The following is a 90,652-nucleotide window of genomic DNA, read 5'->3' as shown; positions in this document are numbered from 1 at the left end:
TAACGAATCGTACTTGTCTTGAATGCTTTCTACTACCTGCTTATCAGACATATAAGCCTTTAATTCGGTTACATTCCGATCATCTAACCATTCGGCAAATTGTTCAAGTTATTTTTACATGATGCCTAAGGGAATAAATTCAGCATCATTTAATTAGAAAGGCAATGTGGAAAATTGCTCAGTTCCCTAGAACTAACTAAAAAATTAGAATAGAATATGTAATATTTATTACATATTCTTAAAATAGCTTAGGCGTAGCCTGTCGTAGACATAGCTCTTTACCTTTGACTGGACAATAAGTGGATAGACCTACAGCAGCGAGTCAAGAGACATCGCGCTTCCATCTCAGCAATGTGATGCGATCGTGCTACTTTACAGTTAAAGAAAAAGCCCCTGGTGTTTACCAGGGGTATCCATCTTTATTCCCTCATTTAGAATCGCATCTGTGAAGCTATAGTAAATCCGTATTAATGCGACAATTGCATATTATTGATGCTTATTTTGCAATTAGCGAGTTAGATAGGAATTTACTTAGTTTCATCGATGAGAGCGATGTCTACGCCTACGCTTTTTTGTCAAATTAGGCAATAGTTCTAATTGTTTGTATCCTTTCTGAATGCAATCTTCATTCAAAACATGGGATTGTGTTCGTTATCCCAACACTTGCGATCGCTCCAATTTCTGCCAGTATGTTCGCATTCAGATGCATTATCTATCCAAGGAATCGATGTAGAGTGATACGAGTTTTCAATGGAAGCGAAGATACTGGCGCTGAATAAGGGTAACAATAAGGATAAAATTATTAATGTACAAATCGGTAGAGTGATTAAATACCCAGTAAGCAGTACAATGTTGTTATAAGTCAAAATAAATGTACCTATTTTATTGTTTTTTTGACAAGTTTTTAAGCTGGTTCTTGAATTCGAGAAATGCATAATGCAACCCTATTAATACCAGTTTATATAACAATCACATTTTATTTTTAAAAGCCAAGCTAACTCAGAGCAAGCCCGATCGGGTCTTGCTCTGAGTCTATTTAGCAAAAATAAACTATGAGTCTTATATAAGTATGGATTTTTACGTAAGAATATTATTCAGGGTATACACTCTGATGTCAAAGGTACAAGTGACGACTTTTTAGAACCTTTAATTTTTGGGCGCTAAAAAATGTTTTTAATGAAAAAATATTGAAGTTGGGGCGATCGCTCTTGCGTAAATTCTTGCAAATTTCACTCACATCCTGTTTAAACGATACCGCAAAAATACTGAAGTAATGCTGGATACTTGTATACAGCAGGTTTCAAGTTGGTGAAGTACACAAGCTAAGTCTATTACCAGTTACGGGTCGCAGTTGTAGTCAATAAAAAATTACTATTACTTTACTAGCTAAAAGATACTTTACCGAAACCGTTGCAAGGAAATTTGCCAACGATTGAGCAGTTAGAAGCTGAATTATAAACAGTGTCAATTATAAATAATATTAATGGAATCAGTGGTTCAGATGGAAAAATGGAAATAATGCATTATCCACTAGATGAAGCATATAAAAGGCTTAAACTATAGACAAGACAAAAAAACTGAGTTCTTACCAGAAGAAATAGGAAACAAAGTTGCAAAGATTTGGAGCGAAATAAATGCTAATGCAACTAAAGATTCTGATTTAATTTAGAGTGTATTCCAATGCAGAGGAAAATATCTTCAATCTGCTGTCAGCGCAAGACGCAAAGAAGCAGAGAGTATTTAATAACTTCTTTGCGTCTCTGCGTATTTAATAAACAACTACCACCAAACTCGATTTCCATTTTCGTCAACTCGTGCTTCCCGAATTACGTCGGAAATTTCTTCAGCATCTTTAACATGGTGGAGTGCCTTTTTTTCACCATCAGGTTCATCCACAACGAAGTAAGTTGGGACTGTGATTTTGTCGCCTGTAATGTCTGGTACATCATCAACAGCTGCCTGTTTAGCCTTCTCTTCAACTGATTGAGGCTTATCAGAAATTCTATCTCCTGGATTCGCGGTTAAGTTTCTTTCGTTCACATCTGGCTTTTCACGAGAATCCCGATCTTCGCTTACTGGTTGATTAATTTGATTTTCTTGATTTTTATCACTCATGGCGCTTTCAGTTATTAAAATATGGAACTCGACTAACAACAGCTTAAAAAATTAAAGGCACAAAGAGTTCTTTCTCTGGAGAGAGTTTGAGAGAATCTTTTGAAGATATTTTCTAAGGAACATATCTGAGGTTATAGTCTAGCTCTGAGGTTTATAAATAACTTCCTACTCCAGAAATAAATAATAATGAAAAATTTCAGTTTAGGCGCAACTCTTAAAAAACTAATTTTATGAAACTCAACCCACAGTAAACACAAATGTACATTAATCCTAATGCGATCGCACCGTGTATATTAGTACACTTTTCTTGGTAAATCCAATCATCATAGAAGATTATTCTAGTAATGGCAAAATTCCGGCGAGGATAAAAACGCGCCGGGATTTTTTAACCTATATGATAGAGTAATACAGTTGTATCAGTAGCTATCGGATATCTATTTCCCAAAGTCAGCCAAAGTCCTTAGATAGACCTAAAAACCCAATGCTTCACTTTATCCCAACAATTCACGCTGTCAAAATTATCTTCCAGGATCGGTGGCACTGGCTGAAGACGGCAAACAAATTGAAGCTAGTGCACTATTGCAACCGCAAAGTCAGGAATTCCGATTCTGGTAAAATTATCTGATTATTCACGACGAACCACAGATTGCTGAGTAAGCTATCAGTCCAATCTGCACCCATTTAGGATGTACAGTCGAGTGGGATATTGAAAATAATCACTTTATTTGTGCTTGTCATGGATCTCAATACGATTCTTAGGGTCGAGTTGTTCGCAGCCCAGCTAAACGTTTTGTACCACTAATCACCGTAGTAGTCAAGCAAAACCAAATTCGTTTAGTCGATCGCAAACCTGCTGTAGATCCTCGTTAACCTACCGTTAACAAATCAAATTTTACAATGCCACCACACTTTTTCAGCAAATTTATGAATTATAAAAGACTAACAAAAATTACTGCACGATCTAAATTTGTCGGATAAGCTGACAACAGCAGTTTTATTCTCAAACCAATGACCGCAAGTAGTCCCAAAATTTTAGCCCTGGACTTTGATGGAGTGATTTGCGACGGATTAATTGAATATTTTGAGGTAGCATGGCGTACCTACTGTGAAATTTGGTCTTCTGCTAACGATACACCGCCAGATGATTTAGCTTTGAGATTCTATCGCCTAAGACCTGTGATTGAAACAGGTTGGGAAATGCCCATTTTAATTAAAGCCTTGATAGATGGAATTTCTGACGAAAAGATTCTTCATGAATGGGTAAGCATTGCCCCACAAATTTTGTTAAATGATAAGCTACAAGCAAGAGAAATTGGTGCAAAACTAGATAACCAGCGAGATGAATGGATTACCACGGATTTAGATGGTTGGCTGAGTCTGCATAGATTTTATCCGGCTGTAGTAGAAAAAATCAAATTAACTATTGACAATGGAGTTAAACTATACATTGTGACAACTAAAGAAGGGCGTTTTGTACAGCAGTTGTTGCAACAAGAAGGAGTGAGTTTACCACCAGAAGCAATCTTTGGAAAAGAAGTCAAGCGTCCCAAATATGAAATTTTGCGAGACTTAATTCAGTCAGCAGAAGACAAATCTGTTAGTCTTTGGTTTGTAGAAGATAGACTCAAGACATTACAGTTAGTCCAACAGCAAGCAGACCTTGAGGATGTAAAACTTTTCCTTGCGGACTGGGGCTATAATACCCAAGCAGAAAGGGAATCTGCTCAAAACGATCCGCGAATTCAGTTGTTATCACTTTCTCAGTTTGCCAAAGATTTCTCAGCTTGGCTTTAATATATTAAATATCTAGTGAAAAAGAGATGTAGCAGTGCTACGTCTCTACAAGGATTTTGAATAATGCATATTTAATTTCTGACGTATTTAGATAAATCAAATATGTATTTTGTCAATTTAGGTGAAATAATAACTCACAAGTATTCACTCCTCACTTCGCACTTACTTTTATGCTTGATTTAACAAAACTAGCGCGACAAATGCAGGGTTTAAGTCAGCATCTTACCTTAGAAGCTGCTGCTAGTCGTCAACGTTTAGAACTGGCACAACAACATTTAAAAAATGCTTACGAGTGTCAACAAGATTTAATCGATCGCCAAGAAAAATGGCGCGATCGCATTCTCTTTGCTAATGCTACCCCAATTGAGCCGCTAGAAACCTGCATCGATATCCCAGTTCCCCCAAAAATTCATACTGTCATCGCTACCGATGGTTCCCAAATTGCTCCCAACCATCATGAAATTGCTTACTGTTATCTGCTAAATATTGGCAGAGTCGTCTTGCACTACGGACAAAATCGCCATCCGCTACTCGATAGTTTACCAGAAGTATTTTATCGCCCAGAAGATTTATATATGTCTCGGCAATGGGGAATTAGAACCGAGGAATGGATGAGTTTTCGCCGCACTGCTTCAGAAACAACGGTGTTAGCAGAACTTGCGTGTGATGCAGCACAAGCGGAAACGCCAGCGTTAGCGATGGTAGATGGTTCGCTAATTTACTGGTTTTTAGAACAATTGCCGATGGATGCACGCGATCGCATTTTACCCCCCATCCTAGAAGCTTGGCAGCAGATGCGTGATGCTCGAATTCCTTTAATGGGCTATCTTAGCGCCTCTCGCAGCATCGAAACAATGAACTTTTTACGGTTATTAGCTTGTCCTCATCCAGTGCCAGACTGTAAAACTTATTGCCCAAATCAGCTAGAAAAAGTAGCTTGTAAAATTTTTGAACAGTTGCGAGATACTTCTGTTTGGTTAACCCGACTCAAACCAGGACAACGTAGTACCCTATGGCGCAGCAATTCTCCTATTCTCGAACTTTATGGCGATCAAACCATTTACTTTTGCTACGTCCACGTTGGCACCGAAATCGCCCGAATTGAAGTTCCGGCATGGGTAGCCGAGAATGCAACCATGTTAGATCAAGCACTGGGACTGATGTTAGCACAAGTGCAAAAAGGATATGGCTATCCTGTAGCGATCGCCGAAGCGCATAATCAAGCAGTAGTAAAAGGTGGCGATAAAGCGCGTTTCTTTGCGCTTCTCGAACAACAAATGATTAAAGCTGGCCTAAAAAATGTGGGAACTTCTTACAAAGAAGCCAGAAAGCGCGGGAGTATTGCTTAAAATAATTTGTGATACTCGCCAAAGGCGAGAAGCAAGCTATGTAATTCATAATTCGTAATTGAATTTTTAGCTACGAATTACGCTTTGTGGCACTAATGCCTTAGCTATTTTAAGGACAATTACAGATAAAAGTTCTGATTAATTCAGTTTACGTAACACTTCTTATCTTAAATTTAAAATCTAAATGTTTACTTTACAGCTTTTTAGGGAAACCTTTATTTAGTAAAGAATTAAGTCAACAGCTAGCTAGCTTATACCAATTTTATGTGAAGTTGCACATTATTTTTACCCCTCCCAACCTCCCCGATGTTTTGGGAAGGTGCTGTAGCCGGTGAGATTCTTTCTATGCGTCTTAATAAAGAATTGGTATTATTCACTAAAAACTAGTAGATACTTATTGGCTTTACTATCAAGCTCATTACGTTTTTATTCGTAAGTAACCCGTCTTCGTCTTAACTGACATTAGGCGAGTCTCTAGATTGAAACATTCTATTGCAATGGTTATTCGATTTTAACGATAAATGTCTTAACTTTTATTTCCAAAAAATTATACCCAAAAAGCTGATGAAATTAGTTAAATCTGAGTACAAGCAATCTGAAGAAAAATACTCTCGATTTTTCTCACTTTCTATAGATTTATTGTGTATTGCTAATTTTGATGGTTATTTTAAGTATTTAAATCCAGTATGGACAAAAACACTAGGTTGGTCAATTCAGGAACTCGTTGCTAAACCCTTTATCGAATTTATTCACCCTGAAGATCGAGACTTAACTATTACAGTAGCCCAGAAAATTACACAATCTGTAGATGCAGTCAGCTTTGAAAACCGCTATCTTTGTCGGGATGGTTCTTATAAATGGCTATCATGGAATGCGACTAGTTTCAGTGAAGAAAAATTGATTTATGCAGTAGCTCGTGACATTACTGCTAATAAACAGAATGAGATAGCACTAAAAAATTCTATCCAAGAATTAAAAGCTTTTAAATTTGCCTTAAATGCCCATTCACTAGTAGCTATTACTGATATAACTGGAAGGATAACCTATGTCAATGACTTATTTTGTGAAGTTTCTAAATATTCTTCAGAAGAACTTTTAGGGCAAGATCATCGGATTATAAATTCTGGACACCATACAAAAGAATTTTTTGCAAACTTATGGAAAACTATTGCCCAAGGGAAAATCTGGAAAGGAGAAATTCAAAATAAAGCTAAGGATGGCACTTTTTATTGGGTGGATACTTTGATCGCCCCAATGTTGGGACAAGATGGAAAGCCCTATCAATATGTATCGATTCGCACAGATATTACACAGCGTAAGCTTTCAGAGTTAGCTTTATTGGAGCGATCGCGCTTGTCAGTTTTGAGTGCAGAAGTCAGTTTAGCCTTATCTCAAAGTGGCACACTTCCAGAAATTTTGCAAAATTGTACAAATACTATTTCCCAATACCTTGATATCGGCTTTGTTTGTATCTGGACATTTGAACGCCAAACAAACCAGCTACAATTACAAGCTGGTGTTCATTGCACAGATATTACTTGTAGTACTTTGAGCGATACTCAAGATTTCCCAGAACATATTGCTCTAGTCAATAATATTATTGGCTCAATGATTCAAAATCATCAAGTTATATTTAACCAAGAACTATCCGTTAATCATTCAGAAAAGCTTATAGAGTCTACATTTTCAATTTCTCGATTTTCTGCTTATCCCCTAATAGTAGAGCAGCAAATAATCGGTATAATGGCTTTATTTAGTAAGCAATTATTTACCGAACCAACTCATAACCTATTAAATTGGATTGCTAATAATATTGCTGTGGCTATTGACCGAATCTGGGCGCGAGAAGAACTCCTCAGCCGTCGAGAAGCCTTGTTACTGCGTCTAGCTAGTCAAATCCGCAGTTCTCTTGACCTAGATATGATCCTAGAAACTGCTGTGAATGAAATTCGCAGCTTATTACAAATCGATCGTTGCTACTTTCTTTCTTATTTACCGCACCCATCCCAAGCAAGCTTAACTATTACTTATGAAGCACGAAACCCTAACTTGACAAGTATGTTAGGCAGTATTCCACTGCAAAAAAGCAATTTTTTAACTCAAAATCTTCTCTCTCAAGAGCTAATTTGCATCGAAAATATTAATCGTAAATCACAACTTGATTATGATATGCAAGAACTTTTAACTGAATTTGGCATCACATCTCAACTAATGCTACCAGTTAAAAGTAATTCTGGCGAGATTGGAGCAATTGTGTGCAGTCATTGTAGTGGCGATCGCATTTGGACTAACAGTGAAATTAATCTTTTACAAGCTGTTTGCGATCAACTAGCGATCGCTATCGACCATGCACAAGTTTATATCCAAAGCCGCACTGCTACTTTAGAAGCTCAAACTCAAGCTGAAAAACTCACCGAAACCTTGCATAAATTGCAACAAACTCAATCTCAACTGATCCAAAATGAAAAGATGTCTAGCTTAGGACAATTAGTCGCTGGGGTTGCTCATGAAATCAACAATCCAGTTAATTTTATTCATGGTAACTTAACCTATGCTAACGAATATTTTCAAGAGATGTTAACTCTCTTGCAACTTTATCAGCAATATTATCCCCAACCGGAAGTAGAAATTGAAAATTTTGCTAAAAAAATTGATTTGGAATTTCTTACTAGTGACCTTTCTCAACTCCTCTCCTCGATGAATATGGGTACTAATCGTATCCGTGAAATTGTTTTAGGATTGCGAAATTTTTCTCGCCATGATGAAGCAGATAAAAAATTAGTTGACATTCATGAAGGGATTGAAAATACCTTATTAATTTTGCATCATCGCTGGAAAAATAATGGAATTGGCTTAGATATATCCATAGTTAAAGAATATGGTGATTTGCCTCTAGTTGATTGTTATGCTGGGCAACTTAATCAAGTATTTATGAATATTTTAACTAATGCGATCGATGCCTTAGAAGAGTCAATGACCAAGATAAAAACAAATCATAAACCGCAAATTGTAATTCGTACTGAAATTTTAGAGAGTAAATTTGTTGTCATCCGAATTGCTGACAACGGATTAGGAATGGTAGAAGATATTAAAAAGCGGTTATTCGATCCATTTTTCACCACAAAACAGGTAGGTAAGGGAACAGGTCTAGGACTGTCAATCAGCTACCAAATTGTAGTAGAAAAACATGGTGGAATTTTGAATTGTCTATCAGAACCAGGAAAAGGCACAGAATTCTGGATTCAAATTCCAATTTAAAAATACTCTCTGTTTAAAAACACTACAATTTTATACAAAGCTGTACATAAATATGTAAAGCAAATCATTGACTGGCTGCTACAGGATAAGCTAGATATGGCTTATTTAGGGCCTATGAGCTATCTGGAGGCAATAGACCGAGGTGCTAAAATTGAACCGTTGGTTGCTCAAAAATTATAAGCAGGAACAGCAGAAATTGCTGCCGGAAACCTAGATTACAGTTTAGATATTCAGACAGGGGATGAAATAGAAGACTTGGCTAAGTATTGATAGTACACTGCTGATTTTGCAGAATCGATTGAAAGGTAAGCCAGAGAATCCCAAAATTGAAATCCCCAAGGAATATGGTGAGTTACCTCTGGTAGAGTGTTATGCAGGGCAGTTAAATTTTGCGACCGCTCCAGAAATTAATTAAAAAATAGCTGATTTTAAATAATTAAAAATTATTTTTTATTCTCTCCACAATGCCACTTGCTGTTTCAGTTCATTCATATCTAAATAATCGTTAGCAAAAGCTTTCCATAAAAGTGGATGAGGAATAAAGCTATCGTACTTTTGAATTTCCGGTGCCTCAGAGGTACTGACTAAATCTTCTGAAGTAATTCTTTGTTCGCATAATGAAGTAATTTCAGGATAAAGATCTTTAAATTTATCCTTGCCTAATTTAATTGTAAAATAATAGGGATTTACTCCGCCAATACTTGTAATTTCCAACGATTCCCGACAGTATGAGTTGAGTAATCTTTCTAAGGTGCGATAAGCAACCGTACCCATCCAAGGGAAAATATAGCATTTACCTTTTTCTAATTGTAAAATATTCTGCTTATCTAATCCAACTTGCTGCGCCATTTGGCGAACTTGACATAACCGTTCCAAAGCATTTTTTTGTAAGTAACTATACTCGATCTTCTCAAATAAGACTTGCTGCATTCGTTGCAAAACTTTGGTATGAATAGTTCCACCACCACCACGCCAATAAATACTAGATTTACCCTCAGCTTGTTTAACAAAAATAACCTTCTTTTTAAAGTCAACTTCTACGACTTCCCAACTTCTGCCAGCTAAAGCAAATTGATTACCAACAGGAAGCGGCGTGACAATACTGCCAATTTCTGTTGTACCTTGCTTAACAATATATTCTTGCTGTTCGGCAAAGACAGCATAAAACTGAAATTTTCTCACTATCTTTTCTCCTGCCAAACCCAGGATTAATTTACCTTGTTCAGTATGCTGAATATGACCAATATCAATTAAATAACGTAGTAATAGTTGTAAATCCTCTTTGGAAATCGCAGCAAAGGGCGGCAGGCTAAAAATTTGTTTAGCTAGGGCATTAGCTGAGATTTCTCCTGCTGCTGTTAAAATACTCATTGTTTGGTGATAAAGCAAACTCAAAGGATATTTTATTGGTCTAATTGGTTCAATCCATTGTTCCTCTAAATAAAGTTGAACGATCGCAATACACTGTAAAAGCTGCCAGGGAATTTGTTCTGGGAGAGAAGCTTCTGGTAAAAGCTTATCTTCAGCGCAGACAAAACGCATATCAGCAACTTCTCCTCTTCTACCACTTCGTCCCAAGCGTTGTAAAAAGCTAGCTACAGACAAGGGTGATTCTAACTGAATCACTCGCTCTAAATGACCGATATCTATGCCTAATTCTAGAGTCAAAGTGGCGGCGGTAACAGCTGGATTGTTGGGTTCGCGCATCGCATTTTCAGCAGCTTGCCGTAAGCTAGCAGATATACTCCCATGATGCACATGATATATATCTGGTAATCCTTGTTTTGTGGCAATTTGTCGCAAAGATGCAATTACAGATTCGGTACGTGTGCGATTATTAGCAAATATCAGGCATTTGCGAGATTTGCTGAGGTTGAAAATATATTGTTCATCTGCTGTCGCTTCTGATTCATCTACTTCATCAGTAATATAAAAATGTTCTACCGCTAGTTTTATCTGGCGTTTTATACCGTCAACTTTTGGTGTAATTACTGGCTTATCTGTTCCCGATCGCAGCCAATTTTCCGCTATTGAATAATCCCCAAGAGTTGCCGATAAACCAATACGACGCGGTTGTTTTTGGGTCAACTTTGCTAAACGTTGTAATTGGCAAATAATTTGACAACCGCGTTCTGAACCCATAAAAGCGTGAATTTCATCAATAATGACAAATTTTAAATCACCAAATAAGCGAAGTAAGTCGTTATTTTTATTAATTAACAAACTTTCCAGAGACTCTGGGGTAATTTGGAGAATGCCTTGAGGATTCTTTAAAAGCTTATTTTTTCTAGTTTGCGAAACATCGCCATGCCAGTGCCAAACTGGAATATCTGCTTCTTTGAGTAAGTCGTTGAGACGCTCAAATTGATCGTTAATTAAAGCTTTGATTGGACTAATGTATAATGCGCCAATTGTGGCAGCAGGGTTTTCATATAATAAAGTCAAAACTGGTAAAAAAGCTGCTTCTGTTTTACCAGCAGCAGTTGCAGCAGTAACTAGCAAGTGAGCATCAGTGTCAAATATAACTTGACAAGCGGCAATTTGAACTGGGCGTAATTCAGTCCACTGGTGATGATAAATATATTCTTGGATGAAGGGTGCAAGTCGGTTAAAGGCATCGCTCATATTTTTTATGGATAAAAGTGTTAGTAAAACTACTCCTTGGTATTTCAGAGAGTTCCATGCTTGGAATTACCGATTTCTAAAAGCGATCGCTACTCTTAAATTTCTGCTATAGAGATTCTACGACAAGAGCATTGGTGGCAGAAGTTCCACCTACTATGTCATATATGGAGATTGTTGCTTAATTATTTTATGTCTATTCAAGTCTACGGAATTCCCAATTGCAGCACTTGCAAAAAAGCTTTGACGTGGCTCCAACACAACAACATTGACCATGAGTTTATCAACACCAAAGATACTCCGCCGACTCGTGAGATGATTCAAAACTGGGTAAAGTCTTTGGGTTTTGCTCCTATGCGAAACACCTCCGGTCAATCCTACCGCGCTTTAGGAGATGAAAAGAAGATTTGGGCTGATGAACAGTGGGTTGATGCATTCACTCACGACGCAATGCTGCTCAAACGTCCACTTTTCGTTAAGGATGGAACAGCTGTGTTGGTAGGTTTTAGAGATGAGGGAATAGTTCGAGAAAAATTAGATTTAGCTTAAAGAGTTCTAAGCGTTGAGTTTCCCGATAGTTAAGACTAGGGAAACTATATTATTTATTGGCGATTATTATAGCGTTTCCTAATAAAACAAATAGCCCCCTGCCACGAGACAGCGGGGAGGGGGTTGGGAGTTGGGTTCAGTACCTACTTAACCGAGAATCGGTCGCGATCGCCTTTTTAGATTTGGTGCGATCGGAAGCCGATAGGCCCTTCACCAGAATATGTTGTGGTTCCAGTTAAGGTCTTCCCACCATCACTAGATGTGACGTTGAGCGCTACTACATTCTGTCCTACACGACTACCGATTAGCCAAGTACCACCAGGATTCCACGGCGCTGTATTACCACCCCACTGGTTTTCTACTGTGTAGTTGTTGCTGCCAACAATGTTACCTTTAAAGCCGATGGGGCCTTCACCAGCATAAGTGATAGTTCCAGTCAGGGTTTTACCGTCGTCGTTCGATGTAATATCGATCGCAACAACATTTTGATTCGATCGAGAGCCAAGTACCCAAGTTCCACCAGGATTCCACGCAGCAGATGAGCCTCCCCATTGGTTTTCCACATTATAGACACGGCCATCAACAGCAGCACTCTTAAAACCGATGGGGCCTTCACCAGCATAAGTGATAGTTCCAGTCAGGGTTTTACCGCCGTCGCTGGATGTAACATCGATCGCAACAACATTTTGATTTCCGCGAGAGCCGAGTACCCAAGTCCCGCCGGGATTCCACGGAGCAGATGAGCCTCCCCACTGGTTTTCTACGTTGTAGTTGTCGCTCCCAGTTAAGGTAGCCTTAAAACCGATGGGGCCTTCACCAGAATATGTTGTGGTTCCAGTAAGTGTCTTGCCGTTGTCACTGGATGAAACTTTGAGTTCGACAATGCGCTGATCTGCTCTAGCTCCAATTATCCATACTCCACCAGGATTCCACGGAGCAGAGGCACCACCCCACTGATTTTGTACATTGTATAGATTATTAGCATTAGCTGTTGTTGTAGTTGTCATTTTTTTTCTCCAAATTTTGATCGTTGAGTCAAAATGAATCTGTAGAAATCCGATGCGATCGCGGAAAAAACTACGCACAATTAACACAACCTTTGCCAATTTGCAAGGCTTGACGTAGAACAAGCCTAGACACCAAACGCTTGGCAAAAGTATTGTTAAGCAGCAAGTATTAGTCTTTTATCCTGCCGTCGTTATACCAATACGAACGTAGTTAAAATTACAAGTAGATTTAATAAATTTTTAATAAAAATGTATTTTGCTTTACCAAGCGAGCCATGACAGAGTTAGAGATTTCCAAGAAATAAATTATCCAAATAAAATAAACGTAGGCGCATTCGTGCTGCGTGTCGCAGACAGACGCTGCGCGAACGTAGAGAAGCGTCTTGCCGCAGGCTACCACTCCAGGCGCAGAGAACACAGAGAGACAAGAAATAGAGAGAATTTTTGCGTCAGTTTTGGGATATTTTTTTATTTGGAAGTCTTTTAGTAAATCAATCTTTGAGTACAGTCCGGTGTATCAGTTATATTTATACTTGCGATCGCTTTTGTAAGTACTTTGGAAAATTTTGTCGATTTTTACTCCTATTGACTCAATGCAGATTAACATCCGTCAGTCAAACTGAAGTAATAGGGCAAGTATATAAAGAGGCAAAAACCATGAATAAGCATAAGGAAACATTACGTGTCATCCTTGCTATATGCATCATTGTCGTTGGAGTAACACACTTTGTTGTTCCACAAGAATATGTCAAAATTGTGCCGCCGCCACTACCTTACCCTTTAGGATTAGTTTATCTCAGTGGCTTTTATGAAATTTTGGGTGGTATCGGGTTGTTAGTTCCGCCTGTAAGTCAAGCTGCTGCTTGGGGGCTTCTTGCTCTTTTTATTGCTGTTTACCCAGCGAATATTTACATGGCGGCTAATCTGATTAAGATTGAACATATACCAAACTCACCTTGGGTACACGTAGTTAGGCTTCCCCTTCAAGCTGTTTTAATTGCTTGGGCTTGGTGGTATACAAAATCTTCGTTTGGGGAAAAACAAGCTTCGATCGTTCCTAAGTCATTGATTCCCAAGGAACTAGAATGAGAATAAGTGCGTTTTTTTATATCTGAATCATGCGCCTTACAACTTTGTTTGGAATAACACTCTCGTTAGCAATAGGCATTGGAGAAGTTACGCTTCCGGTAACTCAAGCCGTGCAGCTTAGAGATGGCCTAGTCTATTTCGTCCAACCGCCAACACTTGTTAACGCGACAACTACTTATAAAGAGGTGAATGTCTGGGGCGCAACTTACTATTTCACTATCAATGTGCCAGAAAATGCTGGAGAATCTCTCCAGAAGGTAACGATCGCACAAAAAGAGGGGTCAGAAAACATCCGCTACAATCTTGATGATACCCGTGCATTTGTCGGAAAACGCGATCGCAGAGAAACCCAACTGAAACTAGGCTCAGTCACAAACGACCGCAAGACACGCACGGTTTCTGTAAACTTTGACCCACCTGTAACTCCAGGACAGACAATTACCATCGCCCTCCGCCCTGTAAGTAATCCAAGCTTTTCTGGTGTTTACTTATTGGGTGTTACTGCATTCCCTGCGGGTGAAAAATCTCACGGTCAATTTCTTGGTTTTGGACGGTTTCAGTTTTACAGCAATAGAGGAAGTTGGTGGTTCCGATAGAGGGAATAGGGGATAGAAAATGGGGAATGGGTGTGGAAATATTTGTGAGATGTGTGGAGAAGTTTTTGCATTAATTGAGTAGGTGTAAATTAGCTGTTTTTTTACCCTGTTTAATTTACACCCAACTTTACCAAGAAATTTCTCTGACTTGTCCTGGTTGTTAATTGTACCTGACCAAGCGATCGCAAGTGATTTACAACGCTAGGCACACCTTCCATTAAGAAGGAACAGTGATTAGTATCCAAGAGATACATAATTAAAATTCTAGAGGCATCCGACTGTCATGAACTAGTTGCAGGCATTCTCTAATATCTGAACCTTCCCAACTGCCCACAAACTCTAATAAATCTTCAGCAGTAGAACCTGTTAAGGTATGCTCTGTTACAAGCTTTTGTTCAGGTTGGGTATCTGAAGATATGCTGTTTGTTTGATGTTTGACTTGCAAAAATTGTACAAAGTCTAAAATTTCTTGTAATAATGGTTCAGGTAATTTTTCTAATTCTTGGTTAATTTGTTCTTTAATATAGCAGTCCTAAATCATTCGTGAAAATTATATCTCTCTTTCTTCTTTCTTTCCTTTGCGTCCTTGGCGTCCTTGGCGGTTCGTTTTCTAATTTATATTTTTCACAACTCAAATAGGATTGCTATAGTCATTATTGCCCCTGTGTTCACAAAGTTGAAAAACTGGGTATTGATTTATATATTATCTAATGTCGATCGCAGTTGGTTGTGTTGAGAAGCCTACACTTACCTATACTCAGGAAGTGTAGGTACGTCACACCAGACGAGTTAAAACCAAGACCACCGGTGACTTGATCCCGATCGTCGTTCGCAGTGCCTCTTTCAAATAAGCGATGTCTACGACAAGCCGCTAAAAGCGTCTACGCACCCGGTACGTTATTCCAACACCGCCTCACTGTATGCTGAATCTCTGCATTCACTGCTGAATAAGCTCACGCAGAGGCACAGAGAGGAAGATTGAGGCATTCTGGCTACTACTGAACTAACTTTTGGAGTCGCAAAAGCAACTAATGCGACTTGAAAACCAACTTTTGGAGTCGCAAAAGCAACTAATGCCACTTGAAAACCAACTTTTGGAGTCGCAAAAGCAACTAATGCGACTTGAAAACCAACTTTTGGAGTCGCAAAAGCAACTAATGCAGGGCTATTTTATTCTCATCCAGCCCGCCTCAGAATAAATTCTGAGGCTAATAGCAAAAGTCGTTTAAAGACGACTCTGACTTCTAAATTCTTCTTCAACAAAAAATATAATATGACGCGATCGCAGAAGTTGTGTTATAAAAACGGGCAAAGTCTTACAAAATACGAAAATCTTTACCATGAAACTTTTTCGGTAAATGCGTAATTTCTACACCAATGGCATCAAATGCTACTGTCAGCAATCAACCTTTAGCGTTTAATCATCACTAATATGCAAAAAAATTGAAAAAATTATGTTAAGTATCCCTATTAACCTAAATTTACCTCTTACACCCCGTATAGTAACTTCTTTACCTGGGTCTCGCGCTCAAGCAATTGTACAACGCGATCGCGCCGTAACTTCCCCTTCTTACACCCGCGATTACCCATTAGTTGTATCTCGCGGTCAAGGTTGCATGATAGAAGATGTGGATGGCAATGTATTTCTGGATATGACCGCAGGTATTGCCGTTACCGCCACCGGACACGCCCACCCGGAAGTTGTCAAAGCAATTCAAGAACAATCTGAACGTCTGCTGCACATGTCAGGGACGGATTTTTATTATGAACCAATGGTGGAACTAGCGGAACAGTTGGCGATTCGTGCCCCCTTTCCCCAGCCACAGAGTAATACTGGGTTTCCCGCAAAAGTATTTTTTACCAATTCCGGGGCGGAATCCAATGAAGGAGCCATTAAACTAGCTAGATATTACACCAAGCGATCGCTAATCGTGGCATTCTTAGGTGCATTTCACGGACGCACTTATGGGGCAATGTCTCTGACTGGTTCCAAAGCAGTGCAACGAGCTAATTTTGGGCCTTTAGTTCCTGGGGTAACTCATATCCCTTACGGCACTCACGCAAGCTTAGATTACTTGGAACAACAGTTATTTAGCACAATTTTACCACCGCAAGAAGTAGCGGCGATCGTAGTCGAACCGATTCAAGGAGAAGGTGGATATATCGTACCCGAAGATGGTTTTTTGCAGCGGATTCGGGAGATATGCGATCGCCACGGTATTCTGATGGTAGTGGATGAAGTGCAAGCAGGGATGGGGCGGACTGGTCGCTTATTTGCGATCGAGCATTGGGGTGTGATGCCTGATATCATTACTACTGCTAAAGGTATTGCCAGTGGTCTGCCTTTAGGAGCGATACTTGCTAGACCAGAGTTAATGACTTGGCCTCCCGGTTCTCACGCTACTACATTTGGCGGTAATCCCGTAGCTTGTGCTGCTGGTATTGCCACATTACGACTGCTGGAAAGTGGTTTGATGACTAACGCTACCCAAATGGGAGAATTATTACAAGCTAGTCTTACCCAGTTGCATCAAAGATTTCCGAGAGTATCGTTGCCACGAGGTAAAGGTTTGATGGTAGCGGTAGATTTGTTGGATGAACAGGGTAATCTCGATTATAAATTGCGCGATCGCATTATTCAAGAAGCTTTTTTACGCGGTTTATTATTGCTAGGTTGCGGTAAAGCAGCAATTCGTTTCTGTCCCCCTCTAGTTATTGACAGCGACCAAATTCAGATAGCCCTTCAAATTATCAGTGAGATTTTAAGTTCTTAAAATATCAGGGAGATGAGGAGTAAGGGAGAAAGGGGGAAATGACAAATGACAAATAAAATTGCCCTTAATTTATGGAAATTACTTTGGCAAGAATACAGCGCCAGGGTAAATCATGCTCGTACCTACCAGCAAATGATTACTGCTGCTGGTGGAACTGTCGCCAACGACCACATTGCCTTTCGGTCATTGCGTTTATTAGTAGATAGTCCACAGGGTCAAGTTAACTTAGGAATTGACTACTTGGGGCAACTTGCAGAAGCCTTGGGTTATGTGGCGGCTGGAGAGTATACTTTTGCTCAAACTTATTTGTACGCCCGTCATTATCGTCATCCGCAGCAAGAGGAATTTAATTTACCCAAGCTGTTTATCAGCGAGTTAATTGTCGATGAATTGCCTGATAATATTGCCCAACTCATCTCTAAAACAGTATCTTCAATCCCAGACGGACTGACCTCACCCTTTACTCTTCTACAAAAAGACGGGAATATTGAAACCATCGCCAAACAACTCCAGCAAGTCTTCACCCGCCCCTGGCAACCTCCGCATCGTTTGATTGTTGAAGAAGTGAATCAGGTTACTCAGTATGGTGCTTGGGTATTGCTGCATGGATATGCTGTCAATCATTTCACAGGCTACATCAATGCACACAATACTCCAGAATATCCAGACATTGATACTACTGCCAGTGCTTTGATTAACCTGGGTGTACCAATGAAAGCAGAGATAGAGGGAAATGTTGCTTGTGGTTTGCGGCAAACTGCAACTCAAGCAATAACAGAAATGGTGACAGTGTTAGATGATAACAGTGGTGCAGAAATTCAGATTCCTTGGACTTACGCCTACTATGAAATAGCCCAGCGCTATCTAGTAGAAGTGGAATCTGGAAAGCAGGTACTTTTTGATGCTTTTTTAGGAAGTAATGCCCAGCAATTGTTTGAAATGACTCGTCTATCTAAGTAGCCTAGAACTCGATCTCGTCGGTGTTGATATCTCCCGCACTAGATATTGCACTCTTGTTACAATTGTCTTGAGAAATGAAATCCAACATTTGTGCGTTTGTTAGTTAAAGCTTGGGTTCAGCACGACTTAAATTACAGCCTTTGTAACGAAAATAATGATTTTACTAACCAAAAAGGTAATTTTGTAACGAAAATAACGACTTGAGTTACTCAAGTCGTTATTTTTATAACTAAAACTAGGACTCATGTTCAGAAAGTATCGCGCTTTGCCAAATATTGATACATCTGCCAACGGGCATCTACCTCAGTTTGGGCTTGTTCTAACAAGTGCTTGGCAACGTCAGGTTTACTCTTAGTGAGCATTTTGAAGCGATTTTCTTGATACATCGAATGTTCTACAGATTGCGTAGGCGATCGCATATCTAATTGCAATGGATTTTTACCCTGGTTAAGCAACTCTGGATTATGCCGATACAGCAACCAACGACCTGATTCTACCAAAGTTTTCTGATGATTCATCCCTGTAGTCATGTTGATGCCGTGGGCAATGCAATGGCTGTAAGCAATAATTATTGATGGGCCATCATAAGCTTCTGCTTCTAAAAATGCTTTGAGGGTATGTTCATCTCTAGCACCAAGGGCTACACTCGCTACGTAGACATTTCCGTAGGTCATGGCTATCATCCCTAAGTCTTTTTTTGGTGCTGGCTTACCACTGGCGGCATATTTGGCAACTGCGGCTCTTGGCGTGGCTTTGGAAGATTGACCGCCTGTATTAGAATACACTTCTGTATCCATCACCAAAATGTTGACATTTCGACCACTAGCAATTACATGATCGATACCGCCAAAATCGATATCATAAGCCCAACCATCACCGCCAACAATCCAGACGCTTTTTCTCACCAAGTAGTCTGCAAGAGATTTCAGATTTTGGATTTTGGATTTTAGATGGGGGTCGAAAGTTACAATTTCATCTAACTTCTGCTGCAACAGTTCTATTCTTTCGCGCTGTTCCCAAATGTCAGCCTCAGATTTTTGTTCAGCTTTCAGGATGGAGTAGACAAGGTTTTCATCTATTTCACTCCCCAACTGTTGCAACAATTCCGCCGCAAACTCAGCTTGTTTGTCAAGGGAGAGGCGGAAGCCAAAACCGAATTCGGCGTTATCTTCAAATAGATTATTAGACCACGCGGGGCCGCGTCCTTCGGCGTTGGTTGTCCAAGGAGTGGTAGGAAGATTACCACCATATATTGAAGAACAACCTGTAGCATTGGCGATGACAGCGCGATCGCCAAACAATTGTGTTAATAATTTTAGATAAGGTGTTTCACCACAACCTGCACAAGCACCAGAGAATTCAAATAAAGGTTCTTGCAGTTGTTGTTGGCGAATCTGGTTTAATTTTAGCGATCGCCTGTCAGGATTAGGTAAACTCAAAAAGAAATCCCAGTTTTTTCGCTCTTGCTCTTGCAATGGCAACTGCTGTGCCATGTTAATCGCTTTCAGCGATGGCTCAGATTTATTTTTAGCAGGGCAAATATTTACACAAATAGTACATCCCGTGCAATCTTCTGGGGCAACTTGAATGGTAAATTTTTGATTGGCAAAGTCTTTATCTTTTGCACCAGTTGACTTGAAGGTTGCTGGTGCATTAACTAACTCATCAGGTTGATAAGCTTTGGCACGGATGGCACTGTGGGGACAAACCATGACGCACTTACCACACTGGACGCAGACATCCGGTTCCCACACAGGTATCTCTTCGGCAACGTTACGTTTTTCCCACTTGGCAGTACCTACGGGAAAGGTGCCATCAACAGGTAGTGTGCTAACAGGTAAGTCATCACCTTCCCACACCATGATTTTGCCCAGAACTTCTCGCACAAATTCGGGAGCGGAGTTAAGTGAGGAGTTAGGAGTTAGGAGTGAAGAGTTAGGAATGTGGATTGTTTGGGGGACATCTACTTTATGTAAGTTGTCTAGGGTGTTGTCTACAGCTTGCAAGTTCATGCGGACAACTTCTACACCTTTTTTACCATAAGTCTTGTCAATCGCTTGTTTGATTTTAGCGATCGCTTCTTCTTGCGGCAAGACACCCGCTAAGGCAAAGAAGCATACTTGCATAATGGTGTTAATTCTGCCACCCATGCCACTTTCACGAGCAACCTGGCTAGCATTGATTACGTATAACTTCAAATGCTTGTCGATAATTTGCTGCTGTACCTTCAACGGCAGATATTCCCAAACGGTATCTGCATTGTATGGACTGTTAAGCAGCAAAGTTGCTCCAGGAATAGCAGCCTTTAAAATATCTATGCGTTCCAGAAATCCCCAGTGATGACAACCAATAAAGTTAGCTTGGTCAATTAAATAGGTAGAGCGAATTGGCTCTTTACCGAAGCGTAGGTGAGAGACGGTCATTGAGCCAGATTTCTTGGAGTCAAAGACAAAGTAGCCTTGGGCGTAATTGTCAGTTTCTTCACCAATAATTTTAATGGAGTTTTTGTTAGCACCAACAGTGCCATCAGCACCCAATCCATAGAACATTGCCCTGACAACGTTATCCGATTCTGTAGAGAAACTAGGGTCAAAGCTCAAGGAAGTATGACTAACGTCGTCATTAATCCCAATCGTAAAGTGATTTTTCGGTTTAGCTTGGGCAAGATTGTCAAAGATGCCCTTCACCATCGCCGGGGTAAATTCTTTGGACGAAAGACCGTAACGGCCACCAACAACTTTAGGCAGAGGGGAATCTAATCCTAACTTCTCCCCTGCTCCCCATACTTCATACAAAGCTGTAACTACATCAAGGTAGAGGGGTTCCCCAATGCTACCTGCTTCTTTGGTGCGATCGAGAACTGCGATCGCTTTTACACTAGTTGGTAATACTGCGACAAACCTTTGGACATCAAAGGGGCGGTAAAGCCGCACTTTCACTACACCAAGTTTTTCACCACGGGCGTTCAGGTAATCTACTGTTTCATGGACGGTTTCACAACCTGAACCCATAAGAACAATAACGCGATCGGCATCGTTAGCGCCGTAATATTCATAGATTTTATAATGCCTTCCCGTGCGTTCTCCAAATTCATCTATGATGCGCTGGACAATTGCTGGACAAGCGTTGTAATAAGGGTTAGCACCTTCACGTCCTTGGAAGTAGACATCGGGGTTTTGGGCAGTCCCGCGCAATACGGGACGATCTGGGGTGAGGGCACGGCTACGGTGGGCGAGTATTAGGTTATCGTGGATTAGCGATCGCAAATCATCATCTGAAAGCAATTTGACTTTCTGCACTTCATGTGATGTGCGGAAGCCGTCAAAGAAATGCATAAAGGAGACTCGCGTCTCTAGGGTAGCAGCATGAGCAATGAGAGCAAAATCTTGACTTTCCTGCACCGAAGCGGAACACAGCAGAGCAAAGCCAGTCGCACGAGCTGCCATCACGTCGCTATGGTCGCCAAAAATTGATAAAGCATGAGTAGCCAAGGAACGGGCAGCAACGTGAACCACGGCGCTAGTCAACTCACCAGCAATTTTGTAGAAGTTGGGTATCATCAACAATAATCCCTGAGATGCCGTGAAGGTGGTACTCAGAGAACCTGTTTGCAAAGCCCCATGCACAGCACCAGCCGCTCCCCCTTCGCTTTGCATCTGCACGACACTGGGAATAGTACCCCAAAGGTTGGGACGACCTTCTGCTGACCAAGCATCTGCCCATTCACCCATTGCTGAAGAGGGGGTGATGGGATAAATGGCAATCACTTCATTTAATTTGTAAGCAACACGGGCAACAGCCTCATTCCCGTCGATGGTTGCAAAGGTTTTGTTCATAATATGATTTTTGTCCCCGCCTCTAAGCTGCATTATCAGAACACGTGAATATAAGAATCAGAAATAGCCAGTACTAGAAAGCAAGTGTATTATCTGCATTAAAGATTTAACGGTAGGATTTACTCCACGTTTAAAGAATAGTTTGTTGATACCTTTAGGCTCTTAAATTAACTTTCAATCAATACTGCATCTATTAATATCTCATCCGCAATATTGCATCTATTAATATGTATTAATAATGTACTCAATGACCAAAGTCTTTGTTTTAAAAGACTTTTAGAGAATTTATTCTTTTTTGTGGGGTACAGGTACGGGAATATTACATTGCTAATCGCCGATTTCCATACCATTGACTCAAATCATCTCCAATCGCCTCAATAATCGCGATCGCCTCAGTTATTGATTTGCATCGGCAGCTAAAAGTGCAAACGCTTGCTCAACCCGTTGTTGATAGTCCTGCGGGCGAATAGCGGACTTATTAGCGATTGCGTTGGCGTAGCCCGCCGCAGGCATCTTTTTTCCCCAGAAGAGTGACTGGGGTGGGATTCAAAACATCTAAATAGCTTAAAGGAATAATAGGATACCACTGTTTAGTCCAAGAAAACTGAGTTGTCATAATAAGAGTTAGAAACCTAATTTATAAAACTATAACAGTAAGTTAATTTGGCAATATAACACCTCAAAAATTGGTACTGAATAGCTGGATAAAAGTAGGTCACTGGCGATCGTATTACCATCGGTAGCAACGGAAGTACGATCTAAAAACCTCACAATTTTGCTACTATCCGGTGCTGATTTAGACAGAATTAACTATTTATTATCGAATGAATCTTTATTATTAAGGATAGTATCTTTACCGCTAATATATAGAAGCACAGTTAATTGATGTCAATCAAACATACGTTATAGTTTAACATTTTTATATTGTGTAATGAATGTGTGAATTATCACTAAACTTCAAAAAGTATCAAAATTTATTTTGTAATATAATCTTATGTGTTTTTTATTAACTACAATTTATGCCTTATCGGAGAAATTTTTTAAGAAGAGCAGGATATACAACCCTTTCTGCCTTATTAACTATGGGGTTTTTACAAAAAGATAACCAAAAAGAAAATCAAGGCACGAATGCTATTGCAGGAAATTATACAAGTAAAAATTTAAATTCTCCTCTTCGGCAATTAGCTGCTGCCAAAGGAAAGCGCTATGGCGCAGCAATTTCTAGTGAATTTTTGCAAACAGAGAAAGATTACGCTAACCTGATGGCTCGTGAATGTTCCATTGTGACACCGAACGGTGAATTGAAATGGAACGCTACTGAACCACAGCCAGGACAATTTACCTTTGAATCAGCAGATGCGATCGCTAATTTCTGCCAAAAACATAATATAGACATGCATGGGCATACCCTTTTCTGGCACATGGGAAGACCAGACTGGCTTCCTTATCCCCCTACACTTAAGACGCTCGAACGCCATGTTAAAGGAGTCATGGGGCATTATCGCAATAGTCCCGTTTTAAAGTCTTGGGATATTGCCAATGAAATTATCGCTGATAGTGAAAATGAAACTGATAATGCAACAATCGGTTTGCGTAAAGGGGTAAAACCAGAATTGATTCGAGACTTATTTTTAATTGCCGCTTCAGTTGATAACAGCAAGAAATTTTACCTAAACGATTTCGGCATTGAAGGCGCTACATGGAAATCAGATCGTTTCTTAAAAATGGTCGAATATCTGAAGAATAGTGGCGTTAAAATTGACGGGGCAGGTCTCCAATCACATCTATGGTTTTCTACTGCATATCCTTTTGACGAAAAAGGACTTAATTCGGTCTTAAAACGGCTTAACGATCTTGAAGTGAAACCAATAATTACAGAATTAGATATTATCATTGATACCCCGCTACCCGATAGTATCAAAAGCCTAGACCAAATGGTAGCCGATAGTTACAAGCGATATCTTGACCTGTGCTTTGCAGCTAAAGTCGATACTGTGATTACATGGGGACTTACTGACCGTCATACCTGGATACGTCATCCTCAGTGGATGCCAAGAAAAACCTTTAGAAACAATCCAAGTCTCTGGAAATTTCTGCGTCCGCTTCCCTTCGATGAGAACCTGCAATCTAAACCAGCTCGCAGTGCTATAGCCCAGGCTTTTCAAGAATCAACTTAATACTCCACTCAGGCGTAAATATAGTATTTCCTCAGCGACTGAGGTACACCCAAATCTTGTTTACCAAGCTTAGTAGATTTGAAAATGTACCTCACTATACCGGGAAATTCTATAGTATTTTTAAGTATTATTCTAAGCAAAATAGATAAAAAAATTTTTTGCTATTCACGATTATGAAAGTTGAATAAGACTTACTGACTAGTTAATCATTAAACCTTAGTACAACATTTCATAAATTCGTGACGAATTGAGTAACCTACTGGTAAGGCTTTGAGAAACTCGATAACGCTACGAACTTGTGAAATTTCGTACTTAGAAATACCAGCGGGTTATTTTTTTTTTGTTGAGTTGAGGAGATACTCCAAATTTCTCGTAAAAATAATGTAGCAACAAACCAAGGCTCTAGTAAGTAACGTCTCCAAAGTCTTTTTGGTTCAGACAACAAGCGATACAACCATTCTAATCCCACCTTTCCCATCCAGCGAGGAGGAGTAGGTATTGCTCCTGCTATATAGTCCATACAGGCTCCACTAGTCAAAATAGTATTGGTATGAAGATGTCCAAGATTTTCGTAAATCCAATATTCTTGGCGTGGCATACCCATTCCCACCATTAATATATGAGGTTTGTAAGCATTAATTGCAGCTACAGTGGCGAGATTTTCTTGACTATCTTTATTTATATCAATATAGCCATGAGCGCAAGCAATCTGTAAACCCGGAAATTTATGGCATAAAATATTTGCTGCTTTTTCAGCAACTCCTGGCTTTGAACCTAAATAGAATACACGCCAGCCTTTAGTAGCAGCTTCTGCCATCAGAGGACATACCCAGTCAGCATAGGTTACTCTTTGTTCGCGTTTAATTGGAAAACCCAACAGCTTTCCAATAAATACTAAAGGCATACTATCAATATGGGTATATTCTGCCTTGGAATAAAAAGCTTGCATTTTTAGATCGTTATGGAAGAGATAAAGACTATGTAAGTTGTGATTAGCAATAATCCATTTTTCATCCTGCTCGATAGATTCTTCAATCAATGAATTTAAGTCAAGGATAGACAGTGCATCTACTTGAGCACCAATAATTTTATAAGAAAATCGCTTTTTCATATCTTGTTTTTCTTTTGATAAATATGAGATTTTATCTCAAAATCAAGGTTAGGATTCTAAAATCAATCATCAATATTTCAATATAGAAATACTGATATATTGAAATACCTAAGCTTTTTAGTTAAAAATTATTATCTAAAGATAACTAAAAAGCACTTATTTTCACGAGGATGTCTGCGATATTTTGTGCTTTTGCATTCCATGAATACTTTTCGGTAATTAAAGTATATGCCGTATCTACAAGTGATTGATATTTATCAATATTTGAAACAGCATCTAGTATTGTGTTAGCGACTTCTTCGCTAGAGTATCCTGTTACCAACAGATGTTCCAAGTTGCGAAATTCTTCTAAACCTCGCAAGCCTTCTGGTGTTGATATAACTAATTTTCTACTAGCGAAATAATCTAATGCTTTATTCCGAGCGCCACCTGCTACTGCTTGTTTGGAAAATGGCAACAAAGCAATATCTGCATATTTCAGATGGGCTACAAAATCTTCTCTTTTAGGTAAAAATCCTAAAAAAGAAATGTTAGAGGGTATTGGTTCTGAAATATCACTACTATCTCTACCAATAACAACAAAATGCACTTTTTCTTGATGAATTTCAAGGGATTTGGCGACCTCGATAGCCATTGATACAGACATATCATTAGTTGGAAATTGAAATGTTTTGGGAGCAATAATAACCACTATTTTAGCTGGTCTAAATGCTTGATAGGGGTCTTTATCTGGAAAAACTTCAGTATCGAGTAAGTCTTCAGTCACTCCATTCCCGATAGAATAAATTTGTTGTGGAGTTTTTCCATACCATTGCGAAATTAGTTTAGGAATTGATTCACCTGCTGCAATAATTGGACTACCAGAAAATATTAAAATTCCTTGAGCAATATATGTCTTAATACATTGTGCAAACTCTTTAAAAGGATTGGCAACTGAAAACAAACGCATCCAGTATTCATAAGGCGAAAATGTATGAAAATCTAAGACAAGAGAGGAACTACTCTGTTTTCTAAGCTTTAGTGCAGCTAAAGCAGCCAATCCAGGTAGTGTTTCTTGAGCATACACAATGTCTGGACAAAAATCGTCGACGCACTTTTCTATGGATTGAATATATGACTTCAAGCTTCTCGATCCAATAGAAAGAGAAGGTGCATAATTAACAGATGAACAATCTAAACCTAGCTGAAAGACATCAAAATGTTTAGTAAGATATTGTCCTAAATAAAAAGGTCTAGTAAATGCACCAAATGGCTGACTAGAATCGAGAGTTGAGACAATTAGTAAGCGTTTACCCATAAAATGATTGCTGATTATTATTTTATAATTTGAAATTACATTTGTCAAATTATTAAGATACGTTATAACTTGTCCAAATATCATTTACCAATGACTCTCGTGTAAGTATTAGACTTCTGAGCTAGTTTGATTAATATCCTCAGAAAATGTAGGAGAAGTTGCTAAATCTTTGTAACCAATAATTGCTCTAATATAGGGTAAGAACCAGTACAATATCCAGAATAGACCAGAATGTCTACTACAAAATATAGTCCATGATTTCAATGGAAATGCTTTGATTTGTAGTACTTTTTTCAAGCGTTCTAAGAGATTTAAATTGGTATCTGCCCAACTATTGCGGATAGAGTTTTTAGTGCAAGTACCAATATACCCAGGAGCTACCCATATTTTACAACCCAATTTACGCGCTCTCAGGGCATAATCTAAATCTCCTAAACTATGGACAAAAGCTGTATCAATATTGCCAACTTTGGCGGCAACACTTTTAGAAATTAGCACGCAGTTACCATACATAGCATCGCATTTTTGGATAACGGAGCTTGGTTCTAAAAATTCAAATTTATTAGAATACCAATTTTTAGATTTTACTGCTCCTCCATAGGTTGCTTTTCCTGTAATTGAGTCTTTAGTTGAACCAACTACAATTGAGTCTGGATAACCAAGTTCTGTCAAATCTTGATGAACTTGTAATAGTTTACTCACAGCATTGGCTTCCAAAAATGTGTCATCATTCAACCACAGATAATAATCATATTGATATTTTATTGCCTCACCAAAAGCGAGATGCATTCCTCCCACCCAAAATAAATTGCCATTACCTTGAAGAATTTGTACTTCTGGATATTCTGCTTTAACAGCCTCTGTAGTCCCATCAGAACTCCCATCATCAGTTAAATAAACATCACAATGATTTTTTTGCTGATATAAAGCATTTAGACAGGCAAGAGTTGTATTCCGTCTGTTATGACATGTCATAATTACAGCTAGATTTGCTTTGTTCATTTCATTTGCCTCAGATAATATGTACAAAAATGATTAATTGAAATAATAAGCTTAGATGAAATTCTGAAAAATTATTTTCATAATCTAAATCATCAGTTGTCTACATTTCATATATATATTTTTTTTAGAGCAGTTTAAAACTTAACTTTCTTTTCTATCCAGCCACTAAAATTAATATCTAGATTAAATTTTTTTAATTTTTGCTCAATTCTTCTGACTCCCAATAAATATCTATGCCAAACTGATACACGAGGCATATTAAGTCTGATAACCTCTTCACATAACCATTGATATTTCTCTGAGTTGACATTCAAGTTTTTCGATCTTTTTATTTGTCCATACCAATCGTTATAAAAAAATAAGTTGAAATAATGAATGGATACAATATTGTTCCAATGTTTAATTTGTAGTTCTTTTGATAAACGGTTATGTAAAGGTAATGGATAACTATAGTTAGAGGGAAGATGTTCAACGTTTTCTTCCAAGGCACATAAAGTTACAGACAAAACAGACTGCTCAACAAAATAAATACCCTGGGGAGGAGTAATATCCAAGCGCATTACTTTTTCAAAGTTCTCTTTCCAAGTTGTAAATATACCCGCACTCCTTCTTACAGCAATCAAACCAGAATTCCAATAAGCTCTGATTCTCTTATTCCCAATTGGTGTGTCAACAAATATCTCACGCTTTACTCCCAGTACTTCATATAGTTTTTGCCAATACCATTCTTGAGGGTCTTGCAGACCTGTAGAACCAATTCCTTGACCATACTCAGGACGCATCCGTACATTACAATCTACTGGCAATAAAAATTCTTTTGGTTCAGAAAAAAAGCATTTGTCACTGTCTAAAAAAACCAATATTTCTGCATCGACATTTTGTTCTGCATAGGCACAAACTAAGGGTTTATTGGCTAAATAATATTCATGAAATTCTCGATTTATTGGAATTTGTTGGTGAATCACCTGCAATGCTTCAAACGCTTGTTGGGTTTGCTTTAATATCGGTTCACCTACTCTAGGATGAAAACTATATATAGGTGTATGTTTCAATTTGCCGCAGAACTTACGAATACTTTCTGCAAGCATCAAAGATTGACCTTCTAAACGGCCAGGTTCTGTACAAATTATAAAAGCTATAGGTATTGACATATTATGAAGTATTGATTTACTAAGTTAATTACTCAATGAAGATTTCTTGGCTATCATCAATATTTCCTGAAACAAGGCTGAATAACGACGTGCTTGAAGTTCCAGGGTAAATTCTTGCTCGGCTTTCTCACGAGCATAAAATGACAGTTTTTGCAACCTCTGTTCATTTTCAAGTACCCAGGTGATTCCTTTGGCAAAATCCTCAACTTCATAAGGTTTAGCCAAATAACCGTTCTGCTGATGATTGACAATATCTTTTAAGCCAGTAGAATTAAACGCCACAACTGGAGTACCACAAGCGAATGATTCCGAAGCTGTCTGTCCAAAAGATTCTTGAAGAGATGGTACAAGCATTACATCAGCAGCTGAGTAAACAGTTGCTAAAGATATAGCATCATGTAAGTGTCCTAAATAGTGGGTTTTGAAGCCTAAATCAGGTGGATTTTCGGGTTGAGATGCTCCAAAAATCACAACTTCCAAGTCATCCTTCCAGCCAGATTTACTCAATTCTTGTAAAGCTGGTTGTAACAAATGAAATCCTTTATTTCTATCGCTTGTTGCTTCTATCGCTCCAAAGAGTATCAGTTTTTTATCTTGAGGTAAATTGAGTGCTTCTCGTGCAAAATGTTGATTAATCGGTCGATATTTTTGAGTATCTAATCCGTGGGGAATTACCTCAATTCGCAAATTCTGGAATAAAGAGCTAGAACGAGCGCACTCTGCTAGCCAAGAACTTGGTGAAACCAGAGTTAAATTTAAATTTTTCCAAGCTTTTACTTTGCGCTGCCATACCCAACGGGATAAATCCCATTCATTACCACTGTTGAGTTGAGGACAAGCCCCGCAGGATATTTTGTAGCGATCGCATTCTCCAGTAACGTGACATCCTCCAGTAAACCCCCACATATCATGGAGAGTCCAAACTAGAGGGCGCTTCAGTTTAGCAAAGGTTTCTATTTGCATAAAACCTCCGCTAATCCAATGCAGATTGATTATATCTGGATTAATCTGAGCAACTTTAGGAATAACTCTATCTGGCAACCATTGAGTAAAAAATGGGGTATTTTTCTTTTGACGATAAAGCTTAAATGGCAAACTTTCAACTGTCAGCTTTGCCTTAGCGATGCCTTGAAACAGTCTAATTTTAGGTGCAATTACTGTTTTATCATTACTATATTTTTCATGAACTAACATTTTTGACTGTAGTCCTATATTCTGTAAACCTGTGTGTAAACGATATGCAGCCCTGGCTGCACCGCCACTAATATCATGGGTACTAATATGTAAAATTTTCATTTTTATTAACTTAATAATCACTAAAACTCTTTCTGATTGCCACAAAAACTAATTGACTAAAATCTTTTTATGATTTCGTTGATATTCAACAGTCAATGATAATGACGTGGTGATATACATTAACCAATTCCAGCTAGGAGTTAATAATCTGGCTTCTGAAAAATTCACTATGACAATGATAATTAGCATCTGCATTGGCCAATAATCTTCCGGTTTTTTAGCCACAGAAATAACTCGATTCAGTGCCATTACAAAAAACCGGACAAACCCTGCTGCAAAAGTCAAAAAACCTAAGAATCCTAATTCTAACAATATTTCTAAAAAACCATTGTGAGCATTACTTGCCCAATCATAAGTAGCTCTTAATTTAGATGCAGCATTACTAGTCCAAAACCCCGAAAATCCATAACCTAGCCAAGGTCTTTCCAAAATTTTAGAAATTACTAGCTCCCAGAGGTCAGATCGTCCATTGAAGGTAAGGTCTTTACCAGAAGTCCCAACTACAGTTTCGGCATTGCTGAGAAGTAATATTGAACAAATTATTAATAACATCAAAGTTGAAGTAATCATAATAACTTGTAATTTATAATTAGTTTTCTTCAACGATCTGTAGAAAGGTAAAAGTAATATCATTGTCAATAAGATCGTTAAAGATGTTGTTGAACGTGAGAGGATAATTAGACATACAGATATCCCACATAGTGCCCACATCAACCAGCGATATCGATGACCACTAAGAGCAATGTGTAAAAAAACTCCTGCACTCCAAGCCATCATGTAACCTAATTCATTTTTATGACCATAAATTCCACTCCACATACCTAGTAATTCAGATGATTCGTGAATATAACCTGGTAAGAATGCAGAAAATAGCATAGATAATGATGCAGCTACACCAAGTGCCCAAGCTATCAATCTCATTTGTTCCCTAAGGGAATAACGCATTGCTAAATAGATTGCAAGAAAATATATACGGATTAGACCTCTTAAATAAGTAAGACTAGAACTTAGGTCTTCTGACCATAAAAGAGAAAATATAACTATTGCTAGTAGCAAAAACTGTAATGGACTTCTGGTAATTACATAAAGAAAACCTTTCCAGTATAAAATTATGAAATAAAATAGGATTAAATATGAAACTATATTGAACAAAGTATCTAGCTTATCGCCTCCAAGCGTAGACATGGAAACTTCTTGTGCAGGGTGTATTGTTAATGCACCGACAGCAATCAGTAATAGCAAGATAGTTAATATTTTTTCTGTTAATTTTACTTTCATTTAGAATATTTAATTAATTTATTTGTTTATCGTTGAATAATTCAATCTTTTCTTCACTTCCTCTTTAAAAATATTCAATGCACTTGCTTTATAGACTGTTTTTTGTGTAAAATTATCTGCTTCTACATTCCTGACAATAAATGGTGGATGCTTTAAGGGGAATTTCATTGCCTGCATAGACATATTGATGAAGGAAAATCCTTGATTTGAAGTGAAATGAGTTGCGTCTGCACCAACACCAACATTAGAGATTAAATTGACATTGGGAATAATACTTAAGCTTCCCTGCATCCAACAAGCAAATGTCCATTGGTAATCCCAGGTTATACCTGTAGGATTGTCATAAATAGACTGAAATATTCGTTGCCAAGAATTTACTGCTTTTTGGTCTATAAGAATGTCATGTAAAAGGTTTTCTGCTTGCACCTCTTTCCAGAGTTTGATAGTCAAATCATAATGTTGCCAAGCACGTCTCCAACTTGCCCAACCCCAGCAATGGTTATAGCGAGAAAAATAGTAACTGTAATTTGTACGTTTTCGTCCAAGTTGAAGATTTTGAGCAGAAATTGTGGCGATTCTGGTATCATTTCTATATTTTTCTAGCAGTTCTTCGCTAAAGCTGAAAAAAGTTGAGTGAGGAATACAATCATCTTCTAAAATAATTGTCTCTTCAACATTATTAAAGACCCAATCTAAACCACTTGATACCCGTTTTGCACAACCTAAGTTGATATCAGAATAATTCTTTATTACTTCACAGTCCCAATCAACTCTCTCAATAATTGCCCTAGTCGCTTCACATTTTTCTGCCTCACCTTCGCGGTCAGTGCGGGGCCCATCTGCAATTACAAAAAGTTTTGTTGGCTTTACTTGGCGAATAGCTTCAAAAACTTTTTCTGTTATTTGGGGGCGTTTAAAAATAATAAGAGTTACTGGTGTTTGTATCATATAAAAGTTAAATAATAACGATCAGTATTTGTAAAAATGAATAAGCGATCGCACCTGAATCTTAAAGAGCTTTTGTGTTCTTGAATCAAATGCGTTGCATATAAAAGCAGCAGCAGCTTGAGATATTATTGTTGCGATCGCAGCCCCAAGTCCTGCATATTTAGGAATAAGTAATAAATTGAGAATAATGTTTAGTATCGCTCCAAATAAAGTCTTACCTAAAGAAACATGGTTCAAACCTTCAGCAATAAACCAAGGTGATGTTGCAAGACCCATAAATACAAACAAAGAAGTCCAAATATGAACTGCTAATATTGGCCCTGCTTCTGCATATCCACTTCCAAACATCACCATAATTATCTTGTCAGATAAAAAGGACATAGGAAGAGCAATTGCTAAAGATATACATGTCATAAGACTGAGTAATTGTCCTATTCGCTGATAGTAAAGACTTTCTGATTTTTCCTTGGCGGCATAAATTGCTGGAGCAACAGAAGAAACAATAGCCCCCGGAATAAAATACCAAATTTCAGAAACACGTACAGCCGCAGAATAAATACCAACCTCACTATCTCCGATCATTTGACCTAACATCACCTGATCTATTCTCATAAAAATCATGATGGCGAACCCCGAAAAAATTAGAGGTAAACTCTCTTTCAAAAGAGTTTTAGCAGTTGCAACACTCCAACGCCATAACCACAATGAAGAACCTTTGACTTGGTAAACAATCAGTAAGCCAATTGCACTCATTGCAAATTCTGCTAATGTTACCAAAGCAAAAGCTAGCAACGGTGCTTTTGTTAAAATCAGTGCGATTTTGATGAGAGTATTTAGCAGAAATGCCGTATTTTTAGCGATTACAGTATATTTTGACTGCACCTGTGATTGAAACCACAGTTCAATAGTATCAGATGCCCTAAAAACTCCTGCTATTCCTAAAATTGCAACTAGCCATATCTTTAGTGTTTCATGCTCACCTAAGAAAAACATCGTGCTAACTGCCAATAAAACAGAAGCAATTCCACCCAAAAACTTTAGCCAAAAAGTAGTTCCTAAAATTTCCTCTTTGTTTGATGATTGACGCACAAGATGGCGAACTACTACGTCGTCTAGTCCGAGAGTAAAAATTGGGCTAAATAAGGCAACAAAAGCTAAAGTATAGTTAAATAGACCATACTGTTTTACTCCTAAATAACGTGCTACCCATACTCCTACAACCAAGCTTGCACCCATACGTAGAATGCGGTCAGCAAATAACCAACCTGTATTAGCAATAATTGCACGCAGACCAGAACGAGATTTAAATTTCGATAAGTTTTTGATTTTTAATTTACTTAACATTATTTTTATGAACGAATCATCTAAAATTATTTGTACTTATCAATCTCGCTAGTGCAATATTTTCAGTTTTTCCAAAGACAAAATGAAGTGTATTTTTCAGTATTTTATATTATTGAGCCTTGACAATATTTTGAATTTACCACTAATCAAAATTTTCAAAAAGTAGCTAATTATTAAAAGAATTCCCTTGATTTTCCAATACAAACTATGCTCAAATACGAATATTATTTTCAAATAAGTAATAAAATCTTGATATTTTGGGCATGGTATTGTTTGTAACTCATTGATAGATGTGAAAGCTAATAATAATGGGGAACTAAAATTGTTTTTTTGCAAAATGTAATTAAACAGAGAATTACGCTTCCAGAATCTTTTGTATTCATAGTTTTTGTCTACATCTAAAAAGTTCTTATTATGATATTGATTATTATCATGTATTCTATACCTTACTAAAGGTTTAGACATATAAAACTTTTTAGCCCCAACCAAAGAAGCTCCCCATACCAAACAGTCATCAGCCCTTACACGCCAATCTTCTATATTTTGAATAGGTAAAATTTTTCTAACTATTTCTTTACGTATAGATAATGTTGAAGTTATGGAACCAATCCATTCACCATTATATAAAGTTCTAATTACTGAATAACCCAAATCTAAATCAACTGTATCGTCTTGAAATATGCCTTGTACTGCTCCAAATTTTTTATACGCACAAAAGACAAAATCACATTCACTGCGTCTATTGTAAAAATTTAGGGCGTTTTCTAAATACTGAGGTTCATAAATATCATCGGCATCTAAAAAAAATAGAATGTCACCAGTAGCAGCTAAAAAACCTTCATTAAAAGATGATAGTTGTCCTTGATTTTGTTCTTTAAAGATAGACTTAACATTAGCTAATTGAGTAAATTTATTGATAATTTCCACAGACTTATCTGTAGATGCATCATCAACAATGATAATTTCATCAAATTTAACTGTCTGATTTAAAGCGCTATCAATTGCCTCCGAGAGAAATTCAGCATAATTGTAACTATTAATTAAACAAGAAGTTTTGATTTTAGTTTTTTCCATTATTCCTACACTCACAAAATTGGGTTTAGACGGTTGTAGCGATCGTAGCTTTCACAATTTCTAAGAAAACTTAACGCTCTTTGCGAAATTTAGTTAAACTGCTAGAAAATACCAAATCATGTTCAATTTGTCGTTTTTTAGTGTCATAAAAATAATTATTAGATTCATTTTTAGTATTCACACCATTAATGACTATCCCTAATACCTTCTGACCTGACTGAGTTAAAAACTCTTTAGCTGCATTTGCACTGTTCAAGTCAACCACTCCAGGACGAACAACTAATAAGATACCGTCAGTCAAAGTACTTAAAACAGCAGCATCTGCTATTCCTGACAATGGAGGAGTATCAAAAATCACAAGGTCGTAATCTCTCCCAAAGTTACTAATTAATGTTGCCATACGTTGAGAATCTAGCATTGCAACTGGATTGGGAGGCAAAACTCCAGAAGTAAGAACTTCCAGATTAGGCATGACTTCCTGAACTACTGTATCTAAAGAAGCTTGATTAATTATTACATTACTTAGTCCCATTGTATTTGTTAGCCCCCAGATATGATGCTGTATGGGATGACGCATATCTGCATCCACCAACAACACCCTACGCCCCGCCTGAGCCATAGTCACAGCTAAATTTGCAGATACGTCAGACTTTCCTTCTTTGGCAACGGAACTTGTAATTACAATGCTTTTGAGCGGTTTATCAGAACAGAGGAACTTCAAGTTTACTTGTAGTATTTGATATGCATTACCAACAGGGAAGTAAGGAATATCTCTGCCAATAATTTTGGGAATAGCTCTATCCAGTCCTGGTATAGAAGAATGATCTTTAGCATTTCTACCTTGTGTAGGAATTACTCCCAAAACACTGTATCTCAAGACTTCTTTGGCTTCTTTGACAGTCTTCACCGAGCGGTCTATCAAGTCTAAAGTAAAGGCGACAATGATACCTAAGAAAAAACCAACTCCTGCTCCACCAACAATAAACAGCATTTTCCGAGGTCCTTCTGCTTTATCAGGGATTAAAGCATAGGAAATGACACGAGCATTTGGAATTTTTTGGTTCTGTGCAATATCAATCTCTTGACGTTTCTTTAAGAGTGTTTCGTAAGTCGTTTGAGCTGCTTGCAGTTTCCGTTCTAGCTCTCGTTGACTTTGTTCTAGCCTTGGCAAATTATTTGCTCGTTTGATATAGGCATTTTGCTGTTGTTTGAGTGTGGCAATTTGTCTCTCTAGACCAACCCGTTCTGCCTGGGCACGAGTAATATCTGCAATTAGGCTTTGCCGCAGTTGTCCAACCTGTAAACTTCCCTGTGTTATCTGCGCTCCACCAGCTACTTGTCCTGTTCGCTCTTTTAGCAAGTTCTTAAGAGCTAAGACTTTTTCTTCTAAGTTAGTAATTGTAGGGTGTTCAGGTGAAAAACGGGTACGCTCTATTGCTAGTTTGCTTTCTGTTTCTTGGAGTTCAGCAAGCACTTTCTGAACTCCAGGTGCTTGACTCAATTCAGATTCGATTACACCTTGCCGTGAATCTACCTGAGCTTCACTGCTTAACTGTTCTAGACGACCCTTCACATCATCTAGTTGAGCCAAAGCTTGAGAAATTTGATTTCCTAACTTAGAAATGGTATCGACTGCTGCGGCTGCTTCTTGTTCTAGAACAACAACTTTATTTGTTTCTTTAAATAGCCGCAGTTTTGATTCGGCTCTTCTGACAACTTCCTCAGCTTTAGGTACTTCCGTTACAAGAACCTGTTTGGCTGTCCGCGCTTCATTCTGATTAGCCTTGATATTTAGATCGATATAACTGTCAATAACTTCATTAACAATTTTGGCAGCTAGTTCTGGATCGCCACCTTTATAAGAAAGTTGTACAACATCAGTGCCTTTAATTCCTTCTATTTTTAGTTGTTTTGCCAAATCGGGAATCGAGAGCAGTTTGCCTTGACTATCTTTAAGGTTGAGGGAATTAATCGTTTTCTCAATTACTGGATTCGAGCCAATAACTCTCACCTGAGTTTCCAGGGGATTGTCGTTCACATTCAAAGCTTCTAGGCGTCCTATGTCATCCGGTAAGCCTGTCAGTGAGGAAGAGCGATTTGTTTTAATCATCAAACTTCCTTCTGCCTTGTATGAAGGTTTTAGTGAAAATGCATACAAGCATCCAAGGCTAACAGATATGGCGAAAATTCCAACTAGAGGTAGCCAACGCCGCTGAATAACTTCTAAGTATTTCTGAATATTTACTTCTTCAAAATTTGGTAAAGATTCCATCGTCATAATATATGTAAACTTTTATAAAAAGACTATTTACTTACAGCAAATTGTTCTCAAAATTTTGACTACAGTGCTAATGAAGTCTACTTTGCGATATTAATATTTGCGTTTATTTTTAGCTATATCTTGCTGTTGAGGTTCTTCAATATCTGAAGTTAACTAGTAGTTTTGCAAGTCGGGATTTGAACTTAGATTGATATTCTGATGAGAGCAAAAACAGGATAAATCACAATTTTATGCCTGATTTAGTCGCTTTCCATTTTAGGGGCTTAATTTTGGTTAATTTCGTTTTGTGTTACTACTAATGCAAGTATTGATTAGTAAGCTAACAATCACTATCATATTATGTAAGAACACTGATTTTTATAACTTTACAAAAAATTTATACAATATACTAATATATTCACTCTCGGTTTGCTGATTTGAAAAGACAAGAGGAGTTAATTCGTTCAAAGTAAGGAATAGAACAATTGTGCCAGTCTATAAGCAATGTAAGCATTTTAGAGATAAGCCTTGGACAGTGAAAACAGATACCTATAAAGACTGGATGAATCTTTACATAAGCTAGTTCAAAACTTTAATTAACAATTAATTTTTGCTCTAAATAATAGTCAATTTTGGGAATAATATGGGACTGCCAATCATAAAATTGCATTATTTTAGTCTTGAACCCATAAGGACTCGCAATCAGTTTAATTTGCCTTTATATAGAAATACATTAAGTTTTGTAATATTAATGTAATATATAGTAATATGCATGAAATATAGACGGCTAGTAAGTAAATTGGCTCCAGCTTAAAATTAATGTAGCCTAGCAAACGAGTATCAAATAACAGCGTGGTTAGAGCAAGAAATTAGTCTACATCAGACTACTACAAAACAGCGGAAATCCAGCTACTAGCTCAATTAAGCAGACAAATAGCTCAAGCAACTTGTTCAACGTAGGCAAACTTCCGTGATATTTTACTAGATTTCACTATATTTTTAATGAAGTTTCCCTATATTTATTATTACCTGTGTTAATCTAAGGTACTCAAGCTAGGCTGCTATTTCTTGGTTTTTGTATCTAGACAATTGTAATTATTAAACTGACATTAAATGTTGAGAGATTGAATTATGAAATCTTCTTCTATTCTCTTAGCCGTTGTGATTAGCGCACTCACTCTCAGCCAGAGTGCCTATGCTAATCAAGAGAATGTTCCCATAACAACAGGCGATCGCGATCGGGCTGGAGTTTTATTGACAGAACCAGCTACGATTAACGCTACATGGAGTAATTTTATCGGGCAGACTAATAATCCAAAACAAACTGCTGAATCAATTTCGCTAGTGCAGCAGCAAGGATGTCAAAAAATTAACCCACTTGAGTACATCAATAACCCAAGCGCTTTTTTTAAGCAATGTCAGGAGCCAACCAAGGCTCAAAGTACTGAACCAATTGAGTATCTCAAGGTTCCGAAACTGGATTCTGGTATTAGTGTGACAGTTACTAAATTTTGATATAAGAACTTTTTTAACAAAAAATAGCTAATTCTTGGTAGTGTGATTTATCTAGATAATTTACGCTCAAATATGGATGAAATATTTATGCTGGCTGCTTTAACTCAAAGCAGAAAAGCTTTGCCGGAATGTTTGCCGAACCCACCAGTAGGCTGTGCGATCGTAGATGGCCAGGAGATCGTAGCTCAAGGATACACGCAAGCACCAGGAAAACACCATGCTGAAGCTGACGCACTTAAACAGATTCAAGGCAAAGCTTTCAACGAGTTGAAAATGTATGTAACTCTTGAACCTTGTTCTTTTCATGGACGCACACCTGCATGTGCTTTAGCGATCGCTAAAGATTGTCGGATAGATGAAATATATGTATCTATACTCGATCCAGACCCCCGCAATAATGGTCAAGGATTAGACATTCTTAAAAAAGCAGGAAAAATAGTTAATGTCGGGTTATGCGCCAATGAGGTAAATGCTTTTCTTAACCAATATCTACTAAAGTGATGGTTGAAGAATTAGATTAAAACTTCAATATAGTATCATTTTCCCAAAAATCTTTGCAATAAGCCAGCCATCTATCTAAACTTATAACTATGGTTTTATGTCAACTAAAAATTGAAACTAGTAAGCCATAAAGCTGTGAGATGTTCCTTCATTAGGAGTTTTAGACTATTTCCGACTTCTCCAAAAAGTGGGAATGTTGTTCTTCAAGCTATACTGCACAACAATCAACTAGACACCCTTACACAAAAATCTTTTCGCTTAAAGAGGATATTAGTTAGGGCGATCGCGGGTGTTGCTGTCTTGCCAAGTATCATCCTTGATGTTAGTGTTACCACTGTTAGTACTTTTAGTCCATAAAATTTCTCTAGGAGTAATCAAGTTGATTATACCGCATCCAGTGCAGATGTCTGCGTTAAATTATGACACAAGTGCAATTGTCACAGATATCTGCGTCTTCTCGATCGTCCTAAATCCCAGGAAAGAGATATGAGTAAGAATGAATGTACAGATGTAGCAGTGCTACGTCTGTGAAGTGTTCTGGATACCGCATAATTAATTTCACCAGATGCCTCATTACTAAAGTATTTGACCAAATTCTTAAAGAAAGCGGTTATTAAAGAGGGGAAGCAGGAGAAGTTCTTTCTTTCATGTTTAACGAGCGCCAACTATGTACCTGGCTTGATATGCTTAAGATTGTATTACAAAAAAATCAGCTAAGAAATGGATATTTTATATCTAATGAATTTTTATTTAATGATATTAATTTTATTGATAAGTAGACTATAAACACTTCAAAAAATGAATTGTTTGTTATTTTTTATAGTCGCTATTAATATTTTATCTCTTGGATAATAGAATCGTGGCTCAGTATTTTTAATTTTCCAGTAAGCGCATTGGATAACTAGACTAAATTTAATTGTTAATTGTATTTTAGAATATGCAAAAATCAATGATAGAGGAATGTAATTACTTCAAAGGATATGCTAATGATACTTTAGGTAATTGATTTGTGAGTGGTGATGATGTTACTATTAAGGGGTAGGTTGATTTTGGGTTTATTATCTCCAACAATTAACTTGTAATGTATCATAGACCAGAATTCATCAGTGTTGCAAATTGATTAGACCTTTTGCATAAATTACAAATTAATAAACCCACCTCGCCAAAGCGTAGCTTTGTCTACCTTCCCCAAAAGCGGCAAGGAAATTAAAGGATGGGGTGTTAAGTACTTTTGCAAAATATCTATGATTAGCAGTGTGAAATGGCTGTGGGTCTGAATATCTAGACTTGATACCAATAAATTGATGAGGTTACAGAGGAGCAAATAACCATGAGCAACTTAACATCTCCACATACCGAAGTTCAAAAAACAAAGAAAAAAAGTTTAGCCGCAGATAAAAAGCCTCGAGCTACAGATGATATTGTGCGTAGTTATCTGCAAGAGATCGGGCGTGTAGATTTGTTGACTCGCGAACAAGAGGTTATTTTTGCCCAACAAGTGCAGCAGATGATGAATTTATTAGCTGCTAAAGAAGAATTGGCTGTGAAATTAAACCACGAACCCATGCTGCAAGAATGGGCAGATCGGGTGGAATTAAGTGTCGAAGAGTTAGAGCAACAGCTAAATTTAGGACACCAAGCCAAGCAGAAAATGATTCAGGCTAATCTCCGGTTAGTGGTAGCTGTGGCGAAGAAATACCAGCACCGCAACCTGGAATTTATGGATTTAATTCAAGAAGGTACTTTAGGTTTAGAACGAGGGGTGGATAAATTCGATCCCGCTCTTGGTTACAAGTTTTCTACTTATGCTTACTGGTGGATTCGTCAAGGAATTACACGGGCGATCGCTCAACAAGGACGTACAATTCGTTTACCTATTCACGTCTTTGAGAAACTGAACAAAATTAAACGGGTGCAGCGAGAATTATCTCAACAGTTAGGTCGCGTTCCTAGTACTGCTGAAATTGCCACTGCCTTATCTTTGACACCTAGCCAAGTTCGAGAGTGTTTGTACTTAGCTCGTCAGCCCTTCTCTCTTGAGGCGCGAGTTGGCGAACAACAAGATACAGAATTGCAGGACATATTGGAGGATGATGGCCCTTCTCCCGAAGATTATGCCGTTGAAGAATCTCTCCACCAAGACTTACAAGACTTATTGGCAAAGTTGTCTCCCCAGCAGCGAGAAATATTAACCTTGCGTTTTGGTCTAACGGATGGGTATGAACTTTCTTTAGCACAGATTGGCGATCGCATGGGTATTAGTCGAGAACGGGTGCGTCAGATAGAACAAAAAGCTCTTAGTCTCCTCCGGCGCCAAAAAGAACAAGTACGTAGTTATCTAGCTAGCTGAGGTTATTTTTTCAGAATTTAGGACATTTAAACTCAGGAAGTCACCGTCATAGCTGTGTAAAATTCAGTCATTATGGGCGAAAATAAACTTAGATAATTTCTCTTAATGATTTGACATGAGCACATCAAAGACAGTGCAACAGTTGCAAGTGCAATGGGTGACTCCTGAAAACTTTCGGCGTTATGGACAGGTTATTTTTGCAAGTCTTGATGGCAAAACTTACGATGGGGAAGATGCCCAGTTAAAGCTGCAAAATGGGATTCCACGATTTTATATTATGCGGTTGGAGAAAATAGGACGAAAGTTTCACAAAATTACTCGCCATGTGCAATGCACTCAATGTCTGGGTTCTTTGGAAGGGAAGGATTGGTTAATTGCAGTTTGTCCTCCTCATAATGATGTGAATGAACCAACATTAGAAGAGATTGCTGCTTTCCGCATTCCGGGGAATTGTTTTATCAAGCTACATGAGGGTACTTGGCACGCTGGCCCCCATTTTGACCATGAAGCTGTAGATTTTTATAATTTGGAACTAGCTGATACAAATATGGTGGATCATTTCACCCATGATTTTCTCAAGAGTCATCAAGTAGAGTTTGAGATGGTTTAAGTAAAATTAGGTTTAATTATAGATATATACAAGCCATTTTCCTGGATCAGTTCAACCATTTGAATCTACTTTCTACCGAAGGAAAGATTAATTCAAGTATTACGTCAGTTTGGTTATGATGTATAGATGTGTAATGTTAGCCTAGAAATTGATATCCCAGTAGAATAGTTGCGTAGAACTTTCCACTGCTTTTGAAATTTTTCTTAAACATTCATTTTATGTCTTCTTCCAATTCTCAATCTTCTGACAAAAGCTTTGTATACCGCGAATTTGGCAACGACAACTCCGCCGCCACAGAAAGACCAATTCCAGAACTACCCCCACAACAACAAAATCTGAAAGTACAAGCTTCCCGCAAAGGGCGCAAAGGCAAAACCGTCACAGTCGTTAGCGGTTTTCAAGCCAAACCGGAAACTTTAGCAGATTTGGTCAAGCAGTTGAAAACCCAGTGTGGGACAGGTGGGACACTTAAAGACAACGAAATTGAAATTCAGGGCGAACACAAACAGAAAATTCTTGATATTTTGACCAAGCTAGGTTACAAAGCCAAAATTAGCGGTGGCTAATCTTGAGTGTGGTTTACCGTATCTAAACCGCGATCTGGATTAAGAGAGAAAATGTTATCTTTGAGAGGTACAAATATGCTTGAACAGTGGTGAATCAGTTTGCCAACAAGCTGTCTTTTCTGAGATAAACAGGAGGTTTAAATGGATTTAGTTCGGATTCTGTGTGCTATTTTTGTGCCGCCTTTGGGAGTTTTTTTACAAGTAGGTTTTGGTATAGACTTTTGGATTAATATACTTTTGACGCTTTTTGGTTACATTCCTGGAATTATTCATGCAGTGTGGATAATTGCGAAGAAATAATTTTTTGTCGGAGTAGGTTAATCGTATCCATATCGGTGTTACTAATTATGATAGAGGCAATTCATGAATTGCCTCTATAAAAAATATTAGGAAATTAATTGTTCTGTATTCGTAATATCAGGTTTGCTTAATACTTATAATGTTTGTAGGTTAGATTGAAGAAGAAAACCCAATATTTGATGCTTGTTCGTGTTCAGCTTCACTGATATTTAATCCAACTTACATTACTAGATTTTATTATCAGTAATCACCCAATCTTGACATTACTTAAATAAACAAAAAACTCTAAAAATACTATTTTATTTTTTAAATACACCTAAGCACTGCCCAATCAAACCCGATATCTAAATAAAATTTGTAAAAACACGATTTATCAACACTGTAATGCACGCTTTGGTGTGGCTGAAAATACCGAATTAACTCTAATTTTTTAACATAGCATAGAGCCTAAACTCTAGAAGCAAGGGGCAGATGTGCAATTGCCATTGCACAGTTGAAACGTTCAAATCTTTGATTAACCCAGTGCGTATATCTAGTACCCAGCCATGAACCATAGGCGCTTTTCGCTCATGGAGTACCTGACGCATGATGGAAGTTTGGTAAAGATTTTTCACTTGCGCCACAACATTGATTTCCGCCAAGCGATTCAGACGTTCTTCTCTTGTTGGCAAGGCATCAATTTCTTCTTGTTTCTCTAAATACAGTTCCCGAATTGGATTGACCCAGTTATCAAGAATTCCGATAGTTCTCCCTTCTAAAGCTGTCTTAATTCCTCCGCAATCGTAGTGACCACAAACGATAATGTGTTCTACTTTCAGGTGTAAAATTGCGTATTCTAAAACGGCTAAAAAGTTTATATCTGTTAGAGAAACTTGATTGGCAATATTACGATGTACAAATAACTCTCCTGGTTCAGTATGGGTAAACTTTGTTAATGCCAGACGACTATCAGAACACCCAATGTATAGAAAAGGTGGTGTTTGTCCATTAGATAATTCTTGAAAGTAAGTTGGATCTAGAGCTAGCTTTTCGGCAACCCAAGCCTGATTATTTCTGAGGAGTTCATCAATGCTGTTGTATTTCATCTTTCGTTAAATTCGAGAGAGAATCTCATCAATATTTTATTTTAACCGATCTACAGTTTTGTCTAAATCAAGATGAACTTTCTCTGAACTAAAATCTTATAAAGATGACAATCTTTTTCAATCGGGGGCAACAACTTTGCTATCGTTATGATGGTTGATTGACCAACGGTGATCGATAGTTACAGAGGAAAACTCGCAAATTTCTTCTAGTCGCTTTTGCTGTACAGCAGCTTTACGGAGAGTAATAATTAGTTGATTCACCTGATGCCGTAAATCTGGGTTATCATTTACTGCTAACATAGTTTGTCTTTCTAAGAGTTGAAGTATAAGTTCGTAGTGAATAGGCGAAGGTAGAGGAATTTGCTCCATGAAGTTAACTTTTGATTTCATATTTGGGATTTTGTATTAGTCACAGTTTATTTCTTGTTAATAAATTGTTACATAATAAATAACTAGTTGCTTATGGCTTTGGTTTGATTAGCAATGAAGATTTGGCAAAGATATTGATGATATTTGATAGCAAAGTGCTGCGTGTATACGCATAGTATGCCCAATTGCTCAACTATTATGTGCAGCCCTGCGCCTTTTAGGGCAGATGGGGTGTTTATTTCAAAAATTCCTCGGTAATATACGGGCGATCGCAGTGCCGGGATCTGGTTGTTTTACCAAAGATTCTCCAATGAGTACAGCAGATGCACCTGCTGTCAGCACTAAACTTAAATCTTCTGGGTTGTGTAGTCCTGACTCGCTGACAACAAGAATATTTTTCTCTTGCAATTGTCTACCCCTTGCAGCTAAAAGTTGGCAAGTAGTTTGCAGATCGACAGAGAAATCTTCCAAATTGCGATTATTGATTCCTACCAAGGAAACTCCATCTAAAGCTAGCACACGGTCAAGTTCTGCCAAGCTATGGACTTCAACCAAGGTTGCCATTTTCAGGTTGTTAGCAATTTTGAGGAAGTATTTCAAATCTTGATCGCTCAAAATAGCCGCAATCAACAAAATAGCATCTGCACCCTGAACCCGCGCCAAGTATATCTGATAAGCATAAACGACAAACTCTTTGCACAGTAGGGGCAAATCTACGGCAGCCCGAACCTTGGCTAAGTTTTCAAAACTACCTTGAAAAAACTTGACATCTGTCAGCACAGAAAGACAACTAGCGCCACCTTGCTGATAAGACAGGGCGATCGCTACTGGGTCAAAATCTTCTCGTAAAACACCTTTACTTGGTGAAGCTTTTTTAACTTCGGCAATCAATGCTGGCTTAGTCTTACCTTGGCGCAAGGCAGCGACAAAATCACGGGTTGGCGGCGCAGTCACTACCTGTTTCAGCAATTGTTGCAAAGGAACTTTTTCCCGCATTTGGTCATATTCTACTTCTTTCTGCCAGACAATTTCCTCCAAGATGTGGTTTGGCGCTGCATCAGGCACGACAGCCTGATAACGCAATATCGATACATCAATAGCTGGGTTAGGTGAACGGCGACGGATTTGCATAATTAGTCATTGGGCATTGGGCATTGGGCATTGGTCATTAGTCATTGGTCATTTGTCCTTATTTATTGACAAAGGACAAATGACACAGGACAAATGATTAAATGGCTCGTTTATAAGCTTCGTCTAGGACTTCCGAGAGTGTCGGGTGGGCGTGAACTAGATGTGCAAGATTGTGGACAGATTGACGGTTGGCGATCGCAGCTGACGCTTCATGAATTAAGTCTGAGGCGTGCAGCCCAAAAATATGAACACCTAAGACTTCTCCGGTGTCTTTGCGATATATCACCTTGGCAATACCGTCGGCTTCATTTTCTGCCAACGCTTTGGAATTTCCTTTGAAGTAACTCCTACTGGTGGCGATTTCAAATCCTTCAGCTTGTCCCAACTCTTTAGCTGCTGTTTCAGTTAAGCCTACATAGCTGACTTCTGGGTGGGTAAACGCCGCTGCGGGGATGCTGCGATAGTCTACTATTCTTTCCCTCCCAACTATATTTTCTACCGCGATGATGCCTTGAGCAGAAGCCGCATGTGCTAACATCATCTTCCCATTAGCGTCGCCAATTGCCCACAAATGCGGCACGACTTCACCTGCTGAGAGTACTGCCATGCGATCGTCTACTGGGATAAAATTCCGCCGATCGACTTCCACACCCACAGACTCTAAACCGAGATTTTTGGTCGCCGGGATGCGTCCCGTAGCCACCAAGCAAGCATCTACTTCGATGACATCTACATCTTCTTTGGTTTTGAAATCTGCTAACTCAATCACCACAGGTGAACCTGGGATAACTTTTTTGGCGTATATCCCGACTTTCGTTTCAATATCGCGAGGAGTAATTAGCACCCGTTCGGCAAGTTTGGCAATATCGCGGTCAAATCCTGGCATTAACTGATCTAGGGCTTCAATCAAGGTGATTTCACAACCCAAAGCTGAGTAAATATCAGAAAATTCTAAGCCGATGTAACCACTGCCAATAATTGCTACCCACTCCGGCAGTGATTCCAACTTCACACCTTGGTCGCTGGTAAAGACAGTTTTGCCGTCTACTTCAATCCCTGGAGGTACAAAAGGAATTGAGCCGGGCGAAAGGATAATGTCTTTAGCTGTGATGGTTTTTTCACCACCGTCTCCGATGATCGAGACTTTTTGCGCCCCAGCGATTTTTCCCCAACCTCTGATGATATCGACTTTTAGACGTTTGAGGCTGTTGGTTAAGTCGCCTTGAATTTTCGAGACGAGATCGTTAGCATGATTAGCGATCGCTTCGCGATCGAATTCCACGCTACCAATTTGAATTCCCAGTGACTTGAGGTGGTGGGCATTGCGTAACTCCCGCACGCGTCCAGATGCTGCCAGCAGCGCTTTAGAAGGAATACAGCCCCGATTAACACAGGTTCCTCCCATATCAGCAGCTTCAATAATTGCTGTTTTCAAACCACAACTTACGGCGTGTAAGGCTGCGCCATGTCCGCCTACACCAGCGCCGATAATGACTAAATCGTAATCATATCCTTGACTCACGTTAGTTTCCCCGTGTGCTTCGCCTATTTATTCTCAACTTGACCGACAATCAGCGCAACCCTTTTAACAGTTATCAGTTATCAGTTTTATCGCTGAACTCTAAATCCCTTACCTTACATTACCCTGACTGTTTACTGTTGACTGTTCACTGATTTCAGGTTCGGGTATTGCTAACTCAAATTATGATTCACTCACTTCTGGCGAAAATATGGATATTTTCATTATATGGGTTGGTTTTCCTAGAAAAGCGACGATTAATTAAGTGAGTATTTGCAGGGTAGTGGAGCTGATTTTAGTTTTGAGCTAGTTAATGAATAAAAATTGCAGTCTCATTCAGAGTCTCCACACCTTTTTCTTTACAGCGCGTTAGCGTAACACTAAGCTGGATTTAGGATTGATCCAGAAGATTTACGCAGGCGATCGCTCGATGTCTATTCCCCAAATTAGTGAATTTACTATCCGCCGTCATGCCAACGCCAAATCTTTCCAGCGAGGCGAGGCATATTATAACGCTGGTGCTGTCAATGCCGTTATCCAACGCGGTCATCTGGTTCAGGCAGATGTTGTAGGCACCGAAGCTAGACCTTATCATGTCAACCTGAATTTCGATAGTAGTGGATTAACCTCAGTAAAATGCACCTGTGCCTACGACTATGAAGGGTGGTGCAAACACATTGTAGCGACGATGCTCGTTTGTGCGCGTAACTCAGAAAATATTGAGCAGCGCCCCACCCTTGAAGAACTACTAAATCGCCTGAATTATATCGAAACTCAAAGGCTGTTGCAAGAGTTGGTAGCAGAATACCCCCCCCTAATTGAGGCAATTGACCGCCATGTAAGTTGGATGACGAATCCTGCTGACAACCAAACAACCATAAAATTTGTGCGCCGCAATACTCTCGATCCCGCTCCTTTTCGGCGGCAAGTACGGCAGATTCTCAAGGATACCGTGCGCTACTTTGAGGAGGGATACGAAGAAGACCCGATTGGCGAAGATTTGCTGAGTGTAGTCCAAACTGCGGTTGATTTTAGCGAACGGGGAGAAGGTGAAAATGCGATCGCTATTTTGTCAGCGATTACCTCTACCTGTGCGGAAAATTGGGATGATGTTGCCGACTACGGTGCTGAAAATGATGAAGTTGTCGCGGAATTAAATAATGCTTGGTGTGAAGCAGTTCTAATCGCCGAACTTACTCCAGAAGAAAAAGTTGATATTCAAATAAATTTAGAAGCTTGGCAAGATGAGTGGAATGCTGATTTTGGTCTAGTTATGGAGGCTTTACGCCAAGGTTGGGATTATCCGCCGCTGGTACAAGTTCTCCAAGGCAACATTACTGAAAGGGGAGCATGGGAAGAAGACGTACCAGATTATGCTGATGATTTGGCATTAATTCGCCTGAAAATTCTCGAACGTCAAGAACGTTATCAAGAATACCTGTATTTAGCAGAAGCGGAAGGGCAAACCCAGCAATATCTGACAATGTTGGGGCGTTTAGGCAGGGTGGAAGAAGCAATTGATGCTGCTCAAACCCAGATGAACTCAATGGAAGAAGCTTTTGCCCTAGCCAAAACACTCAGCGTTCAGGGAGCGTTACAGCAAGCACTAGATATAGCCCAGAGTGGATTAAATTTACCGGGTAATTGTCAGTATGAATTGGGAATTTGGACAAGTGATTTAGCTAGTGAGTTGGGTAATAGTGAAGTTGCTTTATTAGCAATCAAGGCAGCTTTTCAAATGAAGCCCTCCTTTGTGGATTACCAAAAGATGGCAGAATTAGCTGGGGAAAACTGGGAAAATGTCAAAACAGACTTGCTAAGAATTGTCCGTACTTATAATGGTTGGAGAACAGAATCAGCCAAGGTGGATATATTCTTGCATGAGGGGCTAATTGATGATGCAATTGCGATCGCTAGCGAACTAAGTTCCGATCGCTCAGAGTTAATTCACCGAGTTATGGATGCTGCTATCCCTCATAATCCTGGTTGGGTGATTGCTAATGCTCGTCGCCGTGCCGAAAAGATTATGGATGCAGGTAAAGCCGAATACTATTATTACGCGGTTGAATGGTTGAAAAAGGCGCGTAATGCCTACCTGGAATCTGGGAAGAAAGCTGACTGGTTAAGCTATCGGGAAAACTTGATGCAAACTCACGCTCGTAAACGTAAATTGATGGGAATGTTTAAGGAAAGTGGTATGGAGTGAAGAAGGCAGCAGGTAAGAGGTTTCAATGAGCTGTGTAGCTTATCTTTCAGAGACGCACAAGGGAAAGACCTACACTGATTGCAGCACACTAAATCAGAAATTTGGTATCAGATTTAACTGTAAAAAAAGCACGTAGATACTAGGCGTAGCTTGCTTCCACCTAGTGGTACGGGAAGCCTTTGACTACAGAAATTTTGCCTACCAAGGATTTCGGGCAACGCATAATTAATTTAATTTCACCAGATATCTCATTGATACGTTTAAGTCTGCAATCACCAGATGATTTAGCTTTTAAATTGAGATTTACTCAAGATACCAACTTTAGCGACAAAAGATGAAGTAAGATTCACATCTGAAGCAGTCCCCGTATAATCCCATAGTTACTGACAAAAAATAGTCCAGTGCGATGATTGATAAATACCCTCAGAATATTATAGTGTCCTGCTTGCCGCTGAGTATGCTTCTATTACTTAGCAGTACATATTTAAGTCCACTGAAAGCTCAGGCTGTTGATACTACACAATTACCAACTAGTGATTTCATCCTATCACAACAAATTCCACCACCACCACCACCACAGGACATACAACCACCCACACCTTCACCACTTCCCTCACCTGAAGTGCCACAGCCACTCCCCCCACCAGCAGAACTACTTCCACCCTCTGCCCCAACTCCCACACCTGATGCACCACTCCCTGGCAACTTTCCTCAAACTATTGTTGTTGAACGCTTTGAAGTTGTTGGTAGCACAGTTTTCAGTGCTGAAGAATTAGCCAAAGCCACTGCTGAATTTACCAAACGACCGATCTCACTGACTGAAGTGTATCAAGCACGTTCTAAAATCACCGATCTATATGTCAAAAAGGGTTACATTACTTCTGGTGCCTATATTCCACCTCAAACAATCCAATCTGGTGTTCTCAAAATTCAGGTGGTCGAAGGTAAATTAGAAGATATTCAGGTAACTGGGACTCGGCGGCTGAATCCGAATTATGTCCGTAGCCGACTAGCAATCGCGACATCACCGCCTCTGAATCGCCAGCGTCTATTAGAAGCCCTGCAACTTTTGCAACTTAATCCTTTGATTCAAAACGTGACTGCTGAACTCTCAGCAGGATCGCGGACGGGTACGAGTCTTTTGGAAGTTAAAATCAGTGAGGCAAAAACCTTTAGTGGCCAAATAGTTCTTGATAATGGGCGATCGCCTAGTGTTGGAAGTTTTCGACGCGGGTTAAGATTGAATGAAGCCAACTTACTCGGATTGGGAGATGGTCTGAGTCTAGGCTACACCAATACTGATGGTAGCAACTCCTTTGACGCTAGTTACACATTGCCTCTCAATCCGCGCAACGGAACGCTTACCTTGAACTATGGCACTACGTCGAGCAATGTCATTGAGCCTCCTTTCGACTTCTTAGATATCGAATCGGCTTCTCGCTACTACGAACTGACATTTAGGCAGCCAATAATCCAAACTCCTACACAAGAATTCGCTCTGGGGTTAACAGCTTCCCGACGCGAAAGTGATATCTCGTGGATACTACAGAGAGAGAACCCACCAGCTCCCCCCTCTTTACTTTCGCCTGGTGCTGATGAACAGGGACGCACCAGGGTATCTGCATTGCGATTTTTTCAAGAATGGACGAGTCGTAACAGTCGTGAAGTCATCGCCCTACGCTCTCAATTCAGTTTGGGCATAGATGTGTTGAATGCCACGGTTAATCAAGATCCTCCTGATAGCCGTTTTTTTGCTTGGCAAGGGCAAGCGCAGTGGGCACGCCTTTTAGCTCCTGAAACCTTATTTTTATTACGTTTAAATACGCAACTTGCATCTAGAACACTTTTGCCTATAGAGCAATTTGGCTTAGGTGGGCAGGATAGCATTCGCGGCTACCGTCAAGATTACCTGCTGACAGATAATGGCACTTTTGTTTCTGCGGAAGTTCAAATACCGATTCTGCGCTTACCCCAAATAGATAGCATCTTACAGGTTATCCCCTTTGTGGATTTTGGTGTTGGCTGGAACAGTTCTGGTAGAAATAATCCCGATCCTAATACTTTAGCTGCTGTTGGTCTGGGGTTGCGTTGGGCACAGGGCGATCGCTTCACCGTTCGTCTTGATTGGGGTATTCCTTTAATATCTGTTAACTCAAATGAGAGAACATTACAAGAAAATGGTTTGTATTTTAGTTTACTCTATAATCCTTTTTAACTGCTGTCCATGTCCACCCTATTAAGAGTTGAGAGTGGACATGGACAGTAGTCAACTATGAAAAAATGATGATTATCTAGATTTTTATAAAAAAGACCCTGGGTTATGATTCCAGGGTGCATACACGTTTTTCAGGCATTAATAGGTTGAATAATAACTTTGTAAAATAGTTATTTCTACTATCTATAGAATGATACAAAATAGAATTTCGTTATACTAGTCTATAAATACATCTACCGTTGGGAGTATACAAATATTGGAAGAGGCAAGTTATCTGGCAGTATTCTGATTGGATTAACCTTCAAATCCTGCTGTAATTAATCTATATAATTTCAGCTAAATTTATTTTTGTTGGAAGCATCAAAACACATCCAAAATAAAATGCAATTGTCTTGGGAGATATCCGCAAAATAATCAGTGTAAAGGAGAATAACTTAAGTATTTTTAGGTAGTTGCACAGTAAATAAACTACCTTTCCCTACTTCAGAAGCGACCTTAATAGTTCCTGCGTGCCCTTCTATAATGCGATGGGATAGATGTAGTCCTAAGCCACTACCCGAGCGTTTATTTCTGCCTTGGCGAAATCGCTCGAAAATTGTTGCCCGATCTTCTGGCGCAATTCCATATCCTGTATCTTCTACCTCAATGATTACCGAATCTCGATCTCCTGAATTAGATGATGTTTCATAAATGCGGATTGTTATGCCTCCTGTATCTGTAAATTTAATGGCATTTGCAATCAGGTTGTTTAACACTCGCCGTAATTCTAAACGATCGCCCATGATAACAGCAGCGTTTGGACTCAGTGGATCTAATTGACGGGTATCAATTTCCAGAGTCAAGCCTTTTTCATTAGTTAGAGGACTTAGTTCGCTGACTACTTCTTGAGATATCTCACATAAATCGCATTCCTCCCAATTCAACGTTTTTTTACCCGCCTCGAAGCGATAGACTTCTAATAGGGTGTTAACCATTTCCATCAAATTTTGGTTACTGCGAATCATAACTGCGATCGCTTGTTTCATTTCTGGCGAAATTTTGCAGAATGTTTCCATTTCAAACAAATTCAACATGCGATCGGCGGCTACTAGGGGAGTTCGCAAATCATGAGTCAGACGGGAAACAAAGTCTTCCCGTTGACGGGCCATTTTTTGTTGTTCGTCCAGACTGTGCTTGAGACGTAATAGCGATCGCACCCTTGCCAGTAGTTCATCAGTATCAAATGGTTTACGAATAAAATCGTCAGCACCAGCATCCAAACCTTCGACAACGCTGGATTGATGAAAGGCAGTAATTAATAGAATTGGAATATAAGAGATTGCAGGGTTATTCCGAATCCGACGTGTGACTTCATAGCCATCTATCCCCGGCATCATTACATCTAACAGAATCAGATCGGGTGGAGATTGCTCAATTTTCCGTAAAGCTTTTATTCCATCTGAAGCCAAATCAATTTCATACCCCTCACTTTCTAAAATTGCTTGAACCAAAATCAGATTATCTTGAGTGTCGTCAACTGCTAATATCCGATAAATTTTATTATTTTCAACTACAGACATGATTTATAAATTTTTATCAGTTTTTTTGGAAGTAATTTTTAAATTTAGGATATTCTATTGGTGCTTTCCTGGCTTGAGAAGATGACTGATGAGGATTTTGTGCAGGAGAAAAAAAATCGTCGTTATCTAACTGCGAAGCTGGAGCATTGGCTGCTACAGTCGGTAATGTAATTTGACGTGGTAATTCAATTTTAAATTTTGAACCAACCCCCAATTTGCTCTCAAGAAATATTTTACCGCCCATCATTCGCACTAGCGAATCTATAATTGCTAAACCCAGACCCGTACCTGGATATTTGCGAGTGATAGTTTGATCGACTTGCCGAAATGCTTCAAAAATATGTTTAAAATCTCTGGGGGCTATGCCAATACCTGTATCTTGAACGATGATTACTACTCGATTTTCAGGTAGTTCTTTAACTTCAACCCAGATTTCACCAGACTCTGTAAATTTAATGGCGTTGGAAAGCAGGTTAATCAAAATCTGTTTGACACGAACTGGATCGTTAAATATCAAAGGATTTTGCAAATCGGTTTGTACTAACAATGAAAGATTTTTAGCATCAGCTAGGGAACGCATTTCACTGATAACGAGATTGATTACCTTTGATATATCAAATCTTTCTGCCTTTAAATCTAATCCTCCTCCCTCCAGCTTGGAAAAGTCGAGAACTTCATTGAGTAGCATCAGTAAATGCTTCCCATTATTCAAAATGCGCTCAACCATATCTGCTTGCTGGCGCGTTAGTTGGCCGAACTTAGGACGCAAGAGTATTTGTGAAAAACCAATAATCGCATTCATCGGCGTTCTCAGTTCGTGGGAAATAGTTGCCAAAAAAAGGGATTTTAGACGTGATGCCTCCAATAATTTGAAGTTTTGTATTTGAATCTGTTGCTGTTGTCTCTCCAATTCTTGGTTCTTAAAAATGAGTTGTTCATGAGTTTCTCTAAGCTGCTGATTTGCCAAATCTGCCTGTATTTCCGCCCGATAAATCCGAATTGCATTCCGCAAAACCTGCGACAAAGTTTCTGGGGATATTCTAGACTTAGAGAGATAGTCTGTAGCACCAGCTTCCAATAATCGGAGAGTAATTTCTTCATCTCCTTGACCAGTTAAGACTACTAAAGGAACTTTAATTTCTGAAGAACGTAGCTGTTGAATCAAGGTAAGTGCGTCCCGATCTGGTAAACGATAGTCGAGGAAAACACAATCGTAAGTAGTAATGCTTAAGACAGAGAATGCTTCATTACCATTGCCTACTTCAGACAGTTGCATCTGAACACCTGCTTTAGTCAGGGCAGAACAGATTGCTATCCGGTCTACTTCGTCATCGTCTACAACCAAAATTTTCAGCGTCTCTTCCATCGGTTTTAATTTTCGCCGCCAAACATAGGTTGATGTATAAGATTTATCTTTTTAGATTATCCAACTAAAGAATATAAGATTTTCGGACATCTAAAACCTGTAATTTGATTGATTAAGATATTTTGCATAAGATCCACTTTAATACCTGCTTGACATTCATCACATGAACTTCGTTATCCTCCATTAGTAGTATGTCGAGCGCTCTTTCGGGTCTTTCCTTGGGTTGAATTGAGTCTGTTGTACCTTCAATCTGGTTAATTTACCAGATGGTAACTAAACTCCTAACAAATGACCAATGTCTGGCAAAAAATTAGTAATTAACAAGCAGACACCGCTGATATAAAGTAAAATAAAATACTTTACCAAGCTTAAAACAATTGTAGATGAGTGAGGAAGGCACCGTCGTCAGTCATTGGTGAGAGTTGCATCCGATTATCGTGTACCATAAGCTTGAACTGTTTTACCTATCAGGTTAGTTAGACCAGGTAAATAAAAAAGTAATATCTATAGCTATTTGTGAATCTGAAGTAATCCTACCTCCTGAAATTTCAACAATTTTCTTAGCGATCGCCACATCTGTGTTAGTATTTATCCAGTTATATCGAACTTATAGATGTTCGCAAAATTACCAAAACTTAATTGCGAAGAAAGGTTCCCGACAAAAGTTAGGCAAAAATTCAAAACCCAAAAGGGGAGAGGTTCGCACAGAGCGGCTTGTATTATATGCTGTAAAAAGTCATGACGGAAAAGTTCGTTACAAAGGACTACGAATTACTTTGCTGTTTCTGATTTCCACAAATTTTAACGCTGCCTGATTCCCTTCCATGAGGATCTCTATTGGCTCTATCAATCGGATGAATCCAAAGGTTTGATTAAAATCGCTCGCAACCAGCTTTTACTTTCTCGTAAAGCAACTTTCACATGCTGTAATTTTTTCATTTTCCTAAGCTTTTTTTAAAGTTTGATCCAAAATAATACTAATTAACGGATGGAACATGACAACTCAAAGCTAAATTATCAGCAAGGAGGAGCAATTTAGCATTCGTTTCAATATTTCATACTTTTTGTGTAACTATCTATATATCTCCAGCTAGATTTGTCCTCTATCTAAATGTAAAAATTTTGGCTATTTGTTATTTCTATCGGTGGATGCAGACAGGTTGAAATATCATCTATCTTGAGTTTGGGAAAATAAGGGATAATAGTTACAAAAGGCAATATTTTGAAAGATGCAAACAGCGCAAGAGTGAGTGTAGCGATGAATGAAATTAGTATTATTTTAATTGAAGATCATGACTTAACGCGAATGGGACTACGAGCAGCATTACAGTCTCATAGTGCATTGAAAGTAATTGGGGAAGCGGCAAATGCTACTCAAGGGTTAAAACTTTTAGAAACGGCAAAGCCAGATGTAGCGGTAGTGGATATCGGCTTGCCTGACATGGATGGCATCGAACTCACTCGTAAATTCAAACGCTCCCAGGCTGAAAATGGGCAATCTACGACGAAGATTCTCATCTTGACAATGGATCATACAGAGGATGCCGTACTTGCAGCCTTTGCAGCTGGCGCTGATTCTTATTATATGAAAGAAACCAGCATCAGTAAATTAACTGAGGCAATTCAAGCAACTCATGGCGGTAACTCTTGGATCGATCCGGCAATTGCCAACGTGGTATTGCGGAAGATGCGCCAAGGTATTCCTGGAGAAAGTCAAGGTTCTGACAAGCCGAAGACTGTAAAAATTGAAGCGCTGGCGACAGAATACGAGCAAGTTTTGGAAACATACCCTCTAACTCAACGGGAACTGGAAATCCTAGAGTTGATTGTAGCTGGGTGTAGCAATGGGCAAATTGCCGAGAAACTCTACATTACAGTTGGTACTGTAAAAACCCACGTTCGTAATATTCTAAATAAACTATGTGCTGATGACCGTACCCAAGCTGCTGTGAGAGCTTTACGTTCTGGATTGGTGGCGTGAGGGATTAGGGACAAGGGAGATGAGGGGACGGGGACAAGGAGAATAACCTACCACAATGCCCCATACCCACTGCCCATTATCCCAATTTTTCCCGCAAGCAATTAGCAATACGTAGTGCTGCTCCCGGTTTGCCCATGCGTCGCCCACCATTTTCAGCAATAATTTGCAAATTATCAGGGTTTTTGAATAGGGATTGTACAACCTTCGCTACATCTGCTGGTCGATCGATTAAAATCAAAGACGATCCGAGAAGACGACTTTGAGATTCAGCAAAGCCAAGGTTATATTGTGGCCCATTACCGGGAATTGCGATCGCAGGTTTGCCTAAACCGATAAACTGTTCTGTGGCTGTACCTGCCATTGCGATCGCTAAATCTCCCAAATGCAAGCAATCATTATAGGCTTGTTGTGTTAATAGCAGATAAGCATTTCTCTGTTTAAATATCAAGACATTTGGATCGCGAAGTTGGATAGGAGATGCTGATTCAGCGCGCCAGCCTTGGGATTGCACGCTTTGGGATAAAATATTAGAGTCTAAACCAGGAGCGATCGCACCTAAAAACACTACTTTGTTAGAACTATAAAAAATTGAATCTCGCTGTTGAAAACTTGTCATCAATGCAGATACGGCAATCATAATTGTTTCCCAGTTGCTGTATGCTTCTGGTTGACGAGAACCAGGAAGAAGAGTCACTACAAAAGGTCTAACTGTCTCTTGCTGTTGGATATTCTGACTATAAAATTGTTGGCGTGAAAACGTCGGTTCTAGACCATCCATCATGGGATTACCCAAATAAAAAGCTGGAATTGGCCATTGTTTTAATGTTTCCGTTGTTAGCGCATCTCTAAGGAACACAGCCTTACAACGGCGACGACTCATTAACCAACGTTCCCAAGGATGGTAAACTGAACCAGAAAAGTTTTCCCAACCTGCGTCTTTAGATTTTCGTGGTAATAACCCAGCTTCATCTCGCACATGATATTCAGATTTTGCCGTACCGACAAAAGCATAATTAGCGCCACTGAATGTTGCAAATAACAGTGGCAAAATATCTCCCACTGCTAAAATCGCTCTTCTATTACCTAATTTTTTTTGAGAACTTACCCAACGACGGATAGCTTTAATTTGGCTGAGGGTAAGTTGCAATAAACCACCGCGTACATCCCGCGCTAATTGGCGGCCATCCATATAAATAAAGCCGCCAGAAGGCATATTCAGCACTGAACCGATAAAGGGGATATCCAACTGTTCATAAGCACGTCCTTCACCCACCAGAGGCAAAGCAAATATCTCTGGTGGGTTTGGTTGTCGTTGGAGTTCTTCCAAAATCCGAACTGCGATCGCATCTTCCCCATGACCATTACTTAATACAAGTAACCGCAAAGGAGAAGTAGCAGATTGGGAGTTAGAAGCTAGAGATGACCGAGATAGATTATTCATAGAAACAAAATATCAAAATTAACTGTCTGTTTGGGTAAGAGGTATAAATAGGGAAATCGACAAGGAAGCTGGAAGTTAGTATTATCCCTATTCGCTAGCGTCTCTACAACTAACTCCCAGTTAATTAGGTTAAATATTATGCGAGTTTCTACTACTGCTATTTTTACTTTAGCTACTTTAGCTGCTGGCAATGTTACTCAGCAAGCAACGGCTGCACCTGCTAAAACCGTTACTCCAACTGCAAAAGCTGGTAATTTAGTGGTGCCGATAATTGAAGACACTCCCGCACGGGTAGAGACAATTGCTTCCCCAGAAACTATAGTTGCACAACAATTTTCCCAAAATCCCGTCGCCGTGCAAACGAGTGCAAACAAAAATTCCCCAGTAGTCTTAAAATCAACAGACAAGGGAAATTCATCAGTAACGCTTCTTCCCACTCCCTCTTTTTCTCCTTCATCCCCCAAAACTCCTCCTACTGAGGACGATTTAGTAGTCAGAGCTACAGATGTACGGGTGGTGGGAGCTAATCAAGAATTACAGCAAATCATTCGCCAGGTAATTAAAACCCAGGTGGGTGGAGAAACCAGTCAAAGCCAGTTACAAAGAGATGTAACAGCAATTTTAAATACAGGTTTATTTAGTAGTGTCAGTGTGAATAGCTTTAACACACAGGCTGGATTGAATGTAGTATACCAAGTCCAACCAGTGATAGTGCGATCGCTGCAATTATCTGGTGCTAAAGTACTTACCTATCAAGTCGCCCAACAAAGTTTGCAATCTCAGATTGGAACCACCATCAGTCCCAGTGGACTGCAACAAGCAGTAGCACAAATTAACAAGTGGTACGCCGACAATGGTTATAACTTAGCGCGGGTGCTATCAATTAAACCCAGTTCTCAAGGCATTCTCACTGTGAATGTTGCTGAAGGTTTGGTGAGTGATATCAAATTTCGCTTTGTCAATGATGAGGGTAAAACCGTAGATAGCAAGGGTAATCCCGTTGGAGGACGCACCAAAGCAGATTTTCTACAACAACAACTCAAGTTGAAACCCGGTCAAATTTTCCAAGAAAATGTCGTAAAACAAGACATTCAACAGCTATATCGTACTGGTTTATTTGAAACTGTGAATGTTGCCTTAGAAGGAGATGCGACAAAACTTGATTTAGTCTACCAACTCAAAGAAACTGGGGCGCGTGGTGTTAACTTGGGTGGTAGTTATAATGCCGATCAGGGATTGGTAGGTACAATCAGCTATCAAGATCAGAATGTCGGCGGTGTTAATGATACTTTAGGTGTGAATGTTGGTGTAAGTAGCCGAGACTTGCAGTTTAATACCAAATTTACTAGCCCCTATCGTATAACTAACCCCGATCGCTTCGGCTACACTGTAAATGGTTTTCGTAGTCAGGAACTTTCGGAAACCTTTGATGACAAGATTAAGCTAGCTAACGGCGATAAAGTACGAGAAGGCCAAATTGGCGGTGGTGTCAGCTTGCAGCGACCAATTGATGATTGGAATACCTCATTAGGATTAAACTATACCCGAACTAGTATTCGCGATCGCCAAGGTAATATTACCCCAACTGACGTTCAGGGCAATTCCCTATCTGCGAGTGGAACTGGTATTGACGACCTAACTACCGTATCCTTCACCGCCATCAAAGATAAACGGGATAATCCCCTCAATCCAACTCAAGGTTCCGTTTTGAGTCTGAGTACAGAACAATCTATACCCATCGGCGAAGGTAATATTTCCCTCAATCGCCTTAAAGCCAACTACAGCCAATATTTACCAGTACAGTTATTTAACAGCAAACAGCCACAAGTATTTGCGGTGAATGTCCAAGCCGGTACCGTCCTTGGGAATTTACCGCCCTACGAAAGTTTTAACTTGGGTGGTTCCAACTCAGTGCGCGGTTACGATTCTGGAGAAGTTGGCAGTGGGCGCAGTTATGTGTTGGCTTCGGCAGAATACCGTTTCCCCGTTTTACCAATCGTAGGCGGTGTATTGTTTGCCGACTTCGCCTCAGATTTAGGTTCTGGTGATACTGTATTAGGAGATCCGGCAGGTGTACGTGATAAACCAGGTTATGGTTTTGGTTATGGGGCGGGAGTGCGATTAAATTCACCACTAGGCTTAATTCGGGCTGACTATGGCATTAACGACCAGGGAGAAAGCAAAGTGCATCTAGGAATTGGGCAGCGATTTTAATTTGAGTTCAGGCGTTGCTGAGAAAGTTATATCCAAAAACTAAATATGCGTTATTCAGAATCCTTGTAGAGACGTAGCAGTGCTATGTCTCTACATTCTTTTTAGCTCATATCTCTATTAGCGATCGCCTTTGAAAATGACTTTTATAAATTGGCCAATTTATTACACAATATTTAATAGTATATAAATTTCAATAATCAAAGGAAAAAAGCTATTGTCACGTTTTCACGAGACATTAATTTTTTAATAGCGCTAGTCATGCAGAATATAAAAAAATATTATAAGTAATAGCATGGAAAAAAGTGTTATTAATGCCAGCCTTTCTACTCAGAACCTAACCTTTCGTCCAGGTGATACTCCTGTATCATTTGAGGTAACTGTCAATAATGACAGCGATCGCTTCGTCAATTTTCAGATAGAAATTACCGCGGCGGGAGAAATTCGCAACACAGGATATCGCTGGTATCGACTCGAACCAGAGGTAGCGGCAGCCAAGCCACCGGGCAGTAGTACCATCTTCCAAGTTTTCGTATTCAATACACCCATTCCGGGATTTGTTGGTACTGTCAACCTGATGGTAAATATTTTTTCACCACAATTAGCACAACAGTCCAGACTTGTGCTGCGCCTGAAAATCGAGCGAGACAACAGACCAACACATTTAAGTGTAGAATTACCTGTACGAGAGTTCCAAGTTTATCCCCGCAATTCTGTCGATATACCAGTACGGGTGCGGAACTTGGGGCAGCAACCAACTGAGGTAATGCTACGTTTTACAGGCGTCGATCCGTCTTGGCTAGCTGGCAGTGCAGAACGGCGATTACCCTTAGATCCAGGTGGTTTAGCAGAAGCTACATTCCAATGCCAACCACCTTCTGTAGTGCAAGCGCCCAGTCAAAATTACCCTTTTACTATTGAAGCTGTTAGCAATAATGGTTATCCAACTAATGCTGAAGGCAATATTGAAGTTTTGCCAGTAGGTTTTATAGACTTTACTACCAGAGAAAAACACCTGAAAATTCCCAGCAAATCGGCATGGTTGCCTGACTGGAAATCTGATACAGCTTCCTTTGAATTACTATTTAAAAATGCTAGCAATCTCAATCAACAAATTAATGTGCAGATGCAGGGTAGAGACTGGCGAAAATGTAGTTTTAAAAAGCTTCCCGAAACTGCCAATCTTCATCTAGGAGAGACAAGTAAAGTCATCCTCGATGTTAAAACAAAACGCCCTTGGGTGGGAATCGGCAAAACTCTATTATTAGAGGCTAAATCGGAATTATCCGATCAACGTTTAGGAAGTACAGACCCAGCCACGCAGACATTAGAAGTAAAGACTCTGCCAATTATACCTTTATGGCTACAATTAGCTGCGATCGCACTATTAGCCGCACTCCTCGCATTAATCCTGCAACCAAGAGGTGTAATGCATACGCGTTCTGTAAACTCAGTGCGTTTTAGTGGCATTGGTTTATCTGTGGTCAGTGGCTCAGATGATTGCACCTTAAGGCTTTGGAGAATTGGTGCTGATAGCTTAAACCCCGATGATACGGTGACATACGCTGGGCAACCCCTTGCTTGCGACCAAGCACAACAGCCCAAAGGCTTGATGGCGATTACCGATGATGCTGTAGAAGTCTTGCGCTTCATGCCGTTACAAAATAATCGTGTTGCTGTTGGTTTAGATAATGGTGTAATTGAACTCAGAGATGTTCCTTCAGGTGTAAAGATTAGCCAACTTCAAGACCTTAAAGATCCTAAAGCAAAAGGCGATCGCGTTTTTGACATAGCTTTCACCTCAAACTCACTTAACTTATTCAGTGGGTATGGCAGCGGTAAAGTGAGACTATGGTCAAGACCAGCGCCTAACAGCGATTTTCTGCCAGAACCGCAAGTTATTGACGTACAAAGTAGATTGAAACTCTCAGGTTTCCAAGTCCGGGCATTAAATCTCAGCCCAGATGCAAAAACTCTAGTAATTGCTGGAAACTTTAAGCGTTTTATATTGTGGCAATGGAATCAAACTCAATCTGATAAACAATCGCCAAGTTTATCAGTACAAAATCTAGAAAAACTAGACCCATTAGTTGGGCCTGAAGACTTTATTTGGGGATTAGCTTTTGTTCCTGACTCAACAGGAAAAATCCTGGCAACTTCTGATTCTGCGGGATTTATTACCATTTGGGATTTAAATCAGTGTCAAACTATCAAAAATCCGAATCCGCTAGAAAAAGTAAATCAGCTTAATTGTTCGCAACTAGACCGTTGGTCAGCATCAAAAACATCTGTGCGGACTCTAGCATTTAGTGACGATGGGAGTCTCTTAGTAAGTGGTGGCGACGATGGACGAGTCGTAGTTTGGTATTTAACTCCCGAACATAAGCTTGACAAAACAAGAGCAGCAGAAGGTAAAACAATTTACCAAAGCTCTAAAAAAATCAATAGTATCGACTTGAAAACTAATCAAGGAACCATGATTGTGAGTGGTGGTGAAGATTTTCAGGTCAAATTACACCGCATCAAATAAGGGAATCAATGACATGCAAGCTAAATTCAATCCACTGCAAGTTATTATCAACCCACCTGGAATTCAATTTGGGATGCCAGGAGATACCATTGAACTCTATATTGTTGTAATCAATCAGGGAAATCAAAGTGCGGTTATTGACTTATATTTTGTTTTTGACGAAGTATTTCAAAATTTAACCGGCTGGTCTAGTTCTCCCAGAGAAAGTTTAGCATTAGCTCCAGGGCAAAATAGTGACGAAGTAAGATTTGAGTTTCAAATTGCCGCAAATGCTCTCCCAGGAACCTATGACTATACACTAGTCGTAGATTCTCCTCTACATTATCCACAAGATACTCCCATAACCTTCGCAAACCAAATTAAGGTTCTGCTAAAAGAACAGACCGCAATTCGGGTGAACGACCCGACATTTTCCATTAGACCTAACACCAACCCCAACAAACCGTTAATTTTCAATCCTAGTGAGCCTTTGCAAGTGGAGGTAATAGTTGATAATCGCTCTTATCTCGTAGATAGATTCCGCTTGAGTTGTCCAGATTTAGACGATGACTGGTTCACAATTAATTATCCTGCAACTGGATTTGAGGGGCCAGGATTAGTGTCTGACGTGACTGCACTAGAACTCAATCCTGGTAATCAAGGTCAAATATTGTTGAAATTTCACCCACCTGGGGATACCCTTGCGGGAAGCTATTCTCCGACAATCCGCTTGTATTCAGAAAACTCTCCAGATTTAGTACTACTGGATTTGGTGTATATCCAAATTCCGACAAATTATCGCTTAGATATACAACTTAATACCATCTTGGGACAAGTTAGCCGTAGTCTTGGCAAGTACGAGTTATCACTAGCTAACCAGGGCAATATTGTCCGCGAACTGATATTAAACTTAAAAAGTCGAGACGAAGAAGAACTATATACTTACAAATTCGATCCTACTGAAGTCAGATTATTACCTAATAGAAGTGCTGTGGCTAATTTGACGGTCAAACCCAAACCTTGGTGGCGACGACCGTGGTTTGGTGCAGGGCTAGCGATCAACTTTCAACTCGATATCAAAGACCAACAGAATTTACCCCTACCGAACACACTGCCTCAAGGAACTTTGGTATGGAAACCCCGTCCTTGGTGGCAATTTCTTCTATTAATTTTGGCAATATTGGGGTTATTGGGAGGGATAGGATTTATAATTTGGCGAATTTTAAACCCCGATCCTTTGAGATTAGAAAATTTTAGTGCAAATGACTCTCAAATTACTGAAGGTGATGAGGTAGCTTTAAACTGGGAAATTCATCAATATAAACAGTTAAAAAAGTTAGTTTTGACGGCTAAAGGTTCCCAACCTATTCAGCCTATTACTTATGACTTTAGCAATGGTATTCCTGAAACACTGGGTAAAGGAAGCACTAATGAAATCCCTCCTTGTCAGGTACAAGATAAACAAGAGTTAATTTGTAGCAACGTTAAAACTGGAGTGAAAACAAAAGGAAATTACACTTTTGAGTTACAAGCCTTTTATCGCAATGGTATACAAATATTTTCCCGAACTAACCAAGTAGTAGCACAAACTACCCAAGTAGAAATTGCAGAAAAACCAATTGCATCAGTAGTTAATTTTCAGCCAGATAAGCCCCAGTACACAAAAGGTGAAAATATTTTTTTTAGTTGGACAATTGCACGTCCATTATTGCTGTCACAACTACAGATTGTCGGCAATGCAGATGATGGTACATCTTATGGTGAACCAGTTACTTACAAATTTAATCAAGGCAATATTACAGACCCCAAAGTTAAAAAACTATGTATACAACAAAATCAACAACTGCAATGTAAAAATATTCCTTTATTAGCAAATAAAGTGGGAAGTTTTGCATTTGAAATTAAAGCTATTTCTAACAATGGAAGCGACAAAATCAGTTCTAAAAAAGCTGAATCAAAAATTCCAATATTACCCAAACCATTTAAGATTGTCTATTTCAAAATTAACGGTAGCGAACAACCAAATTTGGTTCTCAATGAAGGAACATCTGCTATTCTGAGTTGGAGAGTAGAGGGAGAAAATATTCAGGTTAAACTTCTACCATACGGCAATGACGTTCCAGCAGTTGGTTCAACCAAGTTTCCAGTAAATCAAGCCTTCCCAGCTCAAATCGGACTGCTAGTCAATGATATATCTGGTAAGCAACAACCCCAGCAAAAAGGATTTGCAATCACAGTCCTCAAAAAAGTAGAGCCTACTCCTATACCTGGCATTAACCCAATTCCACCTACTCTGCCACCTAGCAATAGCCCATTTAAGACTCCCTTACCTCAGAGATAACTTTTTGAGCGATGTGAAAAGCAGAGATATATGAAATACTAGCTCAATTCCTGGTTTTATGAAAAGCTCGGCGTCTGCGCCCATTTTCAAGCTGAGGTTTTCGCAACGGTACTACCTCAGCTTCACTACTCTCACGTGCTACCCGAATCAACAACCCAGCAGCTATTAAGCTGGCAATCATGGAATTACCACCATAACTAAACATGGGCAAAGGTAAGCCAGTAGTCGGTAGAGAACCTGTAGCAACACCGATGTGGAGCAATGATTGTCCCACCATCAAAGTCGTCACACCGATCGCTACCAATCGATGTACGATATTTTTAGCCTTCAGCGCCACAACTAATCCGAGAGTGGCAAATGTAGCTAAAAGTGCCAACAACACCATACTGCCAACAAAGCCAAACTCTTCAGCGAACACCGCAAAAATAAAATCAGTATCTTGAATTGGTAAATAAAACAGCTTTTGTTGAGAAAGCCCATATCCAGCTCCCCAAGTTTTACCAGAACCCACAGCTAGTAGACTTTGCACCAACTGGTAGCCATCTCCTGTAGCATCCGCCCAAGGATTGAGGAATGACATCACCCGCTTACGCTGATACTCTTTAATACTAATACTGAGTAGCGCCAACATTACTCCACCAATTGCTGTTCCTCCCAGGTACTTGTAAGGTAAGCCTGCTGCCAAAGCAATTAGCCAGATAGTCATGCCGCAAAGTGCCGTTGTACTCAAGTTAGGCTGGGCAAGAATTCCTAAAAGTACTAGACCAAAAACACCCAACCAAGCGAAGCGAACCCGCCAACTAATTCGTTCCCATTGACCAAAAAGCCGCGCACTTTGCAACACCAAAAAGGGTTTAATTAGTTCTGAAGGTTGAATCGGAATTGGCCCGATCGCAATCCAACGCGCTGCATCAAAAGCCTTTTTTCCCAATCCTGGGATCAGTGTGACAAAAATTAACCCCAAAAACAGCAACAAAAACCAATGGGATAGTCCCAAAATTTTCTGCAACGGCGAATTAACAATAATATTGAATCCGATTAAGGAAACTAAGACCCAAAGCAGTTGACGTTTAAAGTAGTACAAACCATCATTCTGACGGGCATCAGCGACAGGATATGATGCTGAAAATAGCATGATCAAGCCGACGAACAGCCAAATCAACGTTAACCAGCGCAACAACCGCGCTTCTAATGCCCAGTTGGAGACTGAACTATCAAAAATTGGAATCAGGCGGCGTAGATTCACGATCGGTACAGGTAAAAAGTTAGAAATTAGGAGTTAAAAATAAAACTCATAAATCATAACTTATAACTCATAAGTAAGCTTTACAACCATAAATATTAGAGTTGTTAACTTCAATACACCACTATTCAATATTTCTGACAAATTGCCATCTTTACTCTGTAACAAAAAAGTATTATTTTATACTAAAAAATATGATTGCTATAGTTAAAAGCGATCGCTCGAAAATTGACTGAAAGTGTTCTAAAAGTATTTATCTGAAATAGAGTACATGTACGGAAGTATACAAAAGATACATATATTATAAAAGCTAATTATATACTTTTCATAGAAATTGATAACCCTTGTACTAATCTAGGTGCAGCATAATCATGCCAACACGTATTTTTTTAGCAAATCCAGATATTGATGTTCATATTCCTAGCTATATTGAAGAAGCAATTGAGTACATCAAAAAAGAAGGAGAGGACTATACTACTTGGAGTGCAGGTAAGGTCAAGTCAATTAAGGTTGGAGATAAAGCCTACTTGAAAAAAACTGGAAAAGGGAAACGTGGTTTCATTGCGGCAGGATATGTAATCAAGACTGAACCTGCTGAACATCGCTTGAATAAACTTTCTCAATATCATAATTACTCTAATGCTTATACTCAATATTTCTTTGGAAACTGCCCTACTGTATCAATAAGGCTTGATGAGGTTGTGAGTCTTGATAGTCCTTTAGAAGATAGCTATCTACTACAATTATCAAGTATGCAGGGGGTCAATCTTGTTAGGTACGGAAGTAGCCAAGAACTAGGTTCTCAGTACGAAGCTGCCCTAGATGCTGAGTGGAAGAAGTACTTTAAGAAGGTTAACAAGCTTGATTAAGAGTACCTTGTTTCTATATTACTTAATTACCAGGTTTTTTGTAGTATCAATTCTCAACAAAAAAGAGGTCTTTCTCGACCTCTTACCAATTCCCTAAAATAATATTCTATTTACAGAATTACGACAAGCCAGTATTAGCGCCTTGCTTACCAGTTGCTAGTTCCACCTTGATAATTGTGCCACCTGCTTTTTGAATACGTTGCTGTTCGCGGAACCAGTTTTCATAAGGAACTAGCTTAGTAAAGTAAGTATTTTGCAGTTCGCGTTGAGTCCGAATTCGGGTTTGGCTGGGAACTAGAGCAGTAATTTTAAACAAACGGGACATATTTTGAAAATCTCCTGTATACCTTGTGAAAACTTTTTTATCTCAAAATCTTGAGTGCAAATCTTTTAATCATTCAAAGGCTGGAAATCAAACATCAATACTAGACCACCAACACTCATCACTGATAATTTACCAAGATAAGCAATACAACGTTCTAGCACTCACGGTTGATTTCCAGACCTTAATAAAGCCGCACCTAAATTCTTAAGCGCAAACTAGTTCTTAGCTTAAGCCAGAGGAGATATAGTCTAAGTAAACGCCCATTTCCTTACCAGCATCAGAACCTACCAAACTGGCGGTTACTTCTTTGATTGCTTGGATAGCTTGTACGGTAGCACCAACGGGAACGCCCAAGGAGTTGTAGGTTTCCTTCAAGCCATTGAGCACACGCTCATCTAGGATGGAAGGATCGCCAGCCAACATAGCGTAGGTGGCATAGCGGAGGTAATAGTCCAAATCACGGATGCAAGCAGCATAGCGGCGGGTGGTGTACATGTTGCCGCCGGGACGAGTGATGTCAGAGTATAGCAAAGATTTTGCTACAGCTTCTTTGACGATCGCAGCAGCGTTAGCGCTGATGGTGCTAGCAGCACGTACCCGTAGTTCGCCAGTAGCGAAGTAGCCTTTTAGCTTTTCTAAAGCAGAAGAGTCAAGGTATTTGCCTTGAACGTCTGCGGAGTTAATGACAGCGGTAATTGCGTCTTGAGCCATGTTGTTAATTCCTTATTTCCAACCGTATTGCAATACTTCTGTTTAAGTAGGTAAACAGCTTTACCCTATCCTAGAAGGGCACCAACTAGGTAGTCGAAGTAGCCAGCAGCTTCACTAGCGTCATCACCAGAGAGCAATGATGTAGAGCCATTCTTCAGCCCACGGATACCTTCAGCAACACCATCGATAGGAGTTCCCAAGGACTTGTACAGTTCGCGGGCACCAATAACACCAATTTCTTCGATGGGGGTGACATCACCAGCAACGATACCGTAGGTAACGAGGCGGAGGTAATAGTCTAGGTCACGCAGACAAGTAGCAGTCAATTCTTGACCGTAAGCGTTACCACCAGGAGATACAACATCAGGACGCTTTTGGAACAGTTGATCGCCAGCTTGCTTAACGAGCCGTTCGCGATTTTCTGACAAAACTTGAGCAATCCGCACACGGCGCTCGCCACTTGCAACAAAGGACTTGATCCGATCTAACTCACCAGGGCTGAGGTAGCGGGCTTCTGCATCAGCATTCACGATAGCTTTCGTGACAATACTCATTAATGGATTCCTCCAATACGAATGAAACCAGGATTTGATTAAACTGGTGCGACTTTGAGTTTGGTTTACTGAGTTTGTTTTCTCGTCCTTTTAGACACAACAGTTTTACAACTGCTACGGCTAAAAAATTACGAGTTTGCTTGAGTCAACATTAGTACACAAGCTTTCAAACTCAGTTACCTTCCGCAAAACATTTTCCGGCATTCTGTTGAGCATTTATGACTGCTCTTAATACTTTGTAATATTGCTTTTCAGAATTTACTGTTTTAACTGCAATCTGAGAGCGGTATTACGAAAGGTTAAGAAGGGGACAGAGGAAAGGTTACAGGGGACAGGGAACAGTAAATAATCTGTACCCTATTCCCTAATTTCCTAGTCCCTACTGCTTAATCAACTGCTACACTGCCGAGGTAGTTACCTACTGGCAAAGATGGGAAGCGGTTGTAAGGTACAACATCTTCACCGAAGTAGCGGCTATATTCTGGACTGTCGACTATTGCTTCTACAGCAGCTGACAAACCGCTATCGACTAGCAGCTTGTTATATTGGCCAATTTCTTCCTGAGTTGCGGGTGTACGCCCCAACAGATGACGGAAGAGGAACTCAATGACCTTGGCATGAGGATAAGGTGATAAGAAGCGCTGGCGATAGATTTGGGAACTAGCTAGTTCGCGCACAAACTCCCGCACGGAAATTTCACCATTTTGGAGTTTGCTATCTAGGTCAGTGCGACGGAAATTATCGGGTACTTCACCGCTAAATACATCCAATACTTGACGATAAATGGCGTTGATTGCCTGTTGTTTTTCGTCTTGGTTGGTGTTTTCTGTTAGACGGTAAATGCGCGCATGTTTACGCACACCCATTTCCACGGTTTGTCCGCTAGCATCGTTGTAGGAACGGCCCAGTTCAGCAAAGGATGGCTGACCATTTGTTTGGGCTGCGATATCTGCGATCGCCTGTACCAAAAGCGGCGTATCGTTACTAACTCCGACACGGGCTTGTACTGGCTTAAAGCTTGGTACAACCACGTCATCGTTTTGCTTGGTAAGCTGGTTGTAAAGCTTCTCCGTATTCGGGAAATTTGCCGCAGGTAGGGTCGGGAAGCGGCGGTAAGGCACCGTATCTTCACCAAACACCTGGTTATATTCCACACTATCTACCAAAGCACCAATAAAAGCACGAATACCTTGAGTAGCCAAAATCTGGTTATACTTGCGGATTTCTGCTTGGTCTAGTGGCGCACGTCCCAAGAAGTGTTTGGTTCCCAACTCAATCACTTTGGTGTTGGGGTAAGGTGTGTAGAACTCTTTCAGGTACAGGTTAGAGTAACCCAAACCTTCAATAAATTCCTTCACACTAATTTCGCCATTCCCTAGCTTGCTTTCCCATTTGGTAAATTCGTTTTTGGCGATGTAGGGTGCAATATCCCGCTCAAATATCTGACGATACGCAGCGCTAATCAAAGTTTTGACTGCAACTTTGTCACTGGTATTGGCCACCAGCTTGAAGATTTTGGTCTGTTCCCGTTGCTTGCTGACACCTTGGTTAATGCGGAACTGAATATCTGGTTCTGACCGCTTTTCTGTCACTGTACCCAGTGTCACAAAGCTTGGTGTTACTTCCTTCTGGACTTTTGCGGCAATATCATCACGAATGCTACCAACGCGTAATTGTCGCCCGGATACACCGCCAGGAGTCAAATACCGTTCGTAAGGAATTGTATCTTCACCAAATGCTTCACTGTATTCTACGCTGTTAATAATGGCATCAACGACGGCGTAAAAGCCCTGTTTAGAAGCAATGTCAAAGTACTTGTTGATTTCTTGACGACCATAAGTCGGACGACCCAACAAGCGGCGGTGAATATACTCGATCGCTTTACAAACATACAGCGATGACCAGTACAGATTGCGGAATACATCCGACTTAGCCAAAGCACGGATAAACTCGCGTACAGAGATATCGCCGTTTTCCAGCTTGATTTCCAATACCTTCGGGCGCTGGCCTTCGTAAAGATCGCGACCGAAAACTTGCAGGTAAGCAGCTTTAATCAATGCTTGCGTGGAGCTTTCGGAGTATCTGACGCTAGAACTTTTGGGAGCCTTTTTACCTCTAGTACCAGGTAGTTGATCTAGCTTGAACACCTTGGGACCAAGAGTACCAGGAGCTTCACCCCGCGCTCTGGGATTACTATTTTGGTTATTAATCCCTGCTCCTTGGTGAATCAGGATGCGTTTCGTATCCTTACTAAAAGGAGCCGGACTGGTACTGGGGTTGCGAGTCTCTTTCGGGAAAATCGCCCCAAACTGAATTTCCAAGGGGTCGTTACCAGAACCGTAAGGATGTTGATCTGGTAGCGGTTGCTCGTAAGCCGCAAATGTGGTGATGAACTGAGGTATCTTGCGGAAAGGCGCACTGTAGTTAAACAGGTCTTGTTGCGGTCCCCAGTTGCGACATTCTTGTGCTTCTTGACCCAGACCCCGCAGGTAGGGTACTGTTTCTTCACCAAAATAGTCGCTGTATTCAGCAGAATCTACTAAGGCATCTACTAAGGCTGCTAGACCACCGTTAGAAATAATCGAGAAGTATTTTTGTACTTCTTCTCGGCTACTTGGCCCCCGTCCTAAAATGTGACGGAAAGCTAGTTCGATGACTCGGCTGTTAATAAAAGGCTGGTAAAACTGTTTTTGGTAAAGGGGAGATTTAGCCAAACGACGGACAAACTCTTTCATAGAGATGTCGCCATTCTTCACCTTGGATTCTAGGTCAGATATGGACAAGCTATAAGCACGGGTAATGTCGCGCTCAAAGATTTGTCGATAGGCCGCTTTAACTACCTCATTTTTTTCGCTACTGGATAACCCAGTCTTCATCACAAACTTGGGACGGCGTTCTGCCGCGTTAAAGTAAATTTGCGGCAATTCTAACCCTTGCTGGTCACTAGAAGGGCGTTGGCGCACTTTATTTGAGGGTGTGGCTGCTTTGAATTCTGTTAACAAAACATCCATGTACTGAGACACAATTTCTGTACCCTCAGCGTCATTGCGGAAAAATGAAAGTGCCCCAGCTTTGATTTCTTGTAAAGCTACTAGCGTTGCTTCTCCAGAGCAGGCATTTTCAATGATTTCCCGCAAACCCCTTGTATTCACCGCTATGATGTTGGGGTCGCCAGCAACGATCGCATAAGTAGCGTAGCGCAAGAACCAAGATAAATCCCGCAAGCTCTTGGCCATGTTGCTCGGGCCATAACGAGCAATGTTAATTGGTCTGAAACCTGGAGGTGTCGGACCACTGGGGGATGAGTTAAATATTGAGCGTAAATTTTCTAGGAACCCGCCACGACTTTCAACGTAGGTTACAGTTCCTAGTTGCATCCCTTGCTGAACATTAGCACCAGCACTAACAGGTACTATTTCTACTTCTCTGGGCTTTTCTAAAAAAGCCATTGGCGAACCACCGACAAAAATCCGGTTGGCAGCTCGAGACACAATAATCTCGGCATTGTCCGTCAACGTCTGAGAAATTTCTAGACGCTTTGCACCAGATGCAAAATAGCTTGCCAGTTCATCTAGTTCACCATTTCCCAAGAAGCGGTCTTGCTGCTCTGCTTGGGTAATTGTGGATACAGTTAGGGTTTGATATAGTTGCGGACGCGCAACCGAGCTTCCACCACTCGCCTTAACACTCATCGGATTTGTAAAACTCCCATCATAAGCGTTTATATGTTAAGTCTGGATTGTTTTGAGGCTTGACACATCGCTGTGTCTATGCTTTATGAGCTTGAGAGTATTGCCTGCAAAACTGCCAGTAAATTAACCCAGTTAGCTTTTAGATTAGAACGTTTTGCGTTCTCAAGGCGGATTTATTAAGAAGTATGTAGAACCTGTATCTTAAATGTCTACAGTCTTAAAAGTGTATACTCTAGTTTGTCTGAGATTAAGTCTAAGTTTTGTAACTAAGTAGTAGGTTGGGAACTGTATGCTGATTTCTTTTTTATTTAAATGCATAGGCGCTTCGCCTTCCCGCAGGGTAGGGGTGCTGAGGCACACAGAGAATTAGCTATGGATTAATTAAAGGTTACACTTAGTCACTGGACAGTGGTTATTCGTCGATGTTAAGTTGTTTTTGCTACTGATAAAGGCATGTTAAAACTGACATTATAGGGTAAATAATTCTTAATTTGTGGTAGTTTCATCTGCAAATAGTCAGTATTGAGATTAAGGGTAAATACTAAAAACAAAAGTTCTAAATTTAACTATCTTATCTATGATCGCAATTATTTTCGCTGTCACTCCGGCAAATGCGCTTCCAGAGAAAACATCAGTACCGTTGTCAAGTGAGCAAAGACTAGACCTCAAATACCAACTCTGGTATACAACAGTGAAGCCCACTACTACGAAGATACAAAAATAAAAGTATAAAATGATACTTTCATGATGTCACTTCTTAAAGAGGACAGTGACTAAAGAAAGCATAACTGTTGGTGGTAGCGATCGCTTCAAATTCATCGCAAAAAATGCTAATGCAGTGAAACTGTTACAAGATATTTATAATTCTAAATATTGCCAATGATTTTCAGAGGATCAGCATATATCACCAAAGTTGCACGTGACTAGTTTTCTCGCGGACAAAAGTTTGTTTACATCGCTACTGAGGTATGAGGTAGGCCCTCAAATGTCCTTGAATAAGTTGCAATGGTTCATAGATAATACCAAAAATTGCCAAACCAATCAATGTGATGTTTAATTAAGCTTGTTCTAACATTTAATATTTGATAATGATAACACGGCGTAAATTCCTAGCTTTAATTCCTGGTTTCGTAGCAGCTAGTACTAGCAGCGTACTTGTGAGTTTAAATCCCAAAAAATATTTAAATAATCGCAAACGAAGTCTACCTTTTTTCTTAGGTTGGTATGACAATATTAACAATATGGATGTCCCAATCAAAGCATCTTCTAAAGGAATTGACTTATTAATGCCCTATGTTGAAAAAGAGGGCAAGGCAAAAATCCAAGCATTTTTGGATGCTTCTAAAAAAACACCAATAAAAATCCTGCTTGAGATTCCTCGTACTTTAATTGAATCAGGAAATATCTCAGGAGTGAAAGACTTTATTCGTACTTATAAAAACCATCCCTCAGTTTATGCTTGGTATCTTTATGATGAACCAGAAATAAAAAAACCTACACCACTTTCTCCAAATCTTTTAAAAAAGGTATACAAAGCTATTAAGGAAGAAGATAAATCAAAGCCAGTGGCATTAGTTTTTACCAAGATAGAAAAAATTGAACCTTACAGTGATGCAATGGATATACTGATGTGGGATTGTTATCCTTGCAAAGACGGAGTTGTAGAATTTCAATGGGTATCATTTTACCGAAAAGCACTCTACGAAGTTATTTCCCTTGCTGATGTTAAAAACAAAAAATTTTGGAACGTAATACAAGCTTATAGAGGAAATCAGACCGATTTCCGATTACCAACAAAGTTGGAATTTCGCTATATGTTTTATTTATCAGTCCTTACAGGGGCTGATGGGCTGCTATTTTGGATACACTATCTCTCTTCACCTTCCTGGAATGAGTCAGTTTTGTATCCTACTATTAAAGAATTCCGAGATTACATTCCTGCAATCGTTAGAGGAGAAGATTTAAGTAATCCAGTACAAGTAAACAACCCAAATATAGAAGTTAAATTATTTCCTATTCCTAATACTACAAAATATTTAATAATAGCTATTAATCACACTTCAACTCAAATAAATTTCGTAGTAAAACTGACTCAGAGTTTAGCTGGTAAAATAGTTACTTTTAATGAAAAAACTATTAATAATCTATTTTCTAATGCAAGTTTCAGTACTCGTTTAAATCCTTATGAAGTAAAGTTGTATCAAGTAAGATAACTTAATGAGCTTAGTAATTAAATATAAGACCTCTAAATTCTCCAAATTTCTTATCCCATATCTCTTAACTCCGAGGAGTGGGGATGAAGAAGTTTGAGCTATATGATGTAGCTGACGGGGCGACAAAATAAACTAAAAAGCTTATGAGATAAAGAAAGCAGCAATTTATGGTAGAAAAAGCTCGGTCTATTTTTGTCAATAAGACTAATAAGATTGATAATGTTACCTAAATTCTACCAAACACATCTCAAAAGTCAACTGAGTACAGCCGAATATCTCTTACTGCAAATTTTGATTAACGTGCTGCAAGTGATTAAGAAAGTCAGTTTAGAAGCTGTGGCCCATGCTTTACCAATACCCATCGAATTTGAAAGTAGAAGAAAGAAAGTCCAGAGATTATTGTCAGTACCAAATCTCGACATAAAAAAAAATTTGGTTTCCGATAGTTATCGAATGGTTAGAAATATATTTTGAACCCCAAAAAATAATCTATTTAGCAATTGACCGCACAAATTGGGGTTGTATAAATCTGTTCATGGTAAGTGTAATTTGGGACAAAAGAAGCTTCTCAATATATTTTGAGTTATTACCAAAGCTAGGTAGTAGTAATTTAGATGAACAGAAAAGAGGGCTATGAAGCTCTATTTTATCAGTATCCTAGCCTTTTTTGTCACCCCGTCAGGCATATATGCTGCTACGAATGTACTGTAAATGGGGAGAAAGCCAAAGTTACAAAATCCTTTTATTAGACGGTAAAATTGATTTGTTTATCAAAGCCTATCTGCAACAGCTATATCTCACTACTTCAAGGGATAAGGAAGTGCTTGATAATTTAAAGTAACTTTTGTAACCTATACAAGTTGTGCAGAAAAAATTTGCCCAACTACAGCTAAAATCAAGAAACATAAAAAGAGCAATTTTCCAATCCAAAGCGCTCTATCTATCATTCAGCAAGCATTATGGATGTCCTAGAACTCAAACGCGAAATCGAAACGTTGTCTGGCCGCCTGGGTAAAACCCAGGACTATCTTTGACGTACCTGCACTGACAGCCAAAATTCAAGACCTCGAAAAAATATCAGCACAGCCAGAATTCTGGAATGACCAAACCCAGGCCCAACAAACCCTGCAAGAACTCAACGACCTGAAAGCCCATCTTCAGCAATACGATCGCTGGCACGCCAATCTCGAAGATACCAAGGCAGTTGTTGAATTGTTGGAGTTAGAAACTGATGAGGCACTACTCCAAGAAGCAGAATCTACCATCACTAAACTGAATCGCGATCTGGATCAGTGGGAGTTACAACAGTTACTTTCTGGCCCCTATGATGCGGAAGGTGCTGTACTGACGATTAGTGCTGGTGCTGGTGGCACAGATGCTCAAGACTGGGCATTTATGCTGATGCGGATGTACACCCGTTGGGGCGAAGCTCACGGCTATAAGGTAACTTTGGCTGAAGAATCGGAGGGTGATGAAGCCGGAATTAAATCGGCAACCCTAGAAATTACTGGTCGCTATGCTTACGGTTACTTGCGATCGGAAATGGGTACACATCGCTTAGTACGGATTTCACCTTTTAATGCCAACGGCAAGCGACAAACCAGTTTCGCAGGGGTGGAAGTGATGCCACAGATTGATAACTCTGTGCAATTGGACATTCCAGATAAGGATTTGGAAATCACCACAACTCGCTCTGGTGGTAAAGGTGGGCAGAATGTCAACAAAGTAGAAACTGCGGTACGGATTGTTCACCTTCCCACGGGTCTAGCCGTGCGCTGTACAGAAGAGCGATCGCAGTTGCAAAATAAAGAGAAAGCCCTAAATCGTCTCAAAGCAAAGCTGTTGGTCATAGCTAAAGAGCAACGCGCCCAAGAAATTGCTGAAATTCGTGGCGATATGGTGGAAGCCTCTTGGGGAAACCAAATCCGTAACTATGTGTTTCACCCTTACCAAATGGTGAAGGATTTGCGTACAAACACGGAAACAACAGCGATTGGCGATGTGATGAATGGCGAACTTGATACATTCATTCAAGCTTATCTGCGTCAAGAAAATAAACTAGTAGAAAACACTCTGGCATAAAGGCACTCATTACATAACATCCCGATTGCTAAGGCGTTTCACTGAGAAACGCCTTAGCAATATATGGGCGATCGCAATTCTATCCCAGACCAACTGTTACAGTTATAAAAGAGTCTGTAGACAAATAACTATGAGCAACTCACCTTCAACAGAACCTCAACCTAGCTACGTCAAACTCGCCATGCGAAACATGGTGCGGAAGGGTGGAACTTCCCTAAAGCATTTCGGATTGACTGCTGTAGGGCTTTTAGCTCTGCTTGTTGGTCTTGCTTACCTCACTCACTAAACTAGTCATTAGTCATTAGTCATTAGTCATTAGTCATTAATTATATTTAAAAGGACAGATGACCAATGACAAAGGACAAAGGACAAAGGACAGTCTTAACGACAAATCGTAAACCTCAGACAAGGAGACTATGTGCCCCTGAGAGTTGAACTATATGTGGAGGAGTATTTTTATGAGTTGTCCCCGACAACATCTGTAAAGATTGCCGAGACTGATGACCGAATTCTCCCTGAAACTTGGGAAAACTGGTTTAATCACTGGTTGGAAATACTTCAGCCTCAGATTCCACCAGCGCCAAGCTATGAAATTGGGCTGCGTTTGACAGATGACTTGCAAATTCAAGAACTGAATGCTCAATATCGTCAGCAAAATAAGCCGACAGATGTTTTAGCCTTTGCTGCTTTGGAGGTGGATTTTCCTCAAAGCAAAGAAATGCTTGCCTCTGTACCATTATACTTAGGTGATATTATTGTGTCTGTAGATACAGCACAACGCCAAGCTCAACAACAGGAACATAGCTTACCAACTGAGCTAGCCTGGTTAGCTGCTCACGGTTTATTGCATCTGTTGGGCTGGGATCATCCTGATGAAAAAAGTTTGGAGCGAATGTTAAAACAGCAAGTGGGATTGCTGAATGCAATAGGTATTGCTATTGACATGGAATAGCAGTAGCTGAAGTATCTCTTAATGTCAATTTTGGGTAATACTTTTATAATACTTCTGTGGAAAATTGCCTAAAGATTGCCTCAAAGTTAATTCTGCCATTAAGATCGGCGAATATTCCCACTGTAGCAACTCTGTTCTTGTGTTTTTAAGTCTATGTCCCAAAAAATTTCTCCATCACCAACGCCTACCTCGTTACAAACACTGGTGTCTAACGAACGGGAATTCTCCTGGAAAGTAGCCTCTAATTTATTTATTAGTTTTAAATATGCCTGGGCTGGAATCAGCTATAGTTTTCAAACTCAACGTAATTTTCGCATCCACATAAGTGTTTGTGCTTTGGCTATTGCTTTAAGCGTTTTTTTGCATCTGCAAGCGGTAGAAATAGCGGTAATTGGTATAACTAGTGGTTTAGTTTTGGCATTAGAGTTACTAAATACTGCGATCGAGTCCGTTGTGGACTTAACCGTTAAGCAGACTTACCATGATTTGGCAAAAATTGCTAAAGATTGTGCGGCGGGTGCAGTGCTTGTCTCTGCTTTCGTAGCGATGCTAGTAGCAGGTACGCTATTGCTTCCTCCTCTGGTAACGTTAATTATATCGGCTTTGTAGAGGTGATTTAGGCATCGCTAAGTGACTCACTAAGAGAATCACACTCTGTCCGAATTCCCTTTGCAGAATATATTCAAAATTTAAATCGTGCGATGTCTACGACGGGTGGTTCCTGAGCGCAGCCGTACCCCTTGGGGGAAGCAAGCTACGTACAGCGTCTCCGACGACAGGAGAAGGGCTACGCCAACGCGCCAAGCATCCTGGCTAAAGGATTACTTGGTAATCTTTAGAAAGTGGCCGTAGAGTAGCCGCTTGATACTTACACGTCTACGTCAGCATTATTTTTACACTTAGTGAACAAATAGCATGAGATACTTATCTATGCTTTTTGCAACTGATGAGTGGTAAAACCAGGAGTGATGAGCTTTGATTATAGTTATCGACAATTACGATAGTTTTACATATAACTTAGTGCAGTATCTGGGAGAATTGGCATCAGAGTTCCCAGTGGCAGATGATATTAAAGTTTTTCGTAACGACAAGATATCCATAGATGAAATTCAGGCATTAAAGCCGGAAGCTGTAGTTATTTCTCCTGGGCCTGGTCGCCCGGAAGATGCCGGCATTTCTTTAGAATTGATTGAACAGCTAGGACAAGAGTTACCAATTTTGGGTGTCTGTTTGGGACATCAAAGCATTGGTCAAGTGTTCGGTGGTAAAATAATTTCTGCTCCAGAGTTGATGCATGGCAAAACCTCTCAGGTGTCTCACACTGGAGTGGGGGTTTTCCGGGGATTAGAAAATCCTCTGACCGCCACCAGGTATCATAGTTTGGTAATCGAACGTGAGACTTGCCCAGATGTGTTAGAAATCACCGCTTGGGTTGAAGATAACACCATTATGGGAGTGCGACACCGGAACTATCCTCACATTCAGGGCGTCCAGTTTCACCCAGAGAGTGTCCTGACATCTTCAGGAAAACAGTTATTGCGAAATTTTCTGGAACAGTTACAGTCAAGAGCATAATTAATGAAACGACGACAGTTGATGGGCTATGCTGGGGCGGGGTTGGTAACAGCTTTGGTTACTACCTTGGGTTCTGAATCTCAAGCTGACGCACAATCTAGCGGTTTATCAGTTAAGTGGTTGGGTCATACTTGCTTTCTTTTTACTGGTGGTGGTGCGAAAGTTCTCGTTAATCCGTTTCGGACGGTCGGGTGTACAGCTGGGTATCGTCCTCCAAAAGTTGCAGCAGATTTGGTACTGATTAGCAGCCAACTGCTTGACGAAGGTGCTGTGGATGTACTACCGGGAAATGCAAAACTCATCTATGAACCAGGAGTTTATGAGTTTAAAGGCATTAAATTCCAAGGAATTGCTATAGACCACGATCGCAAAGGTGGTAAGCAGTTTGGCTCAAATACTGCTTGGAGTTGGAAGCAAGGCGGAATTAATATCCTACACTTAGGCGGAGCCGCTGCACCCATTTCTATTGAGCAAAAAATCTTGATGGGGCGTCCCGATGTGGCATTTATTCCAGTGGGAGGCAGTGCAAAAGCCTACAATGCTGAGGAAGCAAAGCAGGCTGTTCAAGTATTAAATCCCAAGTTAGTGATTCCGACTCATTACCGGACACAGGCTGCTGATGCTGCTAAATGCGATCTTTCACCAATAGATAATTTTCTAACCTTAATGCAAGGTATGAAAGTGCGGCGTAGCAGTGCAGATAGTATTTCTATTAGCCCTAAAGATTTGCCGGAGAATGGGGAAATTCAAGTTTTGAGTTACAAATTTTGAATAAAGGGGACTGGGGATTGGCAACTAGGAAAGAAGCAAAGGAAGCAGGGGAAGAATAATGACTCCTGCCTCCATCTTCTAACTTCAGCTTTTAGAACGTATACCACTCTCCAGTTAGCTTATCTGCGTCGCTGATGGGAGTTTCAACAGCTGTCGTTTCATTTATAGTCCAAATGTTGTCTGTACCTGCTGTCTGATCGCGCCAGTAGATATCAGTCTTGCCATCGCCGTTGAAATCGCCAAGAGATGGTGTCAAGGCCGCGTTATTAGCTGGTAAGAAAGCCTCAGTTGCAACTGTTGTACCATCCATCAACCAAGCGGTGTTCGCACCTGTGGTTCCATTGTGCCAGAAGATATCAGTCTTGCCATCACCGTTGAAGTCACCAATTTTGGAAGTCCAGGATGAGTCAAGTGTGCCCAAAGCACCCTCTGTGACTAAAATACCATTTATCGTCCAAACCTTGTTCTCACCAGTTTGAGCGTTTCTCCACAGAATATCAGTCTTATAGTCGCCGTTGAAATCACCAAGGCTAGAAGTCCAGGCGGCATCTTGTGATTGCAGCGCCAATTCAGTCTTTTGCGTACCATCCATAAACCAAGCGGTGTTATCGCCTGTTGTCTGATTGCGCCAGAAGATATCACTCTTACCATTGCCGTCGAAATCAACAATGGTTGGGGTTAGTGCTGTGTCTGTAGTGTCTAGAACAGTTGCATTTAGAACTGTTGTACCATCCATCTCCCAGATAGCGTTCTCGCCAGTTGTGCCATTATGCCAGAAGATATCGGTTTTGCGATCGCCATTGAAATCTCCAATCTGAGGAGTCCAGGCTGGATCGACGCTACTAAGAGCAGCCGCACTACCAACTTTGGTTCCATCCATTAGCGCAATGCTATTCTCACCGGTTGTCTTATTGCGTAACAAGAAGTCGGTTTTGCCATCAGCATTGAAGTCAGCAATTTTGTAATCATAGGCGGATAGGTCAAATTGACCCAAAGAACCCTGTTCCAGAACTGTTGTGCCATCCATCAACCGAATGATAATCTCACCAGTTGAAGAATTGACCCAAACTTTGTCTGTTTTACCATCACCGTTAAAGTCAGGAGTAATCGCTGCACTAGTTAAGTAAGGATTAGGATTGGGATTTGCTGACGTTTTAACAGGCGTAGCCGTTGTAGGTTCACTTTCTAGCGCTAGTGAGGAACTCTTATTTCCAAACCCCAAATCATAATTTAAACTCTTAAGAGAGGTTGTCAAGATTTCTGATTTTGCAAAAGAATCTGATAACAAACGAGATGTATTCAAAGATAAGGGTGAGGAATTTTGATTTCCAGACATGGTTTATTTTTATGATTGGTTGTTATATTCTTTTAACTTTTTTTGCAAATCTCTTTCTGTAACGAAATAACATTTACCTGGTTTTCAATATTTCTTTATAACTATTTTTTATTTATTAATGTCACTCTTTGAAGATAAATATTTGTTTTTTTTAAACTATTATTCTAAAATTTTCAAGCTCTATATAAGCAATTGCAAAATATGTTTTGTAACTTATATATGATTATTTACAGATAAAAATGATTAGTTTATCTGTTTTATTTAACATTTGAAGGTTGTATCAAAAATCTCCCTACGAAGCAGAAACTTATTTGATGTTTAATTAGACAGACTTAATTAAGATAGAAGCGATCGCTACATTATTCCTAATGTATTTTGTATAATATTACCTTTATTTTCTTGGTACTTTCTTAAGTAATAGCTGAATCCTGACTATTTTTTATTTTACGAACAAGCTTAGAGAAAAAATAACCTTGACCCCCGGCTAGTCCTAAATTTGAGCTATTTAATTTAACCCAATAAAAATCGAAGGCTATAGGGTTTTTGCTCGTACTTGGATGTATTTCCCAATGCCGCCAAGTAGATGGTGTAGACTGAGTTAATTCGAGATGATAAACATAACGTTTTTGAATTTCATTTCGATAGGGAGTCATCTTGTATTGAGAAATACCCAATAACTCAATAATGCGAACTCTCTTAACACCAGATTCTTCATCAATTTCCCGCAGTACAGCTTCAGATGGCTCCTCACTTTCTTCAACTGTACCAGCAGGTACTTGCATGCCAGCTTCAGGAAAATCAGTATGTGTAAACACCATTAATTCATCTTTGTTGGTTACGTAAGCGATCGCTTTTTTTATTAGGGGTTGAGTAGACATATTTTTTACTGTATGTTGTTAAATTTCTGAAATCTCAAAATTTGTATAAAATAAACGTTTAAAACTTATTTAACTTCATGAATATCCTAAATAATTTGATAACAACAAGATTTCGGAATTATTTCAAAAGTAGGAAATCTGAGTATTTCGAGATAATTGATTCTTCTCCAATAATTTACAGCAGATTTCAGGTTGGTTAGATACACAAGCTAAGTCTATTAGCCAGGTATAAAGCGTGTTTTACTCTTGAATTGTGTATTCTGCTGTATAACTTGAGTGGAAACAAATATTGGTTAGAATAACTTAGATTAGCAGCTATTAAGAGGCATCATCTGTGCATTTGTTAGTTGTTAAAAGTGTCAAATAATACAATACTTTTTAAAAGTACATCAACTATGCAAGCAGAATATCGGCAGCGTCGCGAGCAATTAATGGCAAAAATTGGTGATGGGACAGCCATTTTTCGCAGTGCGCCAATGGCAGTGATGCACAACGATGTAGAGTATGTTTATCGCCAAGAAAGTGATTTTTTTTACTTGACTGGTTTTAATGAGCCACAAGCAGTAGCAGTGTTAGCGCCGCATCATTCAGAACATCGGTTTGTGCTGTTTGTCCAACCAAAGGATCGCGAAAAGGAAGTATGGACTGGTTATCTTTGTGGGGTAGATGCAGCAAAAGAAATTTATGGTGCTGATGAAGCGTACCCCATTAGCGAGTTAGATGAAAAGTTGCCGCAGTATTTAGAAAAAGCCAGCCGGATTTACTATCATTTAGGACGCGATCGCACTTTTAACGATCAAATCTTGAAACATTACCAAAGCTTATTGCGGACTTATCCGAAGCGCGGTACAGGGCCGATCGCTATTGAAGATACTGGCCCTGTCCTCAACAGCATGAGATTGATCAAAAGCGAAGCTGAGTTGGAATTGATGCGTCAAGCAGCTGCGATCGCAACTGAAGCACACAATTATGCCCAAGAAATCGCCGCACCAGGACGTTATGAGTACGAAATCCAAGCGGAGATGGAACGCATCTTTCGAGTCCGGGGTGGAATGGGGCCTGCTTATCCTTCGATTGTGGCATCTGGTGTAAATGCTTGCGTACTCCATTACATTGAAAATAATCGTCAAATGCAGGATGGAGAATTACTGCTAATTGATGCCGGTTGTGCCTATGGTTATTACAACTCGGATATTACCCGGACATTTCCTGTTGGAGGTAAGTTTACGCCAGAACAAAAGACATTGTACGAGATTGTTTTGGAGGCGCAAAAACAAGCGATCGCTCAAATCCAACCAGGTAATCCTTTCAAGTTAGTTCACGATACAGCAGTGCGCGTTCTTACAGAAGGTTTAGTCGAACTTGGCATTCTCAAAGGCGAAATTGATAAGTTAATTGAAGAAGAGAAATACAAGCCATATTATATGCACCGCACCAGTCATTGGTTAGGTTTGGATGTCCATGATGTCGGTGTTTACCAGCATGGTGAAGACAAACCACAGATTTTACAACCAGGTCAAATTTTGACAGTGGAACCGGGATTATATATTGTGCCAGATACCAAACTAGCAGAAGACCAGCCACAGACCGATCCTCGATGGGTTGGCATTGGTATTCGGATTGAGGATGATGTGTTAGTTACACCTGGGGGACATGAGGTGTTAACTGCGGGGGTTCCAAAAGAAATAGATGAAATAGAAAAATAAAAAATGGGGATGATGCCAACCATCTGTAAGATACGATTGTAAATCGCGGTTAATACGGACAAAACCCACAGAGGTGGATTTTAAATCCTTGATTTACTACTAGTCCACGTAGGTGGACTTTGCTTTGTGTAGCCGCGACTTCCAGTCGCCCAATACTTTTAAAACTCCACTTCTAAAGGAAAAATTGCGGTGAAAGTAGAACCAACGCCTACCTGCGAGGCTAGGTTAATTTGACCTTGCAATAGTTTTACCAACCGCGAAACGATCGCTAATCCCAATCCTGTACTATCAGGAAGATATGGGCGATCGCTAGAACTGACGCGAAAGTAGGGTTCAAATATCTGGGCTTGGTTTTCGAGTGCAATGCCAACTCCAGTGTCAGAAACTGCGATCGCCCATCTCTGATTCTCCAATACCTGACACATGATAATAATAGTCCCCAACTCTGTATAACGAATCGCATTACTAATAAGATTTGTAACTATTTGTTGCAACTGAAAAGAATCTGTGACCAATTTTTCAGGAATGCGATCGCAATCGACTACGATTTGTAAATTTTTTCCCGCAGCTAAAGGTTCCAACATTTGACAGATATTATCGATTAATTCCCGCACATCGGTAGGCGCTAATTGGATTTTTATCTGTCCTGCCTCATAGCGGGAAAGTTCTAGTACATCATTGATTAAATGGAGTAACTGTCTACCATTGCGTAGTACCCGCTCAATATGTTCTAAATTAGAATAGTTGTCTTTTATATCAGCCTTTCGTCGTTGTTGGCGTAAAAATAGATCCGAATAACCAATAATAGAAGTTAGAGGATGTTTTAATTCGTGGGCTAGTTGGGAAAGATACTCTTGATTGGCGCTAATTAGCCGCGTGAGTTCCTCATTATGGAGCGTTAGTGATGCTTGCAACTGCTGTAATTCCCGCAAGCGTTCCTCAACATAGCTCTTGAAACATCGAGCGATCGCTTCGTCTAGGATAGCGTCAATCAAACGCATAGAACGAATTATCTCTACAGGTGTTCCTTCCAATAAATCTGCTTGTAGAGCATCAAATATTATTGTTCGCAGCAGATGATATTCTCTGGCGATTTCTGCTGGATCAAAGCCTTGTTCGGCTCGAATAGCTCCATGCTGAAAACTGGCAGTAACTATTGACTGAATATCATTATCCTGAGATTTTGAAAGCACTGTCACCATAGCTTTCAAAACATCAGGGACGTGATCCTTTACCGCTGTATAAGATAAGTCATCAGCACTTTCAATCCGTCTATCCTTACGAACCGCTAAAATCCATTTATCGACGATGGTATCCGTTTTCTCAGCCAATACTTGACTAAAATCCATTATGTTAAATTCAGCTAGGAGATAGATGAGTAAACTTCCATATCCAATTAGTTTAGCGAGTGCAGTGGGTTTTTACCAAATTTAACAATTAAGTTCACCTACCAAAAGGAATAGATTATACATGTTATTTTGTTTGCTAATTAAGTAGCTATATATAAATAAAATTTTATCGGTATATTTCGTTTTCTATTAAAAAATATTAATTAAGTACGTAATACTTTTAATACTGAGTTTGACTGTATTATTTAGCTGTCTGTGCAAGGAGTTCACTCACAACACAACCAAATGGCAAGTCTCATTTATTACTGTCAAGTAGTTATTAGCATTTAGTTTAAGTATTAAAATAAACAACACTTTTCATAAGATAGATGGCTTTTACTGAGCATCGATGTTATATTGTGCATAATTTAGTATCCATTAGAGTAAGTCAGCCTAATTCAGCGTGTCACAGTGCATAACGCTGGAGCGGAGGAACCAAATTGTGGGGCGTATCTAATAAAAAGTGAAGAGTTGAGAGTGAGGAGTTAGAAGTTACTAAATATTTAACTCATAACTTATAACTTATAACTCATAACTTTCTTTAGAAGGGCATCTCTCAGCCCTAGCCCGTCAGCTAACTTCGTAGGCATTGAGAGGAGACTGAAGAGACGGCATTATTTATAATGTTCCGATCTCATCGGTGTCCAAGGCTGGTACTGCTCGGATTTTTTGTACCTGCACTTAAATCTGTTGAGGTCGTAAATGATATTTCAACTAAATTTGGCTGCGATCGCGGCGATCGCAGGACAAGCTGTTTGGAAAAAAACAAAACCTGTAATTGTCAAGGATGTTTTCTTTCTACCTATATTGGGTTTCTTGGGAATAATTGTGTTGTGGTGGATTGTTGCACTTGCCAACCATGAATTGATGCCCACCCCACCAGAAGCGTTAATTGCTAATCTAGACTACATCTTAAATCCCTTCTATCAGCGAGGCCCAGGCAACTTAGGAATTGGTTGGTTGTTGATAGCAAGTCTGCGCCGGGTATTAATAGGCTTTTTGTTAGGTGCGGTAGTAGCGATTCCTCTGGGGTTTCTAATTGGCATGTCCAGACCGGCAATGCTAGCGCTTAATCCGATCGTGCAAATTTTTAAACCTGTATCGCCCCTAGCTTGGCTACCCATCGCCTTAGCAATTTTCAACTTGGCAGATCCTTGAGCCATTTTTGTCATCTTTATTACCTCCTTATGGCCGACAATTATTAATACCGCTTTAGGAGTTTCTAGCGTTCCCAAAGATTATTTAGATGTGGCACGAGTGTTGGAAATGCCCCGTTGGAGACGGATTACAAAAATCATTTGGCCTGCAAGTTTGCCGTATATTTTTACAGGTTTGCGAATTAGTTTAGGCATAGCTTGGCTGGTAATCGTCGCCGTGGAAATGCTCACAGGTGGTATTGGCATCGGCTTCTTTGTCTGGGATGAATGGAGTCGTTTAAACCTGAGTTCAGTCTTTTTAGCTGTGTTGATAATTGGCTTAACTGGGTTAATCCTAGATTACGCTGTGGGCAAAATCGAAGAATTAGTAACCCATCGCCCTAAAACTTTCAACTAACAAAATTCGGCTGCTATCAAAATAGCAAGATGTAACAAGACTCTGCGCCTGGAGCGTGAGCAATTAATCACCAATGGAGCTACAAGAATGGGTGATATTAACTGGACTCGACGAGATATTATCAAGGGAATAGGAGCAACAACAGCGGGAATGGCGCTGTCCTCCTGTGGCATTTCAGGAGATAGGTCAGCCAAAGGACTAACTGAAGAAGCTTTAGCTGTGCAACCAGTAGTTAAAAGCAGCGACTTAGAAAAAGCCGATCTTACTGTTGGTTACGTTCCTGTTAATGATTGTGCGCCATTTGCGATCGCCTGGAAAAAAGGTTTCTTCCGCAAGTATGGCTTGAACGTTACACTCAACCGCGAAGCCAGTTGGGCCACCTCCCGCGACGGTGTAATTTTTGGTCGCCTGGATGCTTCACCTGTGGTATCTGGTGCAGTTACTAACGCCAGAATTGGTGCTGAAGGCGCACGCCACGCCCCCTTGTGTGCAGCCATGACCATTCACCGCCACGGTAACGCCATGACAATGAACAAAGCCATGTGGGATTTTGGGCTGCGTCCGTGGTACGAGTATCAAGAAAAATATGGCGATGGCGCGCTACAAGCCTTTGGGCGCGATTTCCGAGGCTACTTTGACAACCAACCGCCAGAAAACAGAGTTTGGGCAGTAGTATTAAGTTCCTCCATTTACGAATACTTTATCCGTTACTTATCCGCCGCCGCAGGTGTCGATCCGCTTAAAGAGTTTCGCGTCATCATCGTTCCGCCCCCCCAAATGGTGACAAATGTGCGGATTGGTGCAATGCAAGCTTACATGGTTGCAGAACCCTGGAACACAAGGGCAATAACAGGTAACGAAAACATCGGCTTTACCTTTGCACAAGGTAAAGAAGTCTGGTTGGGACACCCAGATCGGCTTTTGGGCGTAATGGAATCTTTCATCGACCAATATCCCAAAACCTATCGTTCCCTAGTCAAGGCGATGATTGAAGCCTGTCAGTATTGCAGCAAACCAGAAAACCGCCAAGAAGTAGCCAAACTGATAACAGACCGTTCCTTTACAGGTGCTAGACCTAAAAAGAAAGATGCCCCAATCGCGAAATTTACAGGCCCGGCAATTCTCGGCAACTACAACTATGGCGGCTTTGACGGCAAAGACCGCACCATCAAAGCCGATGACACCACGATTTTCTTCGATATTCCTGACAACCTTCCCAAACAGCCAGGAGAACACTCCACATTCTTATGGAGATCCAGAAGTATCTGGATGATGACACAAGCAGCACGGTGGGGACAAATTAAGGAATTCCCCAAAAATGCCGAAAAATTAGCAGAACTTGGCTGGAGAACAGATTTATATCGGGAGATAGCATCTGAAATGGGCATTCAGTGCCCCAAGGATGATTACAAGGTCGAACCACCAGAGGTATTTATAGATAAGAAAGGCTTCGACCCCAGCGATCCGGTGGGTTATCTGAATAGTTTTGCCATCAGGGCTAACGCTCCCACTCGTTTTTTCATGTCTTAAATTCTAAGTTCAAATATTGATTGACTAAATTATTTCCGGAGCCTTTGATGATGGAATATACCTCATTACCTATTAGTACCCAGACCGAAGTTATACCCCGCCCTGGATTTTTAGAAATTGAAAATTTAGTCAAGTCTTATCCGACACCTGATAAAGATAATTTTGTCGTTTTAGATGGAGTTAATTTAACGATTGGTGAAGATGAATATATTTCTGTAATTGGTCACTCAGGTTGTGGAAAATCAACTCTACTAAAGATAGTAGCTGGTTTAGAAAAAGCCACTTCCGGCTCAGTCAGGCTAGATGGGAAAGAAATTCGTCAGCCGGGAGCCGAAAGGATGATGGTATTTCAGAACTATTCACTGTTACCTTGGTTAACAGTGCGAGAAAATATCCGTTTAGCCGTAGATGAAGTGTTAAAAAATGCTAATCGCTCTGAAAAAATCAGCATTGTAAATCAACACTTGGCAATGGTAAACTTGACGGCGGCGGCTGACAAATATCCTGATGAAATTTCTGGAGGTATGAAACAAAGAGTAGGTATTGCCAGAGCCTTAGCAATTCGTCCCAAAATGTTGTTGATGGATGAACCTTTTGGGGCACTAGATGCACTAACTCGTGGCAAATTGCAGCGGCAGGTATTGGATATTTGGGAAAATAATCGTCAAGCAGTGATGATGATTACCCACGATGTAGACGAAGCAATTTATATGTCCGATCGCATCGTTTTGATGACCAATGGCCCAGCTGCTAATATCGGGGAGATTTTAGAAGTTCCTTTTGAGCATCCACGCGATCGCGCCGCCATGCGAAACTCAAAAGAGTATTTTGAACTCCGCAACCACGCCTTAAATTTCCTCGATCGATATTTTGCCCAAGACGAGTAAATTAGATTATCATTTTTTTAGTGGGTAGCCTAATTCAAATTCATGAAAGCTGGATTTGGAACGGAGGAACCAATGTTTGGGGCTAATCTTGCAGAGAGCGGTAATTTAAGAGTCAAAAGTTTTAACTCAGCACTCAGGACTCACCACGGGCTAAACGCCCCGCTTGCGCTAACAGCACTCCTAAGAGAGAGACACCTTCCAGTCTTAGCCCGTCAGCTAACTCCGTAGGCAATGGAAGGAACCCCCAAGACTTTGGCTGTAATACAGTTATTATTGGGGTTTCCTTGACTGATTTAAGATTTGAAATTTTGGTTATCGTCACTCAATCTAAAATCCTTCGACTGAGCGTAGCCTAAGTCCAAAATCTAAAATTGGTCGCCCTGCTTCTCATTGCTAATTCATTTCATTAGGAGAAGTAAAGCTGTGCAAATCAAGCCAATGTTAGCACGTCTGCAAAGTGCCACAGGTCGAGATGACTTAATTGAACAAATGGTACTGTTGCCAGAACCGAACAAACCTTTTTCTAAAAAACCTCAAAAGGCGAAAGCAGTTAATCTAATTGTTGCTTATGACGCATCTCCCAACAGTCACACGGCATTAGATATTGCATTTTGGATTGCCCATCAAACGCGTTTGGCCACCAATACAGAAGTTACAGTTCAAGCCGTTTATGTAGTAGAAGATAATCAAAGCAATCATTATCCAAATATTTTGAGTTTTCCCCAACAACAGTCTTCATTAGAATGTGAAGTCAGTGAAGGATCGAAGTCTGTCACACAGGTATTAACTCAACCTAAATTACAGACAGCGATCGCTCCTCTACAACAAGCTGATATAATTCTCTGGCAAGCCCGGAGTCTGGCTGAAGAATGGCAGGGTTCTTTCAAATCTCATTTACGGTTTGGCTCCATTTCCACAGAACTTAACAAAGTTGTTGAATCAGAAAGTGCCGATATTCTATTTTTAGGTTGCAACTCTGTCGATCATCCAATGATTGAAGCTCTAGGTTCTAATTTTCCCTGTGCCGTTTTAGGCATTCCCAGTTGTATTGATGAATAATCGCTGTTTAAAATTTCAATAATTTTTACCATAGATAAGTCACCTAATACTAGGTGACTTTTTTCGTTACTATGCAATTAGTTAAATTTTGGAAGGTAGATGTAGAAAACTTTCACTATTATATTTTAATGTAGCGGTTGGAAAATCATTAAAATTTTAATCCGGCGTTTTGCAAGTATCGATAGCGCGGATGGGGTATTTCTGCACCTCACAAAGTTGAAATATTCTGTAAGTTCGTAGCAAGCACTAAAGTCTTTACTACGAACTATTTTTAACCTGTTATAATACTTGTGGCAGACTGACTACTAGTAGCCAATTAGGTGCAATACATCACGCAGGACGCTATAACCAGCTAAATCCCAAAGCAAATAAGCAAGGAAACCAATAGCCGCCAAGCGACCATTCCAAATTTCGGCTTGAGGAGTCCAACCAAACAAAAATGCATTGCGGTCTATACCATTGTATGCGGGTGCAACAACTGGTAAATCGGTAGAAGGACGAGTTTCTTGAGTTGCCATTTTTTTCTCCAAAATCTAATAGCTTTTTAGGTGTTTAGTTTCTAGTAGCCAATCAGATGTAAAACGTCACGCAAGACGCTATAACCAGCTAAATCCCAAAGCAAATAGGCAACAAAGCCAATCGCTGCCAAGCGACCATTCCAAATT

Annotated in this window: 68 protein-coding genes, 4 pseudogenes and 2 riboswitches (1 of these 74 running past the window's edge); of the genes and pseudogenes, 38 read left to right on the top strand and 34 right to left on the bottom strand. The window is 39.8% G+C overall.

Translation table 11 applies throughout. The features are described from left to right. Positions 1-629: 629 nt before the first annotated feature. The gene (locus tag AC1F2U_RS17330) at positions 630-866 is read right to left on the bottom strand and encodes a hypothetical protein (RefSeq protein WP_480262220.1); all 237 of its coding nucleotides are present in this window, start codon (positions 864-866) and stop codon (positions 630-632) included. A gap of 913 nt (positions 867-1,779) precedes the next feature. Beyond that, complete coding sequence (locus tag AC1F2U_RS17325; protein ID WP_480262219.1) at positions 1,780-2,115, bottom strand: hypothetical protein; 336 nt, start codon at positions 2,113-2,115, stop codon at positions 1,780-1,782. 660 nt (positions 2,116-2,775) lie between these two features. Between AC1F2U_RS17325 and AC1F2U_RS17320 the strand changes: the two genes are divergently transcribed. The 6 genes and pseudogenes from AC1F2U_RS17320 to AC1F2U_RS17295 all read left to right on the top strand — a co-directional run. Then, complete coding sequence (locus AC1F2U_RS17320; protein WP_480262230.1) at positions 2,776-2,874, top strand: QcrA and Rieske domain-containing protein; 99 nt, start codon at positions 2,776-2,778, stop codon at positions 2,872-2,874. Positions 2,875-3,123: 249 nt separating this feature from the next. Then, positions 3,124-3,909, top strand: coding sequence for an HAD family hydrolase (locus tag AC1F2U_RS17315; RefSeq protein WP_480262218.1), 786 nt, complete (start codon positions 3,124-3,126; stop codon positions 3,907-3,909). Positions 3,910-4,079: 170 nt separating this feature from the next. Continuing rightward, on the top strand, positions 4,080-5,258 hold the full coding sequence (locus AC1F2U_RS17310; protein ID WP_480262217.1) for a DNA double-strand break repair nuclease NurA: 1,179 nt from the start codon (positions 4,080-4,082) through the stop codon (positions 5,256-5,258). Between the two features lie 564 nt (positions 5,259-5,822). Continuing rightward, complete coding sequence (locus tag AC1F2U_RS17305; protein ID WP_480262216.1) at positions 5,823-8,516, top strand: PAS domain S-box protein; 2,694 nt, start codon at positions 5,823-5,825, stop codon at positions 8,514-8,516. A gap of 195 nt (positions 8,517-8,711) precedes the next feature. Beyond that, a complete protein-coding gene (locus tag AC1F2U_RS17300) occupies positions 8,712-8,786 on the top strand; it encodes a HAMP domain-containing protein (protein WP_480262229.1) in 75 nt (24 codons plus the stop codon). Further along, positions 8,782-8,904, top strand: a pseudogene (locus tag AC1F2U_RS17295) (sensor histidine kinase); the annotation flags it as partial. The gene AC1F2U_RS17300 and the pseudogene AC1F2U_RS17295, both read left to right, overlap by 5 nt. A 62-nt stretch (positions 8,905-8,966) precedes the next feature. On the opposite strand, the gene AC1F2U_RS17290 reads toward AC1F2U_RS17295, so the two are convergent. Further along, the gene (locus AC1F2U_RS17290; RefSeq protein WP_480262215.1) at positions 8,967-11,141 is read right to left on the bottom strand and encodes a DEAD/DEAH box helicase; all 2,175 of its coding nucleotides are present in this window, start codon (positions 11,139-11,141) and stop codon (positions 8,967-8,969) included. Positions 11,142-11,330: 189 nt separating this feature from the next. Here AC1F2U_RS17290 and AC1F2U_RS17285 point away from each other — a divergent pair, with 189 nt between their 5' ends. After that, positions 11,331-11,687 (top strand): Spx/MgsR family RNA polymerase-binding regulatory protein, encoded by a 357-nt coding sequence (locus tag AC1F2U_RS17285; RefSeq protein WP_480262214.1) that lies wholly within the window; start codon positions 11,331-11,333, stop codon positions 11,685-11,687. A 176-nt stretch (positions 11,688-11,863) separates the two neighbouring features. Here AC1F2U_RS17285 and AC1F2U_RS17280 read toward each other — a convergent pair whose 3' ends face one another. Then, positions 11,864-12,694, bottom strand: a complete 831-nt coding sequence (locus AC1F2U_RS17280) for a lectin OAA family protein (protein ID WP_480262213.1) — start codon at positions 12,692-12,694, stop codon at positions 11,864-11,866. Positions 12,695-13,351: 657 nt separating this feature from the next. On the opposite strand from AC1F2U_RS17280, the gene AC1F2U_RS17275 reads away from it, so the two are divergent. After that, positions 13,352-13,783 carry a DoxX family protein gene (locus tag AC1F2U_RS17275; protein WP_480262212.1) on the top strand — a complete coding sequence of 144 codons (432 nt, stop codon included), beginning with the start codon at positions 13,352-13,354 and terminating at the stop codon, positions 13,781-13,783. A 29-nt stretch (positions 13,784-13,812) separates the two neighbouring features. Continuing rightward, the gene (locus tag AC1F2U_RS17270) at positions 13,813-14,379 is read left to right on the top strand and encodes a DUF2808 domain-containing protein (RefSeq protein WP_480262211.1); all 567 of its coding nucleotides are present in this window, start codon (positions 13,813-13,815) and stop codon (positions 14,377-14,379) included. A gap of 256 nt (positions 14,380-14,635) precedes the next feature. Here AC1F2U_RS17270 and AC1F2U_RS17265 read toward each other — a convergent pair whose 3' ends face one another. Further along, positions 14,636-14,890: a DUF2281 domain-containing protein gene (locus AC1F2U_RS17265; protein ID WP_480262228.1), complete on the bottom strand. Its 255-nt coding sequence runs from the start codon at positions 14,888-14,890 to the stop codon at positions 14,636-14,638. A 943-nt stretch (positions 14,891-15,833) separates the two neighbouring features. On the opposite strand from AC1F2U_RS17265, the gene AC1F2U_RS17260 reads away from it, so the two are divergent. After that, positions 15,834-17,153, top strand: a complete 1,320-nt coding sequence (locus AC1F2U_RS17260; protein WP_480262210.1) for an acetyl ornithine aminotransferase family protein — start codon at positions 15,834-15,836, stop codon at positions 17,151-17,153. Between the two features lie 45 nt (positions 17,154-17,198). Continuing rightward, positions 17,199-18,113: a 2-oxoadipate dioxygenase/decarboxylase family protein gene (locus tag AC1F2U_RS17255; protein WP_480262209.1), complete on the top strand. Its 915-nt coding sequence runs from the start codon at positions 17,199-17,201 to the stop codon at positions 18,111-18,113. A 248-nt stretch (positions 18,114-18,361) separates the two neighbouring features. Here the strand turns inward: AC1F2U_RS17255 and nifJ are convergent, their stop codons facing one another. After that, the gene (gene nifJ / locus AC1F2U_RS17250; RefSeq protein ID WP_480262208.1) at positions 18,362-21,949 is read right to left on the bottom strand and encodes a pyruvate:ferredoxin (flavodoxin) oxidoreductase; all 3,588 of its coding nucleotides are present in this window, start codon (positions 21,947-21,949) and stop codon (positions 18,362-18,364) included. A gap of 478 nt (positions 21,950-22,427) precedes the next feature. After that, positions 22,428-22,565: a hypothetical protein gene (locus AC1F2U_RS17245; RefSeq protein ID WP_480262207.1), complete on the bottom strand. Its 138-nt coding sequence runs from the start codon at positions 22,563-22,565 to the stop codon at positions 22,428-22,430. A gap of 466 nt (positions 22,566-23,031) precedes the next feature. Here AC1F2U_RS17245 and AC1F2U_RS17240 point away from each other — a divergent pair, with 466 nt between their 5' ends. Beyond that, a complete protein-coding gene (locus AC1F2U_RS17240) occupies positions 23,032-24,126 on the top strand; it encodes an endo-1,4-beta-xylanase (RefSeq protein WP_480262206.1) in 1,095 nt (364 codons plus the stop codon). Between the two features lie 256 nt (positions 24,127-24,382). Here the strand turns inward: AC1F2U_RS17240 and AC1F2U_RS17235 are convergent, their stop codons facing one another. From AC1F2U_RS17235 to AC1F2U_RS17190, 10 genes are all read right to left on the bottom strand, one after another. Continuing rightward, on the bottom strand, positions 24,383-25,237 hold the full coding sequence (locus tag AC1F2U_RS17235; protein WP_480262205.1) for a WecB/TagA/CpsF family glycosyltransferase: 855 nt from the start codon (positions 25,235-25,237) through the stop codon (positions 24,383-24,385). 145 nt (positions 25,238-25,382) lie between these two features. After that, a complete protein-coding gene (locus AC1F2U_RS17230) occupies positions 25,383-26,534 on the bottom strand; it encodes a glycosyltransferase family 4 protein (RefSeq protein ID WP_480262204.1) in 1,152 nt (383 codons plus the stop codon). A gap of 108 nt (positions 26,535-26,642) precedes the next feature. Beyond that, positions 26,643-27,536 carry a glycosyltransferase family 2 protein gene (locus tag AC1F2U_RS17225; RefSeq protein ID WP_480262203.1) on the bottom strand — a complete coding sequence of 298 codons (894 nt, stop codon included), beginning with the start codon at positions 27,534-27,536 and terminating at the stop codon, positions 26,643-26,645. A 134-nt stretch (positions 27,537-27,670) separates the two neighbouring features. After that, positions 27,671-28,687 (bottom strand): hypothetical protein, encoded by a 1,017-nt coding sequence (locus AC1F2U_RS17220; RefSeq protein ID WP_480262202.1) that lies wholly within the window; start codon positions 28,685-28,687, stop codon positions 27,671-27,673. A gap of 24 nt (positions 28,688-28,711) precedes the next feature. Continuing rightward, positions 28,712-29,983, bottom strand: a complete 1,272-nt coding sequence (locus tag AC1F2U_RS17215) for a glycosyltransferase family 4 protein (protein WP_480262201.1) — start codon at positions 29,981-29,983, stop codon at positions 28,712-28,714. A 48-nt stretch (positions 29,984-30,031) separates the two neighbouring features. Beyond that, positions 30,032-31,261, bottom strand: coding sequence for an O-antigen ligase family protein (locus AC1F2U_RS17210; protein WP_480262199.1), 1,230 nt, complete (start codon positions 31,259-31,261; stop codon positions 30,032-30,034). Positions 31,262-31,279: 18 nt separating this feature from the next. Further along, a complete protein-coding gene (locus AC1F2U_RS17205) occupies positions 31,280-32,206 on the bottom strand; it encodes a glycosyltransferase family 2 protein (protein ID WP_480262227.1) in 927 nt (308 codons plus the stop codon). 24 nt (positions 32,207-32,230) lie between these two features. Further along, the gene (locus AC1F2U_RS17200; RefSeq protein WP_480262198.1) at positions 32,231-33,553 is read right to left on the bottom strand and encodes a flippase; all 1,323 of its coding nucleotides are present in this window, start codon (positions 33,551-33,553) and stop codon (positions 32,231-32,233) included. 96 nt (positions 33,554-33,649) lie between these two features. Then, positions 33,650-34,627: a glycosyltransferase family 2 protein gene (locus tag AC1F2U_RS17195; protein WP_480262197.1), complete on the bottom strand. Its 978-nt coding sequence runs from the start codon at positions 34,625-34,627 to the stop codon at positions 33,650-33,652. Between the two features lie 70 nt (positions 34,628-34,697). Next, positions 34,698-36,905, bottom strand: a complete 2,208-nt coding sequence (locus tag AC1F2U_RS17190; RefSeq protein WP_480262196.1) for a GumC family protein — start codon at positions 36,903-36,905, stop codon at positions 34,698-34,700. 1,113 nt (positions 36,906-38,018) lie between these two features. Between AC1F2U_RS17190 and AC1F2U_RS17185 the strand changes: the two genes are divergently transcribed. The 6 genes from AC1F2U_RS17185 (at position 38,019) to AC1F2U_RS17160 (ending at position 42,729) form a co-directional block, all read left to right on the top strand. Further along, positions 38,019-38,402: a hypothetical protein gene (locus AC1F2U_RS17185; RefSeq protein WP_480262195.1), complete on the top strand. Its 384-nt coding sequence runs from the start codon at positions 38,019-38,021 to the stop codon at positions 38,400-38,402. 72 nt (positions 38,403-38,474) lie between these two features. Then, entirely contained in the window at positions 38,475-38,903 is a 429-nt protein-coding gene (locus tag AC1F2U_RS17180) for a bifunctional diaminohydroxyphosphoribosylaminopyrimidine deaminase/5-amino-6-(5-phosphoribosylamino)uracil reductase RibD (RefSeq protein WP_480262194.1), read from the top strand. A 1,330-nt stretch (positions 38,904-40,233) separates the two neighbouring features. Next, positions 40,234-41,253 (top strand): RpoD/SigA family RNA polymerase sigma factor, encoded by a 1,020-nt coding sequence (locus AC1F2U_RS17175; protein WP_480262193.1) that lies wholly within the window; start codon positions 40,234-40,236, stop codon positions 41,251-41,253. 115 nt (positions 41,254-41,368) lie between these two features. Then, positions 41,369-41,863: an ureidoglycolate lyase gene (locus AC1F2U_RS17170; protein ID WP_480262192.1), complete on the top strand. Its 495-nt coding sequence runs from the start codon at positions 41,369-41,371 to the stop codon at positions 41,861-41,863. A 218-nt stretch (positions 41,864-42,081) separates the two neighbouring features. Then, positions 42,082-42,429, top strand: a complete 348-nt coding sequence (locus AC1F2U_RS17165; RefSeq protein WP_480262191.1) for a translation initiation factor — start codon at positions 42,082-42,084, stop codon at positions 42,427-42,429. Between the two features lie 141 nt (positions 42,430-42,570). Continuing rightward, positions 42,571-42,729 (top strand): YqaE/Pmp3 family membrane protein, encoded by a 159-nt coding sequence (locus tag AC1F2U_RS17160; RefSeq protein ID WP_322672109.1) that lies wholly within the window; start codon positions 42,571-42,573, stop codon positions 42,727-42,729. 422 nt (positions 42,730-43,151) lie between these two features. Here AC1F2U_RS17160 and AC1F2U_RS17155 read toward each other — a convergent pair whose 3' ends face one another. The 4 genes from AC1F2U_RS17155 to lpdA form a co-directional block, all read right to left on the bottom strand. Further along, positions 43,152-43,814, bottom strand: coding sequence for a carbonic anhydrase (locus AC1F2U_RS17155; protein ID WP_480262189.1), 663 nt, complete (start codon positions 43,812-43,814; stop codon positions 43,152-43,154). 117 nt (positions 43,815-43,931) lie between these two features. Beyond that, a complete protein-coding gene (locus AC1F2U_RS17150; protein ID WP_069072137.1) occupies positions 43,932-44,183 on the bottom strand; it encodes a DUF5340 domain-containing protein in 252 nt (83 codons plus the stop codon). 240 nt (positions 44,184-44,423) lie between these two features. Then, the gene (gene trpC / locus AC1F2U_RS17145; RefSeq protein WP_480262188.1) at positions 44,424-45,314 is read right to left on the bottom strand and encodes an indole-3-glycerol phosphate synthase TrpC; all 891 of its coding nucleotides are present in this window, start codon (positions 45,312-45,314) and stop codon (positions 44,424-44,426) included. 97 nt (positions 45,315-45,411) lie between these two features. After that, positions 45,412-46,836, bottom strand: a complete 1,425-nt coding sequence (gene lpdA, locus AC1F2U_RS17140; RefSeq protein WP_480262187.1) for a dihydrolipoyl dehydrogenase — start codon at positions 46,834-46,836, stop codon at positions 45,412-45,414. Between the two features lie 427 nt (positions 46,837-47,263). On the opposite strand from lpdA, the gene AC1F2U_RS17135 reads away from it, so the two are divergent. Together AC1F2U_RS17135 and AC1F2U_RS17130 are read left to right on the top strand one after the other, a co-directional pair. Further along, positions 47,264-49,039: an SWIM zinc finger family protein gene (locus tag AC1F2U_RS17135; RefSeq protein ID WP_480262226.1), complete on the top strand. Its 1,776-nt coding sequence runs from the start codon at positions 47,264-47,266 to the stop codon at positions 49,037-49,039. Positions 49,040-49,496: 457 nt separating this feature from the next. Next, positions 49,497-51,254, top strand: coding sequence for a ShlB/FhaC/HecB family hemolysin secretion/activation protein (locus AC1F2U_RS17130; RefSeq protein ID WP_480262186.1), 1,758 nt, complete (start codon positions 49,497-49,499; stop codon positions 51,252-51,254). A 434-nt stretch (positions 51,255-51,688) separates the two neighbouring features. Here AC1F2U_RS17130 and AC1F2U_RS17125 read toward each other — a convergent pair whose 3' ends face one another. Together AC1F2U_RS17125 and AC1F2U_RS17120 are read right to left on the bottom strand one after the other, a co-directional pair. Next, entirely contained in the window at positions 51,689-52,813 is a 1,125-nt protein-coding gene (locus AC1F2U_RS17125; RefSeq protein WP_480262185.1) for a hybrid sensor histidine kinase/response regulator, read from the bottom strand. A 16-nt stretch (positions 52,814-52,829) separates the two neighbouring features. Next, positions 52,830-54,179: an ATP-binding response regulator gene (locus AC1F2U_RS17120; protein WP_480262184.1), complete on the bottom strand. Its 1,350-nt coding sequence runs from the start codon at positions 54,177-54,179 to the stop codon at positions 52,830-52,832. Between the two features lie 1,258 nt (positions 54,180-55,437). On the opposite strand from AC1F2U_RS17120, the gene AC1F2U_RS17115 reads away from it, so the two are divergent. Continuing rightward, positions 55,438-56,160: a response regulator transcription factor gene (locus tag AC1F2U_RS17115; protein WP_104908003.1), complete on the top strand. Its 723-nt coding sequence runs from the start codon at positions 55,438-55,440 to the stop codon at positions 56,158-56,160. Between the two features lie 76 nt (positions 56,161-56,236). Here the strand turns inward: AC1F2U_RS17115 and AC1F2U_RS17110 are convergent, their stop codons facing one another. Continuing rightward, positions 56,237-57,601, bottom strand: coding sequence for a lipid-A-disaccharide synthase-related protein (locus tag AC1F2U_RS17110; RefSeq protein WP_480262183.1), 1,365 nt, complete (start codon positions 57,599-57,601; stop codon positions 56,237-56,239). A 138-nt stretch (positions 57,602-57,739) separates the two neighbouring features. Between AC1F2U_RS17110 and AC1F2U_RS17105 the strand changes: the two genes are divergently transcribed. The 3 genes from AC1F2U_RS17105 to AC1F2U_RS17095 all read left to right on the top strand — a co-directional run bounded on the left by AC1F2U_RS17105 (position 57,740) and on the right by AC1F2U_RS17095 (position 64,662). Further along, positions 57,740-59,815 (top strand): BamA/TamA family outer membrane protein, encoded by a 2,076-nt coding sequence (locus AC1F2U_RS17105; RefSeq protein WP_480262182.1) that lies wholly within the window; start codon positions 57,740-57,742, stop codon positions 59,813-59,815. Between the two features lie 292 nt (positions 59,816-60,107). Next, positions 60,108-62,342: a hypothetical protein gene (locus AC1F2U_RS17100; protein ID WP_480262180.1), complete on the top strand. Its 2,235-nt coding sequence runs from the start codon at positions 60,108-60,110 to the stop codon at positions 62,340-62,342. A 13-nt stretch (positions 62,343-62,355) separates the two neighbouring features. After that, the gene (locus tag AC1F2U_RS17095; protein ID WP_480262179.1) at positions 62,356-64,662 is read left to right on the top strand and encodes a COG1470 family protein; all 2,307 of its coding nucleotides are present in this window, start codon (positions 62,356-62,358) and stop codon (positions 64,660-64,662) included. 43 nt (positions 64,663-64,705) lie between these two features. On the opposite strand, the gene AC1F2U_RS17090 is transcribed toward AC1F2U_RS17095, so the two are convergent. Then, positions 64,706-65,908 (bottom strand): FtsW/RodA/SpoVE family cell cycle protein, encoded by a 1,203-nt coding sequence (locus AC1F2U_RS17090; protein WP_480262178.1) that lies wholly within the window; start codon positions 65,906-65,908, stop codon positions 64,706-64,708. A gap of 368 nt (positions 65,909-66,276) precedes the next feature. On the opposite strand from AC1F2U_RS17090, the gene AC1F2U_RS17085 reads away from it, so the two are divergent. Continuing rightward, complete coding sequence (locus tag AC1F2U_RS17085; protein ID WP_480262177.1) at positions 66,277-66,774, top strand: hypothetical protein; 498 nt, start codon at positions 66,277-66,279, stop codon at positions 66,772-66,774. A 118-nt stretch (positions 66,775-66,892) separates the two neighbouring features. Here the strand turns inward: AC1F2U_RS17085 and AC1F2U_RS17080 are convergent, their stop codons facing one another. The 4 genes and pseudogenes from AC1F2U_RS17080 to AC1F2U_RS17065 form a co-directional block, all read right to left on the bottom strand. Next, positions 66,893-67,099, bottom strand: a complete 207-nt coding sequence (locus AC1F2U_RS17080) for a phycobilisome linker polypeptide (protein ID WP_094349821.1) — start codon at positions 67,097-67,099, stop codon at positions 66,893-66,895. Positions 67,100-67,321: 222 nt separating this feature from the next. Continuing rightward, positions 67,322-67,810, bottom strand: coding sequence for an allophycocyanin subunit beta (gene apcB, locus AC1F2U_RS17075; protein ID WP_069068902.1), 489 nt, complete (start codon positions 67,808-67,810; stop codon positions 67,322-67,324). A gap of 65 nt (positions 67,811-67,875) precedes the next feature. Continuing rightward, the gene (gene apcA / locus AC1F2U_RS17070; RefSeq protein ID WP_099100538.1) at positions 67,876-68,364 is read right to left on the bottom strand and encodes an allophycocyanin subunit alpha; all 489 of its coding nucleotides are present in this window, start codon (positions 68,362-68,364) and stop codon (positions 67,876-67,878) included. Between the two features lie 398 nt (positions 68,365-68,762). After that, a pseudogene (locus AC1F2U_RS17065) lies at positions 68,763-72,056 on the bottom strand (phycobilisome rod-core linker polypeptide); the annotation flags it as partial. 1,088 nt (positions 72,057-73,144) lie between these two features. On the opposite strand from AC1F2U_RS17065, the gene AC1F2U_RS17060 reads away from it, so the two are divergent. The 8 genes and pseudogenes from AC1F2U_RS17060 to AC1F2U_RS17025 all read left to right on the top strand — a co-directional run bounded on the left by AC1F2U_RS17060 (position 73,145) and on the right by AC1F2U_RS17025 (position 79,649). After that, complete coding sequence (locus AC1F2U_RS17060; protein WP_480262176.1) at positions 73,145-74,269, top strand: hypothetical protein; 1,125 nt, start codon at positions 73,145-73,147, stop codon at positions 74,267-74,269. 219 nt (positions 74,270-74,488) lie between these two features. After that, positions 74,489-74,897 (top strand): annotated as a pseudogene (locus AC1F2U_RS17055) (IS4 family transposase); the annotation flags it as partial. A 331-nt stretch (positions 74,898-75,228) separates the two neighbouring features. Beyond that, a protein-coding gene (prfB, locus tag AC1F2U_RS17050; RefSeq protein WP_480262175.1) for a peptide chain release factor 2 occupies positions 75,229-76,351 on the top strand; the annotation gives its coding sequence in 2 pieces (ribosomal slippage) (positions 75,229-75,300 and positions 75,302-76,351; 1,122 coding nt in all). Positions 76,352-76,481: 130 nt separating this feature from the next. Beyond that, positions 76,482-76,637, top strand: coding sequence for a DUF3285 domain-containing protein (locus AC1F2U_RS17045; RefSeq protein ID WP_094350437.1), 156 nt, complete (start codon positions 76,482-76,484; stop codon positions 76,635-76,637). 138 nt (positions 76,638-76,775) lie between these two features. Further along, positions 76,776-77,303 carry an rRNA maturation RNase YbeY gene (gene ybeY / locus AC1F2U_RS17040; protein WP_480262225.1) on the top strand — a complete coding sequence of 176 codons (528 nt, stop codon included), beginning with the start codon at positions 76,776-76,778 and terminating at the stop codon, positions 77,301-77,303. Positions 77,304-77,456: 153 nt separating this feature from the next. Beyond that, positions 77,457-77,912 (top strand): diacylglycerol kinase family protein, encoded by a 456-nt coding sequence (locus tag AC1F2U_RS17035; RefSeq protein WP_480262173.1) that lies wholly within the window; start codon positions 77,457-77,459, stop codon positions 77,910-77,912. 366 nt (positions 77,913-78,278) lie between these two features. After that, a complete protein-coding gene (locus tag AC1F2U_RS17030) occupies positions 78,279-78,878 on the top strand; it encodes an anthranilate synthase component II (RefSeq protein ID WP_480262172.1) in 600 nt (199 codons plus the stop codon). Positions 78,879-78,881: 3 nt separating this feature from the next. Beyond that, positions 78,882-79,649 (top strand): MBL fold metallo-hydrolase, encoded by a 768-nt coding sequence (locus AC1F2U_RS17025; protein ID WP_480262171.1) that lies wholly within the window; start codon positions 78,882-78,884, stop codon positions 79,647-79,649. 91 nt (positions 79,650-79,740) lie between these two features. On the opposite strand, the gene AC1F2U_RS17020 is transcribed toward AC1F2U_RS17025, so the two are convergent. Then, complete coding sequence (locus AC1F2U_RS17020) at positions 79,741-80,985, bottom strand: FG-GAP repeat domain-containing protein (RefSeq protein ID WP_480262169.1); 1,245 nt, start codon at positions 80,983-80,985, stop codon at positions 79,741-79,743. A gap of 410 nt (positions 80,986-81,395) precedes the next feature. Then, positions 81,396-81,863 (bottom strand): NUDIX hydrolase, encoded by a 468-nt coding sequence (locus tag AC1F2U_RS17015; RefSeq protein ID WP_480262168.1) that lies wholly within the window; start codon positions 81,861-81,863, stop codon positions 81,396-81,398. Positions 81,864-82,258: 395 nt separating this feature from the next. On the opposite strand from AC1F2U_RS17015, the gene AC1F2U_RS17010 reads away from it, so the two are divergent. After that, positions 82,259-83,569, top strand: coding sequence for an aminopeptidase P N-terminal domain-containing protein (locus AC1F2U_RS17010; RefSeq protein ID WP_480262167.1), 1,311 nt, complete (start codon positions 82,259-82,261; stop codon positions 83,567-83,569). Positions 83,570-83,727: 158 nt separating this feature from the next. On the opposite strand, the gene AC1F2U_RS17005 is transcribed toward AC1F2U_RS17010, so the two are convergent. Beyond that, positions 83,728-84,918 (bottom strand): sensor histidine kinase, encoded by a 1,191-nt coding sequence (locus AC1F2U_RS17005; protein WP_480262166.1) that lies wholly within the window; start codon positions 84,916-84,918, stop codon positions 83,728-83,730. A gap of 419 nt (positions 84,919-85,337) precedes the next feature. Then, a riboswitch (cyclic di-AMP (ydaO/yuaA leader) is annotated at positions 85,338-85,561 on the top strand. Between the two features lie 98 nt (positions 85,562-85,659). On the opposite strand from AC1F2U_RS17005, the pseudogene ntrB reads away from it, so the two are divergent. From ntrB to AC1F2U_RS16985, 4 genes and pseudogenes are all read left to right on the top strand, one after another. Further along, positions 85,660-86,511 (top strand): annotated as a pseudogene (ntrB, locus tag AC1F2U_RS17000) (nitrate ABC transporter permease). A gap of 87 nt (positions 86,512-86,598) precedes the next feature. Continuing rightward, entirely contained in the window at positions 86,599-88,041 is a 1,443-nt protein-coding gene (locus AC1F2U_RS16995; protein WP_480262165.1) for an ABC transporter substrate-binding protein, read from the top strand. A 50-nt stretch (positions 88,042-88,091) separates the two neighbouring features. Further along, positions 88,092-88,928 (top strand): ABC transporter ATP-binding protein, encoded by an 837-nt coding sequence (locus AC1F2U_RS16990; RefSeq protein WP_480262224.1) that lies wholly within the window; start codon positions 88,092-88,094, stop codon positions 88,926-88,928. Positions 88,929-88,944: 16 nt separating this feature from the next. Next, positions 88,945-89,174: riboswitch (cyclic di-AMP (ydaO/yuaA leader) on the top strand. A gap of 192 nt (positions 89,175-89,366) precedes the next feature. After that, positions 89,367-89,987, top strand: coding sequence for a universal stress protein (locus AC1F2U_RS16985; RefSeq protein WP_480262223.1), 621 nt, complete (start codon positions 89,367-89,369; stop codon positions 89,985-89,987). Positions 89,988-90,292: 305 nt separating this feature from the next. Here the strand turns inward: AC1F2U_RS16985 and AC1F2U_RS16980 are convergent, their stop codons facing one another. Both AC1F2U_RS16980 and AC1F2U_RS16975 read right to left on the bottom strand, forming a co-directional pair. Then, the gene (locus AC1F2U_RS16980; RefSeq protein ID WP_094350427.1) at positions 90,293-90,505 is read right to left on the bottom strand and encodes a high light inducible protein; all 213 of its coding nucleotides are present in this window, start codon (positions 90,503-90,505) and stop codon (positions 90,293-90,295) included. Between the two features lie 41 nt (positions 90,506-90,546). Then, positions 90,547-90,652, bottom strand: the 3' portion of a protein-coding gene (locus tag AC1F2U_RS16975) for a high light inducible protein (RefSeq protein WP_480262164.1). It continues 98 nt past the right edge of the window; only the last 106 of its 204 coding nucleotides appear in the window; its start codon lies beyond the right edge, outside the window; the stop codon is at positions 90,547-90,549.

Source organism: Nostoc sp. LEGE 12454 (assembly GCF_056620565.1).
Note: the sequence above shows the minus strand (reverse complement) of the source record. Positions and strands in the feature narration are given on the sequence as shown.

Bases quoted from the DNA above. Each gene is read 5' to 3' on its own strand.
- AC1F2U_RS17305 (WP_480262216.1), top strand. From the start codon at position 5,823: ATGAAATTAGTTAAATCTGAGTACAAGCAATCTGAAGAAAAATACTCT.
- AC1F2U_RS16980 (WP_094350427.1), bottom strand. From the start codon at position 90,505: ATGGCAACTCAAGAAACTCGTCCTTCTACCGATTTACCAGTTGTTGCA.
- AC1F2U_RS17110 (WP_480262183.1), bottom strand. From the start codon at position 57,601: ATGAATAATCTATCTCGGTCATCTCTAGCTTCTAACTCCCAATCTGCT.
- AC1F2U_RS17280 (WP_480262213.1), bottom strand. From the start codon at position 12,694: ATGACAACTACAACAACAGCTAATGCTAATAATCTATACAATGTACAA.
- AC1F2U_RS17185 (WP_480262195.1), top strand. From the start codon at position 38,019: ATGAAATCTTCTTCTATTCTCTTAGCCGTTGTGATTAGCGCACTCACT.
- AC1F2U_RS17045 (WP_094350437.1), top strand. From the start codon at position 76,482: ATGAGCAACTCACCTTCAACAGAACCTCAACCTAGCTACGTCAAACTC.
- AC1F2U_RS17255 (WP_480262209.1), top strand. From the start codon at position 17,199: ATGACAAATAAAATTGCCCTTAATTTATGGAAATTACTTTGGCAAGAA.
- AC1F2U_RS17035 (WP_480262173.1), top strand. From the start codon at position 77,457: ATGTCCCAAAAAATTTCTCCATCACCAACGCCTACCTCGTTACAAACA.
- AC1F2U_RS16990 (WP_480262224.1), top strand. From the start codon at position 88,092: ATGGAATATACCTCATTACCTATTAGTACCCAGACCGAAGTTATACCC.
- AC1F2U_RS17285 (WP_480262214.1), top strand. From the start codon at position 11,331: ATGTCTATTCAAGTCTACGGAATTCCCAATTGCAGCACTTGCAAAAAA.
- AC1F2U_RS17155 (WP_480262189.1), bottom strand. From the start codon at position 43,814: ATGAAATACAACAGCATTGATGAACTCCTCAGAAATAATCAGGCTTGG.
- AC1F2U_RS17080 (WP_094349821.1), bottom strand. From the start codon at position 67,099: ATGTCCCGTTTGTTTAAAATTACTGCTCTAGTTCCCAGCCAAACCCGA.
- AC1F2U_RS17220 (WP_480262202.1), bottom strand. From the start codon at position 28,687: ATGTCAATACCTATAGCTTTTATAATTTGTACAGAACCTGGCCGTTTA.
- apcA (WP_099100538.1), bottom strand. From the start codon at position 68,364: ATGAGTATTGTCACGAAAGCTATCGTGAATGCTGATGCAGAAGCCCGC.
- AC1F2U_RS17260 (WP_480262210.1), top strand. From the start codon at position 15,834: ATGTTAAGTATCCCTATTAACCTAAATTTACCTCTTACACCCCGTATA.
- AC1F2U_RS17170 (WP_480262192.1), top strand. From the start codon at position 41,369: ATGAGCACATCAAAGACAGTGCAACAGTTGCAAGTGCAATGGGTGACT.
- AC1F2U_RS17215 (WP_480262201.1), bottom strand. From the start codon at position 29,983: ATGAAAATTTTACATATTAGTACCCATGATATTAGTGGCGGTGCAGCC.
- AC1F2U_RS17180 (WP_480262194.1), top strand. From the start codon at position 38,475: ATGGATGAAATATTTATGCTGGCTGCTTTAACTCAAAGCAGAAAAGCT.
- AC1F2U_RS17115 (WP_104908003.1), top strand. From the start codon at position 55,438: ATGAATGAAATTAGTATTATTTTAATTGAAGATCATGACTTAACGCGA.
- AC1F2U_RS17120 (WP_480262184.1), bottom strand. From the start codon at position 54,179: ATGGAAGAGACGCTGAAAATTTTGGTTGTAGACGATGACGAAGTAGAC.
- AC1F2U_RS17060 (WP_480262176.1), top strand. From the start codon at position 73,145: ATGATAACACGGCGTAAATTCCTAGCTTTAATTCCTGGTTTCGTAGCA.
- AC1F2U_RS17195 (WP_480262197.1), bottom strand. From the start codon at position 34,627: ATGGAAAAAACTAAAATCAAAACTTCTTGTTTAATTAATAGTTACAAT.
- AC1F2U_RS17200 (WP_480262198.1), bottom strand. From the start codon at position 33,553: ATGTTAAGTAAATTAAAAATCAAAAACTTATCGAAATTTAAATCTCGT.
- nifJ (WP_480262208.1), bottom strand. From the start codon at position 21,949: ATGAACAAAACCTTTGCAACCATCGACGGGAATGAGGCTGTTGCCCGT.
- AC1F2U_RS17150 (WP_069072137.1), bottom strand. From the start codon at position 44,183: ATGGAGCAAATTCCTCTACCTTCGCCTATTCACTACGAACTTATACTT.
- AC1F2U_RS17275 (WP_480262212.1), top strand. From the start codon at position 13,352: ATGAATAAGCATAAGGAAACATTACGTGTCATCCTTGCTATATGCATC.
- AC1F2U_RS17010 (WP_480262167.1), top strand. From the start codon at position 82,259: ATGCAAGCAGAATATCGGCAGCGTCGCGAGCAATTAATGGCAAAAATT.
- AC1F2U_RS17160 (WP_322672109.1), top strand. From the start codon at position 42,571: ATGGATTTAGTTCGGATTCTGTGTGCTATTTTTGTGCCGCCTTTGGGA.
- AC1F2U_RS17225 (WP_480262203.1), bottom strand. From the start codon at position 27,536: ATGAACAAAGCAAATCTAGCTGTAATTATGACATGTCATAACAGACGG.
- AC1F2U_RS17135 (WP_480262226.1), top strand. From the start codon at position 47,264: ATGTCTATTCCCCAAATTAGTGAATTTACTATCCGCCGTCATGCCAAC.
- AC1F2U_RS17315 (WP_480262218.1), top strand. From the start codon at position 3,124: ATGACCGCAAGTAGTCCCAAAATTTTAGCCCTGGACTTTGATGGAGTG.
- AC1F2U_RS17210 (WP_480262199.1), bottom strand. From the start codon at position 31,261: ATGAAAGTAAAATTAACAGAAAAAATATTAACTATCTTGCTATTACTG.
- AC1F2U_RS17095 (WP_480262179.1), top strand. From the start codon at position 62,356: ATGCAAGCTAAATTCAATCCACTGCAAGTTATTATCAACCCACCTGGA.
- AC1F2U_RS17175 (WP_480262193.1), top strand. From the start codon at position 40,234: ATGAGCAACTTAACATCTCCACATACCGAAGTTCAAAAAACAAAGAAA.
- AC1F2U_RS17125 (WP_480262185.1), bottom strand. From the start codon at position 52,813: ATGTCTGTAGTTGAAAATAATAAAATTTATCGGATATTAGCAGTTGAC.
- AC1F2U_RS17230 (WP_480262204.1), bottom strand. From the start codon at position 26,534: ATGGGTAAACGCTTACTAATTGTCTCAACTCTCGATTCTAGTCAGCCA.
- AC1F2U_RS17240 (WP_480262206.1), top strand. From the start codon at position 23,032: ATGGGGTTTTTACAAAAAGATAACCAAAAAGAAAATCAAGGCACGAAT.
- AC1F2U_RS17165 (WP_480262191.1), top strand. From the start codon at position 42,082: ATGTCTTCTTCCAATTCTCAATCTTCTGACAAAAGCTTTGTATACCGC.
- AC1F2U_RS17310 (WP_480262217.1), top strand. From the start codon at position 4,080: ATGCTTGATTTAACAAAACTAGCGCGACAAATGCAGGGTTTAAGTCAG.
- AC1F2U_RS17245 (WP_480262207.1), bottom strand. From the start codon at position 22,565: ATGACAACTCAGTTTTCTTGGACTAAACAGTGGTATCCTATTATTCCT.
- AC1F2U_RS17020 (WP_480262169.1), bottom strand. From the start codon at position 80,985: ATGTCTGGAAATCAAAATTCCTCACCCTTATCTTTGAATACATCTCGT.
- AC1F2U_RS17105 (WP_480262182.1), top strand. From the start codon at position 57,740: ATGCGAGTTTCTACTACTGCTATTTTTACTTTAGCTACTTTAGCTGCT.
- AC1F2U_RS17025 (WP_480262171.1), top strand. From the start codon at position 78,882: ATGAAACGACGACAGTTGATGGGCTATGCTGGGGCGGGGTTGGTAACA.
- AC1F2U_RS17100 (WP_480262180.1), top strand. From the start codon at position 60,108: ATGGAAAAAAGTGTTATTAATGCCAGCCTTTCTACTCAGAACCTAACC.
- AC1F2U_RS17130 (WP_480262186.1), top strand. From the start codon at position 49,497: ATGCTTCTATTACTTAGCAGTACATATTTAAGTCCACTGAAAGCTCAG.
- AC1F2U_RS17290 (WP_480262215.1), bottom strand. From the start codon at position 11,141: ATGAGCGATGCCTTTAACCGACTTGCACCCTTCATCCAAGAATATATT.
- AC1F2U_RS17005 (WP_480262166.1), bottom strand. From the start codon at position 84,918: ATGGATTTTAGTCAAGTATTGGCTGAGAAAACGGATACCATCGTCGAT.
- AC1F2U_RS17270 (WP_480262211.1), top strand. From the start codon at position 13,813: ATGCGCCTTACAACTTTGTTTGGAATAACACTCTCGTTAGCAATAGGC.
- AC1F2U_RS17235 (WP_480262205.1), bottom strand. From the start codon at position 25,237: ATGAAAAAGCGATTTTCTTATAAAATTATTGGTGCTCAAGTAGATGCA.
- trpC (WP_480262188.1), bottom strand. From the start codon at position 45,314: ATGCAAATCCGTCGCCGTTCACCTAACCCAGCTATTGATGTATCGATA.
- AC1F2U_RS17085 (WP_480262177.1), top strand. From the start codon at position 66,277: ATGCCAACACGTATTTTTTTAGCAAATCCAGATATTGATGTTCATATT.
- AC1F2U_RS16995 (WP_480262165.1), top strand. From the start codon at position 86,599: ATGGGTGATATTAACTGGACTCGACGAGATATTATCAAGGGAATAGGA.
- AC1F2U_RS17325 (WP_480262219.1), bottom strand. From the start codon at position 2,115: ATGAGTGATAAAAATCAAGAAAATCAAATTAATCAACCAGTAAGCGAA.
- apcB (WP_069068902.1), bottom strand. From the start codon at position 67,810: ATGGCTCAAGACGCAATTACCGCTGTCATTAACTCCGCAGACGTTCAA.
- AC1F2U_RS16985 (WP_480262223.1), top strand. From the start codon at position 89,367: ATGTTAGCACGTCTGCAAAGTGCCACAGGTCGAGATGACTTAATTGAA.
- AC1F2U_RS17015 (WP_480262168.1), bottom strand. From the start codon at position 81,863: ATGTCTACTCAACCCCTAATAAAAAAAGCGATCGCTTACGTAACCAAC.
- AC1F2U_RS17190 (WP_480262196.1), bottom strand. From the start codon at position 36,905: ATGACGATGGAATCTTTACCAAATTTTGAAGAAGTAAATATTCAGAAA.